Source organism: Paenibacillus sp. V4I3 (assembly GCF_030817215.1).
Lineage (GTDB): Bacteria > Bacillota > Bacilli > Paenibacillales > NBRC-103111 > Paenibacillus_E.
The window spans coordinates 7,624,599-7,739,941 of sequence record NZ_JAUSZA010000001.1; the positions used below are offsets into that span (position 1 = coordinate 7,624,599).

Sequence of the window (115,343 nt, forward strand, 5' to 3'; positions counted from 1 at the left end):
GAACGATCTACGATCAAGGCCTTCGTACCCGATGTACTTTGGTCTATGGCTAGGATATAGGTTTCAATCATGGGCTGCCCACCTACTTGCCAAGTATCTCAAGCGCTACACGCTTAAGATTATCTGTGTGGATCCCGTAATGTTTGAATACTTCTGAGCTTTTGCCCGCGATGGCCGGTTCATCCGGAATGCCGATAATACGCATCGGAACGGGTTGATGTTGGACGACTACTTCCGCAACTGCTGCGCCGAGTCCGCCGAAGATACTGTGCTCTTCTACCGTAATGATATGCCCCGTTTCCCCGGCAGCCCGAATAATCGCTTCTTCGTCTAACGGCTTAATCGTGTGCATATTAATGACACGGCAGGATACGCCAACCTCTTGGAGAGCTTTCTCTGTATCGAGAGCTACCCGAACCGTTTCCCCAGTAGCAATGATCGTCAGGTCCGTGCCATCACGCAACGTCACCGCTTTGCCAATGACGAATTCATAGTCATCGGATTCGTAGACATCCTCTACAGCGTTTCTTCCAATACGAACATAAACGCCGCCTTGGTGCTTAACTAAAGCCTCTGTCATTCTCTTCGTTTCATGACGATCGGCAGGCAATACTACCGCAAGTCCCGGAATTGCTCGTGCTACAGCTATATCCTGAACAGAATGGTGTGACATTCCGAGGGCGCCATAACTGACTCCTCCGCTTATGCCTACAAGCTTCACGTTGGTTCCAGAATAGGCCACATCCACTTTGATCTGCTCAATGCTGCGCATACTTAAGAAACAAGCCGGCGAAGTGACAAAGGGCTTCTTCCCGCTATGGGCTAGACCAGCCGATATGCCAACAATATTTTGTTCGGCAATGCCGACCTCAACGAATTGATTAGGAAACGCATTGGCGAAAGGCGCCATAGCCGCAGAACCTCGGGAATCGCTGGTGAGAACCATAATATCCGGATCGGTTTCAGCCAATCTCAATAGTGTCTCGCAAATAACCTGACGGTTAGGGATCGTATTCATGTTTAGCGCACCTGCCCTTCTTGACTCAATAGCTCAAGCGACGCGGAGAGTTCTGCCAATGCTTGCGAAAGCTGTGTATCGTTCGGTACGTGATGGTGCCATGCAGGATTATTTTCGGCAAAGGAAACGCCTTTGCCTTTCACCGTATTGGCCATGACCAAGGTAGGTTTTCCAGGTACAGTTGGCACCGCCCCGAAAGCCTCAACCAGTGAATCCATATCGTTTCCGTCAATGGAAACAACGTTCCAACCGAATGCTGCCCATTTCTCTTCAAGTGGCTCAAGCCCCATGACTTCTTCCGTGCCGCCGCTGATTTGCAGGCGATTTCGGTCAATAATACCTACGAGATTGTCAAGTTTGAAATGGGGACCGGCCATAGCCGCTTCCCAAACGGAGCCTTCGGCCTGCTCGCCATCACCCATGAGACAGAATACCCGATAACTCTTACCATCTCGTTTAGCCGCTAGCGCCATGCCTACCGAAATGGCAAGCCCATGCCCAAGAGCACCAGTGTTCATTTCTATCCCAGGCACCTTATTGTTAGGATGGCCGATCAAACGTGTACCGAATTGACTGAATGTCCCCAGTTCCTCTTTCGGGAAAAAGCCTAGGTCAGCGAGGATGCACCAAAGTGATTCCACGGAGTGGCCCTTGCTGGCGATGAAGCGGTCCCGTTCGGTCCATTTCGGATTCTGTTGATCGATATTCATAATTTTATAATATAAGGCCGTCAAAATATCCGTATTGCTCAGGGAGCCGCCAGTATGTCCTGTCTTGGCTCCGTGTATCATCTTTAGCAGATCCATTCGGATCTGGATGGCTTTTGCTTTCAGTTCTGAGTGGTTCATAGGGCCCTCCTTAGAGTTTTTGTTTTAACAAAAACTTACTTCGTAATCATAAGCTGAGTTTTTCGCCAGAAAACTGGCTTCGAAAGCATGGTTTACACATCAGCGCCGCGCAGCCACGCCTGAATTTCTTGTACAGTCGGATCCACTGGATCCGGGGATAAACCTGGTATATATTGGCATGCTTCATAAAGTGCAGGAATCACGTTAGCATGAATCCCAACTGCATGATGAACGTAAGGCCCTTTCACCAACTTTTCTTCCCATAACGGCCAGTCATTTACTTCCACCCAAACATAGGAACCGCGTGTATAAGGACCCTTGATACCGTGTGCTCGCCCTAAAAACAATTGATATTCCCCATGGTCGCCGTCAAAGCGGGCCAGCGTTATTCCGCCGCCTTTGATTTCCCCTTCGTGTGTACCTGGCGCATGGTCATCGAACAAGAAGTGCTTGCGCAGCTTCGGCTTATCCTCAACCGAGAGAGACACAGGGAAATTACCGCAATGAAAGAGCAGCTCTCCATTCGGATTCTCAGGATGACGAACCGTCAAGTCGGCGAAGAACGTCGGAGCTTGATTCATCGAAGCAGCCTGCACCATGATGGAGGTAATCGCTCCGTGAATGTCGGTTTCACAGGTTACCGGGATCTGCTCATCCGTTAGAATCGCATTGGCCAGACAAGGCATAATTCCCATAGCATCTTGAAGAGAAGACCAACACTGGATAGCAATAGCTGTGCTTCCGGTTTTGGTTGCGTATTGTTTCATCGCTACTTTCAGGGCAGCAATGCGTTTCACATCATCCTCAGTAACTTCGCTGTAATCAAGCTTTTCTTTGATGTAGGCAATAGCTTCGTTAAGCTCAGCACTGCTTCCCTTTTCAATCTGTTTCGATGTCCGTTGAATATCGATCAGCGTAATAGGATGAATCTCGATGCCGAAACGCTCGAGCAGCTCCCCCTCGTTACACATCATCGTTAAGAATGAAGCTGGCCGAGGCCCAATTTGCAAAATACGCAGGTTCCGCATTTGACGAACCACGTTCGCAGCGGCAATGAAATTGGTAAATCCACGTTCAAATACCGGATCATTCAACCGACTGTTGGTCACATACGTAAAAGGCACATTAAAACGGCGCAGTACTTTACCTGTGGCAAATAGCCCACATTGGGTATCCCGCAAACGCATACCGTCCTCAAGAGGCGATTCATCGCGAGGTCCCCATAACAACACGGGCTTTCCAAGCGCTTTACCGACCCTAGCTACGGTATCCTCGGTACCAAAGTTACAATGCGGAAAAAAAACCGCGTCCACCTTTTCCTCTTTGAAGCGTTCAATAATCGCATCCGCATTGATATGATCGTCATAAAGCAGCCCCTCGGAATTCAGTCCCTCCAAGTCCACAATGTCGATGTCCAAACCGAAGCTCTCGATTTTCTCCCGGATTTGAACCTTATACTTGAAAGCATCTTCAGCGCTAAATACAAAACGACGGGTAGGGGCGTAACCCAGTTTAAATTTCTTCATGTCATCGCTCTCCTCTAAAATTCGAATGATAAATGGATGAATAAACAACTAAACATAGTATGGAATAACTAAATGAATAGACTAAACAAATTGATAGTTTAGCATTTAATGATGTAAACTTTTTACTTAACAATCTTTATGAAATCATCCTAACACCCCGAATTTCAGGTGTCAACGACTTATTTTAGCTATTATAAATAAAATTTAGTTCTGTTTTAACTAAACTAAACTAAACCGATTAGATTCACCTTGTATATGTTTATCAATCGTTGTAAACTAAACTTACTTAACGAATTAGTTAACATGAAAAGAGGAATCCGATAATGAAGATGGAAGATATTGCGAAATTAGCTGGCGTTTCAAAATCTGCCGTATCCTTTGCTTTCAGTGGAAAGCCTGGAATCAGCCCAGAAACCCGTGAACGCATCCTGCAAATCGCACAGGAAAGCGGATACCTCCCTAGAGCAAAATCCCCATCCATTGACCATACAGCTAAATCGCTTACCTTTTTAGTCATTTCAAACTCTGGAATCGTACTAGAGCAGTTTTACCAACAACCATTCTTTAGGGAACTTATCCAATTCATAGAGGAACGATGCCGTACGAAGGGCTATTCCTTACTTTTTTCCTCCATCGATATGGAGTTTTTGGAGAGGGATATTCGGGTAGTTGCAGAGGAAAAGAAAAGCAATGGCGTCGTCCTTCTAGGTACGAACTTAAATAGGGAGCAAATCGCAGATATTGCCAATAAACTTCAATCGCCTCTCGTAGTTTTGGACACCTGCTTTGATACGCTACCCATTCATTTTGTTGAGATTAACAATTTTATGGGCGCTTATCAGGCCGGCACTCATCTCTGTGAGATAGGGCATACCGACATTGGCTATATTGAATCGAATGTAAGAATTCATAATTTCGAGGAGAGAAAGCGTGGCTTTACCTCAGCCATTCAAGAACATGGCAGGGAGATTCTAAGTACCCACAGATTTTCCGTAGCGCCTACCATCCTATCCTCCCAAGATTCGCTCAAAGCTCAGTTGCTAGCGTTCCTGAAGGAAGGTCATCGTTTGCCGACCGCTCTATTTTGTGAATGCGATTATATCGCCATCAGCGCAATGAAGACACTTCACGAGCTAGGATACCGAATACCTGATGACGTGTCCGTAATCGGTTTTGACAATATCTCCGAAGCGGTTATTGTCTCGCCAGAATTAACGACCGTCCATGTGGAAAAGCAGAGAATGGCATATCTCGCTGTGGATCTGCTTATTGAATCGATTGAGTTAGAACAGAGTGCTGGCACCAAGATCAAGGTTGATACACATTTCATCGAGAGACTATCCTCGCGAGCGAATCTTGTATCGATAGACTAGGTCAAAAGGTGCCATCCAGATCGGCTTTTCAAACGCAAGCCTTTAACCACTTTTAGTTGAATTAGTAGCTTCTGAGGGTCTTATTTCTGCGGAATAACCCATATGCCATAAAGGTTACTTAGAAGACCTTTTCATCATCTCAGTTACTAATCTGCAATTTTAGCTACTCTCCAGCAACTGAGCCGTCTTTTTCAGACGTCTCACGGCTGTTTCTCCCCATTCAGGCTTCTGAGAAGGCCTTTTCCGCCTTCTCAGTTACTCATCTGCAATTTTAGCTACTCTCCAGCAACTGAGCCGTCTATTTCAGACGTCTCTCGGCTGTTTCTCCCCATTTAAGCTTCTGAGAAGGCCTTTTCCATCTTCTCAGCTACTCATCTGCAACTTTTAGCTACTTTCAGCAACTGAGCCGTCTTTTTCAGACGTCTCACGGCTGTTTCTCCCCATTCAAGCTTCTGAGAAGGCCTTTTCCGCCTTCTCAGTTACTCATCTGCAACTTTTAGCTACTTTCAGCAACTGAGCCGTCTTTTTCAGACGTCTCGCGGCTGTTTCTCCCCATTCTGACTTCTGAGAAGGCCTTTTCCATCTTCTCAGCTACTCATCTGCAATTTTAGCTAACTGGGATGGCGACCTGCTGCGCGAGGTCCTCGATCAAACGTAATTCCAGCAGCATTTTAGAAGGAGCCGGCAAAATTTATAAATGGGACTACAAGAACAAAAGCTTAACTACGCTGCTAACCGCCACCGGGACGTATTCCAACAACATCACGAAAGGAACTCCAAGCTTGCAGGCCGATTTAATCGGCGATTGGCGTGAGGAAGTTATCTGGAGGACGGAAGACAGTACTGCCCTAAGGTTGCTTCGATCGCGGGACAATATCAAGTTTATAATCCTAACAGCGGGAAGGTGCTGGACGTTGCCGGGAGTGGGACGGCAAATTGAACAACGTACAAATCTGGGCCGCTACCGGCAGCACTGCGCAAAAAAATGGCGTCTGTTAGCTCCGTAAACCGCTGCCAAGCGCAACAAAAAAGACTGCCCCTAGGCAGTCTTCTTTGTATAACCTCAACAGTTACGCTTCTTCGATAATCGCAATTCCCCAGCGAGTCAGCTCCCTGACCGCCCCTTGCTTCACTGCCTGCCCGCTCAACAATTCTTTCCCCTCCGCATGCGGATACTTCAAAGTCTCCGTACGATCGGAGTAATTGAAATAGTAACGAACGGTCTTCCCTTGGTCATTAACGCCCGATTTCACAATAAGAGGATACTGAATATCTTGATCCATCCCCCATAGTCCGGCATCCTTGACCGTCATTTCCAGCACCTTGCTCATCACGGCAGCGCTCGGCAGACAGCCAACATAAGTCGTAGTGCCTTTCCCATGGCGGTTCTTGGTAATGGCCGCATACGCTCCCCAATGAGGATGGTCATAAGAAGCCACTACTTCTGCCGTCGTAGGAGTAAGCAGTTCCATCCATGTGTTCACTGTGTTGTCCGCGGGTCCAACTTCAAAAGGGTCACCCTTGAACGAAACGGATTTCGGCTCCACAAATAGGCTATAGCGGATACCGCAAGCTTCATCGATAGCGCAGGGTTGATGTGTGGTGCGGACTTTGACATGTTCATTGGTAAAGCCGCTTTTAAACGTATAGACAACATGCCCGCCATTTCTGACGAAAGCGTTCAACCGCTCCAGCAGTTCATCTGACGCTGCATATAAGGCCGGAACAAGAATCAGATCATAGTTGTCCAGATTTCCGCTGTCCGGATGAACGATATCACAACCGATATTCATTTTATACAACGCATCGTACATAAGCCGAACTATATCGTTATAGTTGACTTTACGACCGGGCAGAGGGAACCATTCCATCGCCGTCAAGGACTCGTTACTGACCAGCATTGCGACTCGATTCGATTTCTGCAGATTCACAAGATGCGGCGACAATCGATTAAAATCGCTGCCGATCGTCTTGGCTTCTTCATAAACGGGATTCGACTCCAAATCGTGGCTTAGCAAGCCCTTCCAGTAGGTTTCGGCTGAATTGTGTATCGAATGCCAATGCCAATAAGAGACCATGTTAGCCCCGGAGGCCAGATGGCTGAATGCTTGAAGCCTTAATTGTCCCGGGTAAGGAGTCCAGTTAGGAAAAGCTTGCGCCTGCGTTTCCAACACGAAATAATTGGTTCCTTTTAGAGCACGGGTAACGTCTCCGCCAAACGAAATTTCGGTTCCTGTCAGTTCATCTTGGGAAGGATGATAGATGTCGACTCCGGCGATATCCAAAGACGCCGACGCAGCAAAATGGTCTACATCCGGTTGGACACCGAAGGAGTAACCTCTCCACTCGAAATCAAAGTTATGCGTGACAAACTGACTTGGTCGTTTATATTCATTAACGATTGACACCTGCCAAGCCAGAAAATCGGTGACGAGCTTCCTCTGGAATCGGGCGAATTCTGCCCCCAGACTGCCGTTGATCGTACCGACGACGGAAGGAAAGTCCTCCCAACTGTTAATTCGGTTGCTCCAGTAATCCAGCCCGAATTCCTGATTGAGACGTTCTAGGGTTCCGAACTTGTCTTTCATATATTTCACGAACATAAATTGAACGTTGGCACCTGCCGTATGATAATGCTTGGTCTCATTATCTACCTGATAACCGATAATCGCCGGGTGATTTTGGACATGCCCGATTAAGCGAAGGTCCTCATTGCGCAGCCCGATCTGCCTCTCAATTGATGTTCTAATGTAACCAGCAAGGTAGCGTTTGTGTGCAACAGACTTAAGCGCCTCTCCGATAATCGGATGAGGCGCTTTGCGCTCATTGCGTAGCCCGACCTACCCCTCAAACAAGTTGCCTCCATATTGGCTTATTCTCATATCCCAAAACTTTTACCTCCTTGTCAACACAAAAAAAGGGCTGTTCCACATGTAGAAATCTACTTGGGACAGCCCCTTAAGGTCATTGACCTTCTGGCACATTCGAATCGGTATTCAAAACGAAGTTCATACTTCCATTGGATTTTTCCAATGCAATTGATCTTCAGGCTTCAAAATTCGTGCTTCTATTGGAGTAACTCCAATGAAATTGACGTTTAGAGCGCCAACCCCCTATTTCCACTGGATTAATTCCAATGGAATAGCTGCAGACTGCAAAATTTATAAAGTAGAAGCTGAATTTTCCAAATATGACATAGGAACAGCCCGCATCTAAAACTTTTTATAGCACAGAATCAGGTGAAAGCGGAGCTGGTTTTTCACAGCTGCTTTGCATCACGTAATGCTTCCCTGAGTCGGACGCATCGTGGAAGCCATGCATCGCCTCGAGCACGTGGTACGCCAGCTCACCATTCGCACGGTGTGCATCACTTTGGCCGCTTATCAGGGCCTCTGCCATCGCTGCAACACCTAAACCGCGGTGGTTTTCTTTGTAGCCGTGCGACAGAGGGATCGGCTCCCAATCTGAACCGCCTTTGCGAATAAGCACCTGACCGCCGAATGTATTTGGATCTGGAACGCGTAAAGAACCTTGACTGCCGTAGATTTCAATGTTCGGAAGCTGAGTGCCACCCATAATATCAAAGCTTGTTACAAGCGTAGCAATCGCACCACTATGGAAATCCAGCACACCAGCAATATGCGTTGGGGTATCTACTGTAATTTTTTGCCCACGTTTCTTCTCACTAGAAATTGTGCGCTCCGGGAAACTTACTCCAGCGGACCCTGTTACTCGGCGAATAGGACCAAGCAAAGCCACAAGCGCTGTTAAGTAGTATGGACCCATATCGAACATAGGGCCGCCACCCTTTGCATAGTAAAACTCAGGATCCGGATGCCAGTGCTCATGTCCTTTGCTCATCATAAATGCGGTTGCCGCGATTGGCGTGCCAATCCAGCCGTCATTAATCAGCTTCACACACGTTTGAATCCCTCCACCGAGGAACGTATCCGGCGCACTGCCAACTAGTAATCCCTTGCGGCGCGCAACTTCTAGGATCTGCATACCTTCTTCACGGGTTACAGCGAGCGGCTTCTCCACATATACGTGTTTGCCCGCTTCCAACACTTGAATACAGACTTCGGCATGCGCTGCCGGAATCGTCAAATTGATCACAATATCAATATTCGGATCATTCAATAGCTCTTGAACCGTATACGCATGAGGAATACTAAATTCCTCCGCCCGAGCCTTTGCTCTATCCAAATCGATATCGGCACACGCGAGCAGCTCCAAATGCACAAAGTTAGGAATATTTTTCATATAGGCAGCACTAATATTCCCGCAACCGATAATACCAACTTTCTTCTTGCTCATCTCTTACTTCCCCCTAATCGTTATCGTGTTGCCCATAGCAAGCCGCGGCGCATTAATTCAAGTGTTTCTGGCATACGAACGATGTTAGCTTGATGACCTAACGAGTTATAATACACCTTGCCCGCTCCATATGTTTTGGTCCAAACAACCGGCATCTCCACATCGCCAAAGTCTGTAACCGCATGTACATGAATGGCCGGATCCACATGCATGTAATACTTTTCAGAGACAACGACAAAATCATCCATGCCCTCCGTCAATAGATGCCCCCGATCCTTGATTCGAACCGTATACGTAACGCCATCATTCCCGGGATGCGCTACCCATTGACCGCCAACCATGTATTGATATTCCACTTCATTACGGAAGGAATCTCCCATACCGCCATGACAACCGGCGATGCCAGTTCCGCCTTCTTTTACCGCTGCGATTAGCGGATTCAACTGCTCACTTTCGATTTTACCCATGGTCCATACTGGAACGATAAGATCAACGCCCGCCAAGCGCTCTGCATCTTTGAAGCTGTCCAGTGTATCCGATACTTCCACGCCAAAGCCTTCCTCACGCAATAACCCTGCGAAAATTCCAGCCACCTCTTCAGGTTGATGACCGTCCCAGCCACCCCACACAATCAATGCTTGTTTACTCACTGCTCAAAGCCCCTCTCCAGACTATTTATCATTAGACTTCACTAATACTCACCCAACGACGCTGCGCAATGGATTGATCCACCGCTTCCAGCACTTCTTGACACTTCACACCGTCTACGAAATTCGGGACCGGCTGACGGTCTTCCGAAAGTGCGTTCATCAGCTCAACGACTTCGTGTACAAATGTGTGCTCATAACCAATCGTATGTCCTGCAGGCCACCAAGCATCCATGTAAGCATGTGACGGATCTGTCGCCAGAACACGTCTGAAACCCTGAACATCCTCATCATCGCTTATAAAATAAACCTGTAATTCGTTCAAACGCTCAAAATCAAACTTCACACTACCCTTACTACCATTAATTTCAAAAGAATTCGTGCACCGGTGCCCTGGCGCAAAACGAGTGGCCTCGAAGCTTCCGAGCGCCCCATTCGCGAAGCGTGCCATGAACAGCGTCGCATCATCGACCGTTACCGGTCCGTGCGGTGCATCCTTACTGCCTTTGGCGCTAAGCCCCGTCATCGAAGACGGCAGTGGCCGCTCCTTAATGAACGTCTCACTCATGCCGATAACCTCCGTCATATCACCGACTAAGAAGTGTGCCAGATCGATCAGATGCGCGCCCAAGTCGCCGTGCGACCCAGAGCCGGCAATCTCCTTCTGGAGGCGCCAGACCAGCGGGAACGTTGGGTCTACGATCCAGTCCTGCAGGAACCAGGCGCGGAAGTGATAGATGTCTCCGAGGCGACCGCTCTCGACTAGCTTCTTCGCGAGCTGCACCGCAGGAGCAAACCTGTAGTTGAAGCCCACCATGTGCTTCACCCCGGCAGTTTCAGCCGCCTCCAGCATCTCCCTTGAATCCGCAAGGGTCAGCGCCAGCGGCTTCTCACAGAACAGATGCTTGCCAGCCTTCGCCGCAGCAATCGCGATTTCCTTGTGCGCATCGCTGGGCGCATTGATATCGACAACGTCGATATCGGGATGCATGACCAGCTCGCGCCAGTCGGTGACATACCCGTCCCAGCCGAATTGTTCGGCTGCGCTGCTGACACCGCTTTCATCCCGACCGCAGATGAGCTTCATCTTCGGTACCGCTGTCTGCGGGAAAAACATATGCAAATCCTTATAAGCATGACTATGTGCTTTGCCCATAAACTTATAGCCAACCATACCAATATTGAAAGAATTCATAAAAGTGCGCCTCCCTAGAGTTTTGCCTTAGCAAAACTAGCTTCGTTAACATTCATTTCGGTTCTTTCATCCATATACCTACTATTCATTTATGATGACTGCTCTTTGATGATTGTCGAACAACCAATCGGGTCGGCAGCTTGATTCGTGTATCCTTCGTGCCTTCCCCACGCAGCAAACCCGCCAGCACACTGCGTGCTGCTTCTTTGCCCATCTCATAGAAAGGCACATTGATGCTGCTTAGCGGTGGATCGCTGAGCTTAGCAGCATCCGAATCATCGCAGCCAATAATAGCGAAATCACGCCCAGCCATCCAACCTCGCTCACGGAGCCCTTGCATCAATCCGATCGCCATACGATCATTGGCCGCAAATACCGCTTCCACTTGATCCCGATGTTCCCATAGCTCTGATGCCGCTTCATACCCGCTCTTACGGCTGTAATTACCTTCAAGCAGCAGCTCAGGCGTAACTTCTAAACCTGCTTCACTCATTGCTTTCATATAGCCTTGAAGTCTATCGCCAGAGTTCGAGTACTGGGGCGAACCATTCAGAAAAGCAATCTTCCGATAACCCTCTTCCTGTAAATGCCGAACCGCCCTATAACTGCCCTCTACATGATCAGCATCCACTTCATGAAAGGATAACCCCTCGAAGCTTTGATTGACCAAGCAAAAAGGCAGTCCCTGCTCCTGCAGCTGCATTAGCGATTCCCGCTGGTGCGGAGTATCCCTTGAACCCAGAATGACACAAGCATCCACCTTCTGCGAGCGATAAAGTCGGGTGTAATCCAAACTCTCATCCGGTGTTAAGAGCGACAGCAGCATATCATAACCCTGCTCCCTTACTTGTTCCCCTATGCCGCTTAATATTTCTGCGAAATAAAAGGCAGAGAAGAGATGCACTTTGGGCATATAGGGCAGCACAACGCCAAGATTACCACTGCGTCTCCGAGCGAAGCTTTGCGCAATAGCATTTGGATGATAGTTGAGCTGTTTTGCAGATTCAAGTACACGCTCTTTCGTAGCAGGCTTCATGGGGCCTAGCCCATTAAATACACGGGATACGGTCGCCTCTGAAACCCCTGCTAGTTCAGCAACCTCTTTTCTCGTCACCATGCATAAGCCTCCAATAATTCATCCATTAAACTAACAATGTACACGCGTACATTTTCTCATTCAAAAGCCATTCATGTCAATACAAAATTATTGAATGTTTTTATTTAACAATATTCGACATTTTCATCAATTTTACATAAAGTTAAACAAGAAGATTGCTATTATTTGTAAAAAAAACTAATTTATAATCTTGTCTACAGTTCGCCTTTCGACTTATGATAGGGGGTACAGTGGACAACTATGATGTAGGAATGAGTGATAGCAATGAAAGCAGTCTGGCGCCTTTTTCACTTCGCCGCATCGACAACATTAGGTACTCTTAGGAGTAAGAAAATAATCACTCGCATTAACCAACGACAGCAGATTCAAGCATTGTTAAAGCAGGCTATTAGAAGTCAACATTATGATAAGCGCACAGCCCCATTATATACCCTTCTCATCCTTGATATTGACCGCTTTCGCCAAGTTAATTTCTCGCTCGGATACAAGTCTGGCGATCTCCTTTTGGAAGAAGTGGTCAAACGTCTGCGGACCGTACATGGCTGTGACCTTGTTGTTCAATCAGGAGATGATGAATTTGTTCTCCTTATACATGCTACTACCCATGATCAGCTTTCCCAAATCATTCAAAGCATACAGTACGTTTTTGTTACATCATTCATCGTAATGGATCAAGAATGTTTTATTACCGCGAGTATGGGTATGAGTGCTGTGGACATATCGTTTGCTACGATCGAACAAGCCTTGCATCAAGCTGATCAAGCTCTCCTAGCCGCTAAGCGTACAGGTAAGAACAAGCTTGTTACCTATAATTCCTCACACGCGCAGCGGTTCTCCAATCAAATTCAGATGGAAACTGAGCTGCGGAAGGCGATACTTGAGAATCAACTCATCCTATACTATCAGCCACGTCTTGAGCTCTCCACCGGAAACATTATTTGTCTGGAAGCGTTGGTGCGCTGGAATCACCCGAATCACGGCTTAATTGCTCCTAACGAGTTTATTCCGCTTGCTGAAGAGAGCGGTTTGATTTTGCAACTCGGGGAATGGGTGCTTCGCGAGGCTTGTCTCCAAAAAGCGAGATGGCTGGAAGCCGGTATTTTAAATTATCAAATTGCTGTAAATATTTCCCCTTGTCAATTTCAAGATGAGTCATTTTCCGATAAGGCCATTCAGATTATTGAGCAAACCGGTATCGATCCTGCCTTCCTGGAATTTGAAATTACCGAAAGCTCGATTATGCAAAATATGGATATGACCGTTGCGGTATTGGATAAACTATGTAATAAAGGGATTTCGATCTCTATCGATGACTTCGGTATTGGCTACTCTTCACTTAATTACTTGAAACAATTCCCTATCCATTGTCTGAAAATAGACCGTTCTTTCGTGAAAAATATACATAGCAATAAAGATGATTGGGCCATTACGAATGCCATTATCCATCTCGGCCATGCTCTTGAAGTGCAAGTGGTTGCAGAAGGCGTAGAAGAATGGAGCCAACTTGAAATATTGAAAGAAACAACCTGTACAACGATTCAAGGCTATTTACTAAGTCCTCCTGTATCCGCTATCGAAATTGAGCAAACCTTTCATAGGAATAACAACAGGCCGGTTATGATTTCATAACCGGCTGTATGCTTTGGCATAACGTCTCATTTTGGCAAAAATACGTTTGTCACTCAATCTTCGAAAAATATAGGGATCAGGACTCGTATTTACCTCGAGAATCCATGGATGCAGATTATCGTCCAAGGCGACATCGACACCGATCTCCTTAACCCCTCTATAACGCGTATTGATCGCCTTCGCAACCTGTAACCCCAGAACATGCAGCTTCTTGACATACCTCTTCCTCTTACTTGTACTCAAATACTTGTGGAGCAGCGTTTCCACCGGCTTCAATGTTCCCCCATTATGGAAATTAGTAACCACTTTTTTCGGATGGGCCACTCTGCCTATAACACCTGTTGTCTCCCACTTCTGTGAAGGCGTTTGTTGAACCATGACACGCAGATCAAATCGGTTTCCTTTGTATTTGAGCAGATGAATCCCTTTCTGTACTAAATAATTCCGTTTTTTCGTCTTTTTACTGAGAGATGCATACATCTCATCAAATGTTTTAAACTGTCTTAATCGAACGCCTGACTGATACGAATAAGGCATTTCTGCCCCCTCCTCCGCCAGTTCCACACGTATAACACCGTTTCCAAACATACCTACATTCGGTTTAACATACACCATCTTATATTGGTTAAGCATTTCACTTAGTGTCTCTTGATTCATTCGTTTGGTGGTCGGAACATATTTACGCAGCTTGTGCTTAGATTCAATTGCTTTTGTTTTGCCAATTTTGCTAGTGACGTACCTAGCTCTACTAAGACGGACCGGTTTCTTTAACGCCTTTTTCATATTTTGCCTCCAGCTTCAGTCTATAGAAGTCGGCCAAAGATTGTGCTGTGGCCTGCCAGCTGAATTGCTTTATGACATCTTGCCGCGCCTGTTTGGCTAAACCCTCTGCCCATTCTTTCCGTTCGGCCACCGCCACAATACTTCGTGCGAATGCGCGAGGATCTCGGAATTCTTTGATCAAAATCCCGTTAATTTCATGCTGAATAACCTCTTTAATTCCCCCAATGTTCGAGGCGATTACTGGTAATCCAGAAGCCATCGCTTCCACGTTCACCAATCCGAATGCCTCATGCTTTTGTGAAGGACATATAAAGCAATTCGCGAGTCCATATACTTCATGTATCTTACGATGCGGTATATTGCCAAGAAACTTCGTTGGCACTCCAAGCGTATTAGCCTTCCTTTTAAGCTTCGCCTTGAAGCCTCTACCTTGCTCACCCCCAGCAATCAACAGCTTTAACCCAGGGATCGATTTTCTAGCTTTATGAACAGCGCGAATCAACTGAGGGATGCCTTTGCGCTGGATAAGTCGGCCGACATAAAGGATTTGAAAACCGTTCCTGCTAACTCGGTACTTTCTTCTTAAACGTCTCCTCGTTTTCTCCGATTTAGGACTAAATCTAGCCACATCGGTCCCGAGGTAAATCTTGTAAAGCTTATTTCGCTGTTTCGGATACAGCCTTGTTAGCTCTTGTTCGAGTGAACTGCTATTAGCTACAATCCAGTCCACTTTATTCAATTGCTTGGAGCATCTACAAATAGAAGCATAAGGAGGCTTCACGAAAGTTAAGGAATGTAAGAATAAAGATACTGGTGTTTTCGGAAAATGGCGTTTGATGACGGCAGCATAATGGGGTCTGTTATCAACTTGAATCCAATCAAATGTCTTTCCTTTGGTAGCCTTAAGCACTTCCTTCAAGTACGTACGAGAGCTTCCCGTAGGTACCCTTATTATCGTAAGTTGGCCTTGTCGTGAACTACGGCTGTACCTAGGATGCTGCCTCGAAATAACGGTAACTTGATGCTTTTTGGCAAGCTCGCGTGCAATGGAGTAAATACATATTTCGACGGAACCACCTAGAATTGGCGGTACTGGAATTTGTTCAGGAGCAATGATTAAGAGGTGCACGTCTCTAATTCACTTCCTTAGGGCTAGCTTAATGATTACTTATTAACCCGTACCTATTGTATGAAGCAAACGGTCCATTGGCGACAAAATTGAAAGAAGAGGCTGCTCCCCAAATTAAGATCTGGGGGCAGCCTCTTCTTCAATTACAACACTTATGGAGCACTAGTTAAAAATTTAGCATTCGGGTTTTTCTCGATCGAAGATCGCAGCGCATACTCGCTCTCGAACAAGCCTACGTAATTCCCTTTTTTATCTTTTACCAGCTGTGAGTTAATACGGAATTTACTTGGATCCAGCTTCTCATCTACAATCCAACGCGCGAATTGATAGTTCTGGCGCTGTAATAAAATATCTACGCCATATTCGGATTTCATCCGATGTTCAAGCACTTCGAATTGCAGTTGACCGACCACGCCAAGAATCATGTCCTCGAAACCAATCGTGGTGAATACTTGAATCATACCTTCTTCAGTCAATTGATCAATACCTTTGAGGAACTGCTTTTGCTTCAAGGCATTCTTGATGGAAACTTTGCTGAACAGCTCCGGAGAGAACGTAGGCAGCTCGTCGAAGATAACCTCTTCCCCTTCACTTAGGGAATCTCCGATACGGAAAATACCGGGATCAAACAAGCCAATGATATCGCCAGGGAATGCCTCTTCGACAATGTCACGGTCTTGCGCCAAAAATTGCTGCGGCTGAGCTAATTTAATATCTTTGCCGAGTCGAACATGTTTCACGGACATACCACGCTCAAACTTGCCAGACACGATACGCAGGAAAGCCACACGGTCGCGGTGAGCTGGATTCATATTCGCTTGAATCTTGAATACATAACCTGAGAATTTCTCTTTTGTAGGCTCTATGATGCCTGCCGTGCTGTTCCGCGGCTCAGGCGCTGGCGCAAGCTGTAGGAAGTTCTCTAGAAACGTCTGCACACCGAAGTTGTTCACGGCACTGCCGAAGAAAACAGGTGTCAGCTCGCCTTGCAGCACTTTCTCCATATCAAACGGGTCACCGGCTACATCTAGCAGCTCAATATCCTGGCTTAATTGTTTGTGCAAGAATTCACCTGCAATTTGTTTCACTAATGGATCATCAACACCATCCACCTTGCGTACTTGAATTTCTTTGTGATCTTCACCTTGATACAGCTCTAATTGCGACTTCCCGCGATCGTAAACCCCACAGAACTGCTTACCCGAACCAATCGGCCAGTTCATTGGATACGAACGAATACCGAGCACTTCTTCTAATTCCTCTAAGAGTTCAAACGGGTCACGGCCTTCGCGGTCCATTTTGTTAATAAACGTGAAGATCGGTATTCCGCGCATTCTGCACACCTGAAATAGCTTCTTCGTCTGCATCTCGACCCCTTTGGCTACGTCAATCAGCATCACCGCGCTATCCGCAGCGGTAAGTGTTCGGTACGTATCCTCACTGAAGTCTTGGTGACCAGGTGTATCCAGAATGTTCACGCGATGCCCTTCGTAGTCGAACTGCATAACGCTGGATGTTACCGAAATTCCACGCTGCTTCTCAATTTCCATCCAGTCGGATGTCGCATGTTTGCTAGCCTTACGCCCTTTGACCGTTCCGGCTAAGCGAATCGCGCCTCCGAATAACAGCAATTTCTCGGTTAATGTTGTTTTACCCGCATCCGGGTGAGAAATAATCGCGAACGTACGTCGCTTAGCGACTTCCGTTGCGAGAAGTTTAGTGAGTTGCGTTGTCATCTGTTAGATTATTCCCTTCTTGTTTTACATATAGAGGTAGTTTAAAAAGTTCACTTTGTCCACATCAGATGATAGTCTGATTGGCGAATAAACTTACTGATAAACACGGTCGCTCATCCCCGAATTACTTCGATATAGGATTATCTCATAACGAAGTCATTCAGTAAGCATCTCGGCATCGAATCTTGAACGAAACCGGGAAGTCCGGTACTCACGTAGCAAATCTCTACGTTCCGTTCCTCCTTCTCCGGACTTCGTCCAACCTTCTCGGTTCTGAAAGCGAGCTTTTTAAACACGCATTTAATAGCTTACTATGAATCAGGCTTGAACTTTCTGCAAATCAATACTCCAATTCGCTTCATCTAGGAAAGTTCGATTGCTAAACTCTCGGCCGCGCACGACAACCTTATCCGCAAATACTTGCACATATATGCCCTGTACTTTATTTTTGGCTTCTTGCTGGTAGGCGCGGTTAAGCGTTCTTCCAACCGAAGCATTGTGGAAATAATGGAAAGTCTCCTGCACATAATGCTGTGTCCCATTCTGGAAATCTTGATGGCGATGCCCACAGAACACGAATACATTCTTAAAAGGCTTTAGCGTCTCGCGGAACTTTATAGCGCGCATTAACTGATGTGATCCACCATCTGTGCCATTAGGTGGCAGCGGTTGATGCGTCATCACGAATAGTGGTCTTCCTGGTTGATAGAGGCTTTTCACCCGTTCTTTGAACCATTCCAGTTGCTCATCGGAATACCAAGCTCCCTCACCAACCTCCGGCTTCTCCTGCACGTAGGCTTCTTGTGAAAGCAGCAAAATGGAGTGACCCTTGGTCGTAAAATCATTGTAGAGTGTCTTGTAGCCAAAAAACTTCTTGAACGACTCTCGGCTCATCGCGTCACTTTTGCCGTTGGGAACGGCTGCTTGATCCCAGATATTCGCTTTATTAATCCAGATCGAGTAATAATCGTGATTTCCCATGTTCGCATGAACAGGGGGAAGTTTATATTCACTTACAATGGTACGCAGCTCCTTATAATCTCGTTCCGTTCCTGTGTCCGTCAGATCGCCTGTTAGCATAATAGCATCAACAGGACCGTCGAAATGTGTAATATCATCAAGCGCTTGCCTTAATTTCTTACCCGTAAGTGCATCACCTATACTGACATGAAGGTCGCTTAAAATAAAATAGGACATGAGGGGACCTGTCGGCAAGGGTTCTGTCGAAGTTTGTGCCACGGATTGGGAAGGCTCAGGTTTCACAGATGATAGGGCGGGCTGAGCATCTGGAATAAACTTTTTCTTAACCATTTGACTAAAAATCGCACTAAATCCAACGAGTGCAGCCCCTATTGCCAGCAGCCATCTGATAAAAGCTCTTCGTGACATATACGCACCTCAAGTAATGAATAGTAAGATTTACTCCGTAATATTTATTATACCACAAAAAAAATCCAACAGGCAGAGTCGCCAGTTGGATGTTAGGCTTGTTACCTCAAGGATAAACGGCTTACGCCGTCCATAACGAGCGCGTTTGACAAGGTTGATGCGAAGCTAGGTTATTCCCTAAACTTATTCGTATCAACTATGTTAAAACCGTTGTTTTTTGAACGGCTTCCCAATCAACTTCACCTTCATTTTGACCATTAATCGGCCACCACTTAAAGCCGTCTTCGCTTAGGAGCTTCGTTGCCTCTTCAGGCCCCCAAGATCCGGCTGGATAATGTTTCAGATCTTCCGTCTTCTCACTCCATGCTGCTGCAATACGATCCACATAGGACCAAGCAAGCGCCACTTCATCCCAACGGGTAAAGTACGTGGAATCTCCACGTGTTGCATCGTACAGCAAGCGCTCGTAAGCTTCCGGCGTATTGATACCGATCTGGCAGCTTTGGCAGAAATCCATCGCTACTGGAACGATGACGCCTTCCGAGCCCGGCTGCTTCGCATTCATTTTCAGATAGATGCCTTCCATCGGATTCACACGGAAAACAAGCAAATTCGGCTCCAACTCATGCTTTTTGGCCAAATACACATTATTCGGAATATTCTTAAATTCTACAACGACCTCTGTCGTTTTAACTGGCAGTCTTTTGCCCGTACGAATGTAGAAAGGTACACCTGCCCAACGGAAATTGTCCACGTGAACTCTGGCTGCGAAATAAGTCTCTGTTGTTGATTGCGGATTCACCGAATCTTCTTCACGATAAGCAGGCAGCGCTTTGCCTTTGGCTGATCCATTCGCATATTGACCACGGACCACATTCGCACGAACATCGTCGCCGGATTCGAATAAGCGGAGGGAACGCAGGACCTTCACCTTCTCATCACGGATATCTTCCGGATGCAAACGGCTTGGTGGTTCCATTGCCATCATCATCAGCATTTGCAGCATATGATTCTGACCCATGTCGCGCAGGGCGCCAGAGTGATCATAATAACCGCCGCGTTCTTCAACACCGACAGTTTCACTTAACGTAATTTGGATGTTAGCTATGTATTTGTTATTCCAAAGTGGTTCAAAGAAAGCATTCGCGAAACGAACGAACTCAATATTTTGCACCATTTCTTTACCTAAGTAGTGATCAATGCGGTAAATATCTTGCTCTTCAAATACTTGACGAAGTTGTCCATTCAAGCGCTCAGCCGATGGCAGGTCGTAACCGAACGGCTTCTCAATAACAAGACGGTGCCAGCCTTTGGTTTTGAGCAATCCGCCTTCACTTAAGTTGTACGATACGTTACCGAAGAGCTCTGGAGCCAGAGCGAGGTAGAACAAACGGTTCCCACCGGTCTGATATTTCTCATCGAGTTTGGCTGTCAGTACATTAAGTTCATGGAAACCAGCGACATTATTGATATCCAGTGACATGTATTCAAAACGCTGTGCGAATCGATCCCATTCCGCCTCATCCGTCACTTTATAACGGGCAAAATCCTCAATCGAATGCTTTACATCATCACGAAATTGTTCATTCGTACGAGGTCTTCTAGCCAAACCAACTACAGCAAAATTTTCCCCTAACTTTCCTTCACGATATAGGCTATAAAAAGCTGGAAACAGCTTTCTTTTCGCCAAATCGCCCGTTGCTCCGAAAATATAAAACACAGCTCCACTCATCTATGCATCATTCTTTCTCTATTAGGATTAGTTAATATGCTTAGCATACCTAAAATAGTCAAGCTATTCAACTTTTCTGAGAACTTTCTTCCATAACTTTTTCTTATGAGAAACTAGACATTCGTCTATACCGAACCGCCCGGCCATGAATAGGCTGAAAGTACACAATAACACGGAGGTGCTAAGATACGATGCAGCCGATTCATCCGATTACTGATAAAACCTGTCGAAGCTTATACGGAAAGCCTGTTCTTATTTTTTTTAACGATGGCTCCGAGATCTATGGCATATTAAGTCGTATTGAAAAAAACAAGCTGATCCTGAATGATGATGCCACTCCTAAGCTCAGCACGACTACGAAAAAAACCAAAAAAACCATATCCAAATCAAAAACAGTTAAATCGAAGCAAGCAAAGTCACCAAATCAAACTTCATTCTCGGGTACAGCAGATGAGGGGTATTCCTCCTTTGGCCTACCTCTCTTCGGTGGCGTAGCCTCTGGCTATCAAGGTGCGATCGATATTCAACTCGAAAACATTGCAGCTATGTTCAGTGAATGATGAAGGGGCTGTGGATGAAACTATCATCTACAGCCCTTTGTCTTATCTTCTCAATTTCTTACTCATTTTATAGCAGCTTAGCTCGGGAATAAACGAATGAATTTCGTAACCTTTGCGTAAGTAAAATTGAATCGCCTTAGGGTTGCTTTCATCAACAAAAAGTTCAGCCGTCAAACAGCGTTCACTTTTCCCGTACTCCTCAGCGACCTTCATAAGTTCATGCCCCCAACCTCTCCCTTGCTCACGAGAATCGATGGCTAACATATCAATGAACAGCACACGCGATTTGCGAATCATTGTGATGAATCCGAACGGCTGTTTTAACCCTTTGGCAGTAACAAACGTTTTATTCTGATTCAGTCTCTTCCGTATTTCTGAAAATGTTACGGAACTACCTGTGTCATACAATCTAGAAAAGGGTACTAACTGTTCAACGACTAATCGATGAATAGCTCGATCGTCAATGGAAGCCAATCGTTTGCGTATCACTTGGCACCGCCTCCACAAGAAGCAATAATGCTATCTTATGTTGGCAGGACCGCAAATGACTCTGCTTGAATAGGCAGCTTTTTTATTGTTCTAACCAAGCAAGTACCAATTTACCCCAGTCCCTACGAATGCTATACTATAATTAAGCGAAAATGAGGTGATCTCCATGATTTATGCGTATCCCCCAATCATGGCTTTGAACAGCTATCAAACTCATAAAGACTACTACCGGGTAAGCGCGGTAAGCGGTATTGCCGGCGGTAAATCAAGTACCATTCGACGTCCTCTCGACATGCCCTTTGCAGAATTAGCCTACAAACAACACGCTCAGTCTGCCGCGAAAGGCGTAGCCGAATTTGTTCAATCCGCACAGAACGTTAAACAATCGGCACAATCCTTGGTGGAGTCTCGACTTCCTGCTATTGCCTACAAGGCAACACCTCTTTCGTCAGAAGCCGATAGCGATTCCATCATTGAACCTATACGTCAATTCGTACATACATATAATGAATTTCAGGACAGTTTGCGGGATTCTCCCGAGTATTTGAATCGCTCACTTCTCATAGGACTAGAGCAAGCCGCTAAGCCCTATTCTCTGAAAGAAATTGGGATAACGAAGCTGGATAACGGAAGCTTAGAACTCCAAGAAGACGAACTTCAAGATCAGATTAAGAACCATTTTAGCTCTACGTTAAAAAGTCTTGGCAGCATTACAAACTTCGCCGCCACACTCTCGAATTCGATTGGACAATTGCAGCAATTGCCTTCGGAGTCATTGTTCCAAATCTCACGTTCACAGCTTAAGCCATACGGCCAATATCGATCCCAGCTGCAAGCTTATTTGCCGGTTCCGATGAGTGGACTGCTGCTTGATGTTGAGATGTGAGCGAGAATTCAAAATTTTATAGATCTTATGAAAATGATCCGGCTGATGCTCGGGTCATTTTTTTAGCGCCAATCTCAGGCTCAGAAATCGACATCTCAAACCGGCTACTCCTTCTTACACACATAAAAACGACCCTCGAATGAGCTCATGCACATGCATGCTCACCCAGAGGGTCGCTTTCTTTAGAATAGCTTCTTACCTAATACATGATCTAAAGGGATGAATCCGATTACTCTGCTATCCATACTGTTATTACGGTTATCTCCCATCACGAAAATATGATCGGCAGGCACCGTCCATTTCTTGTTTCCGTTCGCTCTCATTGCCTCATTAATGTAAGGCTCGTCAAGAAGCACACCATTGCGGTACATCTTGTCATCCTTAAGCTCCAATTGATCTCCCGGCTTACCAATCACCCGTTTGATCCAGACATGTTTATCATCACCTTTGGTAAATAAACTGAGCAAAGGGCTGTCTAACAGGTCATTCTTGAATGTTCTCTTAAGATCGACTCTGGAGTCAATAATGACAATATCCTCGTATTTCGGTTCATAATTAAACGTATGAGAAAGCTTTGATACATAAACGCGTTGACTGTCATGCAGCGTCGGATCCATGGAATGTCCCATAACCTTCGTGGATTGGAACACAAAAACTCCAAGAAATATGACTAAAACAAACGAAATGGCAATGGAACCAAACCAGCTCCAAATTTGCTTTAATAGATTCATTCGTATCGCTCCCTTATGACTAAATGCTATTCAGCCAAACCATGTTTAAAAGCATAGATGGCGGCTTGTGTTCGATCTTCTACACCTAGCTTGGCCAGAACATTGGTAACGTGAAACTTTACCGTCTTCACACCAATAAACAAATCATCCGCAAGCTCTTGATTGGATTTACCTTTAGCAATCAAGCGAAGCACTTCCATTTCACGATCGGTTAACTCTTCATGTGGCTCTGCTGCCGGCTTAGGCTGACGAAAGCGATTCATGATCTTGGAGGCAACCTGAGACTCCAGAATGGACTGCCCTTTAGCCGCCGCTCTAATTGCTTGAGCGATCTCGGAGGCACGTGACGTTTTGAGCAAATAGCTGAAAGCCCCAGCTTCAATCACTGGATACATTTTCTCATCATCTAAGAAGCTCGTCAACACAATGACTTTGCAATCCGGGTAAAGTTGCAGCAGCTTCCTTGTCGTTTCGATACCGTCCATGCCTTCCATAACCAAATCCATGAGTACGACATCAGGTCGATATTCCTGCGCTAGCCGAATCCCATCATGACCATTGCTGGCTTCCCCGACCACTTCAATACCATCCTCTGTCCCTAGTACGGCTGCGAGTCCGATCCTGACCATTTCGTGGTCATCGACAAGCAAAACCTTAATCAACGCATCGTCCATTTGTTTCTCCTCTCGATAGAAAACTATTTCTGCCTTGTTATCTATGGTAATGGATTAACTTTCAACCGCATATTCAGTAGCTAGTATCGGCACACGAATTTCAATACGCGTACCTCGATCAGGCGCGGTAATGATATCCACAGAGCCGCCGATTTCATTAACCCGCTCCTTCATGGACACTATACCGTACGATGTAAGCTTCTTAGCATCTAATTCAAATCCGACCCCATCATCGCGTATCGCAAGTCGAACACCGTCTGGGCGATGCAGCAGCTTCACTTCCAGCTTGTTCGCCTTAGAATGACGCAGAGCATTAGAAAGCGCCTCCTGGACAATACGGAACAAATGGTCCTCAATCCCCTTATTCAAGCGGATATCCTCGTCCATATCCCAAGTAATCGCCATGGGCACTTTAGCCGCAAGCTCCTTCAGAAGCTCGACAAGTCCTTCGGACAGTCGTTTCCCTTCCAGATGAATAGGTCTTAAATGCAGAAGCAAGGCTCTCATTTCCGATTGGGCAACAGAAGCCATCTCTTCAATGAGATGAATTTGTCGTTTAGCCTTCTCGAAATCTTTATCCAAGGTCCGCCCTACTGCCGTTGCCGTCATCGATATCGCGAATAGTTGCTGGCTCACCGCATCATGAAGCTCCCGTGCCAATCGTTGTCTTTCTTCAATCACGGCAGACAGCTTTGCTTTCTCCGCAAGCTCCGCATTATCATTAGATAAGCGTTGCAGGGAAGTAACCTGCTCTTCCCATCGCTTCATAATACGGCCTAACTGATCACCTAGACGCCCGATTTCATCTTCACCGTGTTGGAAACCGCCGCGGGCAAACGTCCCTTTTTCCAACAAAATCATCGTTTCCATCATCGGCTCAAGCCTCCGAGTAATTCGGTTGCTATTCCAGAAGCCATACACAGCGCCCATTCCGCCTATAACCAATATCGTTATGAATGTAAACTTAACGCCCTCTTGCCAGCTCGTAAATGGCACAATCAGATTGCGTGAATTCAAAAAATAAATGATCGCGCCAAACACAACGAAACTAAAGATGATCGATTCACTCATGCTGCGCCATATCATATTCGTTAATCGTCGTTTATAGCCGTCCAATTGGTGATGAACCTCCTCGAGATCTTTACGCGTGCCTAAGCGCACATTCTCACAATACTTTGATCTTGATATCTCCTACGATGTAAGAAAGCACAAGTTTCACGCGGTGATCGCAAAGTTCATAGTTAGGGGACTGCCAGACCAGCTTGTTCATAACCCCTGACTCACGCTCATTCGCAACTTGAATCTGCCCGAAAGAAATGGAAGCTGTGACAGCGATACCGATATCATCCGGCACTTTTATATCTACATCTCCTACAACGCCTTGCAGGATGACAGTGGTTTCCTTTTGCTCCAAAATCGCAAGTGAGAGATCAATGTAGGTTTCTCCGATAATGTACCAAGTTGAACTGTTACGTAAAATCCAAGGCTCACGTCCTAAACGGACGCTATCCACCAATTTCTGCTTTTGCATATACGTGTCGTCTTTGTGTACTTGCTTAGATCGTATGAAAAACAAACCTAGCGAAATTAAAACAATAGAGAAGACGATGGTAATGTGATCACCGAATAAAATCACTGCCCCTATACCGATCAGCACATAACCTTTGCGCTCTTTGCGTGAACGGACCCGATGAATGCCTAGCAAGATGAGGATAATGGCAAGAATGGGGAAAAAGCCTATCGTATGATCTAGAAGCAAAAAAAGACCGGCTCCAATCAGCACTAGTGCTGTATTGCGGTTACGGTTGCTTTTAGTTTCTTCTCCCATCGCTGCACCTCCTCTGGCTGACTTTTAAATGACTTCATATAGATTCCTAGCATACCATAAGAATGGACGACCTCCAAGATGCAAATCCTTGCGCGGCAAGGCTTCCGCATGAATCATGGAGGTCAATGGCCCATCTGCGCCTACTTATTAGGCGCTAGAGGGATACACGCGGCTATTTCTTGTCGCGCGGGTCGTTGTCATCGCTGCGATGCTGCTGCCACTCCTGCTGGAACTTGCCGCGCAGCGTGCGCAGTTCCTGCTGAAGGTTGCCGCCGGCTTCCTTCAGCGTCTCTTGCGACAGGCGGCCCGCTTCGCGGAGCCCCTGCAGCGCTTCCCGGCCGAGCTCGCGGCCGGTCACTTCCAGCTCGCGCCAAGTATCGCGAGCCTCTTTCTCATGCAGCCCGCTGCTCGGCGGCTGCACCTGAGCCCCCTCGGCTGCGTGCCCCGCACGCAGCCCGCGCAGTTCATCCGCGAGCGCCAGGCACACGTCCTGGCTGCTTGCGTACTGCGCGCGGTAGTGCTCGCAAGCGGCTTCCTCGCGCTGCTTTTCTTGCAGCGCTAGCCGCGCGAGCTCTTCATCGCCGGCGCGCATCGCCAGCTCGGCTTGCTCGCCGCGCAGCTGCGCCATCTCCTCTGCGTTCACACAGTGGCTTCGCAGCTCAATGGTTCGCTTCAGCGCCTCCTGATAGCGCTGTTCCAGCTTCTCTATCACACTGTTCCCCCGTTCATGGTGATCAAGCTTGCCGGCCGTTTCTTGCCAAGCAGCCTCAGCCATTTTGCCAATCCGATTCAATATATTCATGAAGTTACACCCCATACTCTTAAGATTTAAAATTCATTTCGTTTCTTCAATAAATGAATACCATACGCCACTAAACATGCTGCGAACGCAATCGCGATGAAGCCCGATAGTTTAATGATCAGTATCAAGCCGCCCAAGCCGGCGATAAACCATCCAATTTTCTTTCCGTTCTTAATACCTACATAGCCTAATCCAAGCATAGCTGCCGGGAATAACAACCCCATTAAATGAATATGACCACCCATCTGATGTAAACAAATAAGTAAACCTGCCGTGATTAAAACCAGTGCCAGCCCTTTCGATCGATCCATACTCATTCTGCTTACCGCCCTTCACGTGTTCTTCATGCTTCTATCGTACCTGAAACAGCGATATGTCAAAACGGACTCGCGACTGTTTTTGTACCTAGACCTAAGTCCAGTACCCTCTAAGACCTTCATCCATATTTTGGCCGTTGCCCCGTCAAGCCTCGGATGCTAAACTATTTGAAGCCGAGTCCGGTGCACAGACAAAGTGCCGGTACGGGGGACGATTTACATGGGGTGAATATTTGCTCTTCATCGGAGCAGACTAGGGAGAACCTTCTTCCCGAACCCGTCAACTAACCTCGAAGGCTTATGAAGGAGGATTACCAATTGCATACAATTACTAAAGGGTTAACTAGCCTTGCTGTGTCTTTAACGGTGTTGGCAGGAGGCTTTCTTTCGCCATTTACGGCGCATGCCGCTGAAATGGATGTGAAAGTGCAAGTCAATGACGAACTGATTCAATTTCCGGATGCTCAGCCTTTTCTGGATGACAATCATGCCACCCAAGTGCCGATTCGTTTCGTAACGGAGAAGCTTGGTTATGACGTGAAGTGGCAAAAAGAAGGCGATGAGATCAAGGTCACGCTAATTAACAACAAACATTCGATCACCTTAGTATCGGGACAAAAAGAAGCTGAAATCGATAGCAACCGTGTCGAGATGGATACACATGCGGAATTCCAAAATGGACGCGTATACGTGCCTCTTCGTTTTCTAAGCAGAGCATCAGATATTCCCGTTCAGTGGGATGCAAGCAGCAAATTAGCTATTCTAAGTAAAGATGGCAATCAGCATGCGCCAGATTATGAATTGTTTCAATCCACTGCCTATTCAGCAGATCCATCTGAGAATGGAGGCTACGGAGCTTTTGATTATATGGGTAATCCATTAGGTATTGGAACCGTTGCTGTAGATCCGAACGTGATTCCTCTAGGAACTAAGCTCTATATAGAAGGTTATAATTTCAATGGCCTACCTGCAGGCGGCATGTATGCTTACGCAACAGATACAGGCGGTGCAATCAAAGGCAAACGTCTTGATATCTTTATCCCAGGATCCAAGCAATCCTTAAAGAAGTTTGGTATCCAAACCATTAAAGTGTACAAACTATCCAATTAAAACGGCTGATATCAAAAAAAAGCTTGGTTTCTGAGATTATGATCTCAAGAAATCAGCTTTTTTTATTTCAGGTGGTAAAACCAGAAAAGCTGCTCTCCCATCATATAGTGACGAGAAGAGCAGCCTGCAGTTACTTAAACTTGATTTTTGGGGATACCATTTAAACTTGGGACATAATCAGCGGCATTGTTGCTCGATAGCGTTTGCGCCTCTTCGGTGAAATTAGCGTTATTCTGCTGATTCTTTTTCTTATCTGCTCGGTTATCTTCGCGGTCATACTTGGGATCGGCGTCATTTTTGGGCATAGCATTCACCTCCATTGTCTCATTGTTAGTATGAGAAGGTGGCTTGCATTTTATCCCAAGTTATCTGGAACTAGCGTTGTTCCTTATATTACTTTTAAAAGAAATCCGCTAAATAGGTTGTCCGCCGCGGAATAGCAGTTTCCAGCCGGCTAACAAGTTCATCAGAGCCTTGAAGACGCTCAATTCGGGCCATGAATCCTGCTTTCTGATAACCCATGAGCAAAGCCGTCAACGTCTGAATGTTACAGCTAAGTAGTTGTTCCTCAGCTGGTATTTCATCTTCAGATAACTTCGCTACGAGGGCCGTCTCCCCATTGTCGGTAAACTGTAACCGATAGAAGCCTTGGTTCCAATCCGCATGCGTGTCTGAAACACGTAAATATATGGGTTCTGCTCCATCACGAGCTTCATATACATACTCTGTCAGAAAAGCTTCTACATCCACAATTCTCGCCGAGAAATAAGTAATCTTCTCTTGTTTGAACTTTGGATCGTGCACCAGAAACGGAAGTTGGTCATCTACAGGTGCATTCACTTCCACTTTGGTTATCATCGAGTCATGATCAGCAATGAATTTCCATAAGCCGCGTCTTGCTTCCTCGTCAAGAAAAACCAACTCATGGATGGTCGCCACTGTGTCCTTTACCTGGTAAAATACATAGCCCCGCTGTTCCCCTTGGGCGTTCGTGTAGACGGCAGCTGTACCCTTTTTAAATTTCAAATAACGATTATTCCACCAGTCCGCATCCCGCTCCATCATGCCATTGTATGCTTTTGCAAACTTAGCGTAGATTTGATTCAGAATCTCACCGCTTTTGACTACACGTAAAATCGAACTGCCCTCTGCGGCTTGAAACTTGGGAAGCTTATCTACAGGAATTTCATATTTCAAATAATCCACGTATGTTTCCCAGCCATATTTACGATAAAATTCAAACTTAAACGGCGCTAGAAAGGAAATCGTTTGACCCTGCTCTTTCATCGCTTTAAGCGCTTGAACCAGAAGCTGTCCCACCATCCCATTGCGTCGGTACTCTGGCCATGTTGCTACGCCCGCAATACCGCCCATCGCGAAGCTCTTCCCGTTTAACCAAGTCCGGAAGTTAAGTACGGTAAGCTTTGCAGCCATATTGCCGTCAACGAAATAGCCCCACACTTGATTAGGATCTGTAGAGCTTATCCGCTCTGCCTTTTCCTCTGCGGTAAGCTCATATTGAAACGCAAACTCAGATAGAGAAAAGCTCTCTAGAAGCTCCTCTTTTCGTAATGTACGAATTTCATTCATCTCAATTCACCTCATTTAGAATAGATCAGCTTTTCACCAAAGCGGCTGCTAGAACTGGCTTTCCTCTGGGCATGACACCATGAGCATCGGGCTCTAACGTAATGGCAATCGTGTCATAATTATTCAGATTGAATATGTAATATAACCCGCCTGTACCGTTATGTGTCATGAAAGTGCCAGCATTCACAGGGGTTTCTTTCCCCTTAATTAACCACACTTGATAAGCCTCATGATGCTGACTGGTCTATCACATTAACCAAAGCAGTGGCGATGGGTCCTCACTCGCATTAATGAAGAGTAGGGCAAATGTCCAATCAACGAATGCCCCCCGGTCATATGCTGTATAGGGATACATCCTACAAAAAATATATACCGGAGGGGATACTATGTCATATGCAGCTGGTTGTGGAACTCCAGGATACGGAAATTCAGTAGGCGTTGTTCTTGTCCTGTACGTTCTGCTTGTTATCATTCTTGCCACGTTCTTCTAATAGAGTGAAAAGTCTCACACATTGATCTCGTATAGAATGGCCTACCATCAATGACTTCTTAACGGAAGTTCAGCGATAGGTAGGCCATCTTTATTGTATAGGATAAATAATTACGCGTTCGTCTCTTATGAACCCCTTACCCCCGGCAGGTAAGTAAATCAAACAATCCGCATCTTTGATAGAAACCATAATACTGGACTTATCAATACCTGATGGCTTAACCTTCAAACAGCCGTTGACCACATTTGTCGTTCCTCTGACATAACGCGGGTAAGCGGAGCCTTTATCATAATCGACATCCAACTGAGCCGTGATCGCTACTGGATAAGGTGAGTGACACCCTGCCATCGCTTTAATCAGCGGTTTGGCAAACAGCTCAAACCCAACGAATGATGCGCCCGGATTACCGGACAAAGCTAACAGCAACCGATTGTTCCATAAGGCAGCACTGGTTGGTGTACCTGGCCGCATGGCCACTTTGTTGAACAGCAGCTTGCCCTCAAATCGTTCAAAGACATCAACAAGAACGTCGTAATCGCCAACAGAAACACCGCCGGATGTGAGGACTAAGTCGACTTTGGAGAAAGTTTCTTGCAGCGCCGCCTCCACCTCTGCCACATCATCCGAAAGCACCTGCATGATAACCGCAGATCCCCCAGCAGCTTCCACCTGCGCCGCCAGCATGTAGCTGTTACTGTTGCGAATTCGCCCAGGCTGCAGCGGTTCTGCCACATTCAGCAACTCAGAGCCTGTTGAGAATATGGCGACTCTTGGTTGCCGATAAACGGATACATACGAGTAGCCGAAAGTGGCTAATATCGCCGCTTCGCCAGGCCCAATCTGTGTACCTTGCTTAAGCAATATATCCCCTAAACCGATTTCACCGGCTATTGGGGTTATATTGCTTGCTGCGGGTATATTTTTTTTGATGCTCACATTGTAGGTGCTCGTTCCCGCATCTTGGAGGGAATCCGTCATCTCCAGCATAACGACAGCATCCGCGCCATCAGGAACTGGAGCTCCCGTCATAATACGAGCAGCCATACCAGATTGGATGGTAAGCTGAGGAACCGTTCCGCTAGGAATTCGTTCTATAACACGTAATACAACTGGAGCTTCTGGTGTGGCCTGCTCAATATCCTTTGAACATAGCGCATACCCGTCAACGCCTGATCTGCGAAAATGGGGTACCGGATGATCGGCAACTATGTCCACGGCCAGCCTTCTACCGAAAGCGGAAGATAGCGGAACAGACTCTATTGGTGTGTGTTTAACATATTCGAAAAGTAGGCTTCGGGCTTCCTCAACCGAAATTACTTTTCGCCCAAACTTTAGCTTAGTATCGCTGCTCACTAGCGTCTGTTCCTCCTAAGGTTAACCGCCAATCTGCGACATCCGGCGAAGTGTTGGTGTATGAGACTGCTCTTCATTCATCAATGCCTGGGCCATCTCATGATTTTGTGGTTTGATATCCAAAGCGCGGAAGAACAAATCTTCCATCGCAGCGTCATCCCCGATATATTTTCGCACATTAAATTCATCTGACCAATATAGACATGGCTTCACATTGCCATCCGCTGTTAATCGCAGACGATTGCAGGTCTCACAGAAATGATCACTAATCGGGTGTATGAGCCCAAATGAGCCTAAAGCTCCGTCAATTCGAAAGTTCTGAGAGGGACCATTTCCATAAACCGCGTCCGAGGCAGAAGCATTCCACCCCTTGGCTTTACAGCGATCTAAGACCGTGGTCAGGGATAAATAGCGGCTTTTCCAATCCTCGTCTTGGTGACCGATTGGCATGTATTCGATGAACCGAACCTGAATAGGACGGTCAATCGTCATTTGCAAAAAGTCTTCAATTTCGTCATCGTTAATGCCTTTCATCAAGACCACATTGAGCTTAATCGGGGTGATGCCCACCCGGTAAGCTTCTTCAATGCTAGCCAGAACACGACGAATATCCCCGCCTCTGGTTATCAAAGAGAACCGATCCGCTTTCAAAGAATCCAAACTAATATTAACACGGGTTAACCCAGCTGCACGAAGCTTTTCAGCTCTCGATGCAAAGTATATCCCATTCGTAGTCAGAGCAATATCTTCAATTCCGGGAATTTGAGAAAGCATACCGATCAACTGCTCCAAGTTTTTGCGCACAAGGGGCTCTCCGCCGGTTAATCTCAACTTACGAACACCAAGTCCTGCCAGCACACGGACAACTTCAGTAATTTCCTCGAAAGTTAACAGCTTTTCATCCGGTTCAAATTCCATTCCTTCTTCAGGCATACAGTACACACAGCGCAGATTACAACGATCTGTAACAGAAATTCGCAAGTAATCGTGCATCCGTCCGAATCGATCCATAAGCAGCTTCGGCATAGGAGTTCACCTTCTCTCTATGTACATTATGGCATAAATAATAACAAAATCCTAGATTCCCTTGCGAGAACTATCTGGAAAAACAACTTCTATGGCAGATTAGCTAACATTTGCTCATACTCTTCCGGAGTATTCACATTTGTTGCGAAATGGGTAGGGATACTTTGCCCTTCAAAAAAATCATTCTCTACAGGCTTCCAGTCAATATGATCCAGCAGCCCCATTAAACGAAACTGCTCTTGCTCCAATAACACCTCGGCTTCGGAACCAACCAATCTTGAATAAATGCCATGAAGAGGATGAACGCGACCGTCCAACACAGGGATAACTGCATCCAAATTTGCTTTTTGGCATAAAATGGCCATTACCTTTGCGGCTTCGGCAGAAATAAAAGGCATATCACAGCCCACAATCCATAGATACTGCTCTGATGCAACCAGGGAGGCGGCATGAATGCCGCTTAAGGGCCCTTTTTGTACATAATGGTCCGTGATACAATGCACGACTATATCGGAAACCGAAGACAAGTGAGGCAGCAATACCTCAGGTTCATTGGTTACGACAATGACTTGCTTACAGATGCTCGACATTTCCTTCAACTGCCTAAGAAGCAAGAGCTGCCCTTGCACGGGAAGAAGTGCTTTTAACCTTCCTCCCATACGGCGATTGAGACCCCCGGCAAGAATAACACCTGTGATCATGCTCCAAGCTCCGCCAACCTTTTTAGGAAGGATTGTTTCCAACTTGCCGATAACGCTTGTATCTCTGCAATGCGCTTAGCAGCCTCTATATTCGTTTTTTCGTGATACTTGATTTGGTTGGCATAGGCGACAGTTATACCCGCTTCATCTTCGGCGATAAGTCTCACTTGTGAGCTCTTAGAGATCACGCCTTCTGTAAGCACCCTCAAATAATAGCCAGTATAGCCGGTTTCCTGTACTTGGAGGGTTGCATCCACCCAATCCAAACGTTTCGCTAGTTTATGACAAGGTTGACGAGGCTGTGAAACCTGAACGATTACGTCACCAATAGCGTAGGTGTTACCAATACAAACCTGATATTCGAGCAAACCGCGCACCGTTAGATTCTCACCAAACGTTCCTGCTGCCATCTTCTGACCTAGTACTTGCTCCCAGTGTGCGTAATGCTCCTCAGGGTACACACATAGCGCTTTGTCAGCTCCTCCATGCACCGTTAAATCCGCTTGCCCATCTCCATCCAACTGTGTCTTCGATACATGCAAAGATGAGCTGACCGGATATTTATAAATACCCGTAACCAGCTCTTTCCCTTGATACATGATTGTTTGTGGTAAACCAACGTTCAATGATACGATTTCCATCGCAATGTCCCTCATTTCCGAGCAAGTTTCTTAGTATTAACTATACCAAAAGCCTCTTGGAAAGTCAGTTACCAGCTTACTTGAGTAAAAGTAAATCACGCTTTGGATCTATCTACCCATGCATCGTTATCGTAGCCTCTTACTTCCCAGTAGCCCATATGCTCCTTCTCGATGAGCTCGATGCCTTGGAGCCATTTGACGGATTTGTAGGCATACATTTGCGGAACGATTAGTCGGACTGGGCCTCCTAATTTTTGCGGTATGGGCTTACCATCCATGAGCACAGCGACCATAATATCATCCCCGTTTGCCTGGCTCAAGGACAATGCATCTGTATACACTTTATCTCCTGAATAAAATTTCACATATTTTCCTTTGGCTTGAACACCAGCAGCAGCTAATAATTGCTTAAGCGGGATGCCCTCCCATGTACATTTGTAAACAGACCAGCCGGTCACACAGTGAAAATCACTAACCTGCACAGTCCGCTTCAGCTTCAAGAACTCTTCCCAGTTCCATGCACTGGGGTTATCGACCAAACCGGATATCGCGAATTTCCACGTATCCGAGGAAAAAGCCGGAATTTCCGTAACGGTGTAAATACGGAAATTCCCTTGCGCTCCTCCGCCCACGACGGCGGCGGAGTCCGGCAGTGGCGCCGGCGGCGGAAGCATCCGGTTGCCGTCGGTTGCGATATATTCGGCGGTCGTAGAGCCGCCGGTGTCGAACGCACCTTTTATCCAGCGATAAAAGGCGGGACCGATCGCGATCACGAGCAGCAGTCCTGCGGCTATCCGCAGGAACGAAGCGCGTGTGATCGGCGACTCCTTCAGCGCGGCGATGACCGCCTGCGCTGCTGTGCGCCTTGCCGTGGCGTCCTCTGTCGCCACGGGGGCCTGGTTCGGCGCCGCTGCGATAGCACTGGCGGCGGCTGGGTCTGAGACCGCCTGCGCGGATGCCGGCGGTCTTGCCGTGGCAGCGGCTTGTTCAAGCCGCTGCTGGCGCTTGAGCCATCTGCTGCGCGAGATGGCGTGGTACACGGCATACGGCACTCCGACCCAGGTGAGCAGGTCATGCACGAAGAGTGCCGAGTTGTTCAAAGCCGGTGGCAGATTGCGGAACTGCCACAAGATCACCCCTGATCCGGCCCAGCCGATCAGGAGAGCAAGGACGAACACCAGATTCGCGCGTTGATTGCGGCGCGCGCGAATCTGGTGCCAATGCTTACGAATCATCGGAGCGTAAAGCGCGATGAGCAGAATCGATGCAACACCCAAGTAAATGTGAAGCTGCTTGATCGTCACACGAAAGCTCCCCAGATCTCCCCTAATCGCACCTATACTCAGCACAATGCCCGTCACAGTTAGCAGCAGCAAAATCCACGCATTCCAGCTATGAATAGCATTCAATCGCTTCCCAAAAGATTGCTTCAGCCACCCTCTTTTTGAATCCATACCGTCACCACCTTCATTCATTTACGATCTTTCCGTTATTCTTATCATAACGTATAAATATTAAAAAAGGCTTACAAATTCGCTAATATTCGCATGGCTATCAACCTAAAGAAACCCCCAAACTCCACTTACGTCGTGGCGATGGGGGCTTTTTACGTATTAGACTACCTCACGAAATACTTACAAGAGACTAACAAAAAAAACCAGCACCATTACATGCCAGGCTTCCAAATCATTAAAATTAGCGAAATCAGAGGTAAAATTGTACCTATTGTCCCATAAATATCCCATTTCCTTGATACCTGCCGATACGCTGCCGTTTGCTCCCCTAATCGCAGTGATTCTTCACTATAGCGGATCATTCTTCTCTGCAGAGGCAGTAAAATGGCCAACCATAACAACCCAGAAAGCGAGAATAAAATTAATGATGCCGTCACCCAATTCCATTCTAAAAGAGAATAACCTAATTGAAAGGCCATCATATGCCCCGGAATCAGAAGCAGCAGAATTCCAGGCACAGTGAACACATAGTCTGCTAACATAATATTTTTAACCGTCAAATGAATGGTCATAAGATCCTGCTTTCCATAATGAGCACGAACCTTCCAAAAAGCAGCGGTCACTATATTCCCCAGAAACAATACAGCCCCTAATGAGCAAGGTCATAACCCGATGGTGACCTAAGTCACGATGATAAACAATCTCTCATATTCCCCCACAAACGGTACCCAGGATAGCAAGCAAACTTGTATTAAATACAACAATAGTCAATCAAATTTAGCCTTATCTCTGCAAATGTTGCATAAAATACAACAATTTTGCGCCAAAGTGGCCAGTTAGAGTGAATTAAGCTTAAATTGTTGTACAACCTCCAACATCTCTGACTAGAAAGGCAGAAACCTAGGGAATTATTGTACGTTGTACAACAATTCCCCCGCTTACAAACGAAAAAAAACAATCATACCAGCCATCCTAATCTGCCCCACCTACCCCTTCGCCTAGAACCAAAAGAAAACCTACCCGCGCAAAAAAAACCACAAGAAGGGACAATCCCTCTTGCGGTCCATATGCGTTTCAATTACAGTCTATATGCGGTCTATATGGTCTATATGTGTTTCCCTTGCAGTCTATTTGCGGTCTACTTTTGATCTACTTTTGATCTACTTTTGATCTACTTTCGATTTACTTTGATCACTTTGATCTACTTTTGATCTACTTTTGATCTACTTACGGCCTACTTCTGGCCTACTAGTGGTTTACTTGCAATCTACTCGCACTCCTTGCAACTTCCGGCAATAATCTCTCGCTGCCTCTTTTCAGTCTCTTACCCCACTAATAAATCGGCAAAGTAAACCAGAATCGGCTGCCATTCCCTTTATCACCCGTATGGCTATCAACGCCAATCGTTCCTCCATGCAGGTGAACAATCGATTTGGCGATCGCAAGTCCAAGACCTGCGCCTCCGCTTGCTCGAGTTCTTGACGGATCTGCACGATAGAAGCGATCGAAAATCTTATTGCTATCCTCTTTGTCGATCCCTTGACCATGATCCTGAATATCAAGCTGCACATACTGCGCTGAGATCTGTTCAACTTTAATTTCAATCGTCCCACCAACAGGAGAATGCCGAATTGCGTTATCCAAAATGTTAGAAAGGACCCGCTTCATTTCCTGGGGCATAATGGCCACCGGTGGCAATCGATCAGGCAAGTCGACATCGACTTGCAGCTTTTTTTCCTCCAACTGAAAAGCCAAGCTTTGCAAGCCGTCTAGCAGCAAATGATCGACATGGTACCGTTCAGGAACAAATTCAGTTCCTCCAGCATCCAACTGCGATAGCTTAAATAATTCTTGAATTAGTCCGTCTAATCGTCCTGTTTCAAGCCGGATGGTTTGTAGATACCGCGCAAACGTTTCTTTATCTTGAATGACATCGTCCTGCAAAGCTTCAACGAATGCTTGAATCGAAGCCATTGGGGTCCTCAAATCGTGTGAAACATTCGCTACGAGTTCTTTACGGGATGCCTCAGCGGTTCGCAATTTCTGAAAGCTTTCATTCAAGTTGCCCGTCATTCGATTGAATTGTTCTGCCAGTTTTTGAAATTCAGCAGGTCCAATCTTAGGCACTTGTCCCTCAAAATGCCCTTCCGAAATATGCGTCGTTTCCTCCGTAATCGCATGAATGGCTTTCTCGAGGGGGCGCGTCATGAAGTAATGTATGAGCATCGATACACTCGCTGCTCCAAGAGTTACCGTCGTCAACAGGACGACGTCCTTCCAGTTCAATAACATATATCGATAGCATATAAACAAGGTGAGCAAAATAATACTCGTACTCACCCCACTCGCAATGAGCAAATAAATACGAAGCTTCATGATGGCTCCCTACCCTCAAATTTATAGCCAATACCCCATACAGTCTTAATATATCGCGGTTGGGAGGGATTGGGCTCGATCTTCTCCCTCAACCTGCGAATGTGGACAGTGACCGTTGTTGTATCGCCATAATAGTCGATATCCCACACTTTGCTTAGCAGCTGATTGCGTGAAAATACTTGCTCCGGATGCCCAGCAAACAGGTGCAGCAGTTCAAATTCCTTCACGGTCAGCTCGATTTCCTTCCCTTTCACCCGAACACTCCGGTGCAGCACATTAAGCTCTAGCTCCGGAAACTTCATGATATGCGCAGATGGCACAGCGCCTGCACCGTTAGCAGCTTCCGCTTGTCCGCGCTGCTGCCTCCGCAAAATCGCTTTCACTCGCAGCACCAGCTCCCGCGGCGAGAATGGCTTCGTCAAGTAGTCGTCTGCGCCCATCGTTAACCCCATGAGGCGATCCATTTCATCGCCTAGAGCCGTCAACATGATGATGGGCACGTCCTGCTCGTTGCGAATTTCTTCGCACACTTGCCAGCCGTTTTTGCCCGGCATCATGAGGTCAAGAACAATCAGCTGCGGGCTGTGCAGCCGCCATAAGCGGATGGCTTCGTCGCCACTCACCGCCGAAATAACCTGGTACCCTTCTCGCTGTAAATAGACGGTGCACACATCAATAATATTCGTTTCATCATCCACCACGAGAACGATTGAACCCATACGGCATACCTCCTCAAGCATTCATTCTATTATACCGCAGAGCAATGAAATGAAGCTTACGTATGTATTACAAAAGCATTAAAGCTTACAAAAGTATGAAAGCTCCCCAAATTTCGGGGAGCCTCATTCCTCTAGGTTTGCAAAGCAGCCTCTATAATAGGCTCCTCTTTTTTGTGATTAAGACTTCGAATATATCGTGTTTGAGCAATACCGGCTATGAGAATAATGGCAGCTAAGACGGCGAACATCATCTTCCCGCCATAATGACTAAATAGCAAGCCTCCCAGAATAGGCCCAATGGCGCGCGATAGCTGCCAATTCATACCGAACACTGAGAAATACCAACCTCTATGCTCCTCTGGCGCAATAACGGAGATCACCTTCTGAATGTGGGGACCATTTAACATTTCACCAATGGTAAATAAAAATTCAACAAAAAGGAGTATGGCAAAGATAGGTACAAATCCATAACCAACTGACACAATGGCGAACAACAGATAGGATGCAGCGACTACCAAATAGGCGGAAACGTGCTCTGTACGCTTTGCAATCCATATTTGCAGTGCAATAACGACACAGCCATTGAAGGTGATGATCGCAGCGAAAACAGTCTTATAATTCTCGAAATTCTGCTGCAAATGCAGTGGGAACGTAGACTCAACTTGTGCATACAACAGAGATACCGGCATGGCTAAAAGCGTTATCCAAAGGAGCGGCTTATGATCCCGCCATCTGATTTTCGGCTTTGTCTTAGACAATTCCTGCTCCGCGGCACTCTTCACAGGCATTGTCTCAGGAACCTTCCAGACGACCAACCCTGCGTATGCCAAGAGTGCAACCGCGCAAGTCAAGAAAATAATTGTGGGATTCCATGTGAATAGAAGCAGTCCAAGCAGCGGTCCAAATGCTGAACCCATATTTAATGCTGTGTGCAGCAAAGCAAATACTTCAGCTCGCTTCTCCTGCGGGACAACATCTGCAATCTGTGCATTAGCAGCTGGTCCAAACATAGCATGGCCAATGCCGTTAATGATCGAAATGACAGCAAATTCCCAAACGTAACTGGCAAACATATAACCGCCAATGGCGAAAGCTTGGATAATGAGCGCAGCCAGCATCATCGGCTTCCGCCCATAACGATCGCTTAAGCTGCCTGCATACAAATTCACGAAAATTCCGCATAATGGCTGCAATCCGATAATCAACATAGATAAGAAAATAGAACCATCCAGCTTATCATACAAATAAAAAACCAAATAGGGTCTCATCATAAATCCGGCTAATGAAGTTAGAATCGTCCCAACGACTCGAACCCATATCGCTGTATCATACTTGCTAATCAATGAAAACAAAGGGATCCTGTGCATACAACCTCCTAGATGTTATTAGTCTTTTCAGTTTAGAGGTATTTTGACAAAAGAAAAAGGTAAAATCTCGTTATAACAGATTTCACCTTTTATGAATGATTACCTATGTAGTTATCCGCCAATACGAATTTTGCGGTATGTATCGATAAACGAGAGGACATCTACTCTTTTCCCCCTCTTTTTCGCGACTCTGGCCATTTTCACGAGTGTTGTCCAGAATTCATCTAGAACAGGAGATTCAAATTCATTATCTTTGGGTGCTTGTGTAAGGTTATGTTTATTTTTATAGGTCGTGCCTTCATCCGAAATGAGATACTGAATTTGACTTTTTTTCCATTGCTCCCCGGTTACATAACTTACTCCAATTTCGCGCATTTTTTTGCGTACAGAAGTTACGGGACGACATAGTTCTCTGGCAATTACAACTGGAGGACACTCAGAGGAAAGGCGAATCAACTTATCTAATTCCTGTGTGGACCAAGGTTTCTTAGTCATAATAATAACCCCACTTCATAAATGAATGTTTCGTTCTGCCTGTTAATGGTTACTAACTAAAGGTATAATAAGAGAATACCAACGAAATGTTAAAGAAGTATGAGTTAACCATAATGAAAGTATGAAGACATAACTTTTTCGATAATTTTCCCTATTTTATGCCCTTCGAACTACTATTGGGTGACAAATTAGGACTTTATTCGTGGTAAATTTATCTAATGGAGAGTGAAGGACTATGAAACATCATATTAACGGAGCCGAACAGTTCGTCGTAGAAAAAGGGCATGGAGCACCAGTTATTTTACTGCACGGCTTTCCATTGGATCATCGCATGTGGCAATCGCAGATAGACGCTTTGTCAGGGAACTATCGTGTCATTACACCTGATTTACGTGGCATGGGCAAGTCTGATGTACCCGTATCGAATATATCGATAGACCAATATGCCAATGACATTTTAACTTTAATGGATAAAATGGGCATAGAAAAAGCCGCACTTGGCGGCTTCTCCATGGGTGGTTATGTGGCGTTTGCACTTTTACGCAAAGCTCCAAAACGTTTCACAGGTCTTATATTGGCCAATACTCGTCCTGAAGCAGATGGACAAGAGGCTCGTAAGAATCGTTTAAACATGGCAGTCTCTCTATACGAAAAAGGGTCCGTGGTGGCAAGAGATGCTATGCTGCCTAAACTTATTACAGAACCATCGAAGCAAAAGCACCCTAAGCTCGTCGATACCTTGAGTATGGTGATGGAATCGATGCCAGCAGAGGGGCTTGTCCATGCATGTCTTGCGATGGCATTCCGCGAGGACTCTGTCGACCTGCTTGGCTCTATTTCGGTGCCAACTCTCGTCATCGCTGGCGAACAAGACCCGATCGCGCCTCCGGATGTCATGAAGAAAATGGCTGACCAGATTAATGGCGCCAGCTATCATGTAATATCGGCTGCCTCACACTTGACGCCGATGGAAAAACCGGAAGCTTTCAATGCGCTGCTGATTGATTTTCTGAAGGGCATTAAAGCCTAACCAGCTGGTCCATGACCATCACGGCTGCACCAATCGCTAAAGCTTCCTCACCAAGCTGCCCTTTGCTGAAAACAACCTGATAAGTGGGGTAGTAGTATGTCTTCCGAATCGCTACCTGCGTAGCGGTTTGGAAAAACAACTCCCCTCCCGCAATTAACGGCCCCCCTAAGATTACCTTCTCGGGGTGTAAAATATTTAGCAAATTAGCTAGTCCAATGCCAAAATAGGTGGCAGCCTCCGTGATGATCTCCACAACTAGGGGATCATTTTTTTTGAGCGCCTCTAGAACATGCAAGTAAGTGACATGCTCGGGGTCATCAACCAAATGGGATAACACCGTGGATCGACCCTGCTTCAATGCAGATCGAGCCGCCTTCTCGATGGCATATAAAGAAGCATACGACTCCAATGCTCCATAGTTGCCTGATGTATTACGATGGGGAACACCATCCGTTTGAATAATCATTTGGCCAACAGAGCCTTCCATATCGACCGCACCGTAAATAACCTTTCCTTCCGAAACCATGGAGGAGCGCAAACCAATTCCTGCATGAATATAGAGCAGATGCTTAAAGCTCTGCGTACGTTGATGCCATGATTCAGCTAGGATGGCCGTATTAGCTCCATTATCCAGCAGTGCGGGAATACCTAGCTCTCCTGTTAGCTGCCTGCAAATCTCAACATTTCTCCATCCTTTTGCTGGAAAATAGGACGGCTCTAAGATGGTACCTGATAATCGATCCACAGGACCAACAGCACCAATCCCTATTCCCAGCACCGATGAAGAATGTATCTGGTGCGTGGCTAACATCCTTTGTACTTCTTCCACGATAAGACGAATCAGCACATCAGGCGTCATCTCAGCCGTCATCGTCCAGCTCTGTGTGTCCAATTTCTTCATTCCCAGATCGACAAGAACGAGCTTGGACAATGTTCTGGATATTTCCAAACCAAATACATAAGCATAGGCTGGATTCTTTTCATACAGAATTGGCCTACGCCCACCTGTTGAAGCACCGAAACCAGATTCAAGGATAAGTCCTTGAATCGTCAGTTCCTCCAAAAGCCGCGTCAACGTAGATACCGTCATCCCGCTTTGCTCTAATAATTCCGTTTTGGAAACCGTTGTTTGACGACAAATTCGCTCATAGATTTCTTTCGCCTTACGATTTGGAATACGTTCCGTTATGACATCTACGTTCAAAGAAGCAGCCCCCAATGATAATCTTTCTCATATATTTCGCCATTGGGAAGCCAAAATCCTTCCTTGTCTTCCCCTTATTCCTTCGATCCAATCATGAGGGTATAGCCCATATAGGAATGATATTTATTGACGAGCTCATCGTATTTGGCTGTGATTTGCCAAATCCGCGGATCCATAAACGACTGCTTATCAGATAAGTGAACAGGATCCGGATGTTGAACTTGATCTTCGAACATCGTAAGCGGGAATGAATGTATCCCTGAGAAGTCCACGGGTCCAAACCTGCTCTTTTCCAACAGCTCCCGCCATTCATCCATACTATATATTTTACTTACCCCATAGAAGCTGCACAGCGCCCGATGAACTCCTGGGGACATCTGTTTGATTCGGATGACTTCTCGATCATAGAGCTTACCTTCGGATTTAAGTACCCTGTAATACTCGGATACAGCTTTCTGAGCATCGGCAAAATTCGTCACTGACTCCACCATCACAACATCAAAAGTATGATCATCAAAGGGTAATTGGCATACATCCCCAACCATGAATTGCACCTGTACCCCCTGTTTCTCAGCTCTTATGATCGCTTTCGCAATCATTTCTGGGCGAATATCGACCGCTGTTACTTCGCATCCTTGCTCAGCCAGGAAACATGCCGTTCTTCCAGTCCCGCATCCGACCTCCAGCACGCGCTTCCCTTTCTCAATGGGATACTTCTTCAATTGCTCAATCGTTTCTCCGAAACCCCCGGGATGCGCATTGCCCACTCCTAATTTGGCTAACATATCTAAGTACTCGATAGCACTTACACCTCCACAATGGCATATCATTCTCTTTTCTACCATATGGAGGGCTGTCGCCTCATGTTCAGATTCTTGAACCATTTTTGGAAAAAAAGGCGCTCGCCTAAAAGCGCATGTTTTCAACTTCTTTTAGGCTAAATACCCAATCAAATTATCCCCTCTCCCCATAGGATAATATTGTCTCTCATCCGATTTCACAGAGAGCATTCCTTCAGATGGGGGGTGACATAAATGGGTGTTGCTGCTGGTGCTGGTGTTGGATATGGCGGTGGATATTCTTCCTCTGCTGCTGTTCTCGTATTGTTCATTTTGCTTGTAATCGTAACTATGACTTACGCTTGGTAATCATGAATCATTAGGAATATTGCAAGAAAATAAGGAGCTTCGGTTCATTTGAACCGAGCTCCTTCTACATGTACAGACAGGTTTGATGCCATTCTCACGCAGTTTATCTAACTTATTTTTTGTTTGCTGCCAAGAAAGCATCGAATTGTTTTTGTTTTTCTGCAATAATCTTATCGACGCCAGCTGCTTTTTGTTTCGCCAAATACTCGGCAATTTTTTCATCCGGATCGACTGAACCCGTTCTTATTGCTGCTTCGTATTGCTTGCTTACGTTAGTTACAGCAGCGATTTCGGTTTTTACCGGTTCCGCATCAAACGAGAAACCTAGACCAGGAGATTTAATGCCTTTGGCATTAAATTCTTTAAACAAATCCCATTTCTTAGGATTTTCATTAGACATCAGGTAGTTCAAGAATTGGTTGCCAAGTTCCCATTGTGCACCTGGGTTATAAGGATGATTTTTGGGATCAATTCCAGGTGCTGTATCAATGACATTATCCGATTTTTTGACATAATGTTTACCTTCAATACCAAAGTTAATTAAGTTGTTCAAATACTTATCGTTGTGTAAAAGTCCAATCACTTTCATGGCTTTATCCGGATTTTTAGATGATTTCGAAATAGCCAACATCGCGCCGGAAGCATCGCCGGTCGTAATCGTAGGTACTGTCAAATCAATTTGTCCAAGCTTGAAGCCAACATAACCTTCCATTTCAGCAGCTTTTCCCGGCTTCAGACCTTCTGCCCACATAAATACTTTTCCCGCTTTTGCTTGATCGGCAACGGTCACCGTACTTGTAGACGCATCTTTATTAATGTAACCCGCCTTGTACCACGAACGGGTAAGCTTCATCACATCTACATATTGAGGAGTCTCCAATTGATTCAAAACTTTGGTGGATTTATCCGTTTTACTTATCACACCAGGAATAGCCCCATCACCCAAATAATCCCAATCTAAGCCATCAAAAACTCCATTGCTTGTAGCAGCCATAAAGAAAGGAGTAATTGTAGGCTCTTTTTCTTTAATCGCTTTTAATAGCGGCTCTAAATCAGCCCACGTTTTTACTTTGGATACGTCTAACTGATATTTATCGGCCAAATCTTGACGGTAGACAACACCCCGCGTTGCAGCCAATTCCTTATTTGTAGGAATTCCGTAGTTTTTACCATTAATTTTGGAACCTTCAAAGAAAGCAGGATCAAGCTCCTTCTTAAGTTCAGGAGCATCTTTATCAATCAGCGGTCCAAGATCCAAGAAAGCGCCTTTTGCTACATTGATCGCATATCTTTGCCATGCAGCTGTGAAAACAATATCGGACGGTTCGCCTGAGGCGATCATCAAGTTTAATTTATTATCCCATTGTCCCCAGTCAACAGCATTAATTTTGAGGGTAACGTTCAGTTTATCTTTTAAATATTTGTTAGCTTCGGCTTCGACCAATGCAACATCTTTCTGTGGGGTTCCAGGAAACATAAGCTGTATTTCAGCCGTTGGTTCATTTGCTTTTGTTGTTGCTGTTGTTGCTGCGGCAGATGCTGCCGGCGCTGGCGTAGAAGTCGTGCTTTCCTTCCCACAACCCGCGGCTACCATACTAAGTGCTAACAAAGAAACCAAACTTATAGAACCTAAATTCTTTTTCACTAGTAAACCCTCCCATTTTTTACATATATATACTAAACCGGAGTGATCCGGAACTAGCCTTTCACAGCACCGATGGTCAAACCTTTAACAAAATACTTTTGGAAGAAAGGATAAGCGAATATGATAGGTCCAATACCTACTACTGCCATTGCCATCCGCAGTGTTTGCGAAGGGAGATTAACGACTGCACCCATTTTCGATAATTGGCTGGCAGCATTCTCATTCGTTGTTAAATATTGAATATTTAGCAGCGTTTTATACATTAAATATTGCAAACTTATTCCGTTGCCTTTCGTGATAAAGATCAAGCTGAGAAACCAGTCATTCCAGTAGTTCAAAGTATTGAATAATCCGATTGTTGCGAGCACCGGAAGTGATAAAGGAAGGATAATTTTATAAAATATCTTCACTTCACTCGCGCCGTCAATGGTTGCGGATTCAATGATAGAGTCAGGAATGGTCGTTTGAAAAAAAGTCCGCATGATAATCACAAAAAATGGCTGAAGAAACAAAGGTATAATAAGTGACCAAACCGAATCCTTAAGATGTAATAAATTCACATATACCAGATACCAAGGAACCAAACCGCCGTTAAAGATCATCGTTAAAAATATGAAAAGCGCGAATTTATTCCGATGCCGGAGTTCCTTTCTAGATAAGGGATACGCATAAAGTGCGATTAACAGCAGGCTAAGCAAAGTTCCTACAACGGTTACAAATATCGTGACCCCATAAGCTGTAATAATTTGAGATAATTGATTATAAAGAAAACTGTATGCATCCAGACTGAACTTCTCCGGGTAGAATTTAAAGCCGTTCGCAACAACCGTATTCTCATCCGAGAAAGAAATGCTAATGACTAAAAGTACCGGAAGTAGACAAGCCAAGGATAAACAGATAAAAAACAGATGCAGCAATAACTGCGATAATTTGTATTTCGCCATTTTGATCCCCCTAAAAGTTACCGATTTCTTGTTCTAAAAGAGTGCATTCTCTCGGCTAAATTTTCTCACGAGAACGTTGGTCGTTAATACTAAAATCATCCCGACAACAGCTTGATAAAGCCCGGCAGCGGAGGACATTCCGATATCACCATTCGTTTGGAACGTTCTATATACATAGGTGTCAATCACGTTAGTTGTTGGGAAAATCGATCCTGAATTTAATGGAACTTGGAAGAACAGACCGAAATCCGAATAGAAAATTCTACCGATAGCAAGCAAAGTCGTTATGATAATTATTGGATATAATAATGGAATCGTTATATAACGTACTTGATGCCACCTGGATGCTCCGTCGATAGTTGCAGCTTCATAGTAATCACTGTCAAAACCGATAATCGCAGCAAGATAAATGAGTGAGAAATAACCTATACTTTTCCATGTATTCACAAGAGGAAGTATATACGGCCAGTATTTGTTTTCCGAGTACCAATCGATGGCTTCAAATCCTAGTGGAGTCAAGATCGATTTATTAATAAATCCATTTTCCACCCCTAAGAAAGCAAGGACGATATAACTAACAATTACCATCGATAAGAAGTAAGGCAAAAAAATTATCGATTGATACATTTTTCCTGCAATTCGACTTTTAACTTCATTAAACAAAATAGCAAGACCGACACCGAACACAAGATTCAACACAATAAATAATGCGTTATAGAGCAGTGTATTGCGGGTAATAACCCAAGCATCTGAGGTACTGAATAAAAACTTGAAATTTGTCCATCCCACCCATGGACTATGCAAAATTCCATCGGTATAATTTACGTTTTTAAAAGCAATAATTACGCCAAACATCGGAAAGTAATTGTTAATGAGTAGAAAGATAACACCCGGCATAAACATAAGATAAAGCGCTTTATATTGCAAAATATGACGAAGGCCATCGTTCTTTTTACGAATACTTCGTTTTACAGGTTTTGCAGGTACTGTTATACTAGCCTCCTGGTTCATTTGAAAACCCTCCTATTATCCGGCAAGCTTTAGCATCTTGCATCTTCTATTACTTATTATAAGGTGCTTGATCTTTCTACTCTACTGGTAAAAGTGACTTATCAACTTGTGTTATTATGACATAAATAAAAAGACTCTTGGCTGCAAAACCAAGAGTCATTCTTTATGTTATTTACACTTTTGATTTACTCTTTCGAAATTCCTGTGGAGTTAATCCGACATTTCTTTTAAACATTTTAGTAAAATGAGGGATATCACCATAGCCAACCAGAGAGGAAACATCACTTATTTTAATATTTGTGGAGATCAAAAGTAACTTTGCTTTGTTCATTCTTTTCTCCAGAATGTAGTCCGTTAACGAGGTGTTTGTTTCTTTTCGAAACAACCGAGATAAATACGCTGAATTAAAGTGTACATATTCTGCAATTTGCTCTCTACTAAGTTCATCCTGCAAATGCTCATCAATATAATCGTATATTTTTTGGATGACGGATGCTTTTTCTCTATCTTCTACTTGTAGGATGTCTGTTCCTAGTGTGACAATGCGCTGAGACCATTGATTAAATTGCGCTAACACTTTGTTGGATTGTGTAACATTGCTGCGTTCCATTTCCAAAACCGATACATACGTTTTGAGCAGATTATGGAACGTTGAGACTGTACCGACATAGCAGGACAAATGACAATAAAAGTATTGATTGCAAGCCGATAAATAACTTTCACAACGACGTGTAAGTTCCTCTATATCCATACTTTCGCCATGTTTTTCATAAAGTATAACGATATTATGTCCTCTTCGATCTTGAATAACACAGCCCTGATCTCCTTTTATAATTAACTCGGAAGCTGCATTTCGCAGTGCATATTCCAGTATTTCCTCTTCACGTACTGTCAACTCCTTTTGCCACAATTCTACACTTATTAAAATAGGCAGTATTGAAAATTGGGATGAAATATTCAATTGATATTTTGTAATAAGCTCTTCTAATTGTGTTTCCGAAGGAGACATTCGATTTGCAAAAAATTCTTGCCAAAATCTTTCCTCCATAAGAGGTTTATGGGATTCAAACAATGAAGAGTATTTTTTGTAAGTTCGATCTATAATAAGTTTTTGTATGACACGGCTAACAACAGCCTTTAATTCTTCATAATTAACAGGCTTCAACAAATAATCAAAACTGCCTAGGTGAATCGCTCTGCGTGCATAACTAAAGTCTGCATGTCCTGTCACAAAAATCGTTTCTGTTTGCGGATAATTTTCTTTAATCCATTCTAATAGTTCTAAACCATTGCTTGAAGGCATCTCTATGTCACAAATTACGATATCTACTGCGGATAAAGTAAATCGTTCTTTGGCCTCCTCTGCATTAAACGCCTCAAAAACTTCTGAAATGTCAATCTCTGACCAATCAATGCCTTGAGTAATACCTTTGACTGCATATAACTCATCATCCACAACCAACAAGTTATACATCTTCATCCTCCTCATTTACACAATAACTCATTGGTATACCTAATTTAACTTCAGCACCTCTGACTTTGCCATTGCTAAACAACAATTGTGCTTTTCCTTTATATCTGATACGCTGCCTTTTTATTACATTCTGGATGCCTAGATGGCCTTCTGCAAATAATTCATCCTCGTAACGGTCTTCTTTCAGCTTCTTCAAGAAAGTCTCAGAAAATCCGACTCCGCTATCACTAACTTCTATCCACAAGAAATCTTGTTCATCTGCAGTTATAATGATCCGAACCGTAAACAACTCTCTTCGATCCGTAAATCCATGAATAATGCTATTCTCAACAAAAGTTTGAATCGTCAAAGGCAGGATATCACATTTCCGATATCGATCCGGAAGTTCAATCTCATAAATGAGTTGGTTAGGAAACCGCAGCTTCTGAATCTCCAAATAATTTTGAGTGTGTCTGATTTCAGCTTCCAGTGTCACGGTTCCTTGCTTAGTCTGCGTTATAAAACGAAAGTATTCAGCTAAATGCTGTGTCATTTTTTGTATCAAAGCATATTCCTTAATAGCAGCTAAACTATAAATTATATTCAGTGAATTTAAATAAAAATGAGGTCGGATTTGCACCTGCAGCAGCCCAAATTCAGCCTCCTGTGTACGAATTTTTTCCTCGTAAACATCTATTTTCAACTTTGAAATCTCTGTAACCATATTGTTAAACGTGCCTATCAAAAAAGAAAATTCACTAGAGTGATTTTCATTCAATCGAATGTTTAAATCGCCTCGCATAATACGATTCATCCCACGCATCAATGAATTCATTGGCTTCAATAAGACACTTCGCAGAAAGTATAAGTAAAAAAGCAGAATCAATATCCCGCACAGAGGGATAAAATATACCGCTATCTGAAAGAATGGAAGATGTTTCAGCATAGTTCCTTCGGGGATCATTACGGTGTAATTAATGTTTGCAATTTCAGAAAAAACACTAATCAGCAAATATTTATTATTGTCCTTTGGATCGGTAACAATTTGGTACGTATTATTAAGATGAGGTACTGCTTCAACGGCTCCCTTTAGTTCCGAAGCTCCAAGAGTCGTATGTGAAGCGACAGCCCCATTTTTGGTAAGTATGACTGCACCGCCGGTTGTCCCCATATCCAAAAACTCTAACGAAGCGACCAAGCTATCTGTATTTACGATCGCCCCCGCGATGAGATTGTTCGTCAGGCGCGTAGTTTTCATTAAGACCGTTCGATTTTCAAATTGAATTAACCGCCATACCGGCGAGTCCACATTTTTCTGATCCGCCATTTCTTTCGGAACTGTTTCAACAATTAGCTTCTGCTGAAAATAATAATCCTGTTTTGTTACAAAGGTCACATCCTGTGTCTGGTCATTAAAAAGAAATATGGTATCCAGCAGAAAAAAATAATTGAGGTTCGTTTGAAAGCGATTAACTATTCTTTTTTTAGTTAGTAAATACTCGTCCGTACCGAATGTAAGATCATTAAGCTGATTAATGTCAATTTCGTTGTCCCATAAATCATATAGATAGGTATTAGTTTCAGCAAACATCTTATTGATTTGCTTTACGTGCTGCGCAAGTAAGTTGCTATTTGTCGTGGAGACTTGCTCTCGTACGACAGTTATTGCATACAAATTATTAAATAATAGAAAGAATATAAGCGGAATAATTATAATTAGAAAGCCAGCAACGAATTTGAAGCGCAAGGAATTTCTCACACCCATCCTCCTTCCAGGATATGCCAGAAGTTATAAGAAGTATTTTCTCGATTTCACGACATTTGTATAGGATTCAAACGCATTAAATTTTATATTGTATGGATATAAAAAAGAACATGAAATCAAATGATTTCATGTCCTTTTTTTGCTCCATACCGGCAAGAGGACTCGAACCTCCACCCTTTCGGACTCGATTTTGAGTCGAGCGCGTCTGCCATTCCGCCATGCCGGCATATGAAGTTGTAAAGATAATGGTGCCGAAGACCAGACTTGAACTGGTACGGTAGTCACCTACCGCAGGATTTTAAGTCCTGTGCGTCTGCCGATTCCGCCACTCCGGCTAATAAATGTGGAGGCGCCACCCAGATTCGAACTGGGGGTAAAGCTTTTGCAGAGCTCTGCCTTACCACTTGGCTATGGCGCCTTAGTAATAATGGAGCGGAAGACGGGGATCGAACCCGCGACCCTCGCCTTGGCAAGGCGATGCTCTACCGCTGAGCCACTTCCGCATATAAAACTGGGGATCAAGGATTTGAACCTTGGCATGACGGAGTCAAAGTCCGTTGCCTTACCGCTTGGCTAATCCCCATTATGTTACTTGGGTAATAATGGGCGGACGACGGGACTTGAACCCGCGAATGCTGGATCCACAAACCAGTGCGTTAACCCCTTCGCCACGACCGCCACAATATTAAGTTTCTTACTTTTTTGGCAGGGGCAGCAGGAATTGAACCCACACCAAAGGTTTTGGAGACCTTTGTTCTACCCTTAAACTATGCCCCTAGAAAAAGTAAATGGAGGCTGATGGATTCGAACCACCGAACTCGAAGAGAGCAGATTTACAGTCTGCCGTGTTTAGCCACTTCACTAAGCCTCCACAAAGCAATGGTGCCGTCGAGAGGACTTGAACCCCCAACCTACTGATTACAAGTCAGTTGCTCTACCAGTTGAGCTACAACGGCATATTAAGTTTGTAAAAATGGTGGCTCGGGACGGAATCGAACCGCCGACACGAGGATTTTCAGTCCTCTGCTCTACCGACTGAGCTACCGAGCCTTACTTGATTTTGAAAAAATGGCGGAGCTGACGGGATTCGAACCCGCGGTCTCCTGCGTGACAGGCAGGCATGTTAGGCCACTACACCACAGCTCCATGCTAAGTACAAGATCTTCAATAAGAAGATTGGTTGCGGGGGCAGGATTTGAACCTGCGGCCTTCGGGTTATGAGCCCGACGAGCTACCGGGCTGCTCCACCCCGCGTCATTAAGCATATATGATGAATCCTAGTAAAGCAAGTCTTGCTAAGGAATCATGGTGGAGGCTGACGGGATCGAACCGCCGACCCTCTGCTTGTAAGGCAGATGCTCTCCCAGCTGAGCTAAGCCTCCATGGGAGTATTAATGGTGACCCGTAGGGGACTCGAACCCCTGTTACCTCCGTGAAAGGGAGGTGTCTTAACCACTTGACCAACGGGCCTTACTAGAAAGATAGTGGCGGAGAGAGAGGGATTCGAACCCTCGAGACGCTTGTGACGCCTACACGATTTCCAATCGTGCTCCTTCGGCCAGCTCGGACACCTCTCCATATGGCTCCCCGAACAGGACTCGAACCTGTGACAACTCGATTAACAGTCGAGTGCTCTACCAACTGAGCTATCAGGGAATAAAAACAATGTTCACTTCAAGGATTTATTCCTTGAAAACTAGATACGAAACTTGCGTAAAGGTAGAGCTCTTAGGTTTTCTTTCTGGGCGAATCTGAGAGACTTTGACTTTCGTCAAAGATCCCTATATTAGGTTAAGCCCTCGACCGATTAGTATTCGTCAGCTGCATACATTGCTGCACTTCCACCTCGAACCTATCAACCTCGTCGTCTACAAGGGGTCTTACATACTGGGAAATCTCATCTTGAGGGGGGCTTCGCGCTTAGATGCTTTCAGCGCTTATCCCCTCCGTACATAGCTACCCAGCGATGCCTCTGGCGAGACAACTGGTACACCAGCGGTACGTCCATCCCGGTCCTCTCGTACTAAGGACAGCTCCTCTCAAATTTCCTACGCCCGCGACAGATAGGGACCGAACTGTCTCACGACGTTCTGAACCCAGCTCGCGTACCGCTTTAATGGGCGAACAGCCCAACCCTTGGGACCTACTTCAGCCCCAGGATGCGATGAGCCGACATCGAGGTGCCAAACCTCCCCGTCGATGTGGACTCTTGGGGGAGATAAGCCTGTTATCCCCAGGGTAGCTTTTATCCGTTGAGCGATGGCCCTTCCATTCGGTACCACCGGATCACTAAGTCCGACTTTCGTCCCTGCTCGACTTGTAGGTCTCGCAGTCAAGCTCCCTTATGCCTTTGCACTCTGCGAATGATTTCCAACCATTCTGAGGGAACCTTTAAACGCCTCCGTTACATTTTAGGAGGCGACCGCCCCAGTCAAACTGCCCACCTGACACTGTCCCCATACCGGATCACGGTACCAGGTTAGAACTCCGATACGATCAGGGTGGTATCCCAACGATGCCTCCACCCAAGCTGGCGCTCAGGCTTCAAAGGCTCCCACCTATCCTGTACAGATCGTACCAAAGTCCAATATCAAGCTGCAGTAAAGCTCCATGGGGTCTTTCCGTCTTGTCGCGGGTAACCTGCATCTTCACAGGTATTAAAATTTCACCGGATCTCTCGTTGAGACAGCGCCCAAGTCGTTACGCCATTCGTGCGGGTCAGAATTTACCTGACAAGGAATTTCGCTACCTTAGGACCGTTATAGTTACGGCCGCCGTTTACTGGGGCTTCAATTCATAGCTTCGGGGTTGCCCCCTAACCACTCCTCTTAACCTTCCAGCACCGGGCAGGCGTCAGCCCGTATACTTCGCCTTGCGGCTTCGCACAGACCTGTGTTTTTGCTAAACAGTCGCTTGGGCCTTTTCACTGCGGCCCCCTCGGGCTATTCACCCTACCGAGGCACCCCTTCTCCCGAAGTTACGGGGTCATTTTGCCGAGTTCCTTAACGAGAGTTCTTCCGCGCGCCTTAGAATTCTCTTCTCACCCACCTGTGTCGGTTTGCGGTACGGGCACCTTCGCCTGGCTAGAAGCTTTTCTTGGCAGTGTGAACTCATGACCTTCGGTACTTAAAGTTTCCCTCCCCATCACAGCCCAGCCTTACGATGTGCGGATTTGCCTACACATCAGCCTCACTGCTTGGACGAGCATCCATCAGCTCGCGTCACTATCCTTCTGCGTCACTCCATTGCTCATAACGGCTACGGTGGTACAGGAATTTCCACCTGTTGTCCATCGACTACGCCTTTCGGCCTCGCCTTAGGTCCCGACTTACCCTGAGCGGACGAGCCTTCCTCAGGAACCCTTAGGTTTTCGGCGGATCAGATTCTCACTGATCTTTTCGTTACTTATACCGGCATTCTCACTTGTATGCGCTCCACCTGTCCTTACGGTCAGAATTCAACGTACATACAACGCTCCCCTACCCATGCACTAAAGTGCAAGCCATAGCTTCGGTGGCGTGTTTAGCCCCGTTACATTTTCGGCGCAGAGTCACTCGACCAGTGAGCTATTACGCACTCTTTCAATGGTGGCTGCTTCTAAGCCAACATCCTGGTTGTCTGTGCAACTCCACATCCTTTCCCACTTAACACACACTTGGGGACCTTAGCTGATGGTCTGGGCTGTTTCCCTTTTGACAATGGATCTTAGCACTCACTGTCTGACTCCCGGATTTAAGTTTGTGGCATTCAGAGTTTGACTGGACTTGGTAACCCTTGGCGGGCCCCGCACCCAATCAGTGCTTTACCTCCACAACTCAACATCCGAGGCTAGCCCTAAAGCTATTTCGGGGAGAACCAGCTATCTCCGAGTTCGATTGGAATTTCTCCGCTACCCCCACCTCATCCCCGCATTTTTCAACATGCGTGGGTTCGGGCCTCCAGTGAGTGTTACCTCACCTTCACCCTGGACAGGGGTAGATCACACGGTTTCGGGTCTACGTCCACGTACTAAAGCGCCCTATTCAGACTCGCTTTCGCTGCGGCTCCGCCTTTTCAGCTTAACCTCGCACGGGAACGTAACTCGCCGGTTCATTCTACAAAAGGCACGCCATCACCCATATAGAGGGCTCTGACTTTTTGTAAGCACACGGTTTCAGGTTCTTTTTCACTCCGCTTCCGCGGTGCTTTTCACCTTTCCCTCACGGTACTGCTTCACTATCGGTCACTAGGGAGTATTTAGCCTTGGCAGATGGTCCTGCCGGATTCCGACGGGGTTTCACGTGACCCGCCGTACTCAGGATACCTCTAGGGGTTTCGTTCGATTTTGGCTACAGGGCTTTTACCTTCTATGCCGGACCTTTCCAGATCGCTTCGCCTACCGAACTAACCCCACAACGAGGTCCTACAACCCCAAGGAGCAAGCTCCTTGGTTTGGGCTATTCCGCTTTCGCTCGCCGCTACTGACGGAATCACTTTTGTTTTCTTTTCCTCCAGGTACTTAGATGTTTCAGTTCCCTGGGTATGCCTCTACTATTGCTATGTATTCACAATAGAGTAACTGCGCATTACCACAGCTGGGTTCCCCCATTCGGACATCCCCGGATCAAAGCCTGCTTACGGCTCCCCGAGGCATTTCGTCGTTCGCCACGTCCTTCTTCGGCTCCTAGTGCCTAGGCATCCTCCGTGTGCTCTTTCTAGCTTAACCTAGAAAAAACTTTAAAGATTTTTGCATGATCCAAAAGAATCACACAACCTAAGTTCTTACTTTACGTTTTGTTTCGTTATCTAGTTTTCAAGGAACAATGTGATGCTCTTCGCTCCGCTTCTCAGCGGCGGAATAACATCTTAACATCTCTTCTATACGTCAGCAACACGTAAATGTTACCAGCACAAAAGTGATGTTTGAAAGAGGCTTGCTCTTTCAAAACTGAACACGAGTGAGTAAGCAATTTGTGCTTTCGCACTTGACTGGATCTATCAGATCCGAGTCTCCATAGAAAGGAGGTGATCCAGCCGCACCTTCCGATACGGCTACCTTGTTACGACTTCACCCCAATCATCTACCCCACCTTCGGCGGCTGGCTCCCTTACGGGTTACCCCACCGACTTCGGGTGTTGTAAACTCTCGTGGTGTGACGGGCGGTGTGTACAAGACCCGGGAACGTATTCACCGCGGCATGCTGATCCGCGATTACTAGCAATTCCGACTTCATGCAGGCGAGTTGCAGCCTGCAATCCGAACTGAGATCGGCTTATAAGGATTGGCTCCACCTCGCGGCTTCGCTTCCCGTTGTACCGACCATTGTAGTACGTGTGTAGCCCAGGTCATAAGGGGCATGATGATTTGACGTCATCCCCACCTTCCTCCGGTTTGTCACCGGCAGTCATCTTAGAGTGCCCACCCGAAGTGCTGGCAACTAAGATCAAGGGTTGCGCTCGTTGCGGGACTTAACCCAACATCTCACGACACGAGCTGACGACAACCATGCACCACCTGTCTCCTCTGTCCCGAAGGCCTACGATATCTCTACCGTATTCAGAGGGATGTCAAGACCTGGTAAGGTTCTTCGCGTTGCTTCGAATTAAACCACATACTCCACTGCTTGTGCGGGTCCCCGTCAATTCCTTTGAGTTTCACTCTTGCGAGCGTACTCCCCAGGCGGCATACTTACTGTGTTAACTTCGGCACCGAGGAATCGAATCCCCGACACCTAGTATGCATCGTTTACGGCGTGGACTACCAGGGTATCTAATCCTGTTTGCTCCCCACGCTTTCGCGCCTCAGCGTCAGTTATAGGCCAGAAAGTCGCCTTCGCCACTGGTGTTCCTCCACATCTCTACGCATTTCACCGCTACACGTGGAATTCCACTTTCCTCTCCTACACTCAAGTCAACCAGTTTTGGATGCGAACCGGGGTTGAGCCCCGGGCTTAAACACCCAACTTAATTAACCGCCTGCGCGCGCTTTACGCCCAATAATTCCGGACAACGCTTGCCCCCTACGTATTACCGCGGCTGCTGGCACGTAGTTAGCCGGGGCTTTCTTCTCCTATACCGTCACACAAAGAGCAGTTACTCTCCTTGCTGTTCGTCTAGGGCAACAGAGCTTTACGATCCGAAAACCTTCATCACTCACGCGGCGTTGCTCCGTCAGACTTGCGTCCATTGCGGAAGATTCCCTACTGCTGCCTCCCGTAGGAGTCTGGGCCGTGTCTCAGTCCCAGTGTGGCCGTTCACCCTCTCAGGTCGGCTACGCATCGTCGCCTTGGTAGGCCGTTACCCTACCAACTAGCTAATGCGCCGCAGGCCCATCTATAAGCCACAGATTGCTCCGTGTTTCATAATTCTCTCATGCGAGAAAACCAGTTATCCGGTCTTAGCTATCGTTTCCGATAGTTATCCCGATCTTATAGGCAGGTTACCTACGTGTTACTCACCCGTCCGCCGCTAACTTATCCCGAAGGATAAGTCCGCTCGACTTGCATGTATTAGGCACGCCGCCAGCGTTCGTCCTGAGCCAGGATCAAACTCTCCATAATAGTAAAACTATCTGAAAGCTTAATTGCTCATTTGCGTTGCTAGCGAGATTTTGCAATCTCTTTTTTGAACGATTTCTCGTTCGTGCTTACTCACTCGTTGTTCAGTTTTCAAAGATCAATTTCTTTCGTATTTCTGCGTCATCCGTTTAGCGGCGACTTTTATAATATATCACATCTAGGCTACTTAATGCAAGCTTTTTTTATTTTTCTTTTTTCATACTTCGCTTACATCTTGGTATTGCGTTGGCTTTCGAATGCGAACCGTTTTTAGCGGCGAGAGTTAATTTATCATAGAATCACAATCAAAGTCAAGCAATAAAATAAGAATAAAAAAAGAACCAGAATAATACCTGATTCTTCATGGGTCTGGATCAATTAAACACTCGTATATCTTAACTCGATTTCTGAATTCTCTTCATCAATGATAACGGCTACTTCTTTAATCAATCCTTTTTTGACAAGTTTATTCAACAGTAATGGAAGCTCTGCCCTAAGCTCAACTAATTGAGAATGCTGTTGCAGTTCATCCGTGCTCAATGGTTGTTCATTTTCTCTTAGGATTTGAATAAACGCCTCACAGCAACGTTCTATTTTCGACATAACTGAAAACTCACAGGCGAGTAGAACCAGCTGAACTCTTTGTTTCAACGTCTCCTTACTCATTGTCAGTTCCTCATATAGTTTATACACGCCAGGATTAATTGCACGGATCTGCCTCCATACGGTGATTTCCGGGTGATAGCCATCTTCGATAATAACAATGCGAGCCCAGTGATGAAGCGCTTCAAGAATGTTATTGTACGCATCTAACAAATGCTCATCTAAAATGTATTCCTTGCTCTGAAGATATTTACGTAGAAAATGGGAGAATTCAACAAGTAGTTTGTGCTCACGTAAGTCCCCCGGAAACTCGAGTATTCGGTGACGCAAGCCTTCTAAATAAGTGTTCTGATCCAGAAGTATCTCCCCTTTTAGCAGCCAGTGAAGGATATTTCGGTTGACGCCATGACGTATCCATTGCTCTATGGAAGACGGATCTACCCATCTTTCTTGTATCCTCGAATCGTCTCTTATATAATTAGTCGTATGATTGTTCAGGCTCAGGTCGTTCGTAACTATAAGAAGTAGCGTATCAAAACCATCCGTCAGTGAAGGAAGTTGCTTAGGATTATCTACCGCCACGACACTAATGATCCTCTGGTCATTTCGGAACTTAAGCAAAAACTGCTCTTTATCGATTCCCATGGGTATCCGAAGCTCCTGTCTCCAAATTGTTTATATCTATTTCTACATTGTAGAAGGAGTTTCCTGCTGATTTCTGTGACAATTCATACAAACAAGATAGCAATTGAATGGGGAGGAACAACGCGTGCGTTTCAGATCAAGTAAAGTAAATGAATTCCGCTTATGGGGTCTCGCCATGACCATGGGTGGAATGCTGCTTATGATTATAGGACTAGCGGGCATCGTTTTTGACTGGGGGAAGGCTGGGCGAATCATCGCTGTAGTCTTCATGATCATTGGTATGATAAGTATGATGGTTAGCATGGGTATATACTTCTGGGCAGGGATGCTTTCCACATCGGCGACTGTCATTGATTGTCCGGAATGCGGAAGAAGAACGAAGATGCTGGGGAAAACGGATCGCTGTATGTTTTGCAAAACGATTTTAACAGTTGATCCACAATACGAACCAACGGCCGAGAACGAAAAAGCAGCCACACAAGCAATTCAAGTCGAAGTGGACAGAGCTCACGAACATAAGCCTCATTGATCGTAAAATAAAAGCCGCAACCCTCTTGGGTTCGGCTTTTTGTTATCTTATTGCTTAGCTTGTTGCAAATTATCCTGAATGACTTTCCACGTTGTCGGCTGTTCAAAGCCTCTTCTCCACGAGGCCACTCCTGCTAGATCGTACTTCTTCACGAGTTCAAGCCTTGCTTTTATCGATGTTTCATCTTCTAACCAGATACGTATGAGTTTCTCTCCTTCTTTGTACTCCACGTAGTTCTGACCAGTTTCCGCCAAGAAAGTAGGAGTTAGTTTCTTATCTTTAATAATCGTTTGGGCGGCTTCCATCGTTAAAGTTTTGGAGGTAGCTGTCGTTTTACCATTTTTGGTCTCTTCGGTCCACTGGCGCGTATAGAATGGCACACCTAGGACAAGCTTAGATGGCGGCACCTTCTCGCTCCCCAAGAGCTGGGTAACAGAGCGCTCTGTCCATGGCAGCGATGAAACGGAGCCGGATTTGGGGCTAGAAGCCCAGTATTCGTCATAAGCCATCAGCATCATATAGTCAACAACTTCGGCAAGAGCAGGTCTGTCATAAAACATGGACCACATCTCATTCGTTGATTTCGGTGTTACATCGATGGAAACGGCAAGACCTTGTTCATGCATAAAAGGTGTCAATTCGCGGACGAATTGGACCAAATTTTCTTTATCTTTGAGATGCACATTTTCAAAATCAATATTGATGCCCTGCAAATTATACGTTTGTGCAAAGCCGAGCAACTGTTTAATCATTTTCATACGAAGATCATAGGACGACAACGCTTGAGATGTGCGATCAGGTTCAAAGCCGTTGCTAAACAACGCCCAGACCTGATAATTGCGCGTTTGCGCCCATTTTACATAGGAAGCGTCGGCCAAGTTCTTAATGCGCCCCTCACCGTCAGCCAGAGAGAACCAGGTAGGGCTAACAACATGTAAGCCAGGCATCTCGCCAAGCTTGGAAGTGTCGGGATTCTTCGTAATGACGTGCTCCCAAGTCAGATTTAGTTTGCCGTTAAGCGGCTTCCAAGGTACATAAACTGACGTCGGCTCCTGTGCAGGTATGGTTTCTTCATGATCCTCCAAAATATCAGCTTTACGTACAAAGCCTATAGGACCACTCAGCTGCTGTACGCGATACCATTCTCCCTCTACAGCTAGTATTATCACTTGTTCATTGTTTGCAATCGTGGAGACTATCGGTGCTTTTATAGAAGCAAAGGTCCGCAGCTGTGTATCTTCAGTACCTACATGCTTCCCCCACTTGACGAGGTCGCCTTTTTTGAATAAAAGAACTGCACCAGACTTCTCGGACTCCCTTATTTCAAAAGGATACAGCTGCCGAAGAGGTTCTATGGGCACATAAATGTCATTCCCTTTCTTTTCAACAGGAAAAGATAAGGTGATTGGTTTCTCATTCATTAACGCTGAAAGCTCCGTAGTCTTCAACCGTAATACTTTATCATTCGTTGTGATAATAACGGAATCAGTGCCTTTTTCATATATAATCGATGGGTCCATCCACTCCTGTATGAGCTCCAGCGGAAGTTTCAGTCCCTCTTTTTCCCCAATCGCGCTTGTCTTATAGAAATTCCCTTGATAGAAAACCGGTTTGCTTAACTCATGATATTCTAGTTCTACCTTCGTACGGTTCGGCGCTAACTGCTGCCATAAGAACGTAGCTGCACCCGCGGCAAACATTCCAATAAAGAGACCAAATAATAAGAGAATTCTCTTCGTTGATCTTCTGCGTTTCGGTTGCTGATCTGTAGGTGTTGAATGCAAGGTTTCACTTCCTTTATGCGATATATAAAAAGAAAAAAACGTGTTCTCACCTCTCTACATCCGAAAGGTAGGATCACGTTTCATTATACATCATAGGTACAGATAATGAGGAATTCTACTTAAGTTAATGCTTGGTAATCCCTGTACAATCCGGGCAAACGCCATAAACCTCTAGTCGATAACCGCCAACTCGGAAGCCTGTTTGCTCAGCAGCGGTAGTCTCGATATCCGAAAGTGGCGGATACTCAAAATCCGAAATCTTCCCACACATATCGCAAACAGCATGATAATGGTCCGTCATATCCGCATCAAAGCGACTCGAGCTGTCTCCATAAGTCAGTTCCCGAACGAGTCCCGATTCAATAAATACTTTAAGATTATTGTAAACAGTCGCAACGCTCATGTTAGGAAATTTCGATTCAAGAGACTTGTAAATGTCATCTGCTGTCGGATGAGTCATGGAGTCCAGCAAAAAGGATAGAATAGCATGCCGCTGCGGCGTCATCCGAACACCTGTTGGTTTTCAACTTAGCTAAAGCCTGTTCTAATTGTGCTGCCATGGTACTCACCACCTGATGTTAGTCATTAAAACCTTACATTATATTGTACGTGTGTTAATTGACTTTTGTCAATGATGGTTGCGCATATAGCACCATTTGGCTATTTATTTTTACGGGAATCTAGTACATACATAGCTAAACCAGCAAGGACGAGGATAACCGATCCAATATACGTGCCCATGAGATCAAAGAGCCCTGTAAACCAACGAGGTTTGTTGCTGAGAAGAAAAAACAATACACCTGCGGCAATGAAAATAACACCAAGATTCGTGCCTTTGATCAGCTTCTGTAAAGGATCTTCACTATCATAGAGGCCAGCTGCAAATTCACCAAGCTCATTGCGCCGATTCACATTATCTGTGGTTTGAAGCGCATCGAATAGATTATAGAAGTAAATCACCGGAATGAACAATGCAAAAAGCGTTACCATTGGGACACTTGTGTCGGTCCGAGACGCGAAAGACGTGATAATAAAAATATCGAGAATGAGAAGCATCATAATAAATAGCCCGCGCTGCATAAGGCCTAAGTAGAAGTGTCCAGTCCCCGGGACAATGAACGATAGTACGCCTGCGACCCATTTGCGTTTTCTTGGAGCAGGATAATAAAGAGGATAGTGTTGAAAAGATGGATTGGGCGAATACTCCGGAATGTGCGGATTGTCGTTTGATTGATTCATGTGATTGCCTCCGATCGAATTTTTTAACACATATGAAAATATAAGTCCTCGATTAGAGGTTTTCTCATAAGGATTGGGATAAATATTGGATATACATTGTTATCTTAGCGATCCCCGAATTTATATGCATTATTTTGTTAATAATCCCTGATTGCATAAGGAGTACAGTTGCTGCTATCGCAACAAAACTGTTCACCCATTGATTCCTTCTGCCAACTTGAGGGTTTTTAGGATTGTCAGGAATTTCAGCAGATTGTACCCTGCGCATCACACGCTCCGTCAGCATTGGGCTTGGTTCGCTAAGCGGCATCTCGTCCAGCAGTTTATTTAGGTATTGCGTGAGCCGAGTGTCTTCCTGATCTTTGGGAATCATCTGCGTTCACCTCCAACCATTTTTCTTTGAGCATCGCTTTTCCCCGATAGAGTCTAGTTTCCAGCGTTTTCATGGGCAGCCCGGTCACCTCAGACATCTCTTGATACGAGAGCTGCTTATAATGGAACAAATACATAATTAATCTATACTTGTCTGGAAGTTCGGAGAGCAGTGCCTGCATGCGCTCCTGCTCATCCTTCAGCATAGCCATTTCCTCGGGCTGCTCACGGGCATCTGTAAACCAGCCCTTCATTTTATCGAGCAGCGCTTCATAGGGCTTACGCTTCTGAGAACGCCGAAAGTCAGTCACTAGATTCGTCGTCATGCGATACAGCCAAGTTGTGAACTTCGCATCACCGCGAAAATGAGCTAAGGAACGAAACAGCTTAACGAACACTTCTTGGGTTAAGTCTTCAGCAGTTTCCTTATGCGGGGCCATGCGGTAAACCAATGTATAGATGTAGCTCTTATGACGTTCTACCAATACACGGTAAGCATCGGAGTGACCTTGACGGACCCGGTCGATCAGCTGCTCATCCGTCATTTTGTCCATGCCTGACTTCCCCCCTTTCTGTTCGTCCAAAAGCTTAGACGCTTCTTATGGGCTGACCCCTTCAATTTTTACTTTTTTCGAGAGTAACGCCGGTAACCCCTTTCATTTGATTGATTTCTTCAAGAACCGTCCCGATAATGGACGGCTTAGGAATGGTGACGTGAAATGTAATTTGAACATGATTCGGTTTATTCTCGTTTTCTTGTTCTTCCATTGAGATCTTACGGATGTCAACTTTCTGTTTACCAAGTAGGGTCGTAATAAGTCCTAGCGTCCCCGGTTGATCAATCGCCTGTATTTTGAGAATACGAATTTTCTTCCCGTTAAAATATTTATGCTCCACTTTATTCAAGATCCATAAGGAGATGAGTACCATGAAACATGCTAGAACAGCCGGGTAATAGAAGCCAGCCCCAATGGCAAGGCCAATCCCCGCAACAACCCAAAGAGAAGCCGCTGTCGTAAGACCCGTAATGGATCTCCCATTAAAGATAATCGTTCCAGCACCTAAGAATCCGATACCGCTAATAACTTGCGCAGCTAAGCGCGAAGGATCAATACGGACGTTCACTTCATTCACAAAGGCACTAAACCCATACATGGAAAGCAACATAACAAGGGCAGAGCCCACACAGACTAAAATATGTGTACGAAGGCCAGCTGCATGACTGCTAACTTCCCTCTCAAACCCGATTAATCCACCAAGAAAAAGTGCCAGAACTAACCGTATAGTGATATGGAGTTGATCAATGACCCAAGGATTGCTCATCGTGTAACCGCTCCCTTTTTTCATACTGATAGCGCCATGTATCACACATGATAGTGAGAACAACTGAAAAAATACTTAGAAGCTGATGGCCGGCCGTTCGAAAGTGGTTAAGCTTATTCCCGGAGGAACTGTGAATACTCGACGCACGGCGAAACCGAAGCTCTCGTATAACTGAATAGCAGGTAAATTCTCGGTTCCGGTGGATACAATAAAACGCGTTGCTCCATTTAACTGTTGATCCATTAGTATATGTTGTAAAAGTGACCTAGCAATCCCACGGCGAAAAAAATTCGGATGGACCATCATGCGGCAGATCGTGACAATGCAGCCTTCTCGGGAGTAGGAAATGGCTCCAGCAAGTGTACTCTCATCATTCTCATGAACGAAAAAGCCATAAAATGTTTCCTCCGCTTCGCGTATAGACTGGATCCCATCCTTCAGTGGCGGGATGTCGTCGAAGCCAATAAGGTCTGCTTCCACACGATAGGATGCGATTTGTAGCGATAACAGGACCAAGATATCCTCGTTGGTTTCCAATAGAAGTTGTTGAATGGACAATCAGAGTCCTCCTCTCAGTGAACTACGCCAATCAATTGAAAAAAAGTGGTGTCCATAAACATCGGATCACCACTTCAGCTTTAATCACTTACTGTTCAGGCACTCCACAATTAATTTGTTGACGAGTCCTGGATTTGCTTTACCTTTGGTTTCTTTCATGACTTGCCCAACTAAGAAGCCCACGGCTTTCTCCTTGCCGGCTTTGAAATCCGCTACCGATTGGGGACTGTTCTCCACTACCTGTTCAACGATGGCCTTGATAGCACCTTCGTCGCTGATTTGTACAAGTCCCTGCTCTTCAACGATCTTTTGCGGCTCTTTGCCGGATTCGATCATTTCCTTGAACACCGTTTTGGCAATTTTGGTGGAGATTGTGCCTTTCTCAATCAGACCAATCATCTCCCCTAAGCCCTTACCCGTGATTTTCACATCGGCAAGTTCGAGGTTATTCGCGTTTAAATATCCGAGCAGATCGCCCATGATCCAGTTCGAGACCGCTTTGGCATCTTGGGTATATTGTAAACTCTCTTCGAAGAAATTTGCCAGCTTCATGGATGAAGTGATTACATCAGCATCATAGCTTGGCAGGCCGAACTCACTGCTGTATCTCGCTTTACGCGCGTCAGGTAATTCAGGGATAGAGGCTTTGACGCTAGCTTTCCAAGCATCGTCGATATGCAGGCTGACTAGATCCGGATCTGGGAAATAGCGATAATCATGCGCATCTTCTTTGCCGCGCATCGATAACGTTTTACCTTGTGCTTCATCCCAGCGGCGGGTTTCTTGCTCGACTTCGTCACCGCTGCGGAGAATTTCGGCTTGGCGATATTCCTCGTACTCGAGTCCTCTTTGGACGCCGCGGAACGAGTTCATGTTCTTCAGTTCGGCTCTCGTGCCGAATTTCTCTTGCCCGTAAGGACGCAAGCTGATGTTAGCGTCACAGCGCAGCGAGCCTTCCTCCATTTTCACATCGGAAACGTCGCAATAGATCATGATCGCTCTGAGCTTCTCCAGATAAGCCCGTGCTTCCTCCGGCGAACGCAGATCAGGTTCGGATACGATTTCAATCAAAGGCGTTCCCGCACGGTTCAAGTCAACAAGAGAAGTGTAACCACCATCAACGTGTGTCAGCTTACCTGCATCTTCCTCCAGGTGAACACGAGTCACGCCAATGCGCTTGCTTACTCCATTCACTTCGATATCGATCCAACCGTTCAACCCGATTGGCTGATCATATTGCGAAGTTTGGTAGGCGTCCGGTGAATCCGGGTAAAAGTAGTTTTTACGGTCAAATTTACTATGTGTAGAAATTGTACAATTGAGCGCCATAGCGGCTTTCATCGCATATTCGACTGCTTGACGGTTAAGTACCGGAAGTACACCCGGGTGACCTAAACAAACCGGACATGTATTCGTATTCGGAGGTGCTCCGAATGAGGTTGCACAACCGCAAAATATTTTGGAAGCGGTATGAAGCTCTACATGAACTTCAAGACCGACTACTGTTTCAAATTGGGTATCTGTTGCCGACAAAATGAATGCCTCCTTCGTTACTCATGAACTATTAACCTACAATTGCGGGCGCTGCTTATGATGATCTGTATGCTGCTCGAAAGTGTGGGCTACACGCAGAAGGGTAGCTTCATCCAACGCTTTGCCGATGACTTGCAGGCCAACGGGAAGTTCGTTCACGAATCCGCAAGGCACGCTAATCGCAGGAATGCCCGCCAAACTGACCGGAATGGTCATGATATCGTTCAAATACATCGTGAGTGGATCACTGCTTTGCTCACCGATTTTGAAAGCAGGTGTCGGAGCCGTAGGTCCGATGATGATGTCGAATTTCTCGAACACTTGATCGAAATCTTGCTTGATCAGGGTGCGGACTTGTTGTGCTTTCAAGTAGTAAGCATCATAGTAGCCTGAGCTTAACGCATAGGTTCCGAGCATGATGCGGCGTTTGACCTCGGGGCCAAAGCCTTCGCTGCGCGACATGTGGTACAAGTCCAGTAAGTTGCGAGCATTGTCCGAACGCACACCGTAGCGCACGCCGTCAAAGCGCGCAAGGTTCGAGGACGCTTCGGAAGAAGCGAGCAAGTAGTAAGCCGCCACAGCATACTCAGTATGAGGCAATGTCACTTCTTCCCATACAGCGCCTAAGCCTTCAAGCACTTTGAGCGCTTCAAGCACTCTCTCTTTGACGGCAGGGTCAATACCATTGCCCATATATTCTTTGGGTACGCCGATGCGCAGACCTTTGATATCACCAGTCAATGCGCTGAGGTAATCAGGGATATCCACTTTCGCAGACGTGGAATCCTTCGGGTCGTAGCCGACGATGGCTTGCAGCAGGTAGGCGGAGTCTTCAACGTTCTTCGTCAGCGGCCCGATCTGGTCGAGTGAGGACGCGAACGCTACTAAGCCATAGCGGGACACAAGTCCGTATGTCGGCTTCAGCCCGACGATACCGCAGTAAGCGGCAGGCTGGCGAATTGAGCCGCCTGTGTCTGAGCCCAGCGCGAAGTACACTTCGCCTGCAGCTACTGCTGCAGCGGAGCCGCCGCTGGAGCCGCCTGGCACGTAATCCGTGTTCCACGGATTGTGGGACGGATGGAAAGCGGAGTTCTCGTTGGAGCCGCCCATGGCGAATTCATCCATGTTTAGCTTGCCGATCGTAACGGTTTGAGCATCCTTGAGCTTGCTAACCACTGTTGCATCATAGATCGGCATGAAATTGGATAAGATTTTGCTTGCACAGGTCGTTTTCAAGCCTTCGGTGACCATGTTATCTTTGATCCCAATCGGAAGGCCGAATAAATGGCCACGTTCATTGCTGCTTGCGAACTGCTCGTCCAACTTGGCGGCGGCTTGTCTAGCGTTCTCTTCATCTAACGTAAGAAAGGCGCGAACCTTGCTTTCCACTTGTTGAATTCTTGTATAGGATTGATCCACGAGATCGGCAACTTTAAGTTCTTTGCCTTGAAGCTTCGCGTGAATTTGCTGTAGGTTTAAATCAAACAAAGACAACGACAGGCACTTCCTTTCATAATGGTTCTTATTCTAAAACAGCTGGGACTTTGAATTGCCCGTCTTCGTGATCGGGTGCGTTCAGCATCACTTTCTCAATAGGAAGCGATGGCTTCGCGACATCCTCACGCATGACGTTGACTAACGGCATGGCATGACTTGTCGGAATGACACCCTCGGTATTCAGTTCATTCAGCTGCTCGGCATATTTTAAAATGGCATTTAGCTGTTCGGTAAATAGTTCTTTCTCGTTATCACTCAGGTCGAGTCTAGCCAACTTCGCAACATGCTCGACATCTGTTTTAGTTATGCTCAAGTTTTCTACACCCCTTTAATTAATCAGCATTTAGTCATTCTTTTCATTATATCCCAGATATTTTACGAACTCAATCCAGAAAAAACCACAATTCAAAAACCACAGCTTTCTTCCTAGCTTGGCTTGGAGGCCTTCGCTAAAAAGAAGCTGTGGTTGAGTTTGCGGTCAAGAATTATTGGATAAAATCCCGTATCCATCGCTTTCGCTTTTTCTTTTAACATGTAATATTTAAGCTTAGCTGCGGCTACGACCGTTTCATTCTGACGGACTTTGATCTCGAATTTATTCAGATCATGCTTGGAGATGACGCCAACGCTATAGCGAAACTTCATTTTAGTCAAATCGGCCTGTACATCATTCAAGTTCCGCTGTTCCGTGAGAACGGTTTGATATGCATTATTGGCATCGTTGTACATCACTTGAATTTTCTTGGTCAGTTCAAGCTTGGTTTGCTCATTTTTCTGACCGTTTATGGCCAGATTAATGCCTTGATACGTTTCACCATATGTGTTCTGGGTAACCGTGTGACCCGTTTCCCATACGGCTTCGTCGATGTTATTACCGGCTGTTTTCATCTGATAGGAAGCCTTCAATAAGGTGGTCGTATCTGTCTCCGAAATGGGATCCACTGAAATGGACTCGATATCCTTGATGACTAGATTAGGGTCGTAGGAAATCCCAATGTCCGTCGAGAGCTGCACAAGCCCCAACCGATAGTTATTAAGCAGCGTTGCGATATCGTCCTTTTGTTTATTGATGGTTTTCTGCACCGTTTGCACATCGTCAAATGATGCTAAACCTTGCTGCGCGAAAAGCTTAGCTTTCAGCAGGTCTTTCTCCATCACAACCTGGTATTCATTCATGAAATCCAGCTGCTTTTTCTGTGCTAATAATTGCACATATTGCGCGATGGTTTGCAAGCGGATGCCCGCCTTAGCTTCATCTGACTGCAGCAGCGAGTTCCGCCCATCCGTCCCGAGCTGATGCGCTGCTGTGCTCATTTGCGCGCGTTGGGAGGATATGATTTTATTCATGCCACCAGCGAGAGCCCCCATCCCCTGCATCATCTGGTTCATCGCATTATTTTGCATGACGGTCCAGGCGATATCGGTTGGGTTTGTTAGGTTAGGCAGCTGAGGATTCCCTGTATTGGTGACCTCTGCAGGAGTGCTCGGTAAATGTCCGGGCGTCATCGAGGCTGAACCCATTTCATTCATTTGCTGTTCCAAATCGCCCTTTTTACTGCCTTGAGCTGCGTATTTTAGCGTTAGCAAGGCAAGGTTATGGGAATCTTTCAGTGCTTTATCCAGCACATATGTCAAATCAACGGAAGATACGGTTTCCAGAACATCCACATTGACGTATACATTTTGATTTGGATCTTGGGCGTAATCGGCGAATACGAGAGTTTGCGTTGTGCTTGAAAGGAATAACAAGGCTGTTGATAAACTTATGAGCGTTTTTTTCAAAAAAATCGCTTCCTTCCTCTTCGGTTATAACGAGATATTCGATCCGGATGGCAGCATAGTTTGCGTGCCCGCAGCGGCATTTGATTTCTTTTTAGAGAAAATAATGAAACGAGTTAACAACATAGCAATGAAATAAGTAAGTACACCGGTCAAAATCAATGAAACGCAATCATGCCAAATGACAGAAAAGTCATTTCCTTTAACAAATACGTTGCGCACGCCATCTAAAAAATAAGTGAGCGGAAGCATATGCCCGAGCACCTGCAGCACTTTAGGCATGGCTTCGAATGGCCAAGTGAACCCCGAAAGCATAAAGGAAGGCACCGCTATTAACATCGCAGTCTGTGTTGCCCCGAGCTGATTGCTCGAGAACAAGCTGATCAGATAACCGATACCGCTGACCGCAAAGGTAAAGCTCACAACGATGGCCAAACCGACAAGCAAACTGCCGCTCATGGGTGCATCAAAGGCATACAAAGCGATGACAAAGGTAACAGCTGTGTTAAAGAAATTGATTAAGAAATAAGGAGCTGTCTTCGCGTAAGCGATGCGCCACGGATTTCTTCTCCATGCCTCGAACCGCTGCCACGTTCCTGCATCTTTCTCGCGAGTGATGGTTAAGGCAATGCCAAGAAACAGTACTTGCTGTAGAATCGCGCCAACAAGCCCGTACAGCATAAAGTCACTATAGTTGAAAGCTGAATTGTACATAATCCGATATCGAAAAGGAATTGGAGAGAGTGTGTTCATCACTTCTTCATTCTGAAGTCCTTGCTTTAGTTGGAGCTTTTTCTGCGAGTACCCCATGCTGAAGGTTGTGATCACTTCGTTAGCTCCTTTGGTAGCCGAGTTCGAAATCATCATGTTACTGCCGTCGATCAATGTAAGCAGCGGCAGCGTTTCGCCATGCTTCAGCTTCGCTTCGAAATTAGAGGGAATGACGAGGCCTACCTTGGCCTCTCCTGATGAAAGCGCCCGTTTCACATCTTCCTCCGAGTGATATTCCTTTTTGATCTGGAACGTTTCACTTTGCTCGAAGGCTTGAATAATTTGACGACTAAGAGGACTTTGGTCTTCATCGATAACAACAGTGGCCATTTCGGTCACTTTATGGTGTAAGTAAATCGATCCGAACAGCACCGTATATAGAATCGGAACGAAGAACAAGATCAGAAAAAGACGTCGGTCCTTCAGAATGTGCTTCCATTCTTCTGTAATTAGCTTGCCAATCCGAAGATCCATCTCCTTCATCATCCTTCCGTTTTACCGATCCATTGCAAGGTCATCCCTGTTGTTGCTGTGTCTGGCAATGTATTCAGTTCGATTTTGATCCCAAACGAACGTATGTCCGTTTCGCCTGAGGTTTGTGTCGCTTTCTTGATTGCAAAATCCGGAGCAGCCGCTACGGTTTTAACTGTACCAACGACTTTCTCGCCCGTTGACAGCATGGTCATGCTGATGTTGTTGCCTACTTTCAGTCCTGCAATAGATGTCTCCGGCAAGTAAAACTTAGCCCAACGTTTCTCCGTCGACTCGACCGAGAGTACGGGGAATCCAGAGCCAACAAGCTCGCCAACCTGTGCTGATTGACTAAGAATAACTCCGTCGATTGGTGCAACCAACTCTGTGTAGCTCAAATAAGTCTCCGCTTCCAGCTGAGCCGCTTTCGCTTGCTGTTCACCGGATTGCGCCGATTGAATTGCACCTTGTGCTTGCTGTACAGCCGCTGCAGCCGCCGCTACATCGCCCTGTCTCACCTGCACGTTTCCGCGATTGGCTTCAGCCAGCTTAAAGGACGCTTGCGCTTGGGCTAGCAAAGCTTCCGCTCCGCGAATTTCTTCCTCACGTGGTCCTTGATTCGCCATGTTTAACTGCTGCTGCGCCAGATCACGTTTCGTTTTCGCTTCTTCGTAGCTCACTTTCACTTTATCCACGTCAGCCTGAGCAACAAGTCCTTGCTCCAGCATCGCATTCATCCGATTCAAGTTTTGTTCAGCAATGTTGTATACTTCGGAAGCCGCCTGGAATTGAATCTCCGCTTGCTTCTTTTCTTCCGGACGCGCCCCATTATGCAGCCCATCAACTTTGGCTTGTGCCGCGCTAACTGCCGCCTTCGCCTGTTCGACTTGCTGTTCGGCTGTATCAGCAGTCACGTTGACACCAGCAATACCCTGCTGCTTCTTCGCTTGAGCTGTCGCGGTAGCTCCTTGCGCCTCTGCGATCTTGCCTTGAGCGAGCGCGACGGCCGCCTTGGCCTGCTCGACTTTAGCTTCAATCTCGGTGCTTTGCAGACGGGCTAGTACTTGCCCTTTTTTCACAACATCCCCTTCTTTCACGAGGATTTCGGTGACTCTTCCGCCCACTTTGAAGCTGGCGCTCACTTCGTTCGATTCAATATAAGCCGTAGGATGCAGTTGGTTAACTGTATCTGATTGGCTAGTTGCCTGTTTGGTTGTTAAAAGAAATGCACTAGTTCCTATGACAATCGCCATTACGGAATAAACCATTGGTCTAATAAAACGCATAATTACCCCTCCATGAAATAAAAATGAGAAAATTACTGAATCAGAAAGTTAGCAAAATATAACTGCAGCGTGTTCATAATCCGCTCGTCGGTTAATGGCACGTTCTGTTTCTGCTTCTCCCAATCAAAAACTAAAGCGACATACAGCTTGAATAAAATGAAAGCCGTCATCTTCGGGTCACAGTTCTTCATCGTGCCGTTATGTATCGCGCGTTCCATATGTTCACTCATGAACTGGATCACTTCTGTTTCGATACTGGCCAGCGCTTCGATCGTTACCGGACTGCCAAATTGTTGAACCTCGTGAGCCAATTGGATGAGCAGCTCATGCTCTTTGCGAAAAACGAGAACCCCATAAATCGCACTATGAATTTTCTCAAAGGGTGTTAACCCCTCTGCAATTGCTTTATCGGCGACTGCTTTCATCTCGGCAATTAACGACTGTACAATTTCATGCAAAAGATCTTCCTTATTCGCGAAAAACGTATAGATCGTCGCTTTACCGACACCAGCTATTTTGGCGATTTGATCCATCGTTGTACCTTTGTACCCAAAAAGTGAAAAAGATTTCTTCGCTGCTTCCATAATCATCAATTTTTTGGCATCCATTTGCGCACCTCAGAACTAGAATACTAAAATAGTTTTATGTTCGGATATTAATGTACCACCATTTCATGATTTTAGCAACAAAATTAAAAAGCAAAACCCGCACTAGTGAGCACTAGGCGGGTTTGGTGTTTGATGAAACATGTATTAAATCCAGGCCTTCAGGCCGATTTGTTTAATGAAGTCTTCGGTTGATTGAACATCTTTGTCTCGTTCTACTTCCTGTTGTCCACTTGGCTCACCGTTCATAATTTTACGAAACAGCTCTTCGTTCTTCGTTGCAAGCGCGAAATCGATTAATGCTTCTCTCTCGACTTGGTCCGCCTGCTGATGGAGAAGAACTTCTTCAAGCTCGATATCTGACGCAGGTACGTAATAGTGTTTATTATCCTTGGGGACACGAACGACGTAGTCGAAAATGTTATCGTTATTCCGGTCGTATGCAATAATATATCCATATCCGCCTATAGGCAGATTCTGTTCTAAACTATCGGCAATTACTATTATTTTCTCACCAAGACGAAGCATCTGAATTCCCCCCACCTATATAAACCCACAATCTATAAGTCAACCAGACTTACCCTCTACTCTACTAAAAAAAATAGATGGTGTCCAATTGATAGAGGGATCATTAGTAAAATACGCTATTATTTTTGGAATGAGATGGAAGAAGGTATAATGAATGAAAAACTTTAAATGCAATTATCTGAATGAATAACAAGGAGATTCCACATGAGCGAGAATACCACTAAGAAGCCACGCCCATCTTTGACGGAAGGCCCGATTGCCAAGACGTTGATCTTATTTTCGTTACCGATTTTGTTAGGAAACGTGCTTCAGACGCTTAATGGTTCTATCAATGCTATATGGATCGGAAAGTACCTCGGTGAAGGTGCGCTAGCGGCGACATCAAATGCCAACATTATCATGTTCTTCTTAATTAGCTCTATCTTCGGCATTGCAATGGCAGCCGTTATCATGATTGGTCAAAATCTCGGTGGACAAAAGGTAGAAGAAGCTAAAAAAGTTGTCGGCACCAGTGCCGTCTTTTTCCTCATTCTTTCCATTGTCGTCGCCTTATTCGGTCTGCTTTTCTCCCACACCATTCTGGGGTGGATGAATACACCTGCAGATGTTAAGGATCTTGCAGTTACATACACGCGAATCATTTTCGCTGGTGTTCCATTTATGTTCGGCTTTAATCTCATCATGGCCATATTACGGGGTTCAGGAGACGCCAAGACACCTTTCTATTTCCTGTTGTTGTCTGCCGTTTTGGACATTGTGCTTAATCCAGTGCTAATTCAAGGCATGGGACCTTTTCCGAAAATGGGGATAGCCGGCTCGGCTGTCGCTACCTTTGTGGCTCAGCTGATAAGCTTCGTGCTGTTGATTGTATATTTATATCAGAAAAAGTATTTTCTACGTATTACGAAAAAGGATATTCCCCTGCTTCGCATTAATTGGATGATCATACGGACTCTGATTCAAAAAGGACTGCCGATGGGATTAAATATGGTCGTGGTTTCCCTAAGCAACTTAATTCTCATCCATCTCGTGAACTCCTATGGTTCCGAATCGACCGCTGCCTTCGGCGTTGCGATGCAAATATCCAGCTATGTGCAAATGCCAGCAATGGCGATCGGAGGAGCTGTGACTTCCATGGCCGCACAGAACATTGGTGCTGGAAAATGGGATCGGGTGAATCGAATTACGTGGACCGGTGTTGGGGTTAACATCATGATGACGGGACTTATCGTCGTTATTCTTCATTTGTTCAACCGTGAGGTCGTCAGTTTCTTCCTTCCTCCTGAGGGCAAAGCTATTGCAATTGGGGTACATATTAATAATATAACGCTATGGTCGTTTATTATTTTTGGCGTATTTAACGTCGTTGCTGGCGTAGTTCGTTCTGCAGGGGCTGTTGTGTTCCCGCTTATTGTTGCCTTTATTGCCCTGCTGCTTGTTCGAATTCCGCTTGCTACTGTACTGGCGAACAAATATGGATTTGATGTGATCTGGTGGAGCTTCCCGGTAAGCTTTAGTGTAGCGGCAACGCTAAACTTGCTTTATTACCGCTTTGGTAAATGGAAGCAGGCGAGGATGCTTACGAGTAAAGTGTAGAAAAAAAGTCTGCTGAGCCAGTACATAGGGCTTGGGCAGACTATTTTTTATCAGAAAGTATGAGTTAAGCAATATCCGCTTCCGCTACCCGCACGACAAAATCCATACCGTAGGGATACCCCGAGGCGTAAAAACTGAACAAATCCACATCCTGGTTTTGAACAAACGGCAAAGACTCCCCATTGTCCAGCCACTTTACGGAACGAATCGAATCCTTTAAACCCGTAAACGCCCTTGGACCAATCCCGCCTCCACCAACTGTGACATTGGAATGTCCGTTCGATCCCAAGTCGTGAACAAAGAAGTATAATTTCCCGTTGTCTCCCTTCAAGGCAAAATCAGCCCCTACACCTTGGATGCTGGACGGAGTTACGCCATAAATGGCTTCCTCATACATGTGTACCCAAATTCCCATGGTTTCCAATAAAAATTTTTGCAACGAATCCACCATTCCCGAACCGGTAGGACCAATGTTCAGAAGATAATTAGCTCCTACTTTCCTGCAAACGCAAATGGTTTCGATTAACTGCTTCACGGATTTGGTCTGAAAGTCTTTTAACCCGTACCCCCAATGATTATTAATGGTCTGGCTCATTTCTGCTGCGACGTACTTGCTCCTGCCCCCACGATCGAGCGGGGTCGGCCGTCCTTGCTCGAAAGTCACACTGTCAATCTCCGGGTGACCGTATTCCCCTTGATGATGCAGCCCGGAATTATTGACAATAATCGCCTCCGGCTGATACTTGCGAATCATGCCGTATAACTCATCCTCCCTCCAATCAGCCAAAGGTTTGTCCCAGTTACCATCAAACCAAAACCCACCAATCTTCCCATAATGCTTGCACAGAACCTCTACAGATTTTATTAAATAGTCCAGATAGGCGTTAAAATCCTCATGGTAACTTTCCTGATACCAGTCGATTGTCGTGTGGTAGAAAAACGGAACAATTCCTTCCTCCCGGCATCCATCCACAAATTCAGCAATGAGATCGCGTCCGGCGGGACTGTGAGGGGCATCATAGTCAGAAAGCCCCCTTGTATCGTACAAGGAAAAGCCGTCATGATGGCGAGTCGTAAGCACGATATACTTCATTCCGGCTTTTTTCGCTAGACTCGCAATCGTTTTTGCATCAAAATCCTCAGCCGTGAACGTATCTTTCAGCTTCTGATACTCAGCTTTGGGGATTCGATCAATGTTCATGACCCATTCCCCTCGACCCAACTGCGAGTATAATCCCCAGTGAATAAACATGCCGAAGCCCATACGTTCGAAGGCAGCTACATGCTGTGAAGGCTCGGGAATTCAGTTCGAATTCATATTTCCATCTCCTCCTTTGGTTTGCGAGCGCTCTCGAATTAAAAGCCTTAGCTGGAGCTGTATAACCGGAACCAGCTAATTTGCACAGTTCCATCGAAGATCAGATAGACATCGCGGATTCCGGCAGCACCTGACAGTTCAGCCTTTACCGTCGTCCAAGCCTGCCAACCGCCAGTAGGTGACACGGCACAGATGCCTATAAGCCGTCCATCTGGCGCGTCGAGACGGATTTCGATCTTCGCACCCGCTTCTGCTTGGGCAACCCGAGCTTCAAACGCATCCACTCCGCTGCCTAAATCGGCGTTCTGAAAGGCTATCCAGGCTGCAACGCCATGATTGCGAAGGCTCGCTCCTCCGCCTTCGCAGCACGCGTCCAAGTAGACGCCTTCATAGTCGTCATAGTTCGCGGCACGAACGGGATTATCCAACTTACGCGCTGGAATCGTTTCTCCATGCACGGAAAAAGATGCCTCCGCGAGCAAACTGCCTGAAGAAGAGCCAACCATTACCGTGTAAGCACCGCTTTCCACACAATACCGATCACGCGTTACATCCCAAAAAGCAAGCTCTGCCATTAGAAGTGTAAACGTTACGATTTCGCTTAGACCGGGCAGCAGATGCACGCGCTGGAATCCTTTCAATGTCTTAAACGGACGTTGAACGCGAGATTCGTTGGCGCGAGCATACAGCTGGACAACCTCATCTCCAGCGAGATTTCCGATGTTTTCTATGCGGATAGTGACCTCCAATTGTCCATCAGAGTTGATCTCTGCGTCACTAAGCCGCAGATCGCTATATTGAAAATCGGTGAAAGAACGCCCGTGGCCGAAAGGATAGAGTACTTCACCATCAAAGTACTGATACGTTCGTTTCCCTTTGATGATGTCATAATCCATCAAATCCGGCAGCTGGTCCGCAGAGCGGTACCAGGTCATGTTAAGTCGGCCCGCCGGATTATAATCGCCGAACAACACATCAGCGACAGCGTGCCCGAGTTCTTGTCCGGCGTGAGAGCTGTAGAGCATAGCAGGGATATGCTCATCTTCCCAGACCACGGCAAACGGGTAGCTGCCGACGATAACCACGACCGTGTTCGGATTTGCTTCGAACACGGCGCGAATGAGCGCTTCCTGCGCAGGCGGAACGCGTCAGGTCTTGACGATCAACGCATTCCTTACCGTTGATGAACGGGTTGTTGCCGACGAAGACCACGGCGGCTTCAGCGGATTTAGCGGCATCCACCGCTGCGCGGATGCCGTCCTTCACGACGTCGATCTCGAAGCGATCGGCGTCACCCGACTGACCGGCTCCGCCGCTGACGGTCAGCTGCCCGCCCTCGCCGGCCGCTACCGGATGGCCGGCCCATGACTTCATCGCGGCTTCGGCGCCGTCCAGCGCCTCGAAGCCGAAGGCTTCCTTGACGAACCAGCCGCGGGCTTCGTCGGCAGTTGCCGCGAGTCGGCCGTCATCCGTCTCGGTGACGAACTTACCGCTGTCGGCGGAGCGCAGCGTGACGCTGCCCCAGCCCCAGTCAGCGCGGTCGAACAGAGCCGCGTCGGCCGCGTCTGTGCGATCGGCTGCAAGCAACTGATGTGCTTCATTACTAAGCCCAACGTACGCGCCAACAGCCTTGTTACGAAGTCTTATTCTATCGGAAGCCTCTTCAAAGATGACTGTCTTCCCAGCCATCTTCTCTTGAATCCCTTGCACTGGTGTGATTCGATAGGCAGGCGTGCCGCTGTACCAATCCGTATAAACGGTATTCGCGAGCGGCCCTATGACAGCAATGCTCTCCAATCCTCTTTTAAAAGGGAGAGATCTATCATTCTTAAGCAATACGATCGATTCACGTGCAGCACGTAAGGATAATTCCGAATGCTCTGGTGCACATAGTTTGGACTCTGGTGTATTGGCATACGGGTTGCCTTCCTCTGGATCAAACTCCCCTAGTCTGAATCGGACACGAAACGTATTGCGCAGAGCCTGATTCAAGTCCTCTTCATTCAATAATCCTTGCTCTAGCGCGTCGTGAATGGCTCGAAGCGAAATCTCCTGATCGTCCGTTATGCTGTCAATGCCGTTCTTGATCGATTCCGCAACCGCTTGGGCGTAAGAATGCATGTGTTTATGCTCGCGCACCGTGCCTAGAACATCGCCCGCATCGCTGACAACAAAACCCTTCATCCCCCATTCACCCTTCACAATCTCGTTCACATCGGGATTCAGATTGCAAAGTGTGCCGTTGACGGCATTGTAAGCCGTCATCATCGAGAGTGCACCACCCTCTTTGAAAGCTGCCTCAAATGCTTTCAGGTAATATTCCCGCATATTGCGCGGATCCATGCTGACCGAACATTCACCCCTGTCAATTTCGTTATTATTGCCTAGGAAATGCTTTAATGTAGCAACCGCCTTCAAATAAAACGGGTGCGGTCCTTGCATGCCTTTTACCAACTCTGTAGAAATCCGTCCTGTCAGATAAGGATCTTCTCCATAAGCCTCCTCCGTACGCCCCCAACGAGGGTCACGTTCCATATCAACGGTCGGCGCCCATATCGTAAGTCCATTAATCGCAGGATTCCTCTGAAAATATACCCTTGCTTCATCACCGATTGCTGAGCCAATCTCACGAAGCAAATCTGGATTCCATGTACACGCCAGGCCGATATTTTGCGGGAACACTGTCGCTTCGCCCAGCCATGCGATCCCATGTGCCCCCTCCGTCCCATGCTTATATGGCTTTACACCAAGGCGGGGAATTTCCGTTTGATACTGGCACATTAGGTTTATTTTTTCTTCTAGGGTGAAACGGGAAACCAAATCAATAACACGCTCTTCGAGCGGTAATTCCGTGTTTTGGAACAGCAAAGTCGTATCTATGTTCATACCTAATTCACCCCTTATAGTTTTAAACGTTTACCATTCTTGCCTGCACCACTTATTTGAAAAAGAGCCCGTGAGACACGGACCCTTTCATCAATTTATGCCATACTTCTATTCGTTCCAGAGCTTCACTCTGTCTTTCACCAACTGTGTGAATTGTTCACCCATTTTCTTCACGCCGACTTTCTCCAGATCTGCCATGAAAGCATCCCATACTTTATCGAAGTCTTCCGGCTTCGCCAGAATCGCCTCTGGGATCCGTTTTTTCATAATATCTTCGGATTTTTGGAATGTGACTTGTATATCGGAGCCTGTTGGCATCGAAATTCCCCAAGCAGCGCCGTACTTTCTAACTGGGAATTCTCCATCTTTTGGCCACAGATCTTTATAAGTTGTAACATTATAAGCTTTCAATGTTTCAAGGTCTGCTTTTGTATAGTTCTTTTGGATTTGTTCAGGGAAACTAGTCGTATAGTAGTTGCCGGTAGGATCTTTAACTCCATCACCATAGCGTGCGGACAGAAAGTAGTTTCCGATTCCATTTTCTTTCTTATAGCCGCTCGGGTTGTTGGTTTTTTTGTCCTGCGCTTCAGGTGTAAGTACACGCTTGCCATTTTCCACCTTGTAGTCGACGCCTTCAATGCCCCAGTTAACCAATACTTGGCCTTCATCCGACGCCAACCAATCCAGAAACTTGATCGCACGAACGGGATCTTTCGCTTTCGTTGTAATACCGATTCCCCAGCCTGCTAAATAACCTGTATCCTGGAAGGAGTGATCTTTTATATTCTCATTCAAAGTTACTGGGAAATGCGCATAGGTTTGATCCAACTTGCCGTCTTTCTTTAAGACGTTTTCGCCGTCGCCATACTCCCAATTTTGGTCAATCAGACCAAGCACTCGGCCGCTGGCTATTTTCGCTTTATATTGATCGTATTTTTGCACAAAGCTTTCCGGATCGAGCAATCCGATACTGTTCATATGATTAAGCCATTTGAAATACTCTTTTTCTTCAGGACGCAGGAAATGGTACTTGGCTTCATACGTATTTTGATCGATATTGAACTCGCCGTCATCTGGAGCTCCTGTTGTGTAGAACGCCGGGTTCGTCACAGAGATCAGAATACGCCAGTCGTCTGCTAGCAAAGACAATCCGACTGTTGGTTTTCCATCCATGGTTGGATGCTTTTCTTTGTAGGCTTTTATAGCGTTCTCATAATCCTGCACGGTCTTGATTTTCGGATAACCAAGCTCTTTTAAAACCTGATGCTGAAGTTCAAATCCACCCCCAGCATCAAAATACTTTTGGTTCACTCCTGCGGATGGAAGCACATAAATAGCGTGATTATCATTGCTGTAACGGAGCCTTTTCAAATAATCGCCATACACTTTTTTGATGTTCGGACCGTATTTGTCGATTAGAGGCGCAAGATCCACCATAGCACCGGCATCGATTAGCTTTTGCACATCACCTTTCCCACTAATCAGATCGGGGTATTCACCACTGGAAGCCATTAGAGCAATTTTTTGATCTGCAGCGCCTACCGGGAATTCTTCTTTAAGCGTTACTCCGGTTTTTTCTTTAATTTTCTTACCAACTCCGGATTGCATATCGTCCCAGTCTGCATTCGGATCAGCGCTAAACATAGAAAAAGTTATCGGTGCCAATTCATTTGAATCAGCTGCCTTCGTACTGCCTGGTGTTGAAGATGCAAGATCTGAAGCGTCTTTGGAGCAGCCTGTCACGGTTACGATAGCTGCAGTAAGCAAGACTGCTGTTATTGTCGCGGCTTTCTTTCTCATGGTTTGTAGTCCTCCCTTTATATGTACAATCTATTGAATCACAGGAAACCCTGTCATTACCACATCCCTTTAACTCTTTACAGCACCAAGCGTAATCCCTTTAACAAAATATTTTTGTAAAAATGGATATACAAGTAAAATGGGTACGGAGACAACCATTGTAATCGCCATTTTAATGGACTCAGGTGAAACCTTCGCCACATTTTGCATAACATTGGGATCATGTGATTCGTTGCCACTTTGTGTACTCTGGAGTACTTTCATTAACTCATACTGCAGGGTGGTCAACTTTTCATTCGAGCTGTTATATAGAAATGTATCGAACCAAGAGTTCCAATGTCCTACAGCAATGAACAAAGCAATCGTTGCTAGTACCGGCTGACAGAGCGGCAATATAACCTTCCAATAAATAGTGAAATCATTGGCTCCATCGATTTTTGCCGATTCTTGCAAAGCATAAGGCAGCCCATCCATATAAGATCGAATGATGAATACGTTCCAAACTCCGAGGATACCAGGAATGATATAGACCCAGAACGTATTAATCATGTGCAGATCACGCATCAACATATAGCTAGGAATCAAGCCGCCTGAAAAATAGAGTGTAAGTGCAAACAACATGGAAATCGGTTTACGAGCTTGGAAATCTCTACGTGACAAAACAAAAGCGACCATCGATGCACTACCTACACCAAGAATGCAACCGATTACTGTGCGCAGCACGGAGTTTTCGAATCCTCTGATTAGACCTGGAAAACGAAAGATAGACTGATAGTTTTGCAAGGTGAAAGCGCGAGGCCAAATATGTATACCGCCCCTCACCGTATCGACAGAATCATTAAGGGATATAGCTAATACATTCAAGAAAGGATATAAGGTAGCAATTGCTGCTAAAATCATAAGAATGTAGAGAAACAGATCGAAAACAATATCGAAGTAGTTTCTCCTGAGTAATACTTGCATGCTCCCACCTCCTAAAAGTTTTGCTTTAGCAAAACTAGCATCATAAGCATAAGTTTAGATAATCGTTTCTTTAGTAACTTTCTTATAGATGGTATTGGCTGTTATGACAAGAACAATACTTACGACTGAACTGAAAATACCAACCGCGGTACCAAAGGAAAATCGTCCTAATTGAATCCCATATTTAAGCGCATATAATTCCAGCACTTCCGCATAGTCGAAAACGAGCGAGTTTTGCAGCTGAAACTGCTTTTCAAAACCGATGCTGATCAAATTGCCAATCGACAAAATGAATACAACCATGAATGTGGTACGAATACCTGGCAACGTAATATGCCAAATGCGGCGAAATCGACCCGCGCCATCCACGGTGGCTGCTTCATACTGCTCCTGATCTATACCCGCCATGGCTGCAAGGAAAATGATCGAATTCCAACCGGTTTCCTTCCACATATCGGAAGCGGTTACAATCCCCCAGAACCAAGTGCCTTTGGCCATAAACTGCACAGGTTGATCGATGATATGAAGCTTCATAAGCAGTTCATTAACGGCACCTCCGTCAATAGAAAGCATCTTGGTCACCAAGCTGGCTACAACAACCCAAGATACGAAGTGAGGCAAATAGGAAATGGTTTGAATGGAACGTTTGAACAATTGCCCCTTGAGCTCATTCATCAGAATAGCAAACACGACAGGTACTGTAAAACCAACGACAAGCCCCATGGTACTCATACCCAGCGTATTCTTTAATGCGTTGTAAAACCGCTCATCCATAAACAATTGTTTGAAGTTATCGAATCCGACCCATTGCTGCTGCAGAATCGATTTCCCAGGCTTGAATTTCTGGAATGCCATTAACCAACCCCACACAGGCACATAATTAAAGATGATCACGTAGATGACAAAAGGGATCGACATCATATAAAGATAGCGCTGTTGAACCATCGTTTTCCAAAACTTCGAAGACTTTTTCCGATCCGTAAGGTGGATGGTCGTCTCCGTAGATAGCGTTTTCATAGTATCCCTCCGTTTATCTTATATCTCTATCATACTGGATGATTCCCATTCAAAAAACCACCCTAATTCAGCTTCAAATCATGTCAAAATAGCGCTTTCAAGAATTCGGTTACATAGGGATGAAATAAAAGAGATTGCCTCCTATCCAGTTCTCAGGCTAGATAGAAAGGGCAATCTGTTCAATTCTTCTTCCCTTTAAACGAGGAAGGCGATTCGCCTACATATTTCTTAAACTTGCTGTGAAAATAATCTGCATTAGCATATCCAACACGCTGAGCGACTTGATGGACCTTGTGCCCTTCACCCAGCAGCTCAATCGCTTTCTGGATGCGGATTTGATCCAGGTAGGTGTGAAAGTGTGCGCCGGTATAGTTTTTAAAGATTTTACCTAAGTATCCGCTTGTATAATTAAACAACTCCGCTAACGTATCCAATTTTAAATTCTCAGCATAATGCCGCTCGACGAAATCCATAATCTGCTTTAACAAAGGTTCATTACTAGAGACACTAATCTGGTTGGTCAAGTCACATAACTGTTGACGGATGCGATTTTGGATGGCGGACAAGTTCGGCTGCTCATAAATTTGCGCAATGATGGTCATGGCATTCTGCACGATGGTGTACGTTTTATCGTTCAGCCCAGCCAGCTTGTTCAATACCATAGAGATCAGCTGTGCATAGTTCGTTTTTAAGCCATGCTCGCTGCTATCATAGGTGATAAGCTCTGCTCCGGCAAGTTGGAGCAAGTGTTCCAAGTTTTCTTTATTCCCCATATCCATTGCGTAGTAGATCTTCTCGGCTAAGGAGACGATGTCTAAAGCTGACAGATGCTCGCTTGCTTGAATGACATCATGCTGAGCAATAAGCTCATCGCCATAGAGAAAATGCTTCGTAAGCAGGTTCGCTGCTTCTCCGAAGGAAGTGCTAACTTCATTACTTTGCTTAACTACACGACCTATGGCACTATGGAAGATATGCTCAGGCAGAGCCGCCTTTATCTCACTGTAAACACGACTCCTTGCTCCTTCATCCACAATGGGCTCCGTTAAAAGAACACCAATATAGGGGTTCGCTGTAAAGACAACACCTCTTCGCTTTTTGGTCTCAAACAAGTCGATTAAACGTTGTTGGATTAAGGCGTAGATGCGAGAATCAGTCTTTTGTGACTGAGCCAGTTGGAGCAGCAGGACTTGATATCCTCCTGCTGATGCTCCAATTAGAGCTTCAACATTATCCGGTATGGACCGCTGGTTATCATCCGCTGCTATTAAAGCTTGTATGCATTCCTCTCTACGCTGCGCCTCACTTTTTACACTAAATTGGGATAACTCCTCTTGCTTCTGAAGATACTTATAAATCCGCATTAATTCAACCACAATCTCTTCTTCGTCCACTGGCTTGAGCACATAGCCATCCACCTGTCCGATAATCGCTCTTTTCGCGTAATCGAAATCCGCATATCCGGTGAGGATAAGAAACCTGCAGGCAGCATCCGTTTTGCGAATTTCCTCAATGACCTGCAGCCCATCCATTACCGGCATGCGAATGTCAATGATAATTAAATGCGGCGCCAACTCTGCATACTTGCTCATCGCTTCTCGGCCGTTCATCGCATCACCTACAACCTGAAAGCCATAACGCTCCCAATCGATCAATGTCTGCAAGCCCGCGCGAATCATAGGTTCATCGTCGACAATTAACACTTTGTACATTCTTCTCACCCCTGAATTGGTATCGAAAAATAAATGCGTGTCCCAAATACCTCATTAGAAATAATCGTCAAGCCATAGGTGTCGCCATACATTAATTTAAGCCTTTGGTGCACGTTACGCATGCCAATACGATGCTCTTGTTTGTCCTGGGTGTCGCTCATCGACTCCGTAATCTCCATCAGTCTAGATTCACTGAAACCAACCCCATTATCGATTACTTCAATACGCAAATGATGACCTTCTATCGTCGCATGAACCTTCAAAATTCCGTTTTCCTCCATATACTCCAAACCATGAATGACCGCGTTTTCAACAAGTGGCTGTACGATCAGAGGGGTAATCATCATGTCGCTAACTCCCTGATCCAAATGAATTTCATACGTCAACCGATCTCCAAACCGGAACTGCTGTATATCTAAATAACAACGAATCATGTCAAGCTCATCCTTGAGTGGAATTAGACCCCCCATGATTTCAAGCTTTTTGCGCATTAGCTTGCCCAGCGTTCGAATGATGCCGGAAATTTCTGCTTCGCCTTTCAGATGGGCTTTCATTCGAATCGATTCCAGCGCGTTAAACAGAAAATGCGGATTGATTTGACTCGCCATCATCCTCAGCTTAATCTCTTTTTGCCGCAGTTCTAACTGATTGTTTATTCGGTTTGACTCATGAACCTCGTCCATCAACTCCCGAATGCTTCGGACCATGTTATTGAACTGTCTAGCGAGCATGCCAACCTCATCATGCCCATCAATTTCTGAAGTAACATGCAGATCTCCTAGCGCCACTTTATTGATCTGTTTGTTCAACTGAAGCATTCTGGACGTTAACATGTTGGAAAAGAAATAAATGAGGACAAAGGCTACAAGTAAACTCGCTAACGTAATGTACAAACCCATATAGCTGATCTTGTTGGCTTTGCCAACGATACTCTCGACTGTGAATACGGATACAATTCGCAAGCCTCTATCACTTAACGTCGGTATGAGGTCGTTGATGAGAACTTTAGAATCTCTTTCTTTGAACCGCGTCTGGTACGTGCCTTCCGGCTTATTCAGAAAGTCTTTGGCGAAATCCAATTCATTTAAGTTTTTGCCGACCCATTCCGTGTTCTTAGCAGCAACGATATTTCCAATGCCATCCAAAATCATCGTATCAAATAACTCTTGACTAACGATCGCATTTATTTCGTCAGGATTAACATCAATCACCAGCACACCACTGGTTCGGTAGTTCGGGAAATAAATCCTTTTTACCAAACTAAGCACTTTTCGATTATTTTTCGTTTCATCCCCGATATAGTACCAACTGATCTTCTCTGTTTTTTTATTCATTGCTTCCTGGTACCAAAAAGACTCCAGAATCGCAGGGGAAGGCTGTATGAAATTCCAATTGTTTAGCGTTGTTGGATTCGTTGTGTAGAGCCGGATATTGTAGACCTCTTTATACAGCTTTACAAAATCGGTAAAATCCTGGAACTCTTTATAAGCGCTTACAACTTCATAAATGGATTGATATTGCGTGTTAACTACACGTTCCAACCGCGGATCAATCATCAGTTTGTTCGAAATCTCAATCGGAATCCGGAGAATGTCGGATGCACGCTTATTAATTTTCTCCACGTTATTGGATGTCTGTCCAATCGCATCATTGAGCACCGATTGCCGAAATGCGTTCGTCAGGAACACACCCACGATCAGTACCGGAATGACCACGACCAAAATAAACGCGAGAATAATTTTATTTTTAATCCGAATATTATTCGTCTTCTTCATGAAGTATTGGAGCATCGTCATCACCACTCGGCGCGAGAAATTTGTCGTACTTTTTATTATAATACAGTTTCATGATAACGGACTACAGGTGAGATTAGGCAGATTATCATGTCAAAATTAAAAACCTTCCGAAGCCATGTGAGATGACTTGGAAGGTTCTATGGTTGAGATGGGACTTTATTAGCCTTTGACGGCACCTGCCGTCATACCGTCAATAAGGAATCGCTGCATGAAGACGAACAGGATGACGACCGGCAGTACGGATAAGACAGAGGCAGCCATAATACTACCCCAATCCGTCATGTATAACCCTTTAAACAGGGTGATGCCGGGCGTAAGGGTGCGATGGGCTTCATCATTAATGAACACAAAGCCAAACATAAATTCATTCCAAGCATTCACGAAAGCAAATAACGCGGTAGCAATTAAGCTTGGTATGGAAACCGGAAGGATAATCCGGAACAGGATGCCTACTCTCGAGCAACCGTCAATTTCGGCCGATTCCTCCATCTCGTACGGGATGGAATCGATGTAACCTTTTAGCATAAAGGTACAAAGTGGTACCATGAAGGTCGTATAGGCCAAAATCATCGAGTAATACGTGTCTAGCAAATGATAATTTTTCATCAGTAAATACAAGGGAATGAGCAGCAACACGCCCGGGACCATTTGGGACAGCAGCATCGTTATACTCACAGCCTTCACACCACGGTAGGAGCTGAACCGACTTAAGGCATAGCCAGCAAAAATCGAGATAATCAGCGAAAGGATCGTTGTCGTCGCCGCGACATACATGGAGTTGCCGAAAAACGTGACAAATTTGGATTCCAACAGCACCCGCGAGAAATTACCAAACGTTAGGTTATTAATCATAAATGTCGGGTGACTAGTCCGGACTTCTTGGATTGGCTTTAATGCCGTATCTGCCATCCATAGGAATGGAAACAGGCAGTAGGTTGCAAGAATGACGAGTACACCGTAGGTGAGTACTTGCAGCCAAAACTTTTGCTTCTTGCTCATAAGCATGCCATGCACCTCCTATTTTAGGCTATTTTTTTTAGCGGATCGGACGTACAGCAAGAGAAAGGCAACCATCATAAAACCAAGCATCATCGAAGCCAAGGCCGAGGCTGCGCCTACATCGTACTCTTTCATCGCATAGCGGTAAATCATCACAGGCAGTGTTTCCGTCGAATTAAAAGGGCCGCCTTCCGTCATGACCCAGATAAAGTCAAAATTGATGGCTGTCCATATGATATGCACAAACACGAGTACCAGGGAGACGGACTTAAGCTGGGGCAGCACAATGTTGAAAAATCGCTTGGTGACACCCGCTCCGTCGATCGCCGCGGCTTCAATCATTTCTTTGGAAACCGACTGCAGGCCGGCGAGCAGACTGATTGTATAGAAAGGAAAACTTCTCCATATGTTGACGAAGGTTACGGTTAAAAGTGCTGTATTGATTTCGCCCAGCCAATAATAGGGCTTATCGATTATTCCCAGCTTCACCATCCAAATGTTCATAATGCCGTAGTCCGGTGCGAGCATCCATTGCCAAGTTAGTCCGGCAACAACGATCGGTACGACCCATGGGATAATAATAATACCGCGAAAAATGGCTCTACCTTTCAAAGGCTGATTTAACGAAACAGCGGAAATAATACCGAGCAAATACTCTCCGATCACAGATAATACCGTCCAAACAACCGTGTACCTCAAAGAACTCCAAAAATTCTCATGCTGAATAACCTCTTTATAATTATCCCAACCAGCAAACCCATGAATCGTTTTATTCACTAGGTTTTTGAAATGAAAGCTATCCCATATGACCGTTATCAAGGGATACGCAATGAGCAGCAGAAAGAAAACTAGGGCAGGCAGCACGAACAGGTTGGCTATCAGTCTTGTTTTACGTTCGCGCCCGAAAAGGGATTTTCTTCCCGGGTATGTTCGATTTTCTATCGTTTCTCTAATATCCATATTCTCCACCGTTATCACCATTTTTGGGTAAAGTAAAGCAGGCATAGTCAGGGTATGCCTGCTTGGTATTGGGTCTTACTTTATGGTTAAACTCTATTTCGAGCTCAACTCTCCGGATTTCTTCAAGTCATTGTTGATCGCTTCAGATAACCATTTCGCGACGTCTTCAGGCGCATCGTTTTTGATGAGGGCACGTGCAATCGAATCTTCCATATCTTTGGTAATTCCACCTAGCGAAACACTAGGGAATACGACGCCTGTCGAAGCTAATTCTGTAAATCCTTTGCCCCAAGGGCTGTCGCTGACCACGTCAGAACGCGGTGAATTGGTTGGGCGAATGTTAGTTTGCCAATCTTTGCTCATAATAAAGGCAGCAAATTCAAAAGCTTCTTTCGGATGCTTACCCGATTTATACAAGTAAAGCGGGCTCACCTCAAGGAAAGTAGCTGATTTCTTTTTGGATGGCGGAGCCGTTACCTTGACATCCTTCATTTCCTCCGGATTCTCTTTGCTGCGTCCTTCAATCCATGGGCCGTTGACAACCATCGCATATTGACCTTGCGCAAAATTCGTATCCTCTTCCTGCCAGCCCCATGTCTTCGCTTCGGACCTGATCGCTCCTTTAGCAAGCAGATCTTGGTAGAACCGATAAACCTCACCTGCGCGTTTCAACTCATCGGCGTTGTCTTTCCATGTGTTCTTGAATTTACCATCATCCATTTTCTTCGCTATGACCAGGTCATTTTGCGCAAATAAGGAGAGGAGTTCTTGTGGGGAGCGAACTCCCGCAGCCGCAATACCGAATGCTTCTTTGCCGGTAGCCTGCTTCACTTTACCTGACATGGCGAGCAATTCGTCCCATGTTTTCGGCGGTGCATCGTAGCCTGCTTTCTTCAGCATGTTCTCGTGATACAGTAATGCGCGAATACCTAGGTATTGAGGGAGCGCGAGCACTTTGCCTTCCGCTGTAAGGGAGGCCATGACATTCGGATAAACTTTATCCTTGTCGCTCCATGCATTATAAGAAGCCGTCAGATCTTGGAGGGCATCCATTTTCATGAACTCTCCAAACCATTCGCTAAGTCCCCAGCTTAGATCAGGCGCGTTACCCGCATTAATCGCCGCAATCAGCTTATCATGCAGCACATCAAACGTAATGAGTTGTACGTTAATCTTAATGTTTGGATGAGCTTCCTCAAATTTCTTGATCTGTGCTTTGGTCTTCGTCTCTTCTTCCGAATTCGGTGACCAAGCTGCCCAATAGTCCAGCTTCACCGGCTCTTGATTAGCTGCAGTCGTTGCTGCAGCTTCTTGTTTTTTTGGAGCCTCTGTCGGGCTGCCCCCATTAGCTGCTGTGTTGTCGGACTTTGCACATCCTGCCAGAACCGAAAGCGCTACGATACCTGACAATACTGCTGGAACTATTCTTTGATTTGCCATACGTCCAAGTCCCTTCCTTTATCCCATTGTTTGTTGGTTTTGCTTACATTCTTATTGTACAAAGGGATGATCGCCTGCAACATGTGACAATACTCAGAACAAAGTGGAAAATATTCAGATGTCATTATGCAGCTGGGCTCGATATTGTTTGGGAAGTAGGCCTGTCGTTTTTCGAAACACTTTGCTAAAATACCGCTGGTCCTGATAACCTACACGCTCAGCTATTTCATAGGAGGTCAAACCACTGCTTGCAAGCAGCAGCTTAGCCTGATCCATACGAACCTTCGTCAAATAGTCGGAAAAGTTTTCTCCGGTGACGCTTTTGAACATGGAACAGAAGTAATTTTTATTGAGATAAAAATGCCGCGCAATGCTTTCCAGATTAACCGACTGGTAGTTGTCTTCCACATACTGTTTGATGCTGTAAATAAGCTGCTTTCCGCTCTTCATTTTGTGGTTGTTCGTGACGCTTTTGAGCAGTTGATCCATTATGCTGCGGAGCAGTCGTTGAACTTGATTCACTTTGAGTTCCTGAACACCCGTTCTTGCCTCCTGAAGCCAGAGCGGAATTTGCTCTGAGCGGTGTGAAGCGTGTGCAATTTTATCAACCAATAAAGTAGCTGCCTGCTTGAAGTCTTGCAAGCTCATGGTCGCCATTGCCTGCTGATGAAGGGCCTCTTCGAGCTTTCGCAGCAAACCAGCCTCGCTGTCGATCGTCCCTGTATCGACTAAGCATTCAAGCAGGACTTGCAGCTCCTTCCATTCCCTGGACTCGACCTGCCCTGCTTTATCCGGTTCCTCGCCATAACGTACGATCGTCTCCTGCGTACCGAAACGGATCGTTTCCATTGCATGGACACCTTCGAAATAAGCGGTCGTGAGCGCATCTATGCGCTGCTTCTGGACACTGATACCGATCAGGGCGCGCACACGCAAACAGGTTGTTAATGACAAATGAATGCGTCTGGCCCACTTCATGACGTCATAGAACGTTCCTTTGGCCTCACATACCGCGACAAATTCATTCGATTTATGCAGGTTGCGATACACAGTACCGCCCTGTTCCTGCAAGATTTCCTCCAAAATGTTTCGTGCGGCAAAGTAAAAGATGGATCGATCCCCGCGATAACGATCTTGAATATGCTCATCCAGATCGATAAGGTGAATAACAAGGGTATGGTACTTATATTCCGGCAGCGCCAAATACAGCTGCTCGGCGCGCACAAAAATGTCAATCTCGTCCTTAATCCGCCCCGCTACAATTTGGCTTAACAGCTCATCCCGCATGAGCACAATCCCTTGATTCAGGACCGCTTTTTCATTGATTTGCTCGATCCTCCGATTTGAGTCCAAAGCGAGCTGTTCTACGGCCCTGCTTAATGTGCGAATCAACTCCACCTCTTGCAAAGGCTTCAATAAATAGTCGAACGCATCCAGCAAAAAAGCAGGCCGAGAATATTGAAAATCACCGTATCCGCTAAGTACGATGACCTTGCCCGTAAATTGTCCGCGTTTCATCCATTCCATAAAGCTGAGCCCGTCCAGCAGCGGCATTTTGATGTCTGTAATCACAATATCCGGGAGATACTGCTCAACCATAAGACAAGCTTCCTCGCCATGATAGGCATCACCTACGATTTCCCAGCCTAATTGTTGCGCAGGTATACATGCTTTCAATTGTTCATGAATGGCTTCTTCATCATCGACAATGAGTATTTTCATCGGGCGACCCCTTTTCTCACATCCGTAACCTCTTCCCGAAGGGGAAGCTCAATCACAACGATCGTCCCCTTGCCTTCTTTACTTAATAGACGAAGTCCAAAGTCCTTCCCGCACAGCAGCTTCAAGCGTGTTTGCACATTATGAAGACCAATGGAATCGCTGGTTTTATTCAAAAGATCTTTGACCGACGGTGGCATACCCGCTCCGTTATCTACGATATAGATGCGAAGCTTGTTCTCACCCCGGTCCTCTCGGACATAAACCTTCAGTATTTTCTTGGACTTTCGGGAAGGAATTAAGCCATGATCGATGGCATTTTCAATAATCGGTTGGAGAATCAGCTTCGGAACGTACACGGTCTGCATCGCCTCTTCCAAGCGGATATTAATGCGTAAAATTTCCGGATAACGCTTGTTGATAATATATAAATAATTGCGGATATGCCGAATCTCTTCTCTCAGCGTTACCCACTCTTCCTCAATATTCATATTGTAGCGATACATATTGCTCAGGCACTGGCAGATGATCTTCACATCCGGCGCGTTTTGAATCATGGCGATACTGGACATCGTCTGCAGGGTGTTATGCAGGAAATGCGGTGAAATTTGGGCCTGCAGCGCCTTAATCTGCACCTCTTTATTCACAAGCTGGAGCTTCAAATCATGATCGATCAGCTGCTCTATTTGTTCCGCCATCTGATTAAACTGATTACCGAGAAAGCCTATTTCGTCCTGCGTAAGCACGTCCGTTCTAGCGGTATAGTCACCAAGTTGAATCCGAGCCATATTGCGATGGAGCAAAACAATCGGCTTCGTTATACCGAAGCTAAGCGTCAGCGAGAACCCAATCATCAAGATAAAAGCAAGAATAATGACGGCAATCGCTACATTACGGAAAAAGAGCAAGCTAGGATTGATCATGTAGGTATACAATAGCTTCCAACCCAATTTCTCAAAATTCGTTGTAACCAGCTTACTGCCCGGCGCCAATGAGCTATCTTCCAGCTTGGCATTGATTTGGTTAACATCCGTATGATAAACGATCACTTGCGAAGCGTTCGTCAAGATAACCTGGCCTTTGTAGTAGGTATTGTATTTTTCAATACGCTGCTGCAGTGAAGTGCCTTGAATATCAATAACAAGTAGACCCACGCGCTTTCCCCGGTAATTTAAGGGGTGCAGGTATTGGTAGATGGGTTGCTCATAGAAACTTTGCCTATGGTAAACCAGAAGTGGTCCCTGTTCACTGCTTTGTTCCATCATATCCATGAGGCTGTTCAAATATTTCGGGTCTAAACCGGAAAAAGAGACCGGTATATAGGAGAAAAAGCTGCCTGCTGACTCCCCCTTGGAGTTGACCAAGTAAATACCGAGAATATCTTTGAGCTTGGAATTGTAATACATGCCCCAGAACAAATCTCGCGTGTCGCGAAGAGTATCATAATTTCGGCTGTTATCCGGCTGGTAATCGGCACCTCGTCGTAAGCTTTCGAGTAGATCAAAATTGTAATATACCCGATAGGCCGTATCATATAAATCTTGATTGTAGTCTTCGATTTGGCTTTTCATATCTTGCGAAATGCGAGACTGGGCCTGCTCAGCATCATTACGAATGGTTTGTGACACCTGATACAATATAATGCCGGCCAGAATCGTGATCGGTATCCCTGTTGTCAGCAGCATCGCCATTAAAATTTTCATCCGAATTCGTTTGATTTTCATCGGGTCACTTTCCTTCTGTATGCATGGGATAACCTAGTAATGAAACATATTTCTCGGTATAAGGGTAAAATCCTTTTCTTCGCTCAGGCGAATCGGCGAGAAGACCACCTGCGTTTAAGCAAGTGGCCTTTAGGTCACTTATTAAGTATAAAATAGCTTGGCTCATAACGGCATGAGACAATGTTCAGAGGCATGTGGAAAATATTCAGTTACTAAAAAAACTTTCCGAAGACCTATAAGAGGCTGGGAAAGTTCAGTGGAACTGATAAACTACAACTGCAAGAGATCTTTATGGATTTTAATAACAATCTTCTTATTCGTCTTGACCTCGGAAATGGAGCAGTTCGGACGGTGGATATCCGATGGGAAGCAAACCGCAAACATGCCTGGTTTCAAAAGAATCTCGGTTTCTTGCTGCGAAGGATCCGATTCGTAAAAGGCGATATCATGCGAGTCGAACTTATTATCGACCACTTTGGCGTCAGGATGGAGCTTGTAGAAACAAAGCTTTTCCTCGCCGCTGACCAGAAATTGAATATCCGTATATATTACATGAGACTCAGGCATTTGCTCCGCAGATGGTCGGGTCACAACCTCCTGCACATTGGCAAACATAAGATGACCATTATCGCCTTCTAGGTCATATCTACCCGCTTCCGCTTCACCTAAGTTGCGATTCAGAATGTAATCGATACCTCGTCCAACCGCTGTGGGCCACAGATGGCGTTCTTGTTCAAAATGCCTAACGTCGCTAATAATCATTCGATACATGACTCCTTTTGATACACTGAATAAAATACTACTTTTACTATAGCCTATGACGAAAAAAAAGACCCGCTTTTTTTAGAAAAGCGAATCTTTCTTCGTTCTATTAATCGAGATGAAATGCGAAAATTACTCAGCAGGACGCGGACCAGGATCCATACCTGTTTCAGAAGCCGTCATTAACGGTTTAACCGTGAGCTCAGCATGTACATGAATTTGGCAGGATAAGCGGATATTGTCTTCCGTGATTCCTTTAGTCTCTCGAATAGCAGCCTCTGTCGAATTCATGGGACCAGCATCCCCCTCAATGATTTCAACACGGCAGGTTGCACATCTGGCGTTACCCCCACAGCGATGCAAAATGTCTACCCCTTGGTCCATGAGGGACAAAACGAGCTTTTTTCCTTCTTCAGCCTCAAATGTTTCTGCTTCTTTCCCTATAACTTGAATCATCGGCATCATAAATTCCTCCTTTTTAACCTTTGTTGCCTAATTGGCGTCATAGCAAACACGAAGCAAAAAAAAACGTTCACACCATTGACGGTGAATGATCCCCCGAACAGTGTGAACGTTACTAGGCTGCCTTATTACTAAAGTTTAAAACTTTTCTTGCTTTGCGCCTTCCCAATCCGCCAAAAACTTCTCGATCCCCGCATCTGTCAGCGGGTGTTTGCTCATGGATTCGATAACCTTGTAAGGCACTGTAGCGATATGTGACCCTGCAAGAGCAGCTTCAATCACGTGAGCAGAGTGACGAACGCTGGCAGAGATGATTTCGGATTTGATACCGTGTACTTGGAAAATTTGGCTGATTTCTTTAATTAGATTCATACCCACTTGGTTGATATCATCCAAACGTCCAATAAATGGCGATACGTAAGTTGCTCCTGCGCGTGCAGCAAGTAAAGCTTGCGTCGAGCTGAAGATCAAGGTTACGTTCGTTGGGATGCCCAGTGATCTGAAAACGCTAGTCGCTTGAAGTCCATCCAATGTCATTGGAAGCTTAATAACAACATTTGGGCTTAGCTTAGCAAGCTTCTTGCCCTGCTCAACCATTTCGTCTGCTTTCAATGAAACGACTTCTGCACTAATCGGTACATCGCCGACAATGGAGATAATTTCTTTCACGGTTTCGAAGAAATCTCTACCTTCTTTAGCAATCAGTGAAGGGTTAGTTGTTACTCCTGCTACTACACCTAACGCGTGAGCTTTGCGAATTTCGTCTACATTGGCTGTGTCGATAAACAATTTCATCTGTATCCCTACCTTTTCTCCCTTTTGTGGGCTCTTATTGGAAATACTTCTGTCTGATTTGTTGAACGATTGCATCTGCTGTAAAGCCGTATTCACGAATTACTCGATCTGCCTTCGCTGATGCACCAAATTTACGGATGCCAACAACGAAGCCATCGCCTCCCGTAATCTCTTCCCATCCTGCAGGATAGGCCATCTCAATGACAACATTTGCTTTTACTTGTGGTAAAAGGATGGCACTGCGCACCTCTTCTGGCTGCTGCTCGAACAATTCACGGCTTGGCATGGAAATAACACGAGCCCCAATACCATCTTGCGCCAACTGCTTCTTCACGTCAAGTGCTAAGCTCACTTCAGAGCCCGTTGCGATAAGTTGAATATCAGGGGTCGCTGATGCTTCAACATCAGATAACACATATGCTCCTTGATGAATATGAGCATAAGCAAGCTGATCCGTGCCCGGAAGCACCGGCAAATTCTGACGTGAAAGCGCGAATACGAACGGGCCTTCCTTCGCTTGGAGAACATACTCCCAAGCTGCTGCAGTTTCGTTAGCGTCCGCAGGACGGAACAACGTCAGATCCGGAATCATGCGCAGGGATGGAATCTGTTCGATTGGCTGATGCGTAGGGCCGTCTTCGCCGACAGCGATGCTGTCATGCGTGAACACGTACGCAACTGGGAGCTTCATGAGCGCGGACAAGCGAATCGCGCCGCGCAAATAGTCGCTGAACACGAGAAACGTTCCGCCGAAAGCGCGCAATCCGCCGTGCAGCAGCATGCCGTTCAGCGCTGCGCCCATGGCGAACTCGCGGACGCCGAACCAGAAGTTGCGGCCGCTGTAATCGGCAGCGCTGAATGCCGCGGCGTCATTAATCATGGTGAAGTTGGAGCTCGCTAGGTCGGCGGAGCCGCCTACTAGTTGAGGTACCCGCTTCGCCAAGCCGTTAATCACTTTGCCAGAAGCTGTACGCGTCGAAATAGCGCCGCTCTCTGGGGTAAAGCGCGGCACATCGGCGTTCCAGTCCGCTGGAAGGTCGCCGCGATTCGCGAGCTCGAATTGCTGAGCGAGTTCCGGGTGCGCAGCCTGGTAGCTGTTCCACAGCTGCTCCCAGCTGGTTTGGGCTTGAGCGCCCAGTTCCTTGTGCTGGGCGAAGTGCTTGTAGACCTCGGCCGGGACGTAGAAATCCGGCTCGAGCGGCCAGCCCAGAGCCTGCTTCGTCAGCAACAGCTCTTCTTTGCCTAGCGGCGAGCCATGCGTACCGCCGTGGCCGCCTTTGCCGGCTTTGTTCGGACTGCCGTAGCCGATCGTTGTTTTGATTTCAATCAGGGTTGGACGACCGAGATCCGCCTTGCCTTCTTCGATCGCGGCGGAAATCGCCTCGACGTTGTTTTGTTCTTCCACACGTAAGTATTGCCAACCATAGGATTCAATACGCGTCCGGATATTTTCAGAGAACGACATGTTTAACTCGCCGTCGAGCGAAATATCATTTGAATCGTAGAGCACAATTAGCTTGCCCAATTTCAAATGACCTGCCAAAGAAGCAGCTTCGGAGGAAACACCTTCCATCAAGTCGCCGTCTCCGCAAATAGCATACGTGAAGTGATCAACGATTGGGAAGTTCGGTTTATTGTAGACGGAAGCTTGATGAGCTTCGGCCATTGCCATACCAACAGCCATGGCAACCCCTTGGCCAAGTGGTCCCGTTGTCGCTTCTACACCTGCTGTATGACCATACTCCGGATGCCCGGGTGTGCGGCTGCCCCATTGACGAAATTCCTTGATGTCGTCAATGGTTACATCATAACCACTTAGGTGCAGCAAACTATAAAGCAGCATCGAGCCGTGTCCTGCAGAAAGAACAAATCGATCACGATCAACCCATTTGGGATTCGTCGGATTGTGCTTCAAGTGCCGTGTCCAAAGTGCATACGCCATAGGCGCAGCACCCATCGGCATACCAGGATGACCCATAGCCGCTTTCTCGACTGCATCGATTGTAAGCGTTCTAATTGTATTGATGCTTAACTCTTCAATGCCAACAGTTGTCTGATTCAAAAGAGATTCGCCTCCATCAATTTGGTTGTATTAATTCCATCTACTCTTTATTATAAGGATAGATGAAGCATTCAAATAATTGATAGTTTCGATACTCGCTATAGAAGGTGTCTATATGGTGAACTTTGAGCTTTATAAAGTATTTTATCTGACTGCCAAATCTGGCAGCTTATCTAAAGCAGCAAAAGAGCTTTATATTACCCAGCCCAGCGTCTCTCACTCGATCAAATTGTTGGAGGAGACTCTGGGGCTGCAGCTGTTTGCCAGAACGTCCAAAGGCGTCGAGCTTACTAAGGAAGGTGCTGTGCTGTTTTCCTACATCGAACAGGCTTACAATTTCATTTCACTCGCGGAAGAGAAATTAAGTGAGCTTCGTAATTTCTCGAGCGGAGAAATCAAAATTGGCGGCAGTGACTCCTTGTGCAAACACTATCTGCTCCCTTTTTTGGAGTCATTTCACGTGCAGTATCCACATGTGCAGATTAACTTAGTCCACGGAACGACACCGGAAATTGTGAAGCATCTGAAGGAAGGCAAGATTGATATTGGAATTGTCAGGACGCCTATTCTTGATGATCAATTGCAAGTGCACGAAGGTATTACTATTCAGGATTGCTTCGTAACGGGGCCAAAATACCGAGAGCTGTCAATGGGAAAAGTCTCCCTTGCTAAGCTGTTAACCTACCCGATCATCTTATTTTCGAGTAATAGCTCATCACGGAAATTCGTCACCCGAATTTTCAGTGAAAATGGCTTACTGCTGGAACCGGAAATTGAGCTCGGCAGCGTGGATTTACTCATCGAATTCGCAAAGATCGGCTTTGGCGTTTCCTTCGTAACCAAAGAATTTGTAGCGAAGGAGCTGGCAGACGGAAGCTTGTTTGAGGTGAATATTGACGCTACCATTCCGTCGACTAAGATCGGAATTATCACTTTGAAAAATATGCCGCTATCGACCGCGGCTTCTGCTTTCGTTGCAGAGCTGGAGAGTCCCGGGGATTGAGCCGAGGTGAAAATAACTTGGAGTCGGTACCTGAACAACCTCTACGCGGCCTGAGAGCGCCAAAAAGGCGCTTTCAGCTTGCTTTTTCGCTCCTAACATGCACAAAAACTCCAAACTTACAAATTAAGCGCCTTTTAGGCGCTCTGAACTTGATAGACCTCCCTAGGAGAGCGGATGGTTGGGAGCGGGAGGCTGGGGGCTAGTGTGGAAACCCCATCCGAGCGCAAACAAAGGCACGCCCAGCCAAACCCAAACTGGGCACGCCTTTTTCATTTTCACAAACTAACAATCGCTTTAATGACCTTCGACTCTGGCTTCAACCAAGTCTCGAACTGTCCAATCATGCTCTCGAAAGTCGCGCGGTGCGTGATGTAGCGCTCGATGTCGATGATGCCGTCTTGCATGGCGGCACTTACGGTGTCGAAATCCTCCATGGTCGCATTGCGGCTGCTCATTAAGGTCAGCTCCCGTTTATGAAAGTCGGGATCATGGAAGGTGATATCTGCCTTAACCAGTCCGACATACACGAGTTTGCCGCCATGTGCGGCAAGTCCGAACGACTCCGTCATCGACCTGGCGTTCCCTGTCGCATCGAATACGACGGTAGGATATTCGCCGTTCGTGAGCGCGGCTAGCTGCTCCTTCGGCTGCTGCAAGGCATTAATCGTATGGTCGATTCCTGCCCAATCACAGCAAAAGGCCAAGCGCTCATCGTTAATGTCCATCGCAGTTACATTCGCACCGAGCTGCTTAGCGAGGATCATGACGCCGAGTCCGATTGGACCAGCGCCAATTACCAGCACGTTTTCACCAGCGCGAAGTTCGGACCTTCTCACTGCATGAGCTCCGATGCTCAGCGGCTCTAACATAGCTGCTTGGTCCAGTGTCAGCCCATCGGTCTTGATGAGATGGCTGACTGGCAAGGCGATCAGCTCTCTCATCCCCCCGTCGATATGTACGCCAAGCACCTTCATATCTGTACAGCAGTTCGTCTTGCCATTACGGCAAGCAATACAAGTGCCGCAGTGCATATAAGGGACGATGCTTACTTGATCACCGACTTTTAGCCCTGTGACACCCTCAGCAATCTGTTCAATATAACCAGCCAGTTCATGCCCGAGAATACGCGGATAGCTAAAAAACGGCTGATTCCCTTTATACGCGTGCAAATCCGTCCCGCATATGCCAATCCTCTTGATGCGAACAATAGCTTCACCTGCTCTTAGACTAGGCTCCTGTACTTCTACTAGTTTAAACTTTTCGATCTGTTCACATATGATTGCTTTCATACCTGGTTTCCCCCTGTCCCATTACATATAGGTCTTCTCGTTATATTCGGGTCTTCCACTAATCCAAGATTTATTGTGAATAGGGGTCAGGATCTCTAACACTTCATGAAGCAGCTCGATGTCCATTGGTTCATCTGTCCACGCAATATTTTTGCGAATGTTGTCAGGGTTCGCTGTGCTGACTAGCGTCGTAGGGATGCGTTCATTCGCTGTTGCATACTGCACAGCCAACTTGGCAATGTCAGTTCCCTTACTTGCACAGTGTGCAGCAGCCTGTTTACATAATCGCTGGATTTCGCCTGAGGCTGGATGCCATTCCGCCGCTGGCCTAGTGCTCAGAAGCCCCATCGACAGCGGTGATGCATTCACCAAACCGACCCCATGCTGCTCCAGAAGCGGAACTAGATCCAGCAAGGAAGTATCATTCAAACTATAGTGACAGTACGACAAGACGGAATCGAGTTCTTTGTGAGCCAATGCCTTTTCAAATATAGATACCGGCAAACCGGATACCCCAAAATAACGAATCTTACCTGATTGCTTCAATTCATCCAGCGCAGGGAAGGCCCCTTCCAGAATCTCGTTAAATGGGACAAACTCCATATCGTGTAAATATAAGATATCAATATAATCCGTCCGAAGCCGCTGTAAGCTCTCATCGACACTTTCCAGAATTCGCTGCCTCGAGAAATCGAATGCCTCGGATCCGTACCGCCCTGCCTTTGTTGTCAGGATGAAACGATCCCGATCCAACTGGGCTATCGCCTTACCTAGTACTGTCTCTGCCTTGGTTAATCCATAAAAGGGAGACACATCAATCAGATTAATGCCCATATCAATCGCTGTATGAACGGTTCGAATACTTTCTTCTTCGTTCGTTTCACGAAATACAGATCCAAGTGAGGATGCACCAAAGCTCAGCACAGAGACGTCCAGTCCGGTTTTGCCTAATTTACGATATTTCATAATTTATAAAATTCCTTTGCATTTAGTCCGAATAAGCGGGCTTTATCTGCTTCCGACCAATTTCCTGGCAATGCTTGAGTAAGCACATCAACAACGTCATCGTACTCTGCTGCGAGCAAACAAACCGGCCAATCACTGCCGAATAAAACACGCTCCGCTCCGAATACATCTATCACATGCTGGATATAAGCAGTAAAATCCTCACGCTTCCACTCCGTATGATTGGCTTCAGTCACCATACCGGACAGCTTACAATATATATTGGGATGCTTCGCAATAGCGGCCATTTGGCTTTTCCAAGGCTCAATAACGCCATCCGCAATACGCGGCTTAGCCATATGATCGATAACTGCGCGTAAACCCGGAACCAAATTCAAAAGCTGAACCACCGGCTCTAATTGATGAGATACGACAAGCAGATCAACGGGTACATCTTTTTCGGCAAAATAACGGATCGCTTCTACAAAATGAGGCTCAAGTATAACACTCGCATCCGGCATTTCTTGAATCATGACCCTAAAGCCTACATATTTGGGATGCTGGCTAAATCTTTTGTAATGGATATGAAAGTCAGGATCATTCAGATTGAGCCAACCTACTACTCCTGCAATCGTATCTGATTCCTCGCTTAGGGATAATAGATAATCCGTTTCTTCTAATGTCGGCGCCGCTTGAACAACAATGGTTTTATTCAAGTTGTGCTGGTGCAGGTGGGAGAGTAAGTCGTCCGGCAGAAAATCACGATATAATGCCGACAGTTCCGGTGTAAGCCACCCATAGTCACCCCGATCCATCTTCCAATAATGCTGGTGTGCATCGATCCGCATAAAGATTCTCCTCTTCATTATCCGTATTTGGTACCGCTTTCTTCTATTGTATCACCAAATAAATCATATGAAATAACGATATCTAGCATATTTATACGGTTTTTTGATATCATGGGTCTACGAGCTAATTTGAAGGAGAGATCATATGCATCCTGTACGTAAAGTGTTCGATTCAAACGATGCCTTCCCGTTCTCATTTGCCTATAAAAACACGAAGAGCTCGCAAAGCGAGCTCCCTGAGCATTTCCATGATTGGTATGAAATTGTGTATGTGTATCGAGGAAATGGAACTTTCTTTATCGATCATACTTTTTATGAAATGAAACAAGGTGATCTCTTCCTCATCCCAGGCAATACGATTCACCGGGCAACGCCGGATAAAGAGACACCTGTAACGTCCACAGCGATTTATTTCAGCCCCAGCATCATACAGACTCTTCACTTGGGTGACTCTTTCTCTTATTTGCATTGCTTCGAGCAAGCCGCAGAACACCGCAATTACAAGTTTGAAACGCTGCTCCCGCAGCGTCAACAACTAGATGTGTGGTTGGAATCCATTCAATATGAATTCAAACATCCGAACTTGGGTCACCGGCAAGCTATCTTGCTGCAGCTCCTTCAACTCCTGCTTTTTTTGAATCGTGATTTGGGTTCTGGCACGAAGCCAAACGCAGGGGATTCCATCGCTCCCCCTATGTGGATGAGGGAAATTTTACTCTTTATCGATCAGCATTTCTGTGAAGACATCGGCCTTAAGACGCTTTCGAAGCAAGCCTCCGTCACGCCTGCCCATTTCAGCCGGGTATTTAAGCAGTTAATTGGGATGAATATTACCGCCTATATCATAACCAAACGAATAATACGAGCGAAGCAGCTGCTTAGCGAAAACGACCTCAACATTAGCATCATCGCAGAAATGTGCGGCTTCGAGAGCTTACCCCATTTTCATGCCATGTTCAAAAGAGTTCTGGGGATGACACCCGCGGCTGCTAGAAAGTCGGCTAGATAGCTGAGCTGCACTGGTTATTTGGAGGCGTTCAATCGAGCAATTGTGATCATATACGTGGTACCTTTGGCCACTTCACTCTTGACCTCTATCTTACCTTGCATCTTTCTAATAATGCTAAACGAAACCATTGTGCCAAGGCCCGTCCCTTTATCTTTGGTCGAAAAATAAGGAGTTCCAAGTCGATTCATTTGCTCTTTGGTCATACCAATACCTGTATCTCCAACCGAAATAACAACATGTCCGTTTATTGAATGGGCAGTAAATGTCAAAATCCCGCCATCAGGCATGGCCTCAATACTATTTTTCCCGATATTAATTAGCGCTTGCCGTAATTTATTTTTATCACCAAGAATCAGAAGCTCTTCTTGTTCGATTTGTTTGATGATCTGTACATTTTGATAGTTGGCATAGGAAGTAAGGACGTTAGCTACATAATCGATCTCATTCTTCATTTCGATTACTTCTATTTTTTCCGGTTCAGGTTTAGCGAAAGTTAAATAGTCGGAAATGATGTGCTCCGCACGCTCCAATTCCTCCAGACAAATTTTTTGATAATATTGTCTATTCGACGTCTTAAGGTCATCTTTCCCCATCAATTGTATAAATCCTCTGACCGAAGTTAAGGGGTTTCTTACCTCGTGCGCAACAGATGCCGCTATATCACTGACAATCTTCATCTTCTCGCTTCTTATGATTTCATCGCGCAATTGGGCATTTCTCTTGAAAGTTTCGAGTACGTATACAAATAAACCGGAAATAGCGCATTGGACAACAATTACACCGTAAAAAACCGGATAATTCGTATTAAATAAGGTAGACAGATTGCCTATGAGATAGCTATAAACGGTTAAACTTATAAGACGAATACTAGCATAAACAAGAATGGATGAGATCATTTTCTGAATCAATGATAATCCCTGGAACTTGATTACAAACCAGATAATCACCAAAAAAGTAGGTAGAAAAGCGATGATATATGCCATCTGGTTGGGACTGCCTTGTATAAATCGATAGACAACGACCACCGCATATAAAAAAAGAGAGACGTAAACGCCTCCATATAAGGAGCCTATACTTAGCGCAATACCGCGTAAATCAAAGGTAAAACCATTAAGTACGACCGGAAACGTCATTGTAGCCACGAGCGTGAAACAAAAAACAATGGCAATTATTGTCCGAGTGTAGCCATAATCACGATCTGACTTCATGATATAGGGGTAAAGGACAACAGGTAGAAACACAAGAAATAAATTGAATAGAAGATCCCTAACGTGATTAAACATATAGCCTCCCAGTACCGTCCATACACATAACAGTACCACTAAACATGATGTGGAAACAATTAAAAAAACAACCTCCATAGATGTCTATAGAAGTTGTTTAAGTTTAAGTTTAAGTTTAAGTTTAAGTTTAAGTTTAAGTTTAAGTTTAAGTTTAAGTTTAAGTTTAAGTTTAAGTTTAAGTTTAAGTTTAAGTTTAAGTTTAAGTTTAAGTTTAAGTTTAAGTTTAAGTTTAAGTTTAAGCCTATTAATTTTAAGGACGCCAGCCAACTAGTTATAACGGATTTTGTTCTTTGTAATAGTCAACGGTCTCTTGCAAGCCAATTCTTAAAGTATACACCGGACTCCAATCCAAACCGGTAAACGCAGCGCGATTATCCAATCGACTGTGAATGATATCTCCAGCTCGGGCAGGTGCGTAGGAGGGATTGAAGCTCACCCCGCTAATGTCGCACATTTCCTTAAGAAGAGCGTTAATACTTGTCTGCTCGTTCCAACTGATATTATATAAACCTCGGCTCCCCAGGTTCAGGGCGGCCATATTTGCACGAACGATATCTTTCACATAAATAAAATCTCTTGTTTGCTCCCCATCACCAAAAATCAATGGTTGTTTCCCCTCTAGAAGCTTGTCTACAAAAATCGAGACTACGCCTCCCTCACCCTTTGGATCCTGTCTAATCCCATATACATTCGAATAACGTAAAATCGTATAATCTAACTCATAAAGAGAAGAAAAACTCTCTATATAGTGTTCCGGTGTATGTTTAGAAATACCATAGAAGGATAGCGGCTTTATCGGATGAAGCTCATCAACACCCAAATATTGCGGGGTTCCATACACCGCTGCGGATGAAGCGTAAATCAGCTTCCGAACACCATGTTCCCTGCATTGTTCCAAGACTGCTATCGTTCCGAGAATGTTTATTTTAGCGTCTAGTAAAGGATAAGTAAGCGAGGTCTGGATATCGATTTGTGCAGCATGATGAATCACGACTTCTGGGCTCGCAGCGGTAAATGCTTTTGCTAATCCGTTATCTAACAAATCTCCACGATGAAAGACAGCAAGGGGATTCAAATTCTCTTCACGACCTGTAGACAAATTATCAAGAATATGTACATGATGCCCAGAAATGATCAATTGATCGACAATATGTGAAGCAATAAAACCGGCTCCCCCGGTAACTAAAATATTCATAAGCGCACGCCCCCATCATGTTAACGTAAATAAGCTACAATATAGATCACTCGACTTGCGTTTTATTATATTATAAATAACAAATAAAAAGAGCCATTATTTCGAACTAGATGAACTAGCTCCAGATAATGGCTCTATTTTTTGTCAGCCTTAGATTTAATTTTTCACGACTCTATCATATAAAAAGTCGGCAATATGGACGGCTTCCATGCGATCTTTTTGCCCATGCTTTTCAATACCCAGCTTCATTTGCAGCAAGCAACCAGGGTTGCTTGTAACCAAATACTGAGCGGCAGTAGCGTTCACATTTTCCATTTTATGTTCAAGAATTTGGTTCGCCATTACGGGCTGTGTGACATTATAAATGCCGGCCGAGCCACAGCAGGAACCTGCATCTTTCATTTCAATAAAGGCAACATTGCCTACCTCTTTCAGAAGCTGTCTGGAAGGATTGCTGCCTTTCATGACATTACGTAGGTGACAAGAGTCCTGATACGTAACGCGAGTGGAAGCTCCACCGTCAACAGTCTCTGCGAACTGGAGTGGACGTCCTTGCTCAACTAGAATCGTACTGATGTCCTTCACTCGCGCAGCGAACCAAGCCGAAGCTTCCTTCCATTCCGGCTCCTCGTGAAGCAAATGATCATACTCCACTAGAATGGCGCCGCAGCCACCCGCATTGGACACGATATAATCTACACCGGCTTCTTGGAAAGCGCGAATGTTATTCTTGGCCAAAGCTTTCGCCTGATCACTCTCACCGCTATGAGCATGAAGAGCCCCGCAGCAATTCTGCGTCTCTGGAATGACCACGTCAAATCCCGCTTCAGAAAGCAGCTTTACCGTTTTGATGTTCGTTTCGGTAAACAAAACATCCATTAAACAGCCGCGGAACATGCCAACCGTAGCAATCTTTTCCCCTTTTGCCGGAATGTAGGTGCCCAATTGCTCTACGATCCCTTTACTGGAAGCGTCAGGGAGTATTTTTTCCATATCGGATAAGTGCTTGGAAAATACCTTTACAGCGCCTGTTTTCCTAACGACGGTTTGCAACCCTGATTTTTTATAAAAATGAAGGCCTGATCCTAACAAACTCATCCTTTTTTGATGAGGGAATAGCTCCTTGAACACCAGCTTACGTACACCGCTTACCCACCATCTGTGCTGCTTCGTGTGCGTCTCAATTGCATCGCGCGCCTGCTCAATTAACTGACCATATTTCACATCAGCCGGACAGGCTGGTTCACAAGCGCGGCATCCTAGGCAATGGTTCATTTGGTCTTCGAAGCTGATACCTGGCTCCATAATACCATCCACGGCCGCTTTCATAAGTGAAATTCGTCCGCGAGGAGATTCGGCTTCCACGCCGGTCTCCTTGAATGTCGGACAAGCTGGCAGACAAAAACCGCAGCGCATACAATTGGTTAACTGCTCGTAATCCAGCTTCTGTACCAGTGTTTCTTGAAGTGTTGCTGCTGCGAGCTTAGCCACGATCAATCACCACCCTGCGTCTGGACTCTTTGGCAAACATTTTACCTGGATTTAACAGATGGTGAGGATCGAAGACTTCCTTAATCCCTTTCATCATGGCGATTCCGGTACTTCCCACTTTCCATTCCAAGAAAGGCGCTTTGACTAAACCAACGCCATGCTCGCCAGTAATCGTCCCCCCCATCCCGATTGCCGCTTCAAATATTTCTTCGAAGGCTAATTCAACACGATGTATTTCTTCGTGATCCCTGGCATCCGTCGTCGCCGTTGGATGAAGGTTGCCATCTCCTGCATGTCCAAAGGTACAAATTTGCACGCGATGCTTCTCGGCTATGCGATTGATTTCTAGGACCATATCAGCAATCTTAGAGCGTGGAACCGTTGCATCCTCCAATATCGTTGTTGGGCGTAAACGGGCGAGAGCGGTAAAGGCGCTTCTCCTTGCCGTTAACAGCTTCAGAGCTTCCTCTTGATTGCTCGCAATGCTGACTTCATCCGCCAGCTCCTCGCGGCAAATTTCTGAGATCCGTTCGATATCCCGCTCAACAGTTTCCATATCACCATCCTGTTCGATTAACAAAATAGCTGCCATATCGAGCGGAAGTCCCAACTTGGCGAAATCGTCTACAACACGAATCGTTGGATTATCCATGAATTCTAAGGTAGCCGGAATGATGCGATTTTCAATGATTTTGGATACCGTACGAGCTGCTCCATATAAGTCTTTGTACATGGCGAGCATCGTTTTCTTATATTTGGGAGGCGGTATTAGCTTAAGCGTTGCTTCGGTAATGACGGCTAATGTACCCTCCGAGCCAATAAGGAGCTTCGTTAAATCATAGCCGGCCACGTCCTTCATCAGCTTCCCGCCAGTACGCATTATTTCGCCTGAGGCTAGGACACATTCTAATCCGATCACATAATCTTTGGTGGTGCCGTATTTTAAGCCGCGAAGACCTCCGGAGCATTCCGCTATATTTCCGCCTATCGTCGAGATCGACATACTGCTTGGATCTGGTGGATAAAATAAGCCAAGATTTTCAATATGTTCAATGAATTGCTTCGTAATGATTCCCGGCTGAACGGTTGCCGTTAAATTTTGCAAATCAATGTCGAGTATCGCATTCATTCGATGCATGACCATCACGATGCCCCCTTGAACAGGGACCGTTCCGCCGCAAAGATTCGTGCCTGAACCTCGGCTGACCAGCGGAATGCGATGCTCATTTAACACCTTCATAATCTCAGATACCTGCGCCGTATCTTTGGGATAGATCACACCTTCAGGCAGCGCTTGGAGCATGGGTGTCCCATCGTAAGAATGCGTAACAAGAGATTCCATATCATCTTTGAAAAATGCTTCGCCTACAATATCCTGCAGTTTTTGTCTTACTCGGCTTTCAAGCATAAATACCTCCCATGGGACTGCTCATTTATTTCAACACAATTGATCATGTGATCAGATGACTTTTTTTCTATTTTAACTTATGATTGAATAGATGTATAGATACTTCATGGGGGAATTATATGACATTTCAGCAGATTCGACCGCAGAAGGGCTCGGAAATCGTGCTTCAGCAAATTAAAATGCAAATCGAGACGGGTACATATGCACCAGGTTCGAAACTTCCTACCGTCGTGGAGCTTGCAGCTAGCTTTCAGGTTGGCCGTTCTACGGTTAGAGAAGCGCTTAGCGGATTAAAGGCAATGGGCTGGGTAGATATTCGACATGGCGGAGGCACCTTCGTTACGAACCCTTTGCCAATAGACAGCAGCAGCCTCTTTGACCAAGGCCAAACGCTGCAGGAAGTGCAGGAGGTGCGAAGATTCATAGAGGCGGGTTGTGCTTCGTTAGCCGCAAATCGCCGTACCGAAGGAAATCTGACGTCACTCAGGCAGATCCTTAGCACGATGGAAGCAACACTTGAAAATGAAGAAGAAAGCGAGCAAGCCGACATTCGCTTTCACCTAGAAATCGCCAAAGCCTCTCACAATTCCCTCATGATCGGGATGATGGAGTCATTGACGGAGCGGTTGCAGCAAAGTATGAAGGCTTCTCGCCGTCTATGGTTTTTTGCTGAACGTGCTTCCGCTGAGAAGCTCCTCCAGGAACACCGTGACATCGTCGATGCCATCGAGATTAAAGATGAGCAGCTTGCAGCGGAGAAGATGTCGCAGCATATTCATAAAGTGGATCAAGTAATTCAAAAGCTTGCTAAAATCTCTACGGATACATTCTGAGAAACTTTGCTGCCTATTCTTCTATAACTGGTATCCGCTCGATTCGGGGATCGGTAAAGATGTCATACTCATCCCGGCTAGTGCTGGAAAATTCAGAAACAACTCTGCTGTGCGCTCTTGAGCCCTCGTGATCTCGCTTCTATTCATCTCTTCTTGCCCTCCCTAAAAGTACCATCGGATATTGCAGTCTGCCAGTTCTATATCAAAAGAATCTAAGGCAGGGCTAACTTGCCCATGATCGTAGGTCGTTCAGCTCCGGTAGCGGATGGCAGATTATTAGGCGCGCCATGAATCCAATCGTTACCCAGCAAGGCAAAGAGGACAGCTTCTTTGGCATCACCTGATAAGCCAAGTTCATCCGATGTAAGAATGGATTGCTCCGGAAGCAGCTCTCGGAGCATTCCGAGCAGCGTCTGATTATGCGCCCCGCCGCCGCTAACAATCACTTCCGCAATGTTATACTCTGGGAAAACGAAGTCGTTGTAAGCATTGGCGATAGAATGCGCGGTAAATGAAGTTGCTGTCGCGACGATGTCTTCAGGAGGTAATCCTCGCTCAAGAGCAGTCGCCAAATAAGAAGAGGCGTATGCTTTACCAAAGAGCTCCCGCCCCGTTGTTTTGGGTGGAGGGAGTTTGAAGTAAGGATGTGCCAGCATGCTATTAAGCAGCTCTACATCTACAAAGCCGATAGAGGCCCACGCGCCATTCGAATCATAAGTCAACCGGCCTTGTGAAAGCTCAAAGACAACTTGGTCCATGATCATATTGCCTGGTCCTGTATCAAAGGCGATAAGACGATGAGAATCGGTCGATGCGGAAGCCGGAATGGCGGTGCAATTGCCAATCCCGCCGATATTTTGGAGAATACGACCCTTTTCCTCATGGCGGAACATAATAAAGTCCCCGTATGGCGCTAGCGGTGCACCTTGACCGCCAACCGCCATATCCGCTGTACGGAAATCGCCAACAACAGGTCTTCCCGTCCGCTTAGCAAGGACGGATAAATCGCCGATTTGCAGGGTTGATTTCGGCAGAAATGGATTCGCTTCATCCGCGAATGGAATATGCCATACCGTCTGACCATGAGAGCTGATGAGATCAATTTGCTCCAAGGGAATGTTAGCCGCTGCTGCCGCACGTAACACTGCATCGGCAAAGCGCTCTGCTATCGCGAAGTTCATCCCGCATAGCAAAGACACATCGGAATGTTCGATGGAACATAATTCTTTGAGCTTTTCCCGTAATTCATCTTCATAGGCGAAGCTCTCAAAGTGGAGCACCTTGACCTTCGCGTCAACGCCGCAGCCATCAATTCGAACAAGCGCGACGTCTATGCCGTCGAGGGAAGTACCTGACATGATTCCAGCAACCGTCAGAGATGTTTGGTTCAAAAGGGAACGCAGCATCACAAACCACCCTCCCACTTCCATCCTGCAGGATAGTCTAAACCGAGCGAGACCGGCAGCCGGCCTTGCGGAGTAAGCTGACCTAGCAAGCACTTGGCCGCACTTTGCAGGGCAAGCGGCCGGCTTTCATAAGCCGCGACGAAGGTTGAAATCTCCGGCAGCTCCAGCAAATCGTAAGGCACTCGCAGTGCGACGACGACAAGCGGCTTGCCGAGCGTCTGCAGGGCTCGCACCAGCTCGATCTGCGCGGGATGGAATCGGGCGTTGTACGTCCCGATAACGATCTGCTCCGCCCGCTGCGCCTCGGCGAGCAGCCCAGCGCTCCTCGCTGCCACCTCCGGCAGCGGCAGCACGCGATCGAGCACGTCTAGGCCGTGCTCGGCCAGCGCAGCCCCCAAGCTCGCGGGGCCCGCGTATGTTTCGTCGACACCCGACGAAACAGCTGCGGCCACAGTGATCGCGAGCGTCTTCACCCGCTTCAGCGGGAGCAGCTTCTGCTCGTCTTTGACGAGCGTGATGCTCGCCTCGCTGAGGCGCTGGGCGACCGCGCGGTGCGCCGCGGTCCCCACTTCATCCGCGGCAGCCGCATTTGGCCGCGCTTCAAACAAGCCGCGCCGCTCCTTGAGCGCGAGCAAACGGATTACCGAAGCGTCAATACGCGCTTCGGTAATCCGCCCTTCGCGCACCGCGCGCTCCAGCGCGTCGATGGCCGCGAGCTGGCGGTCGCGGCTGTGGCTGATCAGCACAAGATCAGCACCCGCTTCGACCGCCATGACAGACGCCGGTGCTGTGCCGTAATGCTCGGAGATAGCGTTCATTTCCATGCAATCGGTCATGATAACTCCCTCAAAGCCGAGCTCCTCGCGGAGCAGTCCAGTAAGTACCGACTTCGAAAGCGTAACAGGCAGCTTAGCCGATTCTAAAGCGGGGAAATAAATGTGCGCTGACATAATAGCATCCACGCCGTTCTTGATCGATGCAACGAAAGGTACCAATTCAACCGCACGAATACGCGCTTCGGAATGCTCGATCGTTGGTAAATCCAAATGTGAATCCACATTCGTATCCCCATGACCCGGGAAATGCTTGGCCGTTGCGACGACCCCAGCATCCTGGTAACCTTGCATCGACTGACGTCCAAATTCAGCGACAAGTTCCGGAGACTCCCCGAATGATCGAACACCGATAACGGGATTATCCGGATTATTATTCACATCCAGAACAGGTGCGAAGTTCATATTAACGCCCAGCGTTCGTAGTTCCTGCCCTGAAATAAAGGATGACTCATAGGCAGACTTTGAACCGTCAGTTGCTTCAAGAGCTCCCGCGGCTAGTGCCATCTGCCCAGGCATTAACGCCACGCCTTCCGTTAAGCGAGCCACCATGCCGCCCTCTTGATCGATGGATATCCATAAAGGCAGATTCTGAGAACGCTTTGCAACTTGTTGGAGCTGCTCGGATAACCGAGCAACTTGCTGTGTATCCTGTACATTACGAGCGAAATAAATGACCCCGCCTATGTTATTTTGTTCAATAAAGTTCTCCAGATCTTCGGTCATACCCGTGCCTTCAAATCCACAAAGGATCATTTGACCGATTTTTTGCCGAAGCGTCAATTCATTGAGGTCCCTCTGGCTCCTGCTCATATTCATCTCGTTTATTACTCCCCTCGTAAAGCAATCAAATTCATCTATGTAAGTGTTTACAAAGTGAACCGAATACCTATTATTATAGGAATAACAAAATAATATTTCAATACAAATATAAAACATGAAATTTTATTTTAAATAAAATCAGAACCGATTAGAATGAAAAAGAGGCAAACGAATGTATCCACATTCGCTGCCTCTTTTATGCTAACCCATATAGTTATCTATCGCTGCTAAAACCTCTTGTAATTTACGATTAACTTCTGTCAGCTTAGATTCCAGCTGTTCATAATTACTTTGTGTATCAAGAGTTGTATCATGAATTGCATCCTGCAAGTCATATGCTGAGCTAGAAAGATCTATCGCCCCAATATTGGACGCAATCCCTTTCAGCGTATGGACCAGCAAGATAGCTTTCTTGATGTCGTCTGCTTGAAGCGCCTCTCGAATTTCAACAGCTGTTTCTGCATGATTTTGCACAAATAGCCGTAAAATCCGATGATATAATTCCGTTTTATTTCCCAAACGCTCCAGTGCTTCTTTTACTTGTAAAACAGGCAAGGTTTCATACGTTTCTACAGTGGCAGCGGCTTGTGACAAGCCTTGCAATTTCGTGCTTTGAATCACACGCTGCAGCACACTGAACAGTTCAATCGGTTCAAAGGGCTTTGTTATATATGCCTTCATTCCTGCTTCAATCACTTGCTCCTTTACGCCCTTCACCGCATCAGCCGTCATCGCGATAATGGGGGGAACTTTGTAGCCCATCTCTATGATTTGACGCGTAGCCTCATATCCGTCCATCACAGGCATTTGCAAGTCCATTAATATGGCGTCATATCGCTTATTTCCGACCATTTTTATAGCTACCGCACCATTCTCCGCTACATCGACAAACATCCCTTTCTCACTTAGAAACTCTTTGGCTACCATCTGATTGATCTCATTATCTTCAACTAACAAAATGTTGGCGTTGCGAAGCTCAGTGAATTTCTCTGCTTGATCCTGGTCCTCTAAGATGCGCTTTTCCAAAGATTGAGAGATCTGAGGCTCAAAAAAACCTAAAATTTCGTTATACAGTTGTGACTGGCTAATAGGAAAGTAAAGCACTTTCATGACAACAGACGTATGAGCAAGCTCTTGCAATTTTGATTCGTGATAAGCACTAATCAGCACAAGAACTTGAGATGGCGTCGAATAGTTCGTTTTGATATTATCCACAAGTTGAACGGCATCCGCATGTTCCAGCTGCCAGTCGATAAGTACCAAATCAAACCGACAATCACGGTGGATATTTGTTATCTCGTTGACCTCCGACCCGATGACACAGACAATGAACTGCAATTGTTCAAGTTGATTTTTCAAAACCAATTGCATCTCGGGGCTATCGCATACAAGTAATACGCGAAGGAACTTCAAATGAAAGTCTTTCTCTACTTTAAAAAATACATCCGTGCTGTGATCAAAACGTGAGGTAAAGGTAAAACAAGACCCGCTTTCCAGCTCGCTTTCTAAGTCGATTGACCCGCCCATGAGTTCGATCAGCTTTTGGCTAATGACCAGCCCAAGGCCAGTGCCCCCGTATCTGCGGGTCATCGACATGTCAGCTTGCGTGAACCCGCGGAAAAGTTGTTTTTGCTGCTCCTTAGTCATACCAATCCCTGTATCGCTAACGTTAAAACGGAGCACAACCCCTTGGTCGTTGTTCGATTGCAATTGGACGGAAATGGCTACTTCCCCGTATTCCGTGAACTTAATCGCATTATTGCACAGGTTTAGCAGCACCTGATTTAATCGGAACGGATCTCCCTTCAGCATCTGAGGAACCGCGTGATGAACAGAGAAGTGGAGCTTGAGCCCTTTTTCAAACACTTTAAAGCTCATCATCGTCGAAATATTGTTAAGCACCTCATACAAATCGAAATCGATTTGTTCCAAGACGATCTTCTTCGCCTCTATCTTCGAGAAATCGAGGATATCGCTAATAATGGAAAGCAGACTCTTGGCGGATAGAACCGTTTTGTCCAAGTAATCCTTTTGCTGGTCCGTCAACTCTGTTTGCTGCAGTAAATAATTAAAGCCAAGAATCGCATTCATGGGTGTACGGATTTCGTGGCTCATATTCGCAATAAACTCGCTTTTGGCGCGATTTGCGGCATCAGCCGCTTCTTTTGCCTCTGTTAACAATTTATTATTGCCCTCAAGCTCTGTAGTGCGATTATCAATCCGTTCCTCTAAGCTTTCATTGACTTGCAATAACTCTTGAATCAGACATACATTCGTATTTTCTAATTCAAGCGCTTCTAAATTTCGTTCTTTGAGCTTAGACGACATCTCATTAAAGGCATTGGTGAGCTCGCCAATAACGTCTTTTCGATAATTTTCTATAACAATGCCAAAATTGCCATTTCGAATATCAATCACTTTTTCATTTAATATTTTAATAGGTGTAATGATCCATTTCGTTAATAAAAGACTTAGCGCGACCAAAATAACTAACACAATCAGAGCCTCTATACTAAACTTGAACAGCAGAGAATGAATGTCTTCTGTCAATTCATGTTCAGGTATCGCAATGACTAAGTACCAATCAAAATTTCCATTATAAGAATATTTACTAACATCTAAAAAATAATTCTCACCCATAATTTGATACTTACCCGAACGAGTTTGCAATTCATTATTAGCCTTCGCTTTGATCAATCCATTACTTTCTTTAATTACTTTATTTTCTGATGTGCTAGCTCTGACTCTCTCATATTCTTCCCCTTTTTTCGTAAATAAGGTATTTCCGGTTGAAGTTGCAATTAATTCTCCTGTAGGCTCCATAAGGAAAGCCAGACCACTTTTACTAATATTAAGATTTCGCATATGCCTAGCTACTTTATCTAGAGAAATATCCGTACCAAAAACCCCAACAACTTTGCCATCAACTGATATTAGTGGTTTTGAGGTTGTGATTCCCAGACCAGCTTCAAATACGCCTCCATACACTTTCGACCAATAAGTAGTTCCCGTCCATTTCGCTTGCTCATACCATGATTGTTTTCGAGCATCAAAATTCGTAACAACCTTTAATTCCTTCATAAAATTACCAAATTGATTGACTTGATTGACCATAACCCTGTTGGAAGGTTCACCTGTCGAAGAAGAAATTTCTAGAACACCATTATTTATTCCAGACGATACGAATTTACCTGATTCATTTGCATAGTAAGCATAGTCAATAAAGTCATTATTGCGAACTTCTTCTAGAAAAACCTTCCCCAACTTATCGACATCTTGTAGGTTTAGAGAACCATTTTCCTCTAACGTGACATTTAAGCTATTCACATACTCCGCCGGTTTAAAATAGCTGTCCAACTGATTAAATAAATCGGATTGTATATGATGGATGACGCGCAAATTCGTTTTGTCAGTGACTTTAGATGTAAATCCATTGACTTGTAGATAATAAATAGCTCCCAATATAAGGGGTATACATATAAATGGAAAAATGATTTGTTTATGTAGACTTAAACGACTATATGTACGCGCAAAGCTCTTTATCATCGGTAATGCCTCCAAATGAACTAAGTCTATGTATTCATTTATTCGACATGGTTTGACGTTATCCTTGGTTGTAATGTAAATCTGTGGCAAAATAAGATCGCCCACAGGAAGGCCTCGTGACCAAAGGAACAGCCCTTGTCGAAATCCTATTCGGGGATTAAACGACAAAAAAAGTGGTTGATCAGGAAAGCTTCCTGTCCAACCACTTTACTTTGTTATGCGATACCGGCAAGAGGACTCGAACCTCCACCCTTTCGGACTCGATTTTGAGTCGAGCGCGTCTGCCATTCCGCCATGCCGGCTTATATGCGCGCCTTAATGAGTTAAGCCGCGCATGCTGTTAAGATAATGCCGAAGACCGGACTTGAACCGGTACGGTAGTCACCTACCGCAGGATTTTAAGTCCTGTGCGTCTGCCGATTCCGCCACTCCGGCTTAATTGAAGCTCCGAACTGGAGTAACTAAGCTACAATCCAGTTCGTCACTTTTGGATGCGCGTAGAGGGACTTGAACCCCCACGGTCGCCCGCTAGATCCTAAGTCTAGTGCGTCTGCCAATTCCGCCATACGCGCATGCTGTAAATAAGGCAAAATGAGTCATGTAGGATTCGAACCTACGACACCCTGATTAAAAGTCAGGTGCTCTACCAACTGAGCTAATGACTCATGTTTAAGACATGAGTTCTTGATTGGAAAAGAATGGGCGGACGACGGGACTTGAACCCGCGAATGCTGGATCCACAAACCAGTGCGTTAACCCCTTCGCCACGACCGCCATATGAATAAGTCTTGCTGGGCCCCGAAAAAGTAATCGGCGTTTCTACAAAGCCTTGCTTCACTTTTTTTGGTAATATGGTGCCGTCGAGAGGACTTGAACCCCCAACCTACTGATTACAAGTCAGTTGCTCTACCAGTTGAGCTACAACGGCATATTCAAGTATGGTGGCTCGGGACGGAATCGAACCGCCGACACGAGGATTTTCAGTCCTCTGCTCTACCGACTGAGCTACCGAGCCATGCTAGATGTTAATATAGGGTTTCCCGGAAAGTAAACGGACGTTACTTCAAAACTTAGCGTCACTTTTTGGGGAATAATGGCGGAGCTGACGGGATT

At 45.8% G+C, this 115,343-nt stretch carries 96 protein-coding genes, 24 tRNA genes, 2 rRNA genes, 3 pseudogenes and 1 riboswitch (2 of these 126 cut by a window edge); of the genes and pseudogenes, 15 read left to right on the forward strand and 110 right to left on the reverse strand.

The features are described from left to right. From glpK to QFZ77_RS35070, 4 genes are all read right to left on the reverse strand, one after another. Positions 1 to 71 carry the 5' portion of a glycerol kinase GlpK gene (gene glpK, locus QFZ77_RS35055; RefSeq protein WP_307447833.1) on the reverse strand. The gene continues 1,438 nt to the left of window position 1, outside the view, so only the first 71 of its 1,509 coding nucleotides appear in the window; the start codon lies at positions 69 to 71; its stop codon lies off the left edge, out of view. 11 nt (positions 72 to 82) lie between these two features. Next, on the reverse strand, positions 83 to 1,018 hold the full coding sequence (locus QFZ77_RS35060) for a transketolase family protein (RefSeq protein ID WP_307447836.1): 936 nt from the start codon (positions 1,016 to 1,018) through the stop codon (positions 83 to 85). A 2-nt stretch (positions 1,019 to 1,020) separates the two neighbouring features. Further along, entirely contained in the window at positions 1,021 to 1,866 is an 846-nt protein-coding gene (locus tag QFZ77_RS35065; protein WP_307447839.1) for a transketolase, read from the reverse strand. Between the two features lie 92 nt (positions 1,867 to 1,958). Further along, positions 1,959 to 3,392: an L-fucose/L-arabinose isomerase family protein gene (locus QFZ77_RS35070; RefSeq protein ID WP_307447842.1), complete on the reverse strand. Its 1,434-nt coding sequence runs from the start codon at positions 3,390 to 3,392 to the stop codon at positions 1,959 to 1,961. A gap of 323 nt (positions 3,393 to 3,715) precedes the next feature. On the opposite strand from QFZ77_RS35070, the gene QFZ77_RS35075 reads away from it, so the two are divergent. Next, positions 3,716 to 4,765: a LacI family DNA-binding transcriptional regulator gene (locus QFZ77_RS35075; protein WP_307447844.1), complete on the forward strand. Its 1,050-nt coding sequence runs from the start codon at positions 3,716 to 3,718 to the stop codon at positions 4,763 to 4,765. Between the two features lie 616 nt (positions 4,766 to 5,381). Further along, a pseudogene (locus tag QFZ77_RS35080) lies at positions 5,382 to 5,622 on the forward strand (rhamnogalacturonan lyase family protein); the annotation flags it as partial. 213 nt (positions 5,623 to 5,835) lie between these two features. Here the strand turns inward: QFZ77_RS35080 and QFZ77_RS35085 are convergent. Continuing rightward, positions 5,836 to 7,467 (reverse strand): annotated as a pseudogene (locus QFZ77_RS35085) (beta-galactosidase); the annotation flags it as partial. Positions 7,468 to 7,849: 382 nt separating this feature from the next. Here QFZ77_RS35085 and QFZ77_RS35090 point away from each other — a divergent pair. Further along, the gene (locus tag QFZ77_RS35090) at positions 7,850 to 7,981 is read left to right on the forward strand and encodes a hypothetical protein (RefSeq protein WP_307447848.1); all 132 of its coding nucleotides are present in this window, start codon (positions 7,850 to 7,852) and stop codon (positions 7,979 to 7,981) included. A 6-nt stretch (positions 7,982 to 7,987) separates the two neighbouring features. On the opposite strand, the gene QFZ77_RS35095 is transcribed toward QFZ77_RS35090, so the two are convergent. The 4 genes from QFZ77_RS35095 to QFZ77_RS35110 form a co-directional block, all read right to left on the reverse strand. Further along, a complete protein-coding gene (locus tag QFZ77_RS35095) occupies positions 7,988 to 9,082 on the reverse strand; it encodes a Gfo/Idh/MocA family protein (RefSeq protein WP_307447851.1) in 1,095 nt (364 codons plus the stop codon). A gap of 20 nt (positions 9,083 to 9,102) precedes the next feature. Beyond that, positions 9,103 to 9,732 carry a ThuA domain-containing protein gene (locus QFZ77_RS35100; RefSeq protein WP_307447855.1) on the reverse strand — a complete coding sequence of 210 codons (630 nt, stop codon included), beginning with the start codon at positions 9,730 to 9,732 and terminating at the stop codon, positions 9,103 to 9,105. A 31-nt stretch (positions 9,733 to 9,763) separates the two neighbouring features. Then, positions 9,764 to 10,924: a Gfo/Idh/MocA family protein gene (locus QFZ77_RS35105; RefSeq protein WP_307447858.1), complete on the reverse strand. Its 1,161-nt coding sequence runs from the start codon at positions 10,922 to 10,924 to the stop codon at positions 9,764 to 9,766. 85 nt (positions 10,925 to 11,009) lie between these two features. Beyond that, positions 11,010 to 12,041 (reverse strand): LacI family DNA-binding transcriptional regulator, encoded by a 1,032-nt coding sequence (locus tag QFZ77_RS35110; protein WP_307447861.1) that lies wholly within the window; start codon positions 12,039 to 12,041, stop codon positions 11,010 to 11,012. Between the two features lie 264 nt (positions 12,042 to 12,305). Between QFZ77_RS35110 and QFZ77_RS35115 the strand changes: the two genes are divergently transcribed. Continuing rightward, positions 12,306 to 13,670 carry a putative bifunctional diguanylate cyclase/phosphodiesterase gene (locus QFZ77_RS35115; protein ID WP_307447864.1) on the forward strand — a complete coding sequence of 455 codons (1,365 nt, stop codon included), beginning with the start codon at positions 12,306 to 12,308 and terminating at the stop codon, positions 13,668 to 13,670. Here QFZ77_RS35115 and QFZ77_RS35120 read toward each other — a convergent pair. The 5 genes from QFZ77_RS35120 to zwf form a co-directional block, all read right to left on the reverse strand. Next, entirely contained in the window at positions 13,665 to 14,453 is a 789-nt protein-coding gene (locus tag QFZ77_RS35120; RefSeq protein ID WP_307447866.1) for a YheC/YheD family protein, read from the reverse strand. The two genes, QFZ77_RS35115 and QFZ77_RS35120, sit on opposite strands and share 6 nt — an antisense overlap. Next, a complete protein-coding gene (locus QFZ77_RS35125) occupies positions 14,419 to 15,582 on the reverse strand; it encodes a glycosyltransferase family 4 protein (protein WP_307447868.1) in 1,164 nt (387 codons plus the stop codon). Before QFZ77_RS35125 ends, QFZ77_RS35120 begins: the two co-directional genes overlap by 35 nt. A gap of 152 nt (positions 15,583 to 15,734) precedes the next feature. Then, the gene (locus QFZ77_RS35130; protein ID WP_307447871.1) at positions 15,735 to 17,318 is read right to left on the reverse strand and encodes a peptide chain release factor 3; all 1,584 of its coding nucleotides are present in this window, start codon (positions 17,316 to 17,318) and stop codon (positions 15,735 to 15,737) included. A gap of 318 nt (positions 17,319 to 17,636) precedes the next feature. Further along, positions 17,637 to 18,707 carry a metallophosphoesterase family protein gene (locus QFZ77_RS35135; RefSeq protein ID WP_307447873.1) on the reverse strand — a complete coding sequence of 357 codons (1,071 nt, stop codon included), beginning with the start codon at positions 18,705 to 18,707 and terminating at the stop codon, positions 17,637 to 17,639. Between the two features lie 196 nt (positions 18,708 to 18,903). Then, positions 18,904 to 20,439, reverse strand: coding sequence for a glucose-6-phosphate dehydrogenase (gene zwf / locus QFZ77_RS35140; RefSeq protein ID WP_307447876.1), 1,536 nt, complete (start codon positions 20,437 to 20,439; stop codon positions 18,904 to 18,906). 191 nt (positions 20,440 to 20,630) lie between these two features. Between zwf and QFZ77_RS35145 the strand changes: the two genes are divergently transcribed. After that, positions 20,631 to 20,999 carry a hypothetical protein gene (locus QFZ77_RS35145; protein ID WP_307447878.1) on the forward strand — a complete coding sequence of 123 codons (369 nt, stop codon included), beginning with the start codon at positions 20,631 to 20,633 and terminating at the stop codon, positions 20,997 to 20,999. 42 nt (positions 21,000 to 21,041) lie between these two features. Here QFZ77_RS35145 and QFZ77_RS35150 read toward each other — a convergent pair whose 3' ends face one another. Further along, positions 21,042 to 21,488, reverse strand: a complete 447-nt coding sequence (locus QFZ77_RS35150; RefSeq protein ID WP_307447883.1) for a GNAT family N-acetyltransferase — start codon at positions 21,486 to 21,488, stop codon at positions 21,042 to 21,044. A gap of 166 nt (positions 21,489 to 21,654) precedes the next feature. On the opposite strand from QFZ77_RS35150, the gene QFZ77_RS35155 reads away from it, so the two are divergent. After that, positions 21,655 to 22,374 carry a hypothetical protein gene (locus QFZ77_RS35155; protein WP_307447885.1) on the forward strand — a complete coding sequence of 240 codons (720 nt, stop codon included), beginning with the start codon at positions 21,655 to 21,657 and terminating at the stop codon, positions 22,372 to 22,374. Positions 22,375 to 22,556: 182 nt separating this feature from the next. Here the strand turns inward: QFZ77_RS35155 and lepB are convergent, their stop codons facing one another. The 6 genes from lepB to QFZ77_RS35185 form a co-directional block, all read right to left on the reverse strand. Then, positions 22,557 to 23,105 carry a signal peptidase I gene (lepB, locus tag QFZ77_RS35160; protein WP_307447888.1) on the reverse strand — a complete coding sequence of 183 codons (549 nt, stop codon included), beginning with the start codon at positions 23,103 to 23,105 and terminating at the stop codon, positions 22,557 to 22,559. 26 nt (positions 23,106 to 23,131) lie between these two features. Next, positions 23,132 to 23,779, reverse strand: a complete 648-nt coding sequence (locus QFZ77_RS35165) for a response regulator (RefSeq protein WP_047679491.1) — start codon at positions 23,777 to 23,779, stop codon at positions 23,132 to 23,134. Positions 23,780 to 23,833: 54 nt separating this feature from the next. Beyond that, positions 23,834 to 24,895 carry a sensor histidine kinase gene (locus QFZ77_RS35170; protein WP_307447892.1) on the reverse strand — a complete coding sequence of 354 codons (1,062 nt, stop codon included), beginning with the start codon at positions 24,893 to 24,895 and terminating at the stop codon, positions 23,834 to 23,836. 49 nt (positions 24,896 to 24,944) lie between these two features. Continuing rightward, the gene (gene liaF / locus QFZ77_RS35175; protein WP_307447895.1) at positions 24,945 to 25,607 is read right to left on the reverse strand and encodes a cell wall-active antibiotics response protein LiaF; all 663 of its coding nucleotides are present in this window, start codon (positions 25,605 to 25,607) and stop codon (positions 24,945 to 24,947) included. 172 nt (positions 25,608 to 25,779) lie between these two features. Further along, positions 25,780 to 26,409, reverse strand: coding sequence for a PspA/IM30 family protein (locus tag QFZ77_RS35180; RefSeq protein WP_307447898.1), 630 nt, complete (start codon positions 26,407 to 26,409; stop codon positions 25,780 to 25,782). A 26-nt stretch (positions 26,410 to 26,435) separates the two neighbouring features. After that, a complete protein-coding gene (locus QFZ77_RS35185; protein ID WP_307447901.1) occupies positions 26,436 to 26,726 on the reverse strand; it encodes a hypothetical protein in 291 nt (96 codons plus the stop codon). 162 nt (positions 26,727 to 26,888) lie between these two features. Then, a riboswitch (cyclic di-AMP (ydaO/yuaA leader) is annotated at positions 26,889 to 27,040 on the forward strand. A gap of 4 nt (positions 27,041 to 27,044) precedes the next feature. Between QFZ77_RS35185 and QFZ77_RS35190 the strand changes: the two genes are divergently transcribed. Further along, positions 27,045 to 27,836, forward strand: coding sequence for a stalk domain-containing protein (locus QFZ77_RS35190; protein ID WP_307447904.1), 792 nt, complete (start codon positions 27,045 to 27,047; stop codon positions 27,834 to 27,836). 134 nt (positions 27,837 to 27,970) lie between these two features. Here QFZ77_RS35190 and QFZ77_RS35195 read toward each other — a convergent pair whose 3' ends face one another. The 3 genes from QFZ77_RS35195 to QFZ77_RS35205 all read right to left on the reverse strand — a co-directional run bounded on the left by QFZ77_RS35195 (position 27,971) and on the right by QFZ77_RS35205 (position 29,643). Beyond that, on the reverse strand, positions 27,971 to 28,141 hold the full coding sequence (locus QFZ77_RS35195; protein WP_307447907.1) for a hypothetical protein: 171 nt from the start codon (positions 28,139 to 28,141) through the stop codon (positions 27,971 to 27,973). A gap of 94 nt (positions 28,142 to 28,235) precedes the next feature. Further along, a complete protein-coding gene (locus tag QFZ77_RS35200) occupies positions 28,236 to 29,426 on the reverse strand; it encodes a GNAT family N-acetyltransferase (RefSeq protein WP_307447910.1) in 1,191 nt (396 codons plus the stop codon). 25 nt (positions 29,427 to 29,451) lie between these two features. Further along, a complete protein-coding gene (locus QFZ77_RS35205) occupies positions 29,452 to 29,643 on the reverse strand; it encodes an anti-sigma factor (protein ID WP_373462700.1) in 192 nt (63 codons plus the stop codon). 169 nt (positions 29,644 to 29,812) lie between these two features. Here QFZ77_RS35205 and QFZ77_RS35210 point away from each other — a divergent pair, with 169 nt between their 5' ends. Then, positions 29,813 to 29,917: a YjcZ family sporulation protein gene (locus QFZ77_RS35210; protein WP_307447913.1), complete on the forward strand. Its 105-nt coding sequence runs from the start codon at positions 29,813 to 29,815 to the stop codon at positions 29,915 to 29,917. 90 nt (positions 29,918 to 30,007) lie between these two features. On the opposite strand, the gene QFZ77_RS35215 is transcribed toward QFZ77_RS35210, so the two are convergent. The 10 genes from QFZ77_RS35215 to QFZ77_RS35260 all read right to left on the reverse strand — a co-directional run bounded on the left by QFZ77_RS35215 (position 30,008) and on the right by QFZ77_RS35260 (position 40,049). Next, positions 30,008 to 31,270 carry a molybdopterin molybdotransferase MoeA gene (locus QFZ77_RS35215; RefSeq protein WP_307447916.1) on the reverse strand — a complete coding sequence of 421 codons (1,263 nt, stop codon included), beginning with the start codon at positions 31,268 to 31,270 and terminating at the stop codon, positions 30,008 to 30,010. A gap of 21 nt (positions 31,271 to 31,291) precedes the next feature. Beyond that, positions 31,292 to 32,296 carry a GTP 3',8-cyclase MoaA gene (gene moaA, locus QFZ77_RS35220; protein WP_307447919.1) on the reverse strand — a complete coding sequence of 335 codons (1,005 nt, stop codon included), beginning with the start codon at positions 32,294 to 32,296 and terminating at the stop codon, positions 31,292 to 31,294. 89 nt (positions 32,297 to 32,385) lie between these two features. Beyond that, entirely contained in the window at positions 32,386 to 32,997 is a 612-nt protein-coding gene (gene mobA, locus QFZ77_RS35225) for a molybdenum cofactor guanylyltransferase (protein WP_307447922.1), read from the reverse strand. Continuing rightward, entirely contained in the window at positions 32,994 to 33,653 is a 660-nt protein-coding gene (locus tag QFZ77_RS35230; RefSeq protein ID WP_307447925.1) for an MOSC domain-containing protein, read from the reverse strand. The genes mobA and QFZ77_RS35230 overlap by 4 nt, the downstream gene beginning before the upstream one ends. Positions 33,654 to 33,733: 80 nt before the next feature. Then, entirely contained in the window at positions 33,734 to 35,092 is a 1,359-nt protein-coding gene (locus QFZ77_RS35235; protein ID WP_307447929.1) for a molybdopterin-dependent oxidoreductase, read from the reverse strand. Between the two features lie 212 nt (positions 35,093 to 35,304). Continuing rightward, positions 35,305 to 35,733, reverse strand: a complete 429-nt coding sequence (locus QFZ77_RS35240) for a DUF2269 family protein (protein ID WP_307447932.1) — start codon at positions 35,731 to 35,733, stop codon at positions 35,305 to 35,307. 691 nt (positions 35,734 to 36,424) lie between these two features. Continuing rightward, a complete protein-coding gene (locus tag QFZ77_RS35245; protein ID WP_307447934.1) occupies positions 36,425 to 37,468 on the reverse strand; it encodes a HAMP domain-containing sensor histidine kinase in 1,044 nt (347 codons plus the stop codon). Continuing rightward, entirely contained in the window at positions 37,465 to 38,187 is a 723-nt protein-coding gene (locus QFZ77_RS35250; protein ID WP_307447936.1) for a response regulator transcription factor, read from the reverse strand. Before QFZ77_RS35250 ends, QFZ77_RS35245 begins: the two co-directional genes overlap by 4 nt. Positions 38,188 to 38,318: 131 nt before the next feature. Further along, positions 38,319 to 39,554, reverse strand: coding sequence for an MDR family MFS transporter (locus QFZ77_RS35255; protein ID WP_307447938.1), 1,236 nt, complete (start codon positions 39,552 to 39,554; stop codon positions 38,319 to 38,321). A 111-nt stretch (positions 39,555 to 39,665) separates the two neighbouring features. Then, positions 39,666 to 40,049, reverse strand: a complete 384-nt coding sequence (locus QFZ77_RS35260) for a hypothetical protein (protein ID WP_307447941.1) — start codon at positions 40,047 to 40,049, stop codon at positions 39,666 to 39,668. A gap of 235 nt (positions 40,050 to 40,284) precedes the next feature. Between QFZ77_RS35260 and QFZ77_RS35265 the strand changes: the two genes are divergently transcribed. Continuing rightward, positions 40,285 to 41,079 (forward strand): alpha/beta fold hydrolase, encoded by a 795-nt coding sequence (locus QFZ77_RS35265; RefSeq protein WP_307447944.1) that lies wholly within the window; start codon positions 40,285 to 40,287, stop codon positions 41,077 to 41,079. On the opposite strand, the gene QFZ77_RS35270 is transcribed toward QFZ77_RS35265, so the two are convergent. Both QFZ77_RS35270 and QFZ77_RS35275 read right to left on the reverse strand, forming a co-directional pair. Beyond that, entirely contained in the window at positions 41,069 to 42,283 is a 1,215-nt protein-coding gene (locus QFZ77_RS35270) for an ROK family protein (protein ID WP_307447948.1), read from the reverse strand. The two genes, QFZ77_RS35265 and QFZ77_RS35270, sit on opposite strands and share 11 nt — an antisense overlap. Before the next feature lie 74 nt (positions 42,284 to 42,357). Continuing rightward, positions 42,358 to 43,068, reverse strand: coding sequence for a class I SAM-dependent methyltransferase (locus QFZ77_RS35275; RefSeq protein WP_307447951.1), 711 nt, complete (start codon positions 43,066 to 43,068; stop codon positions 42,358 to 42,360). Positions 43,069 to 43,317: 249 nt separating this feature from the next. Here QFZ77_RS35275 and QFZ77_RS35280 point away from each other — a divergent pair, with 249 nt between their 5' ends. Next, a complete protein-coding gene (locus tag QFZ77_RS35280; RefSeq protein WP_307447954.1) occupies positions 43,318 to 43,431 on the forward strand; it encodes a YjcZ family sporulation protein in 114 nt (37 codons plus the stop codon). A gap of 112 nt (positions 43,432 to 43,543) precedes the next feature. Here QFZ77_RS35280 and QFZ77_RS35285 read toward each other — a convergent pair whose 3' ends face one another. The 24 genes from QFZ77_RS35285 to QFZ77_RS35400 form a co-directional block, all read right to left on the reverse strand. After that, entirely contained in the window at positions 43,544 to 45,076 is a 1,533-nt protein-coding gene (locus QFZ77_RS35285; RefSeq protein WP_307447957.1) for an ABC transporter substrate-binding protein, read from the reverse strand. Between the two features lie 53 nt (positions 45,077 to 45,129). Then, positions 45,130 to 46,020 (reverse strand): carbohydrate ABC transporter permease, encoded by an 891-nt coding sequence (locus QFZ77_RS35290; RefSeq protein WP_307447960.1) that lies wholly within the window; start codon positions 46,018 to 46,020, stop codon positions 45,130 to 45,132. Between the two features lie 33 nt (positions 46,021 to 46,053). After that, complete coding sequence (locus QFZ77_RS35295; RefSeq protein ID WP_307447961.1) at positions 46,054 to 47,031, reverse strand: ABC transporter permease; 978 nt, start codon at positions 47,029 to 47,031, stop codon at positions 46,054 to 46,056. Positions 47,032 to 47,203: 172 nt separating this feature from the next. After that, the gene (locus QFZ77_RS35300) at positions 47,204 to 48,505 is read right to left on the reverse strand and encodes a response regulator transcription factor (RefSeq protein ID WP_307447963.1); all 1,302 of its coding nucleotides are present in this window, start codon (positions 48,503 to 48,505) and stop codon (positions 47,204 to 47,206) included. After that, entirely contained in the window at positions 48,498 to 50,243 is a 1,746-nt protein-coding gene (locus QFZ77_RS35305; RefSeq protein WP_307447966.1) for a sensor histidine kinase, read from the reverse strand. Before QFZ77_RS35305 ends, QFZ77_RS35300 begins: the two co-directional genes overlap by 8 nt. Before the next feature lie 153 nt (positions 50,244 to 50,396). After that, a tRNA-Leu gene (locus QFZ77_RS35310) sits at positions 50,397 to 50,475 on the reverse strand. A 20-nt stretch (positions 50,476 to 50,495) separates the two neighbouring features. Beyond that, positions 50,496 to 50,584: transfer RNA gene (locus tag QFZ77_RS35315), tRNA-Leu, on the reverse strand. Positions 50,585 to 50,593: 9 nt separating this feature from the next. Beyond that, a tRNA-Cys gene (locus tag QFZ77_RS35320) sits at positions 50,594 to 50,667 on the reverse strand. A 10-nt stretch (positions 50,668 to 50,677) separates the two neighbouring features. Then, a tRNA-Gly gene (locus QFZ77_RS35325) sits at positions 50,678 to 50,752 on the reverse strand. Positions 50,753 to 50,760: 8 nt separating this feature from the next. After that, positions 50,761 to 50,832, reverse strand: a tRNA-Gln gene (locus QFZ77_RS35330). 22 nt (positions 50,833 to 50,854) lie between these two features. Continuing rightward, a tRNA-His gene (locus tag QFZ77_RS35335) sits at positions 50,855 to 50,927 on the reverse strand. Positions 50,928 to 50,952: 25 nt separating this feature from the next. Then, positions 50,953 to 51,026, reverse strand: a tRNA-Trp gene (locus tag QFZ77_RS35340). Between the two features lie 12 nt (positions 51,027 to 51,038). After that, a tRNA-Tyr gene (locus QFZ77_RS35345) sits at positions 51,039 to 51,120 on the reverse strand. A gap of 9 nt (positions 51,121 to 51,129) precedes the next feature. Further along, positions 51,130 to 51,205: transfer RNA gene (locus QFZ77_RS35350), tRNA-Thr, on the reverse strand. Between the two features lie 18 nt (positions 51,206 to 51,223). Then, positions 51,224 to 51,299, reverse strand: a tRNA-Phe gene (locus tag QFZ77_RS35355). 19 nt (positions 51,300 to 51,318) lie between these two features. Continuing rightward, a tRNA-Asp gene (locus QFZ77_RS35360) sits at positions 51,319 to 51,395 on the reverse strand. Between the two features lie 31 nt (positions 51,396 to 51,426). Further along, positions 51,427 to 51,503 (reverse strand) — tRNA-Met (locus tag QFZ77_RS35365). A gap of 52 nt (positions 51,504 to 51,555) precedes the next feature. Beyond that, positions 51,556 to 51,631: transfer RNA gene (locus QFZ77_RS35370), tRNA-Val, on the reverse strand. 13 nt (positions 51,632 to 51,644) lie between these two features. Beyond that, positions 51,645 to 51,719 (reverse strand) — tRNA-Glu (locus tag QFZ77_RS35375). Positions 51,720 to 51,734: 15 nt separating this feature from the next. Beyond that, positions 51,735 to 51,826 (reverse strand) — tRNA-Ser (locus QFZ77_RS35380). Positions 51,827 to 51,829: 3 nt separating this feature from the next. Beyond that, positions 51,830 to 51,905: transfer RNA gene (locus QFZ77_RS35385), tRNA-Asn, on the reverse strand. Positions 51,906 to 52,036: 131 nt separating this feature from the next. Further along, positions 52,037 to 54,954, reverse strand: a 23S ribosomal RNA gene (locus tag QFZ77_RS35390). 292 nt (positions 54,955 to 55,246) lie between these two features. Next, positions 55,247 to 56,788 (reverse strand): 16S ribosomal RNA (locus tag QFZ77_RS35395). Together the 16S and 23S rRNA genes with 16 tRNA genes alongside form the textbook arrangement of a ribosomal RNA operon. Positions 56,789 to 57,163: 375 nt before the next feature. After that, positions 57,164 to 58,033, reverse strand: a complete 870-nt coding sequence (locus tag QFZ77_RS35400) for a nucleotidyltransferase-like protein (RefSeq protein WP_307447969.1) — start codon at positions 58,031 to 58,033, stop codon at positions 57,164 to 57,166. A 124-nt stretch (positions 58,034 to 58,157) separates the two neighbouring features. Between QFZ77_RS35400 and QFZ77_RS35405 the strand changes: the two genes are divergently transcribed. Next, complete coding sequence (locus tag QFZ77_RS35405) at positions 58,158 to 58,562, forward strand: YgzB family protein (RefSeq protein ID WP_307447972.1); 405 nt, start codon at positions 58,158 to 58,160, stop codon at positions 58,560 to 58,562. Positions 58,563 to 58,609: 47 nt separating this feature from the next. Here QFZ77_RS35405 and QFZ77_RS35410 read toward each other — a convergent pair whose 3' ends face one another. The 15 genes from QFZ77_RS35410 to QFZ77_RS35480 all read right to left on the reverse strand — a co-directional run bounded on the left by QFZ77_RS35410 (position 58,610) and on the right by QFZ77_RS35480 (position 72,308). Beyond that, positions 58,610 to 60,346: a glycosyl hydrolase family 18 protein gene (locus QFZ77_RS35410; RefSeq protein ID WP_307447976.1), complete on the reverse strand. Its 1,737-nt coding sequence runs from the start codon at positions 60,344 to 60,346 to the stop codon at positions 58,610 to 58,612. A 124-nt stretch (positions 60,347 to 60,470) separates the two neighbouring features. Beyond that, a complete protein-coding gene (locus tag QFZ77_RS35415; RefSeq protein ID WP_373462701.1) occupies positions 60,471 to 60,851 on the reverse strand; it encodes a Fur family transcriptional regulator in 381 nt (126 codons plus the stop codon). A 155-nt stretch (positions 60,852 to 61,006) separates the two neighbouring features. Further along, positions 61,007 to 61,585, reverse strand: a complete 579-nt coding sequence (locus QFZ77_RS35420; protein WP_307447979.1) for a DUF6677 family protein — start codon at positions 61,583 to 61,585, stop codon at positions 61,007 to 61,009. Between the two features lie 64 nt (positions 61,586 to 61,649). Next, positions 61,650 to 61,958, reverse strand: a complete 309-nt coding sequence (locus QFZ77_RS35425) for a hypothetical protein (RefSeq protein ID WP_307447982.1) — start codon at positions 61,956 to 61,958, stop codon at positions 61,650 to 61,652. Continuing rightward, complete coding sequence (locus tag QFZ77_RS35430) at positions 61,909 to 62,511, reverse strand: RNA polymerase sigma factor (protein ID WP_307447985.1); 603 nt, start codon at positions 62,509 to 62,511, stop codon at positions 61,909 to 61,911. Before QFZ77_RS35430 ends, QFZ77_RS35425 begins: the two co-directional genes overlap by 50 nt. A 61-nt stretch (positions 62,512 to 62,572) precedes the next feature. Beyond that, positions 62,573 to 63,280, reverse strand: coding sequence for an MgtC/SapB family protein (locus QFZ77_RS35435; RefSeq protein ID WP_307447989.1), 708 nt, complete (start codon positions 63,278 to 63,280; stop codon positions 62,573 to 62,575). Positions 63,281 to 63,355: 75 nt separating this feature from the next. Continuing rightward, positions 63,356 to 63,838, reverse strand: coding sequence for a GNAT family N-acetyltransferase (locus tag QFZ77_RS35440; RefSeq protein WP_307447992.1), 483 nt, complete (start codon positions 63,836 to 63,838; stop codon positions 63,356 to 63,358). 84 nt (positions 63,839 to 63,922) lie between these two features. Continuing rightward, positions 63,923 to 65,374: an Asp-tRNA(Asn)/Glu-tRNA(Gln) amidotransferase subunit GatB gene (gene gatB, locus QFZ77_RS35445; RefSeq protein WP_307450069.1), complete on the reverse strand. Its 1,452-nt coding sequence runs from the start codon at positions 65,372 to 65,374 to the stop codon at positions 63,923 to 63,925. A 33-nt stretch (positions 65,375 to 65,407) separates the two neighbouring features. Next, positions 65,408 to 66,865 carry an Asp-tRNA(Asn)/Glu-tRNA(Gln) amidotransferase subunit GatA gene (gatA, locus tag QFZ77_RS35450; RefSeq protein WP_307447994.1) on the reverse strand — a complete coding sequence of 486 codons (1,458 nt, stop codon included), beginning with the start codon at positions 66,863 to 66,865 and terminating at the stop codon, positions 65,408 to 65,410. A gap of 28 nt (positions 66,866 to 66,893) precedes the next feature. Next, positions 66,894 to 67,181, reverse strand: coding sequence for an Asp-tRNA(Asn)/Glu-tRNA(Gln) amidotransferase subunit GatC (gene gatC, locus QFZ77_RS35455; protein WP_307447997.1), 288 nt, complete (start codon positions 67,179 to 67,181; stop codon positions 66,894 to 66,896). A gap of 113 nt (positions 67,182 to 67,294) precedes the next feature. Next, positions 67,295 to 68,650, reverse strand: coding sequence for a TolC family protein (locus QFZ77_RS35460; protein WP_307448000.1), 1,356 nt, complete (start codon positions 68,648 to 68,650; stop codon positions 67,295 to 67,297). Positions 68,651 to 68,674: 24 nt separating this feature from the next. Beyond that, positions 68,675 to 69,892, reverse strand: a complete 1,218-nt coding sequence (locus QFZ77_RS35465) for an ABC transporter permease (RefSeq protein ID WP_307448002.1) — start codon at positions 69,890 to 69,892, stop codon at positions 68,675 to 68,677. An 8-nt stretch (positions 69,893 to 69,900) separates the two neighbouring features. Further along, positions 69,901 to 71,175, reverse strand: a complete 1,275-nt coding sequence (locus QFZ77_RS35470; RefSeq protein WP_307448010.1) for an HlyD family secretion protein — start codon at positions 71,173 to 71,175, stop codon at positions 69,901 to 69,903. A 32-nt stretch (positions 71,176 to 71,207) separates the two neighbouring features. Next, the gene (locus tag QFZ77_RS35475; RefSeq protein ID WP_307448013.1) at positions 71,208 to 71,783 is read right to left on the reverse strand and encodes a TetR/AcrR family transcriptional regulator; all 576 of its coding nucleotides are present in this window, start codon (positions 71,781 to 71,783) and stop codon (positions 71,208 to 71,210) included. Positions 71,784 to 71,927: 144 nt separating this feature from the next. After that, positions 71,928 to 72,308 (reverse strand): ATPase, encoded by a 381-nt coding sequence (locus QFZ77_RS35480; RefSeq protein WP_171693625.1) that lies wholly within the window; start codon positions 72,306 to 72,308, stop codon positions 71,928 to 71,930. Between the two features lie 204 nt (positions 72,309 to 72,512). Here QFZ77_RS35480 and QFZ77_RS35485 point away from each other — a divergent pair, with 204 nt between their 5' ends. After that, positions 72,513 to 73,904, forward strand: coding sequence for an MATE family efflux transporter (locus QFZ77_RS35485; protein WP_307448017.1), 1,392 nt, complete (start codon positions 72,513 to 72,515; stop codon positions 73,902 to 73,904). 64 nt (positions 73,905 to 73,968) lie between these two features. Here QFZ77_RS35485 and QFZ77_RS35490 read toward each other — a convergent pair whose 3' ends face one another. The 16 genes and pseudogenes from QFZ77_RS35490 to tkt form a co-directional block, all read right to left on the reverse strand. Further along, a complete protein-coding gene (locus tag QFZ77_RS35490; RefSeq protein ID WP_307450072.1) occupies positions 73,969 to 75,207 on the reverse strand; it encodes an alpha-L-fucosidase in 1,239 nt (412 codons plus the stop codon). Positions 75,208 to 75,269: 62 nt separating this feature from the next. Next, positions 75,270 to 78,108 (reverse strand): annotated as a pseudogene (locus tag QFZ77_RS35495) (glycoside hydrolase family 3 protein). 108 nt (positions 78,109 to 78,216) lie between these two features. Beyond that, positions 78,217 to 79,908: an ABC transporter substrate-binding protein gene (locus QFZ77_RS35500; protein ID WP_307448021.1), complete on the reverse strand. Its 1,692-nt coding sequence runs from the start codon at positions 79,906 to 79,908 to the stop codon at positions 78,217 to 78,219. 69 nt (positions 79,909 to 79,977) lie between these two features. Continuing rightward, a complete protein-coding gene (locus QFZ77_RS35505) occupies positions 79,978 to 80,871 on the reverse strand; it encodes a carbohydrate ABC transporter permease (protein ID WP_307448024.1) in 894 nt (297 codons plus the stop codon). A gap of 54 nt (positions 80,872 to 80,925) precedes the next feature. After that, positions 80,926 to 81,888 (reverse strand): ABC transporter permease, encoded by a 963-nt coding sequence (locus tag QFZ77_RS35510; protein WP_373462702.1) that lies wholly within the window; start codon positions 81,886 to 81,888, stop codon positions 80,926 to 80,928. Between the two features lie 179 nt (positions 81,889 to 82,067). Further along, complete coding sequence (locus QFZ77_RS35515) at positions 82,068 to 83,600, reverse strand: response regulator transcription factor (RefSeq protein ID WP_307448027.1); 1,533 nt, start codon at positions 83,598 to 83,600, stop codon at positions 82,068 to 82,070. Positions 83,601 to 83,605: 5 nt separating this feature from the next. Next, entirely contained in the window at positions 83,606 to 85,390 is a 1,785-nt protein-coding gene (locus QFZ77_RS35520) for a sensor histidine kinase (protein ID WP_307448029.1), read from the reverse strand. Between the two features lie 165 nt (positions 85,391 to 85,555). Continuing rightward, positions 85,556 to 86,401: a carbohydrate ABC transporter permease gene (locus QFZ77_RS35525; protein ID WP_307448032.1), complete on the reverse strand. Its 846-nt coding sequence runs from the start codon at positions 86,399 to 86,401 to the stop codon at positions 85,556 to 85,558. Between the two features lie 12 nt (positions 86,402 to 86,413). Further along, positions 86,414 to 87,400 (reverse strand): carbohydrate ABC transporter permease, encoded by a 987-nt coding sequence (locus QFZ77_RS35530; RefSeq protein ID WP_307448035.1) that lies wholly within the window; start codon positions 87,398 to 87,400, stop codon positions 86,414 to 86,416. A 48-nt stretch (positions 87,401 to 87,448) separates the two neighbouring features. Further along, complete coding sequence (locus QFZ77_RS35535) at positions 87,449 to 88,795, reverse strand: ABC transporter substrate-binding protein (protein WP_307448038.1); 1,347 nt, start codon at positions 88,793 to 88,795, stop codon at positions 87,449 to 87,451. Positions 88,796 to 88,909: 114 nt separating this feature from the next. Then, a complete protein-coding gene (locus QFZ77_RS35540) occupies positions 88,910 to 90,517 on the reverse strand; it encodes a response regulator (protein ID WP_307448041.1) in 1,608 nt (535 codons plus the stop codon). Then, positions 90,514 to 92,238 carry a sensor histidine kinase gene (locus tag QFZ77_RS35545; RefSeq protein WP_307448044.1) on the reverse strand — a complete coding sequence of 575 codons (1,725 nt, stop codon included), beginning with the start codon at positions 92,236 to 92,238 and terminating at the stop codon, positions 90,514 to 90,516. The genes QFZ77_RS35540 and QFZ77_RS35545 overlap by 4 nt, the downstream gene beginning before the upstream one ends. A 270-nt stretch (positions 92,239 to 92,508) precedes the next feature. Further along, positions 92,509 to 93,000 carry a NanQ anomerase/TabA/YiaL family protein gene (locus QFZ77_RS35550; protein ID WP_307448047.1) on the reverse strand — a complete coding sequence of 164 codons (492 nt, stop codon included), beginning with the start codon at positions 92,998 to 93,000 and terminating at the stop codon, positions 92,509 to 92,511. Between the two features lie 132 nt (positions 93,001 to 93,132). After that, on the reverse strand, positions 93,133 to 93,462 hold the full coding sequence (locus QFZ77_RS35555; protein ID WP_307450077.1) for a 2Fe-2S iron-sulfur cluster-binding protein: 330 nt from the start codon (positions 93,460 to 93,462) through the stop codon (positions 93,133 to 93,135). 138 nt (positions 93,463 to 93,600) lie between these two features. Next, positions 93,601 to 94,257, reverse strand: coding sequence for a fructose-6-phosphate aldolase (gene fsa / locus QFZ77_RS35560; protein WP_047682483.1), 657 nt, complete (start codon positions 94,255 to 94,257; stop codon positions 93,601 to 93,603). 34 nt (positions 94,258 to 94,291) lie between these two features. Next, the gene (tkt, locus tag QFZ77_RS35565) at positions 94,292 to 96,319 is read right to left on the reverse strand and encodes a transketolase (RefSeq protein ID WP_307448054.1); all 2,028 of its coding nucleotides are present in this window, start codon (positions 96,317 to 96,319) and stop codon (positions 94,292 to 94,294) included. 115 nt (positions 96,320 to 96,434) lie between these two features. Between tkt and QFZ77_RS35570 the strand changes: the two genes are divergently transcribed. Then, entirely contained in the window at positions 96,435 to 97,322 is an 888-nt protein-coding gene (locus QFZ77_RS35570; protein WP_307448057.1) for a LysR family transcriptional regulator, read from the forward strand. Between the two features lie 275 nt (positions 97,323 to 97,597). Here QFZ77_RS35570 and QFZ77_RS35575 read toward each other — a convergent pair whose 3' ends face one another. From QFZ77_RS35575 to QFZ77_RS35585, 3 genes are read right to left on the reverse strand one after another with little or no spacing between them, the layout of a single operon-like run. Then, complete coding sequence (locus QFZ77_RS35575; protein ID WP_307448060.1) at positions 97,598 to 98,611, reverse strand: zinc-binding alcohol dehydrogenase family protein; 1,014 nt, start codon at positions 98,609 to 98,611, stop codon at positions 97,598 to 97,600. 21 nt (positions 98,612 to 98,632) lie between these two features. After that, positions 98,633 to 99,577 (reverse strand): aldo/keto reductase, encoded by a 945-nt coding sequence (locus tag QFZ77_RS35580; protein WP_307448063.1) that lies wholly within the window; start codon positions 99,575 to 99,577, stop codon positions 98,633 to 98,635. Further along, complete coding sequence (locus tag QFZ77_RS35585; protein ID WP_307448066.1) at positions 99,574 to 100,404, reverse strand: amidohydrolase family protein; 831 nt, start codon at positions 100,402 to 100,404, stop codon at positions 99,574 to 99,576. Before QFZ77_RS35585 ends, QFZ77_RS35580 begins: the two co-directional genes overlap by 4 nt. 145 nt (positions 100,405 to 100,549) lie before the next feature. On the opposite strand from QFZ77_RS35585, the gene QFZ77_RS35590 reads away from it, so the two are divergent. Further along, positions 100,550 to 101,413, forward strand: a complete 864-nt coding sequence (locus tag QFZ77_RS35590) for an AraC family transcriptional regulator (protein WP_307448072.1) — start codon at positions 100,550 to 100,552, stop codon at positions 101,411 to 101,413. Positions 101,414 to 101,427: 14 nt separating this feature from the next. Here QFZ77_RS35590 and QFZ77_RS35595 read toward each other — a convergent pair whose 3' ends face one another. From QFZ77_RS35595 to QFZ77_RS35610, 4 genes are all read right to left on the reverse strand, one after another. Then, the gene (locus QFZ77_RS35595) at positions 101,428 to 102,696 is read right to left on the reverse strand and encodes an ATP-binding protein (RefSeq protein ID WP_307448076.1); all 1,269 of its coding nucleotides are present in this window, start codon (positions 102,694 to 102,696) and stop codon (positions 101,428 to 101,430) included. 271 nt (positions 102,697 to 102,967) lie between these two features. Then, on the reverse strand, positions 102,968 to 103,891 hold the full coding sequence (locus tag QFZ77_RS35600; protein WP_307448079.1) for an NAD-dependent epimerase/dehydratase family protein: 924 nt from the start codon (positions 103,889 to 103,891) through the stop codon (positions 102,968 to 102,970). 156 nt (positions 103,892 to 104,047) lie between these two features. Then, positions 104,048 to 105,382, reverse strand: coding sequence for a (Fe-S)-binding protein (locus QFZ77_RS35605; RefSeq protein ID WP_373462703.1), 1,335 nt, complete (start codon positions 105,380 to 105,382; stop codon positions 104,048 to 104,050). Further along, the gene (locus QFZ77_RS35610; RefSeq protein ID WP_307448083.1) at positions 105,375 to 106,790 is read right to left on the reverse strand and encodes an FAD-linked oxidase C-terminal domain-containing protein; all 1,416 of its coding nucleotides are present in this window, start codon (positions 106,788 to 106,790) and stop codon (positions 105,375 to 105,377) included. The genes QFZ77_RS35605 and QFZ77_RS35610 overlap by 8 nt, the downstream gene beginning before the upstream one ends. A gap of 119 nt (positions 106,791 to 106,909) precedes the next feature. On the opposite strand from QFZ77_RS35610, the gene QFZ77_RS35615 reads away from it, so the two are divergent. Continuing rightward, a complete protein-coding gene (locus tag QFZ77_RS35615; RefSeq protein WP_307448086.1) occupies positions 106,910 to 107,623 on the forward strand; it encodes a FadR/GntR family transcriptional regulator in 714 nt (237 codons plus the stop codon). Positions 107,624 to 107,644: 21 nt separating this feature from the next. On the opposite strand, the gene QFZ77_RS35620 is transcribed toward QFZ77_RS35615, so the two are convergent. The 12 genes from QFZ77_RS35620 to QFZ77_RS35675 form a co-directional block, all read right to left on the reverse strand. Beyond that, positions 107,645 to 107,770 (reverse strand): hypothetical protein, encoded by a 126-nt coding sequence (locus tag QFZ77_RS35620; RefSeq protein ID WP_307448089.1) that lies wholly within the window; start codon positions 107,768 to 107,770, stop codon positions 107,645 to 107,647. 65 nt (positions 107,771 to 107,835) lie between these two features. After that, positions 107,836 to 109,029: an anhydro-N-acetylmuramic acid kinase gene (locus tag QFZ77_RS35625; RefSeq protein ID WP_307448092.1), complete on the reverse strand. Its 1,194-nt coding sequence runs from the start codon at positions 109,027 to 109,029 to the stop codon at positions 107,836 to 107,838. Further along, entirely contained in the window at positions 109,029 to 110,681 is a 1,653-nt protein-coding gene (gene nagZ / locus QFZ77_RS35630) for a beta-N-acetylhexosaminidase (RefSeq protein WP_307448095.1), read from the reverse strand. Before nagZ ends, QFZ77_RS35625 begins: the two co-directional genes overlap by 1 nt. Before the next feature lie 204 nt (positions 110,682 to 110,885). Beyond that, complete coding sequence (locus QFZ77_RS35635) at positions 110,886 to 114,230, reverse strand: response regulator (RefSeq protein ID WP_307448097.1); 3,345 nt, start codon at positions 114,228 to 114,230, stop codon at positions 110,886 to 110,888. Positions 114,231 to 114,453: 223 nt separating this feature from the next. Beyond that, positions 114,454 to 114,532: transfer RNA gene (locus QFZ77_RS35640), tRNA-Leu, on the reverse strand. 47 nt (positions 114,533 to 114,579) lie between these two features. Beyond that, positions 114,580 to 114,665, reverse strand: a tRNA-Leu gene (locus QFZ77_RS35645). 57 nt (positions 114,666 to 114,722) lie between these two features. Further along, positions 114,723 to 114,802, reverse strand: a tRNA-Leu gene (locus QFZ77_RS35650). A gap of 20 nt (positions 114,803 to 114,822) precedes the next feature. Next, a tRNA-Lys gene (locus QFZ77_RS35655) sits at positions 114,823 to 114,895 on the reverse strand. A 36-nt stretch (positions 114,896 to 114,931) separates the two neighbouring features. Then, positions 114,932 to 115,004, reverse strand: a tRNA-His gene (locus QFZ77_RS35660). A gap of 78 nt (positions 115,005 to 115,082) precedes the next feature. After that, positions 115,083 to 115,158: transfer RNA gene (locus QFZ77_RS35665), tRNA-Thr, on the reverse strand. Positions 115,159 to 115,169: 11 nt separating this feature from the next. Next, positions 115,170 to 115,245: transfer RNA gene (locus QFZ77_RS35670), tRNA-Phe, on the reverse strand. A 79-nt stretch (positions 115,246 to 115,324) separates the two neighbouring features. Then, positions 115,325 to 115,343 (reverse strand) — tRNA-Asp (locus QFZ77_RS35675); it runs 58 nt beyond the window's last position.

What these genes read in the sequence shown, in the direction of transcription:
- QFZ77_RS35575 (WP_307448060.1), bottom strand. Translation starts at nt 98,611, where the DNA reads ATGAAAGCAATCATATGTGAACAGATCGAAAAGTTTAAACTAGTAGAA.
- QFZ77_RS35620 (WP_307448089.1), bottom strand. Translation starts at nt 107,770, where the DNA reads ATGAATAGAAGCGAGATCACGAGGGCTCAAGAGCGCACAGCAGAGTTG.
- QFZ77_RS35550 (WP_307448047.1), bottom strand. Translation starts at nt 93,000, where the DNA reads ATGATTATTAGCGACGTTAGGCATTTTGAACAAGAACGCCATCTGTGG.
- mobA (WP_307447922.1), bottom strand. Translation starts at nt 32,997, where the DNA reads ATGATCACAGGTGTTATTCTTGCCGGGGGTCTCAATCGCCGTATGGGA.
- QFZ77_RS35155 (WP_307447885.1), top strand. Translation starts at nt 21,655, where the DNA reads ATGATTTATGCGTATCCCCCAATCATGGCTTTGAACAGCTATCAAACT.
- zwf (WP_307447876.1), bottom strand. Translation starts at nt 20,439, where the DNA reads ATGAGTGGAGCTGTGTTTTATATTTTCGGAGCAACGGGCGATTTGGCG.
- QFZ77_RS35475 (WP_307448013.1), bottom strand. Translation starts at nt 71,783, where the DNA reads ATGGATGCCAAAAAATTGATGATTATGGAAGCAGCGAAGAAATCTTTT.
- QFZ77_RS35060 (WP_307447836.1), bottom strand. Translation starts at nt 1,018, where the DNA reads ATGAATACGATCCCTAACCGTCAGGTTATTTGCGAGACACTATTGAGA.
- QFZ77_RS35095 (WP_307447851.1), bottom strand. Translation starts at nt 9,082, where the DNA reads ATGAGCAAGAAGAAAGTTGGTATTATCGGTTGCGGGAATATTAGTGCT.
- QFZ77_RS35195 (WP_307447907.1), bottom strand. Translation starts at nt 28,141, where the DNA reads ATGCCCAAAAATGACGCCGATCCCAAGTATGACCGCGAAGATAACCGA.
- QFZ77_RS35615 (WP_307448086.1), top strand. Translation starts at nt 106,910, where the DNA reads ATGACATTTCAGCAGATTCGACCGCAGAAGGGCTCGGAAATCGTGCTT.
- lepB (WP_307447888.1), bottom strand. Translation starts at nt 23,105, where the DNA reads ATGAATCTATTAAAGCAAATTTGGAGCTGGTTTGGTTCCATTGCCATT.
- QFZ77_RS35555 (WP_307450077.1), bottom strand. Translation starts at nt 93,462, where the DNA reads ATGCCGATGATTCAAGTTATAGGGAAAGAAGCAGAAACATTTGAGGCT.
- QFZ77_RS35230 (WP_307447925.1), bottom strand. Translation starts at nt 33,653, where the DNA reads ATGAGGGACATTGCGATGGAAATCGTATCATTGAACGTTGGTTTACCA.
- QFZ77_RS35525 (WP_307448032.1), bottom strand. Translation starts at nt 86,401, where the DNA reads ATGCTTATGAGCAAGAAGCAAAAGTTTTGGCTGCAAGTACTCACCTAC.
- QFZ77_RS35180 (WP_307447898.1), bottom strand. Translation starts at nt 26,409, where the DNA reads ATGAATATATTGAATCGGATTGGCAAAATGGCTGAGGCTGCTTGGCAA.
- QFZ77_RS35265 (WP_307447944.1), top strand. Translation starts at nt 40,285, where the DNA reads ATGAAACATCATATTAACGGAGCCGAACAGTTCGTCGTAGAAAAAGGG.
- QFZ77_RS35200 (WP_307447910.1), bottom strand. Translation starts at nt 29,426, where the DNA reads ATGAATGAAATTCGTACATTACGAAAAGAGGAGCTTCTAGAGAGCTTT.
- QFZ77_RS35185 (WP_307447901.1), bottom strand. Translation starts at nt 26,726, where the DNA reads ATGAGTATGGATCGATCGAAAGGGCTGGCACTGGTTTTAATCACGGCA.
- QFZ77_RS35635 (WP_307448097.1), bottom strand. Translation starts at nt 114,230, where the DNA reads ATGATAAAGAGCTTTGCGCGTACATATAGTCGTTTAAGTCTACATAAA.
- QFZ77_RS35520 (WP_307448029.1), bottom strand. Translation starts at nt 85,390, where the DNA reads ATGCTCCAATACTTCATGAAGAAGACGAATAATATTCGGATTAAAAAT.
- QFZ77_RS35105 (WP_307447858.1), bottom strand. Translation starts at nt 10,924, where the DNA reads ATGAATTCTTTCAATATTGGTATGGTTGGCTATAAGTTTATGGGCAAA.
- QFZ77_RS35470 (WP_307448010.1), bottom strand. Translation starts at nt 71,175, where the DNA reads ATGCGTTTTATTAGACCAATGGTTTATTCCGTAATGGCGATTGTCATA.
- QFZ77_RS35245 (WP_307447934.1), bottom strand. Translation starts at nt 37,468, where the DNA reads ATGAAGCTTCGTATTTATTTGCTCATTGCGAGTGGGGTGAGTACGAGT.
- QFZ77_RS35275 (WP_307447951.1), bottom strand. Translation starts at nt 43,068, where the DNA reads ATGTTAGCCAAATTAGGAGTGGGCAATGCGCATCCCGGGGGTTTCGGA.
- QFZ77_RS35145 (WP_307447878.1), top strand. Translation starts at nt 20,631, where the DNA reads ATGCAGCCGATTCATCCGATTACTGATAAAACCTGTCGAAGCTTATAC.
- QFZ77_RS35280 (WP_307447954.1), top strand. Translation starts at nt 43,318, where the DNA reads ATGGGTGTTGCTGCTGGTGCTGGTGTTGGATATGGCGGTGGATATTCT.
- QFZ77_RS35570 (WP_307448057.1), top strand. Translation starts at nt 96,435, where the DNA reads ATGGTGAACTTTGAGCTTTATAAAGTATTTTATCTGACTGCCAAATCT.
- QFZ77_RS35435 (WP_307447989.1), bottom strand. Translation starts at nt 63,280, where the DNA reads ATGAGCAATCCTTGGGTCATTGATCAACTCCATATCACTATACGGTTA.
- QFZ77_RS35120 (WP_307447866.1), bottom strand. Translation starts at nt 14,453, where the DNA reads ATGAAAAAGGCGTTAAAGAAACCGGTCCGTCTTAGTAGAGCTAGGTAC.
- QFZ77_RS35295 (WP_307447961.1), bottom strand. Translation starts at nt 47,031, where the DNA reads ATGAACCAGGAGGCTAGTATAACAGTACCTGCAAAACCTGTAAAACGA.
- nagZ (WP_307448095.1), bottom strand. Translation starts at nt 110,681, where the DNA reads ATGAATATGAGCAGGAGCCAGAGGGACCTCAATGAATTGACGCTTCGG.
- QFZ77_RS35595 (WP_307448076.1), bottom strand. Translation starts at nt 102,696, where the DNA reads ATGTTTAATCACGTTAGGGATCTTCTATTCAATTTATTTCTTGTGTTT.
- QFZ77_RS35260 (WP_307447941.1), bottom strand. Translation starts at nt 40,049, where the DNA reads ATGACTAAGAAACCTTGGTCCACACAGGAATTAGATAAGTTGATTCGC.
- QFZ77_RS35235 (WP_307447929.1), bottom strand. Translation starts at nt 35,092, where the DNA reads ATGGATTCAAAAAGAGGGTGGCTGAAGCAATCTTTTGGGAAGCGATTG.
- QFZ77_RS35585 (WP_307448066.1), bottom strand. Translation starts at nt 100,404, where the DNA reads ATGCGGATCGATGCACACCAGCATTATTGGAAGATGGATCGGGGTGAC.
- QFZ77_RS35290 (WP_307447960.1), bottom strand. Translation starts at nt 46,020, where the DNA reads ATGGCGAAATACAAATTATCGCAGTTATTGCTGCATCTGTTTTTTATC.
- QFZ77_RS35500 (WP_307448021.1), bottom strand. Translation starts at nt 79,908, where the DNA reads ATGAGAAAGAAAGCCGCGACAATAACAGCAGTCTTGCTTACTGCAGCT.
- QFZ77_RS35590 (WP_307448072.1), top strand. Translation starts at nt 100,550, where the DNA reads ATGCATCCTGTACGTAAAGTGTTCGATTCAAACGATGCCTTCCCGTTC.
- QFZ77_RS35625 (WP_307448092.1), bottom strand. Translation starts at nt 109,029, where the DNA reads ATGCTGCGTTCCCTTTTGAACCAAACATCTCTGACGGTTGCTGGAATC.
- QFZ77_RS35300 (WP_307447963.1), bottom strand. Translation starts at nt 48,505, where the DNA reads ATGTATAACTTGTTGGTTGTGGATGATGAGTTATATGCAGTCAAAGGT.
- QFZ77_RS35430 (WP_307447985.1), bottom strand. Translation starts at nt 62,511, where the DNA reads ATGGACAAAATGACGGATGAGCAGCTGATCGACCGGGTCCGTCAAGGT.
- QFZ77_RS35420 (WP_307447979.1), bottom strand. Translation starts at nt 61,585, where the DNA reads ATGAATCAATCAAACGACAATCCGCACATTCCGGAGTATTCGCCCAAT.
- QFZ77_RS35250 (WP_307447936.1), bottom strand. Translation starts at nt 38,187, where the DNA reads ATGGGTTCAATCGTTCTCGTGGTGGATGATGAAACGAATATTATTGAT.
- fsa (WP_047682483.1), bottom strand. Translation starts at nt 94,257, where the DNA reads ATGAAATTGTTTATCGACACAGCCAATGTAGACGAAATTCGCAAAGCT.
- liaF (WP_307447895.1), bottom strand. Translation starts at nt 25,607, where the DNA reads ATGGGAGAAGAAACTAAAAGCAACCGTAACCGCAATACAGCACTAGTG.
- QFZ77_RS35115 (WP_307447864.1), top strand. Translation starts at nt 12,306, where the DNA reads ATGAAAGCAGTCTGGCGCCTTTTTCACTTCGCCGCATCGACAACATTA.
- QFZ77_RS35165 (WP_047679491.1), bottom strand. Translation starts at nt 23,779, where the DNA reads ATGGACGATGCGTTGATTAAGGTTTTGCTTGTCGATGACCACGAAATG.
- QFZ77_RS35415 (WP_373462701.1), bottom strand. Translation starts at nt 60,851, where the DNA reads ATGACGCCGCAGCGGCATGCTATTCTATCCTTTTTGCTGGACTCCATG.
- QFZ77_RS35530 (WP_307448035.1), bottom strand. Translation starts at nt 87,400, where the DNA reads ATGCCTGCTTTACTTTACCCAAAAATGGTGATAACGGTGGAGAATATG.
- QFZ77_RS35110 (WP_307447861.1), bottom strand. Translation starts at nt 12,041, where the DNA reads ATGGTGACGAGAAAAGAGGTTGCTGAACTAGCAGGGGTTTCAGAGGCG.
- QFZ77_RS35610 (WP_307448083.1), bottom strand. Translation starts at nt 106,790, where the DNA reads ATGCTTGAAAGCCGAGTAAGACAAAAACTGCAGGATATTGTAGGCGAA.
- QFZ77_RS35485 (WP_307448017.1), top strand. Translation starts at nt 72,513, where the DNA reads ATGAGCGAGAATACCACTAAGAAGCCACGCCCATCTTTGACGGAAGGC.
- QFZ77_RS35400 (WP_307447969.1), bottom strand. Translation starts at nt 58,033, where the DNA reads ATGGGAATCGATAAAGAGCAGTTTTTGCTTAAGTTCCGAAATGACCAG.
- QFZ77_RS35065 (WP_307447839.1), bottom strand. Translation starts at nt 1,866, where the DNA reads ATGAACCACTCAGAACTGAAAGCAAAAGCCATCCAGATCCGAATGGAT.
- QFZ77_RS35480 (WP_171693625.1), bottom strand. Translation starts at nt 72,308, where the DNA reads ATGCTTCGTCTTGGTGAGAAAATAATAGTAATTGCCGATAGTTTAGAA.
- QFZ77_RS35540 (WP_307448041.1), bottom strand. Translation starts at nt 90,517, where the DNA reads ATGAAAATACTCATTGTCGATGATGAAGAAGCCATTCATGAACAATTG.
- QFZ77_RS35510 (WP_373462702.1), bottom strand. Translation starts at nt 81,888, where the DNA reads ATGAAAACGCTATCTACGGAGACGACCATCCACCTTACGGATCGGAAA.
- QFZ77_RS35545 (WP_307448044.1), bottom strand. Translation starts at nt 92,238, where the DNA reads ATGAAAATCAAACGAATTCGGATGAAAATTTTAATGGCGATGCTGCTG.
- QFZ77_RS35425 (WP_307447982.1), bottom strand. Translation starts at nt 61,958, where the DNA reads ATGATTCCCAAAGATCAGGAAGACACTCGGCTCACGCAATACCTAAAT.
- QFZ77_RS35600 (WP_307448079.1), bottom strand. Translation starts at nt 103,891, where the DNA reads ATGAATATTTTAGTTACCGGGGGAGCCGGTTTTATTGCTTCACATATT.
- QFZ77_RS35090 (WP_307447848.1), top strand. Translation starts at nt 7,850, where the DNA reads ATGAAATTGACGTTTAGAGCGCCAACCCCCTATTTCCACTGGATTAAT.
- QFZ77_RS35210 (WP_307447913.1), top strand. Translation starts at nt 29,813, where the DNA reads ATGTCATATGCAGCTGGTTGTGGAACTCCAGGATACGGAAATTCAGTA.
- QFZ77_RS35130 (WP_307447871.1), bottom strand. Translation starts at nt 17,318, where the DNA reads ATGACAACGCAACTCACTAAACTTCTCGCAACGGAAGTCGCTAAGCGA.
- QFZ77_RS35580 (WP_307448063.1), bottom strand. Translation starts at nt 99,577, where the DNA reads ATGAAATATCGTAAATTAGGCAAAACCGGACTGGACGTCTCTGTGCTG.
- QFZ77_RS35515 (WP_307448027.1), bottom strand. Translation starts at nt 83,600, where the DNA reads ATGTACAAAGTGTTAATTGTCGACGATGAACCTATGATTCGCGCGGGC.
- QFZ77_RS35255 (WP_307447938.1), bottom strand. Translation starts at nt 39,554, where the DNA reads ATGCACAGGATCCCTTTGTTTTCATTGATTAGCAAGTATGATACAGCG.
- QFZ77_RS35505 (WP_307448024.1), bottom strand. Translation starts at nt 80,871, where the DNA reads ATGCAAGTATTACTCAGGAGAAACTACTTCGATATTGTTTTCGATCTG.
- moaA (WP_307447919.1), bottom strand. Translation starts at nt 32,296, where the DNA reads ATGCCGAAGCTGCTTATGGATCGATTCGGACGGATGCACGATTACTTG.
- QFZ77_RS35465 (WP_307448002.1), bottom strand. Translation starts at nt 69,892, where the DNA reads ATGGATCTTCGGATTGGCAAGCTAATTACAGAAGAATGGAAGCACATT.
- QFZ77_RS35535 (WP_307448038.1), bottom strand. Translation starts at nt 88,795, where the DNA reads ATGGCAAATCAAAGAATAGTTCCAGCAGTATTGTCAGGTATCGTAGCG.
- QFZ77_RS35135 (WP_307447873.1), bottom strand. Translation starts at nt 18,707, where the DNA reads ATGTCACGAAGAGCTTTTATCAGATGGCTGCTGGCAATAGGGGCTGCA.
- QFZ77_RS35075 (WP_307447844.1), top strand. Translation starts at nt 3,716, where the DNA reads ATGAAGATGGAAGATATTGCGAAATTAGCTGGCGTTTCAAAATCTGCC.
- QFZ77_RS35070 (WP_307447842.1), bottom strand. Translation starts at nt 3,392, where the DNA reads ATGAAGAAATTTAAACTGGGTTACGCCCCTACCCGTCGTTTTGTATTT.